Source organism: Nocardioides sp. NPDC054178 (genome assembly GCF_055585005.1).
The window spans coordinates 1-113,583 of the sequence record NZ_JBVJKY010000011.1; the positions used below are offsets into that span (position 1 = coordinate 1).

112 protein-coding genes and 1 riboswitch (1 of these 113 only partly in view) are annotated in these 113,583 nt (G+C 70.5%); of the genes, 78 read left to right on the plus strand and 34 right to left on the minus strand.

What is annotated here, in order from left to right; genetic code table 11:
• Window positions 1-186 precede the first annotated feature (186 nt).
• Window positions 187-771 carry a DUF3043 domain-containing protein gene (locus ACZ6WN_RS28280; RefSeq protein ID WP_465869527.1) on the minus strand — a complete coding sequence of 195 codons (585 nt, stop codon included), beginning with the start codon at window positions 769-771 and terminating at the stop codon, window positions 187-189.
• Window positions 772-958: 187 nt separating this feature from the next.
• Here ACZ6WN_RS28280 and ACZ6WN_RS28285 point away from each other — a divergent pair, with 187 nt between their 5' ends.
• From ACZ6WN_RS28285 to ACZ6WN_RS28340, 12 genes are all read left to right on the plus strand, one after another.
• The gene (locus tag ACZ6WN_RS28285; RefSeq protein WP_465869528.1) at window positions 959-1,741 is read left to right on the plus strand and encodes a PspA/IM30 family protein; all 783 of its coding nucleotides are present in this window, start codon (window positions 959-961) and stop codon (window positions 1,739-1,741) included.
• Window positions 1,738-2,016 carry a PspA-associated protein PspAA gene (gene pspAA / locus ACZ6WN_RS28290; RefSeq protein ID WP_357337766.1) on the plus strand — a complete coding sequence of 93 codons (279 nt, stop codon included), beginning with the start codon at window positions 1,738-1,740 and terminating at the stop codon, window positions 2,014-2,016. The genes ACZ6WN_RS28285 and pspAA overlap by 4 nt, the downstream gene beginning before the upstream one ends.
• A gap of 14 nt (window positions 2,017-2,030) precedes the next feature.
• A complete protein-coding gene (htpX, locus tag ACZ6WN_RS28295) occupies window positions 2,031-2,939 on the plus strand; it encodes a zinc metalloprotease HtpX (protein WP_465869530.1) in 909 nt (302 codons plus the stop codon).
• A gap of 10 nt (window positions 2,940-2,949) precedes the next feature.
• Window positions 2,950-3,537, plus strand: a complete 588-nt coding sequence (gene pspAB, locus ACZ6WN_RS28300) for a PspA-associated protein PspAB (protein ID WP_465869531.1) — start codon at window positions 2,950-2,952, stop codon at window positions 3,535-3,537.
• Between the two features lie 7 nt (window positions 3,538-3,544).
• Window positions 3,545-4,360, plus strand: a complete 816-nt coding sequence (locus ACZ6WN_RS28305) for a class I SAM-dependent methyltransferase (protein WP_465869532.1) — start codon at window positions 3,545-3,547, stop codon at window positions 4,358-4,360.
• A gap of 67 nt (window positions 4,361-4,427) precedes the next feature.
• Window positions 4,428-5,699 (plus strand): efflux RND transporter periplasmic adaptor subunit, encoded by a 1,272-nt coding sequence (locus ACZ6WN_RS28310; RefSeq protein WP_465869533.1) that lies wholly within the window; start codon window positions 4,428-4,430, stop codon window positions 5,697-5,699.
• Window positions 5,696-6,421, plus strand: a complete 726-nt coding sequence (locus ACZ6WN_RS28315; protein WP_465869535.1) for an ABC transporter ATP-binding protein — start codon at window positions 5,696-5,698, stop codon at window positions 6,419-6,421. Before ACZ6WN_RS28310 ends, ACZ6WN_RS28315 begins: the two co-directional genes overlap by 4 nt.
• Window positions 6,418-7,647 carry an ABC transporter permease gene (locus ACZ6WN_RS28320; RefSeq protein ID WP_465869536.1) on the plus strand — a complete coding sequence of 410 codons (1,230 nt, stop codon included), beginning with the start codon at window positions 6,418-6,420 and terminating at the stop codon, window positions 7,645-7,647. The genes ACZ6WN_RS28315 and ACZ6WN_RS28320 overlap by 4 nt, the downstream gene beginning before the upstream one ends.
• Window positions 7,648-7,678: 31 nt before the next feature.
• Window positions 7,679-8,545, plus strand: coding sequence for a hypothetical protein (locus ACZ6WN_RS28325; protein ID WP_465869538.1), 867 nt, complete (start codon window positions 7,679-7,681; stop codon window positions 8,543-8,545).
• Window positions 8,542-10,488: a permuted SH3 domain-containing protein gene (locus ACZ6WN_RS28330; RefSeq protein ID WP_465869539.1), complete on the plus strand. Its 1,947-nt coding sequence runs from the start codon at window positions 8,542-8,544 to the stop codon at window positions 10,486-10,488. The genes ACZ6WN_RS28325 and ACZ6WN_RS28330 overlap by 4 nt, the downstream gene beginning before the upstream one ends.
• Window positions 10,489-10,533: 45 nt before the next feature.
• A complete protein-coding gene (locus ACZ6WN_RS28335) occupies window positions 10,534-11,268 on the plus strand; it encodes a response regulator transcription factor (protein ID WP_465869540.1) in 735 nt (244 codons plus the stop codon).
• Entirely contained in the window at window positions 11,265-12,680 is a 1,416-nt protein-coding gene (locus ACZ6WN_RS28340) for a sensor histidine kinase (protein ID WP_465869541.1), read from the plus strand. The genes ACZ6WN_RS28335 and ACZ6WN_RS28340 overlap by 4 nt, the downstream gene beginning before the upstream one ends.
• 271 nt (window positions 12,681-12,951) lie before the next feature.
• On the opposite strand, the gene nadA is transcribed toward ACZ6WN_RS28340, so the two are convergent.
• Entirely contained in the window at window positions 12,952-14,136 is a 1,185-nt protein-coding gene (gene nadA / locus ACZ6WN_RS28345; protein WP_465869542.1) for a quinolinate synthase NadA, read from the minus strand.
• Between the two features lie 63 nt (window positions 14,137-14,199).
• The gene (locus ACZ6WN_RS28350) at window positions 14,200-15,249 is read right to left on the minus strand and encodes a DUF695 domain-containing protein (protein WP_465869543.1); all 1,050 of its coding nucleotides are present in this window, start codon (window positions 15,247-15,249) and stop codon (window positions 14,200-14,202) included.
• Between the two features lie 94 nt (window positions 15,250-15,343).
• Here ACZ6WN_RS28350 and ACZ6WN_RS28355 point away from each other — a divergent pair, with 94 nt between their 5' ends.
• On the plus strand, window positions 15,344-16,429 hold the full coding sequence (locus ACZ6WN_RS28355) for a glycerate kinase family protein (RefSeq protein WP_465869544.1): 1,086 nt from the start codon (window positions 15,344-15,346) through the stop codon (window positions 16,427-16,429).
• Window positions 16,430-16,492: 63 nt separating this feature from the next.
• A complete protein-coding gene (erpA, locus tag ACZ6WN_RS28360; RefSeq protein WP_008363173.1) occupies window positions 16,493-16,846 on the plus strand; it encodes an iron-sulfur cluster insertion protein ErpA in 354 nt (117 codons plus the stop codon).
• An 84-nt stretch (window positions 16,847-16,930) separates the two neighbouring features.
• On the opposite strand, the gene ACZ6WN_RS28365 is transcribed toward erpA, so the two are convergent.
• Window positions 16,931-17,146, minus strand: coding sequence for a hypothetical protein (locus ACZ6WN_RS28365; protein WP_465869546.1), 216 nt, complete (start codon window positions 17,144-17,146; stop codon window positions 16,931-16,933).
• A 118-nt stretch (window positions 17,147-17,264) separates the two neighbouring features.
• On the opposite strand from ACZ6WN_RS28365, the gene ACZ6WN_RS28370 reads away from it, so the two are divergent.
• The gene (locus ACZ6WN_RS28370; RefSeq protein WP_465869547.1) at window positions 17,265-18,248 is read left to right on the plus strand and encodes a carbohydrate kinase family protein; all 984 of its coding nucleotides are present in this window, start codon (window positions 17,265-17,267) and stop codon (window positions 18,246-18,248) included.
• A 6-nt stretch (window positions 18,249-18,254) separates the two neighbouring features.
• On the opposite strand, the gene ACZ6WN_RS28375 is transcribed toward ACZ6WN_RS28370, so the two are convergent.
• Both ACZ6WN_RS28375 and ACZ6WN_RS28380 read right to left on the minus strand, forming a co-directional pair.
• Complete coding sequence (locus ACZ6WN_RS28375; RefSeq protein ID WP_465869548.1) at window positions 18,255-18,491, minus strand: sulfurtransferase TusA family protein; 237 nt, start codon at window positions 18,489-18,491, stop codon at window positions 18,255-18,257.
• A complete protein-coding gene (locus ACZ6WN_RS28380) occupies window positions 18,488-19,597 on the minus strand; it encodes a cysteine desulfurase family protein (protein ID WP_465869549.1) in 1,110 nt (369 codons plus the stop codon). The genes ACZ6WN_RS28375 and ACZ6WN_RS28380 overlap by 4 nt, the downstream gene beginning before the upstream one ends.
• Window positions 19,598-19,772: 175 nt before the next feature.
• On the opposite strand from ACZ6WN_RS28380, the gene ctaC reads away from it, so the two are divergent.
• The 10 genes from ctaC (at window position 19,773) to ACZ6WN_RS28430 (ending at window position 29,358) form a co-directional block, all read left to right on the plus strand.
• Entirely contained in the window at window positions 19,773-20,666 is an 894-nt protein-coding gene (gene ctaC, locus ACZ6WN_RS28385; RefSeq protein WP_465869550.1) for an aa3-type cytochrome oxidase subunit II, read from the plus strand.
• Window positions 20,663-22,345, plus strand: a complete 1,683-nt coding sequence (ctaD, locus tag ACZ6WN_RS28390; protein WP_465869552.1) for an aa3-type cytochrome oxidase subunit I — start codon at window positions 20,663-20,665, stop codon at window positions 22,343-22,345. The genes ctaC and ctaD overlap by 4 nt, the downstream gene beginning before the upstream one ends.
• Before the next feature lie 5 nt (window positions 22,346-22,350).
• Window positions 22,351-22,767 (plus strand): cytochrome c oxidase subunit 4, encoded by a 417-nt coding sequence (locus ACZ6WN_RS28395; protein WP_465869553.1) that lies wholly within the window; start codon window positions 22,351-22,353, stop codon window positions 22,765-22,767.
• 147 nt (window positions 22,768-22,914) lie between these two features.
• Window positions 22,915-24,123 (plus strand): L,D-transpeptidase, encoded by a 1,209-nt coding sequence (locus ACZ6WN_RS28400; protein ID WP_465869555.1) that lies wholly within the window; start codon window positions 22,915-22,917, stop codon window positions 24,121-24,123.
• A gap of 147 nt (window positions 24,124-24,270) precedes the next feature.
• A complete protein-coding gene (locus ACZ6WN_RS28405; RefSeq protein WP_465869557.1) occupies window positions 24,271-25,008 on the plus strand; it encodes an HAD family hydrolase in 738 nt (245 codons plus the stop codon).
• The gene (phnD, locus tag ACZ6WN_RS28410; RefSeq protein WP_465869558.1) at window positions 25,002-25,976 is read left to right on the plus strand and encodes a phosphate/phosphite/phosphonate ABC transporter substrate-binding protein; all 975 of its coding nucleotides are present in this window, start codon (window positions 25,002-25,004) and stop codon (window positions 25,974-25,976) included. The genes ACZ6WN_RS28405 and phnD overlap by 7 nt, the downstream gene beginning before the upstream one ends.
• Complete coding sequence (gene phnC, locus ACZ6WN_RS28415) at window positions 25,973-26,749, plus strand: phosphonate ABC transporter ATP-binding protein (RefSeq protein WP_465869560.1); 777 nt, start codon at window positions 25,973-25,975, stop codon at window positions 26,747-26,749. The genes phnD and phnC overlap by 4 nt, the downstream gene beginning before the upstream one ends.
• An 85-nt stretch (window positions 26,750-26,834) precedes the next feature.
• Complete coding sequence (gene phnE / locus ACZ6WN_RS28420) at window positions 26,835-27,659, plus strand: phosphonate ABC transporter, permease protein PhnE (protein ID WP_465869561.1); 825 nt, start codon at window positions 26,835-26,837, stop codon at window positions 27,657-27,659.
• Window positions 27,656-28,510, plus strand: coding sequence for a phosphonate ABC transporter, permease protein PhnE (gene phnE, locus ACZ6WN_RS28425; RefSeq protein ID WP_465869562.1), 855 nt, complete (start codon window positions 27,656-27,658; stop codon window positions 28,508-28,510). Before phnE (ACZ6WN_RS28420) ends, phnE (ACZ6WN_RS28425) begins: the two co-directional genes overlap by 4 nt.
• Complete coding sequence (locus ACZ6WN_RS28430) at window positions 28,507-29,358, plus strand: MurR/RpiR family transcriptional regulator (protein ID WP_465869563.1); 852 nt, start codon at window positions 28,507-28,509, stop codon at window positions 29,356-29,358. The genes phnE (ACZ6WN_RS28425) and ACZ6WN_RS28430 overlap by 4 nt, the downstream gene beginning before the upstream one ends.
• Before the next feature lie 4 nt (window positions 29,359-29,362).
• Here the strand turns inward: ACZ6WN_RS28430 and ACZ6WN_RS28435 are convergent, their stop codons facing one another.
• From ACZ6WN_RS28435 to ctaE, 5 genes are all read right to left on the minus strand, one after another.
• Window positions 29,363-29,713: a GatB/YqeY domain-containing protein gene (locus ACZ6WN_RS28435; protein WP_465869564.1), complete on the minus strand. Its 351-nt coding sequence runs from the start codon at window positions 29,711-29,713 to the stop codon at window positions 29,363-29,365.
• 120 nt (window positions 29,714-29,833) lie between these two features.
• Window positions 29,834-31,561, minus strand: a complete 1,728-nt coding sequence (qcrB, locus tag ACZ6WN_RS28440; protein WP_465869565.1) for a cytochrome bc1 complex cytochrome b subunit — start codon at window positions 31,559-31,561, stop codon at window positions 29,834-29,836.
• Window positions 31,558-32,721, minus strand: a complete 1,164-nt coding sequence (gene qcrA / locus ACZ6WN_RS28445) for a cytochrome bc1 complex Rieske iron-sulfur subunit (RefSeq protein WP_465869566.1) — start codon at window positions 32,719-32,721, stop codon at window positions 31,558-31,560. The genes qcrB and qcrA overlap by 4 nt, the downstream gene beginning before the upstream one ends.
• Window positions 32,718-33,599, minus strand: coding sequence for a cytochrome bc1 complex diheme cytochrome c subunit (gene qcrC / locus ACZ6WN_RS28450; protein WP_465869567.1), 882 nt, complete (start codon window positions 33,597-33,599; stop codon window positions 32,718-32,720). The genes qcrA and qcrC overlap by 4 nt, the downstream gene beginning before the upstream one ends.
• A gap of 13 nt (window positions 33,600-33,612) precedes the next feature.
• Complete coding sequence (gene ctaE, locus ACZ6WN_RS28455) at window positions 33,613-34,278, minus strand: aa3-type cytochrome oxidase subunit III (RefSeq protein ID WP_465869569.1); 666 nt, start codon at window positions 34,276-34,278, stop codon at window positions 33,613-33,615.
• A gap of 138 nt (window positions 34,279-34,416) precedes the next feature.
• Here ctaE and ACZ6WN_RS28460 point away from each other — a divergent pair, with 138 nt between their 5' ends.
• Window positions 34,417-34,827: an Rv3143 family two-component system response regulator gene (locus ACZ6WN_RS28460; RefSeq protein ID WP_465869570.1), complete on the plus strand. Its 411-nt coding sequence runs from the start codon at window positions 34,417-34,419 to the stop codon at window positions 34,825-34,827.
• A 76-nt stretch (window positions 34,828-34,903) separates the two neighbouring features.
• Window positions 34,904-35,941, plus strand: a complete 1,038-nt coding sequence (trpD, locus tag ACZ6WN_RS28465; RefSeq protein WP_465869572.1) for an anthranilate phosphoribosyltransferase — start codon at window positions 34,904-34,906, stop codon at window positions 35,939-35,941.
• A 108-nt stretch (window positions 35,942-36,049) separates the two neighbouring features.
• Here the strand turns inward: trpD and ACZ6WN_RS28470 are convergent, their stop codons facing one another.
• Together ACZ6WN_RS28470 and ACZ6WN_RS28475 are read right to left on the minus strand one after the other, a co-directional pair.
• Window positions 36,050-36,328, minus strand: coding sequence for an Lrp/AsnC family transcriptional regulator (locus ACZ6WN_RS28470; protein ID WP_357337818.1), 279 nt, complete (start codon window positions 36,326-36,328; stop codon window positions 36,050-36,052).
• 23 nt (window positions 36,329-36,351) lie between these two features.
• Window positions 36,352-38,070: a DEDD exonuclease domain-containing protein gene (locus ACZ6WN_RS28475; protein WP_465869753.1), complete on the minus strand. Its 1,719-nt coding sequence runs from the start codon at window positions 38,068-38,070 to the stop codon at window positions 36,352-36,354.
• A gap of 85 nt (window positions 38,071-38,155) precedes the next feature.
• On the opposite strand from ACZ6WN_RS28475, the gene ACZ6WN_RS28480 reads away from it, so the two are divergent.
• Entirely contained in the window at window positions 38,156-40,057 is a 1,902-nt protein-coding gene (locus tag ACZ6WN_RS28480; RefSeq protein ID WP_465869574.1) for a hypothetical protein, read from the plus strand.
• On the opposite strand, the gene ACZ6WN_RS28485 is transcribed toward ACZ6WN_RS28480, so the two are convergent.
• Together ACZ6WN_RS28485 and ACZ6WN_RS28490 are read right to left on the minus strand one after the other, a co-directional pair.
• Window positions 40,038-41,957, minus strand: a complete 1,920-nt coding sequence (locus ACZ6WN_RS28485; RefSeq protein WP_465869575.1) for an APC family permease — start codon at window positions 41,955-41,957, stop codon at window positions 40,038-40,040. The genes ACZ6WN_RS28480 and ACZ6WN_RS28485 overlap by 20 nt on opposite strands.
• Window positions 41,958-42,037: 80 nt before the next feature.
• Window positions 42,038-43,303 (minus strand): NYN domain-containing protein, encoded by a 1,266-nt coding sequence (locus tag ACZ6WN_RS28490; protein ID WP_465869577.1) that lies wholly within the window; start codon window positions 43,301-43,303, stop codon window positions 42,038-42,040.
• Window positions 43,304-43,426: 123 nt separating this feature from the next.
• Between ACZ6WN_RS28490 and ACZ6WN_RS28495 the strand changes: the two genes are divergently transcribed.
• The 4 genes from ACZ6WN_RS28495 to ACZ6WN_RS28510 all read left to right on the plus strand — a co-directional run bounded on the left by ACZ6WN_RS28495 (window position 43,427) and on the right by ACZ6WN_RS28510 (window position 47,384).
• Window positions 43,427-43,609: a hypothetical protein gene (locus ACZ6WN_RS28495; protein ID WP_091049976.1), complete on the plus strand. Its 183-nt coding sequence runs from the start codon at window positions 43,427-43,429 to the stop codon at window positions 43,607-43,609.
• A gap of 96 nt (window positions 43,610-43,705) precedes the next feature.
• Window positions 43,706-43,884, plus strand: a riboswitch (cyclic di-AMP (ydaO/yuaA leader).
• Window positions 43,885-43,901: 17 nt separating this feature from the next.
• Window positions 43,902-44,888 (plus strand): C40 family peptidase, encoded by a 987-nt coding sequence (locus ACZ6WN_RS28500; protein ID WP_465869578.1) that lies wholly within the window; start codon window positions 43,902-43,904, stop codon window positions 44,886-44,888.
• A gap of 37 nt (window positions 44,889-44,925) precedes the next feature.
• Window positions 44,926-46,140, plus strand: coding sequence for a hypothetical protein (locus ACZ6WN_RS28505; RefSeq protein WP_465869580.1), 1,215 nt, complete (start codon window positions 44,926-44,928; stop codon window positions 46,138-46,140).
• A gap of 29 nt (window positions 46,141-46,169) precedes the next feature.
• Complete coding sequence (locus tag ACZ6WN_RS28510; protein ID WP_465869582.1) at window positions 46,170-47,384, plus strand: M48 family metallopeptidase; 1,215 nt, start codon at window positions 46,170-46,172, stop codon at window positions 47,382-47,384.
• A 115-nt stretch (window positions 47,385-47,499) separates the two neighbouring features.
• Here ACZ6WN_RS28510 and ACZ6WN_RS28515 read toward each other — a convergent pair whose 3' ends face one another.
• The gene (locus ACZ6WN_RS28515) at window positions 47,500-49,293 is read right to left on the minus strand and encodes an AMP-dependent synthetase/ligase (RefSeq protein WP_465869584.1); all 1,794 of its coding nucleotides are present in this window, start codon (window positions 49,291-49,293) and stop codon (window positions 47,500-47,502) included.
• Between the two features lie 132 nt (window positions 49,294-49,425).
• Between ACZ6WN_RS28515 and ACZ6WN_RS28520 the strand changes: the two genes are divergently transcribed.
• Genes ACZ6WN_RS28520 through ACZ6WN_RS28540 form a run of 5 tightly spaced genes read left to right on the plus strand, consistent with a single transcriptional unit; the run spans window position 49,426 to window position 53,444 of the window.
• The gene (locus ACZ6WN_RS28520; protein ID WP_465869586.1) at window positions 49,426-49,872 is read left to right on the plus strand and encodes an SRPBCC family protein; all 447 of its coding nucleotides are present in this window, start codon (window positions 49,426-49,428) and stop codon (window positions 49,870-49,872) included.
• Window positions 49,869-51,089, plus strand: a complete 1,221-nt coding sequence (locus ACZ6WN_RS28525) for an ArsA family ATPase (protein WP_465869588.1) — start codon at window positions 49,869-49,871, stop codon at window positions 51,087-51,089. The genes ACZ6WN_RS28520 and ACZ6WN_RS28525 overlap by 4 nt, the downstream gene beginning before the upstream one ends.
• Window positions 51,090-51,091: 2 nt before the next feature.
• A complete protein-coding gene (locus ACZ6WN_RS28530) occupies window positions 51,092-51,514 on the plus strand; it encodes a hypothetical protein (protein WP_465869590.1) in 423 nt (140 codons plus the stop codon).
• A gap of 3 nt (window positions 51,515-51,517) precedes the next feature.
• Window positions 51,518-52,471: an ROK family glucokinase gene (locus ACZ6WN_RS28535; protein ID WP_465869592.1), complete on the plus strand. Its 954-nt coding sequence runs from the start codon at window positions 51,518-51,520 to the stop codon at window positions 52,469-52,471.
• Between the two features lie 10 nt (window positions 52,472-52,481).
• Window positions 52,482-53,444: an ROK family protein gene (locus ACZ6WN_RS28540; protein ID WP_465869593.1), complete on the plus strand. Its 963-nt coding sequence runs from the start codon at window positions 52,482-52,484 to the stop codon at window positions 53,442-53,444.
• On the opposite strand, the gene ACZ6WN_RS28545 is transcribed toward ACZ6WN_RS28540, so the two are convergent.
• Window positions 53,441-53,929: a hypothetical protein gene (locus tag ACZ6WN_RS28545; protein WP_465869594.1), complete on the minus strand. Its 489-nt coding sequence runs from the start codon at window positions 53,927-53,929 to the stop codon at window positions 53,441-53,443. The two genes, ACZ6WN_RS28540 and ACZ6WN_RS28545, sit on opposite strands and share 4 nt — an antisense overlap.
• 180 nt (window positions 53,930-54,109) lie before the next feature.
• Between ACZ6WN_RS28545 and ACZ6WN_RS28550 the strand changes: the two genes are divergently transcribed.
• From ACZ6WN_RS28550 to ACZ6WN_RS28570, 5 genes are all read left to right on the plus strand, one after another.
• Window positions 54,110-54,847: a lysophospholipid acyltransferase family protein gene (locus tag ACZ6WN_RS28550; RefSeq protein WP_465869596.1), complete on the plus strand. Its 738-nt coding sequence runs from the start codon at window positions 54,110-54,112 to the stop codon at window positions 54,845-54,847.
• 62 nt (window positions 54,848-54,909) lie between these two features.
• Window positions 54,910-55,341, plus strand: a complete 432-nt coding sequence (locus tag ACZ6WN_RS28555) for a flavin reductase family protein (RefSeq protein WP_465869755.1) — start codon at window positions 54,910-54,912, stop codon at window positions 55,339-55,341.
• Window positions 55,338-56,180 (plus strand): arylamine N-acetyltransferase family protein, encoded by an 843-nt coding sequence (locus ACZ6WN_RS28560; RefSeq protein WP_465869598.1) that lies wholly within the window; start codon window positions 55,338-55,340, stop codon window positions 56,178-56,180. The genes ACZ6WN_RS28555 and ACZ6WN_RS28560 overlap by 4 nt, the downstream gene beginning before the upstream one ends.
• Before the next feature lie 25 nt (window positions 56,181-56,205).
• On the plus strand, window positions 56,206-57,099 hold the full coding sequence (locus ACZ6WN_RS28565) for a hypothetical protein (protein ID WP_465869600.1): 894 nt from the start codon (window positions 56,206-56,208) through the stop codon (window positions 57,097-57,099).
• A gap of 59 nt (window positions 57,100-57,158) precedes the next feature.
• Complete coding sequence (locus ACZ6WN_RS28570; RefSeq protein ID WP_465869602.1) at window positions 57,159-57,995, plus strand: NADPH-dependent oxidoreductase; 837 nt, start codon at window positions 57,159-57,161, stop codon at window positions 57,993-57,995.
• 1 nt (window position 57,996) lies between these two features.
• On the opposite strand, the gene ACZ6WN_RS28575 is transcribed toward ACZ6WN_RS28570, so the two are convergent.
• A complete protein-coding gene (locus ACZ6WN_RS28575) occupies window positions 57,997-58,524 on the minus strand; it encodes a GNAT family N-acetyltransferase (protein ID WP_465869604.1) in 528 nt (175 codons plus the stop codon).
• Here ACZ6WN_RS28575 and ACZ6WN_RS28580 point away from each other — a divergent pair.
• The 3 genes from ACZ6WN_RS28580 (at window position 58,510) to ACZ6WN_RS28590 (ending at window position 61,810) form a co-directional block, all read left to right on the plus strand.
• On the plus strand, window positions 58,510-59,574 hold the full coding sequence (locus ACZ6WN_RS28580; RefSeq protein WP_465869606.1) for a glycoside hydrolase family 10 protein: 1,065 nt from the start codon (window positions 58,510-58,512) through the stop codon (window positions 59,572-59,574). The genes ACZ6WN_RS28575 and ACZ6WN_RS28580 overlap by 15 nt on opposite strands.
• A 428-nt stretch (window positions 59,575-60,002) precedes the next feature.
• Window positions 60,003-61,349, plus strand: coding sequence for an HNH endonuclease (locus ACZ6WN_RS28585; protein ID WP_465869607.1), 1,347 nt, complete (start codon window positions 60,003-60,005; stop codon window positions 61,347-61,349).
• Window positions 61,350-61,474: 125 nt separating this feature from the next.
• Window positions 61,475-61,810, plus strand: a complete 336-nt coding sequence (locus ACZ6WN_RS28590) for a DUF1048 domain-containing protein (protein WP_465869609.1) — start codon at window positions 61,475-61,477, stop codon at window positions 61,808-61,810.
• 22 nt (window positions 61,811-61,832) lie between these two features.
• On the opposite strand, the gene ACZ6WN_RS28595 is transcribed toward ACZ6WN_RS28590, so the two are convergent.
• Genes ACZ6WN_RS28595 through ACZ6WN_RS28610 form a run of 4 tightly spaced genes read right to left on the minus strand, consistent with a single transcriptional unit; the run spans window position 61,833 to window position 65,480 of the window.
• Window positions 61,833-62,705, minus strand: a complete 873-nt coding sequence (locus ACZ6WN_RS28595) for a metallophosphoesterase (protein ID WP_465869611.1) — start codon at window positions 62,703-62,705, stop codon at window positions 61,833-61,835.
• Window positions 62,702-63,175: a hypothetical protein gene (locus tag ACZ6WN_RS28600; protein ID WP_465869613.1), complete on the minus strand. Its 474-nt coding sequence runs from the start codon at window positions 63,173-63,175 to the stop codon at window positions 62,702-62,704. The genes ACZ6WN_RS28595 and ACZ6WN_RS28600 overlap by 4 nt, the downstream gene beginning before the upstream one ends.
• The gene (locus tag ACZ6WN_RS28605; protein ID WP_465869615.1) at window positions 63,172-64,641 is read right to left on the minus strand and encodes an FGGY family carbohydrate kinase; all 1,470 of its coding nucleotides are present in this window, start codon (window positions 64,639-64,641) and stop codon (window positions 63,172-63,174) included. The genes ACZ6WN_RS28600 and ACZ6WN_RS28605 overlap by 4 nt, the downstream gene beginning before the upstream one ends.
• Window positions 64,638-65,480, minus strand: coding sequence for a DUF1028 domain-containing protein (locus tag ACZ6WN_RS28610; protein WP_465869616.1), 843 nt, complete (start codon window positions 65,478-65,480; stop codon window positions 64,638-64,640). The genes ACZ6WN_RS28605 and ACZ6WN_RS28610 overlap by 4 nt, the downstream gene beginning before the upstream one ends.
• A 143-nt stretch (window positions 65,481-65,623) precedes the next feature.
• Here ACZ6WN_RS28610 and ACZ6WN_RS28615 point away from each other — a divergent pair, with 143 nt between their 5' ends.
• Entirely contained in the window at window positions 65,624-67,072 is a 1,449-nt protein-coding gene (locus ACZ6WN_RS28615; protein ID WP_465869618.1) for an APC family permease, read from the plus strand.
• A 110-nt stretch (window positions 67,073-67,182) separates the two neighbouring features.
• Window positions 67,183-68,523 (plus strand): class II 3-deoxy-7-phosphoheptulonate synthase, encoded by a 1,341-nt coding sequence (locus tag ACZ6WN_RS28620; protein WP_357337291.1) that lies wholly within the window; start codon window positions 67,183-67,185, stop codon window positions 68,521-68,523.
• A 59-nt stretch (window positions 68,524-68,582) separates the two neighbouring features.
• Here the strand turns inward: ACZ6WN_RS28620 and ACZ6WN_RS28625 are convergent, their stop codons facing one another.
• The 5 genes from ACZ6WN_RS28625 to pknB form a co-directional block, all read right to left on the minus strand.
• Window positions 68,583-70,628, minus strand: a complete 2,046-nt coding sequence (locus tag ACZ6WN_RS28625) for a family 20 glycosylhydrolase (RefSeq protein WP_465869619.1) — start codon at window positions 70,626-70,628, stop codon at window positions 68,583-68,585.
• A 135-nt stretch (window positions 70,629-70,763) separates the two neighbouring features.
• Entirely contained in the window at window positions 70,764-71,231 is a 468-nt protein-coding gene (locus ACZ6WN_RS28630) for a GNAT family N-acetyltransferase (protein WP_465869621.1), read from the minus strand.
• A 15-nt stretch (window positions 71,232-71,246) separates the two neighbouring features.
• Window positions 71,247-72,257 carry a hypothetical protein gene (locus ACZ6WN_RS28635; RefSeq protein WP_465869622.1) on the minus strand — a complete coding sequence of 337 codons (1,011 nt, stop codon included), beginning with the start codon at window positions 72,255-72,257 and terminating at the stop codon, window positions 71,247-71,249.
• Window positions 72,258-72,441: 184 nt separating this feature from the next.
• The gene (locus tag ACZ6WN_RS28640) at window positions 72,442-73,332 is read right to left on the minus strand and encodes a deoxyribonuclease IV (RefSeq protein ID WP_465869624.1); all 891 of its coding nucleotides are present in this window, start codon (window positions 73,330-73,332) and stop codon (window positions 72,442-72,444) included.
• A gap of 11 nt (window positions 73,333-73,343) precedes the next feature.
• Window positions 73,344-75,557, minus strand: a complete 2,214-nt coding sequence (gene pknB / locus ACZ6WN_RS28645) for a Stk1 family PASTA domain-containing Ser/Thr kinase (protein ID WP_465869626.1) — start codon at window positions 75,555-75,557, stop codon at window positions 73,344-73,346.
• 41 nt (window positions 75,558-75,598) lie between these two features.
• Here pknB and ACZ6WN_RS28650 point away from each other — a divergent pair, with 41 nt between their 5' ends.
• From ACZ6WN_RS28650 to ACZ6WN_RS28660, 3 genes are read left to right on the plus strand one after another with little or no spacing between them, the layout of a single operon-like run.
• Window positions 75,599-75,970, plus strand: a complete 372-nt coding sequence (locus ACZ6WN_RS28650) for an Rv2175c family DNA-binding protein (RefSeq protein WP_378682612.1) — start codon at window positions 75,599-75,601, stop codon at window positions 75,968-75,970.
• Window positions 75,971-76,003: 33 nt separating this feature from the next.
• Complete coding sequence (locus ACZ6WN_RS28655; protein WP_465869628.1) at window positions 76,004-76,417, plus strand: guanyl-specific ribonuclease; 414 nt, start codon at window positions 76,004-76,006, stop codon at window positions 76,415-76,417.
• Window positions 76,418-76,424: 7 nt separating this feature from the next.
• Entirely contained in the window at window positions 76,425-76,847 is a 423-nt protein-coding gene (locus ACZ6WN_RS28660; protein ID WP_465869630.1) for a barstar family protein, read from the plus strand.
• Here ACZ6WN_RS28660 and ACZ6WN_RS28665 read toward each other — a convergent pair whose 3' ends face one another.
• Complete coding sequence (locus ACZ6WN_RS28665; RefSeq protein WP_465869632.1) at window positions 76,848-78,422, minus strand: molybdopterin-dependent oxidoreductase; 1,575 nt, start codon at window positions 78,420-78,422, stop codon at window positions 76,848-76,850.
• Window positions 78,423-78,522: 100 nt separating this feature from the next.
• On the opposite strand from ACZ6WN_RS28665, the gene sigK reads away from it, so the two are divergent.
• On the plus strand, window positions 78,523-79,125 hold the full coding sequence (gene sigK, locus ACZ6WN_RS28670; protein WP_465869633.1) for an ECF RNA polymerase sigma factor SigK: 603 nt from the start codon (window positions 78,523-78,525) through the stop codon (window positions 79,123-79,125).
• Window positions 79,118-79,792: an anti-sigma factor gene (locus ACZ6WN_RS28675; protein ID WP_465869635.1), complete on the plus strand. Its 675-nt coding sequence runs from the start codon at window positions 79,118-79,120 to the stop codon at window positions 79,790-79,792. Before sigK ends, ACZ6WN_RS28675 begins: the two co-directional genes overlap by 8 nt.
• A gap of 1 nt (window position 79,793) precedes the next feature.
• On the opposite strand, the gene ACZ6WN_RS28680 is transcribed toward ACZ6WN_RS28675, so the two are convergent.
• Window positions 79,794-80,879, minus strand: a complete 1,086-nt coding sequence (locus ACZ6WN_RS28680; protein WP_465869636.1) for a polyprenyl synthetase family protein — start codon at window positions 80,877-80,879, stop codon at window positions 79,794-79,796.
• A gap of 34 nt (window positions 80,880-80,913) precedes the next feature.
• Here ACZ6WN_RS28680 and metF point away from each other — a divergent pair, with 34 nt between their 5' ends.
• Complete coding sequence (metF, locus tag ACZ6WN_RS28685) at window positions 80,914-81,804, plus strand: methylenetetrahydrofolate reductase [NAD(P)H] (RefSeq protein WP_465869638.1); 891 nt, start codon at window positions 80,914-80,916, stop codon at window positions 81,802-81,804.
• Window positions 81,805-81,811: 7 nt separating this feature from the next.
• Here the strand turns inward: metF and ACZ6WN_RS28690 are convergent, their stop codons facing one another.
• Together ACZ6WN_RS28690 and ACZ6WN_RS28695 are read right to left on the minus strand one after the other, a co-directional pair.
• A complete protein-coding gene (locus ACZ6WN_RS28690; RefSeq protein WP_465869639.1) occupies window positions 81,812-83,137 on the minus strand; it encodes a phytoene desaturase family protein in 1,326 nt (441 codons plus the stop codon).
• Window positions 83,134-83,769, minus strand: a complete 636-nt coding sequence (locus ACZ6WN_RS28695; protein WP_465869641.1) for a DUF4126 domain-containing protein — start codon at window positions 83,767-83,769, stop codon at window positions 83,134-83,136. The genes ACZ6WN_RS28690 and ACZ6WN_RS28695 overlap by 4 nt, the downstream gene beginning before the upstream one ends.
• Window positions 83,770-83,912: 143 nt before the next feature.
• Between ACZ6WN_RS28695 and ACZ6WN_RS28700 the strand changes: the two genes are divergently transcribed.
• The 5 genes from ACZ6WN_RS28700 (at window position 83,913) to ACZ6WN_RS28720 (ending at window position 87,651) form a co-directional block, all read left to right on the plus strand.
• Window positions 83,913-84,506 carry a hypothetical protein gene (locus tag ACZ6WN_RS28700; protein ID WP_465869643.1) on the plus strand — a complete coding sequence of 198 codons (594 nt, stop codon included), beginning with the start codon at window positions 83,913-83,915 and terminating at the stop codon, window positions 84,504-84,506.
• Between the two features lie 168 nt (window positions 84,507-84,674).
• Window positions 84,675-85,136, plus strand: a complete 462-nt coding sequence (locus ACZ6WN_RS28705) for an SAV_6107 family HEPN domain-containing protein (protein WP_465869644.1) — start codon at window positions 84,675-84,677, stop codon at window positions 85,134-85,136.
• A gap of 37 nt (window positions 85,137-85,173) precedes the next feature.
• A complete protein-coding gene (locus ACZ6WN_RS28710) occupies window positions 85,174-85,899 on the plus strand; it encodes a methyltransferase domain-containing protein (protein WP_465869646.1) in 726 nt (241 codons plus the stop codon).
• 33 nt (window positions 85,900-85,932) lie between these two features.
• A complete protein-coding gene (gene dinB, locus ACZ6WN_RS28715) occupies window positions 85,933-87,138 on the plus strand; it encodes a DNA polymerase IV (protein WP_465869648.1) in 1,206 nt (401 codons plus the stop codon).
• Window positions 87,139-87,282: 144 nt separating this feature from the next.
• On the plus strand, window positions 87,283-87,651 hold the full coding sequence (locus ACZ6WN_RS28720; RefSeq protein WP_465869649.1) for a DUF3040 domain-containing protein: 369 nt from the start codon (window positions 87,283-87,285) through the stop codon (window positions 87,649-87,651).
• A 12-nt stretch (window positions 87,652-87,663) separates the two neighbouring features.
• Here ACZ6WN_RS28720 and ACZ6WN_RS28725 read toward each other — a convergent pair whose 3' ends face one another.
• From ACZ6WN_RS28725 to ACZ6WN_RS28735, 3 genes are read right to left on the minus strand one after another with little or no spacing between them, the layout of a single operon-like run.
• Window positions 87,664-89,955 (minus strand): transglutaminase TgpA family protein, encoded by a 2,292-nt coding sequence (locus ACZ6WN_RS28725; RefSeq protein WP_465869651.1) that lies wholly within the window; start codon window positions 89,953-89,955, stop codon window positions 87,664-87,666.
• On the minus strand, window positions 89,952-91,277 hold the full coding sequence (locus ACZ6WN_RS28730) for a DUF58 domain-containing protein (RefSeq protein ID WP_465869652.1): 1,326 nt from the start codon (window positions 91,275-91,277) through the stop codon (window positions 89,952-89,954). The genes ACZ6WN_RS28725 and ACZ6WN_RS28730 overlap by 4 nt, the downstream gene beginning before the upstream one ends.
• A 29-nt stretch (window positions 91,278-91,306) precedes the next feature.
• The gene (locus ACZ6WN_RS28735) at window positions 91,307-92,272 is read right to left on the minus strand and encodes an AAA family ATPase (RefSeq protein WP_465869756.1); all 966 of its coding nucleotides are present in this window, start codon (window positions 92,270-92,272) and stop codon (window positions 91,307-91,309) included.
• Window positions 92,273-92,547: 275 nt separating this feature from the next.
• On the opposite strand from ACZ6WN_RS28735, the gene mraZ reads away from it, so the two are divergent.
• The 20 genes from mraZ to lspA all read left to right on the plus strand — a co-directional run.
• Window positions 92,548-92,961, plus strand: a complete 414-nt coding sequence (gene mraZ / locus ACZ6WN_RS28740; protein WP_231380332.1) for a division/cell wall cluster transcriptional repressor MraZ — start codon at window positions 92,548-92,550, stop codon at window positions 92,959-92,961.
• A 250-nt stretch (window positions 92,962-93,211) separates the two neighbouring features.
• On the plus strand, window positions 93,212-94,207 hold the full coding sequence (gene rsmH, locus ACZ6WN_RS28745) for a 16S rRNA (cytosine(1402)-N(4))-methyltransferase RsmH (protein ID WP_465869653.1): 996 nt from the start codon (window positions 93,212-93,214) through the stop codon (window positions 94,205-94,207).
• The gene (ftsL, locus tag ACZ6WN_RS28750; RefSeq protein ID WP_465869654.1) at window positions 94,204-94,794 is read left to right on the plus strand and encodes a cell division protein FtsL; all 591 of its coding nucleotides are present in this window, start codon (window positions 94,204-94,206) and stop codon (window positions 94,792-94,794) included. The genes rsmH and ftsL overlap by 4 nt, the downstream gene beginning before the upstream one ends.
• Before the next feature lie 9 nt (window positions 94,795-94,803).
• On the plus strand, window positions 94,804-96,627 hold the full coding sequence (locus ACZ6WN_RS28755) for a peptidoglycan D,D-transpeptidase FtsI family protein (RefSeq protein WP_465869655.1): 1,824 nt from the start codon (window positions 94,804-94,806) through the stop codon (window positions 96,625-96,627).
• 125 nt (window positions 96,628-96,752) lie between these two features.
• Window positions 96,753-97,175: a MarR family winged helix-turn-helix transcriptional regulator gene (locus tag ACZ6WN_RS28760; RefSeq protein ID WP_465869656.1), complete on the plus strand. Its 423-nt coding sequence runs from the start codon at window positions 96,753-96,755 to the stop codon at window positions 97,173-97,175.
• A gap of 56 nt (window positions 97,176-97,231) precedes the next feature.
• Window positions 97,232-98,947, plus strand: coding sequence for an MFS transporter (locus tag ACZ6WN_RS28765; RefSeq protein WP_465869657.1), 1,716 nt, complete (start codon window positions 97,232-97,234; stop codon window positions 98,945-98,947).
• Window positions 98,948-98,995: 48 nt separating this feature from the next.
• Window positions 98,996-100,561, plus strand: coding sequence for a UDP-N-acetylmuramoyl-L-alanyl-D-glutamate--2,6-diaminopimelate ligase (locus ACZ6WN_RS28770; RefSeq protein ID WP_465869658.1), 1,566 nt, complete (start codon window positions 98,996-98,998; stop codon window positions 100,559-100,561).
• 138 nt (window positions 100,562-100,699) lie between these two features.
• On the plus strand, window positions 100,700-101,818 hold the full coding sequence (mraY, locus tag ACZ6WN_RS28775) for a phospho-N-acetylmuramoyl-pentapeptide-transferase (protein ID WP_465869660.1): 1,119 nt from the start codon (window positions 100,700-100,702) through the stop codon (window positions 101,816-101,818).
• On the plus strand, window positions 101,818-103,266 hold the full coding sequence (gene murD, locus ACZ6WN_RS28780) for a UDP-N-acetylmuramoyl-L-alanine--D-glutamate ligase (RefSeq protein ID WP_465869661.1): 1,449 nt from the start codon (window positions 101,818-101,820) through the stop codon (window positions 103,264-103,266). The genes mraY and murD overlap by 1 nt, the downstream gene beginning before the upstream one ends.
• Window positions 103,267-103,360: 94 nt before the next feature.
• Window positions 103,361-104,653 carry a putative lipid II flippase FtsW gene (gene ftsW / locus ACZ6WN_RS28785; protein ID WP_465869662.1) on the plus strand — a complete coding sequence of 431 codons (1,293 nt, stop codon included), beginning with the start codon at window positions 103,361-103,363 and terminating at the stop codon, window positions 104,651-104,653.
• 13 nt (window positions 104,654-104,666) lie between these two features.
• Complete coding sequence (murG, locus tag ACZ6WN_RS28790; RefSeq protein WP_465869663.1) at window positions 104,667-105,743, plus strand: undecaprenyldiphospho-muramoylpentapeptide beta-N-acetylglucosaminyltransferase; 1,077 nt, start codon at window positions 104,667-104,669, stop codon at window positions 105,741-105,743.
• Window positions 105,740-107,158: a UDP-N-acetylmuramate--L-alanine ligase gene (gene murC, locus ACZ6WN_RS28795; RefSeq protein WP_465869665.1), complete on the plus strand. Its 1,419-nt coding sequence runs from the start codon at window positions 105,740-105,742 to the stop codon at window positions 107,156-107,158. Before murG ends, murC begins: the two co-directional genes overlap by 4 nt.
• A 38-nt stretch (window positions 107,159-107,196) precedes the next feature.
• Window positions 107,197-108,078, plus strand: a complete 882-nt coding sequence (locus ACZ6WN_RS28800; protein ID WP_465869666.1) for a cell division protein FtsQ/DivIB — start codon at window positions 107,197-107,199, stop codon at window positions 108,076-108,078.
• A 197-nt stretch (window positions 108,079-108,275) separates the two neighbouring features.
• Window positions 108,276-109,508: a cell division protein FtsZ gene (gene ftsZ / locus ACZ6WN_RS28805; RefSeq protein ID WP_465869667.1), complete on the plus strand. Its 1,233-nt coding sequence runs from the start codon at window positions 108,276-108,278 to the stop codon at window positions 109,506-109,508.
• Window positions 109,509-109,547: 39 nt separating this feature from the next.
• The gene (gene pgeF, locus ACZ6WN_RS28810; protein ID WP_465869669.1) at window positions 109,548-110,258 is read left to right on the plus strand and encodes a peptidoglycan editing factor PgeF; all 711 of its coding nucleotides are present in this window, start codon (window positions 109,548-109,550) and stop codon (window positions 110,256-110,258) included.
• Window positions 110,258-110,959 (plus strand): YggS family pyridoxal phosphate-dependent enzyme, encoded by a 702-nt coding sequence (locus ACZ6WN_RS28815; protein WP_465869671.1) that lies wholly within the window; start codon window positions 110,258-110,260, stop codon window positions 110,957-110,959. The genes pgeF and ACZ6WN_RS28815 overlap by 1 nt, the downstream gene beginning before the upstream one ends.
• Window positions 110,960-110,995: 36 nt before the next feature.
• A complete protein-coding gene (locus ACZ6WN_RS28820) occupies window positions 110,996-111,481 on the plus strand; it encodes a cell division protein SepF (RefSeq protein ID WP_160024322.1) in 486 nt (161 codons plus the stop codon).
• Window positions 111,482-111,633: 152 nt separating this feature from the next.
• The gene (locus tag ACZ6WN_RS28825; RefSeq protein WP_229788310.1) at window positions 111,634-112,401 is read left to right on the plus strand and encodes a DivIVA domain-containing protein; all 768 of its coding nucleotides are present in this window, start codon (window positions 111,634-111,636) and stop codon (window positions 112,399-112,401) included.
• A gap of 459 nt (window positions 112,402-112,860) precedes the next feature.
• Window positions 112,861-113,289 (plus strand): TraR/DksA family transcriptional regulator, encoded by a 429-nt coding sequence (locus tag ACZ6WN_RS28830; RefSeq protein WP_091047579.1) that lies wholly within the window; start codon window positions 112,861-112,863, stop codon window positions 113,287-113,289.
• Window positions 113,262-113,583, plus strand: partial view of a signal peptidase II gene (gene lspA, locus ACZ6WN_RS28835; protein WP_465869673.1) — the 5' portion only. The gene runs 296 nt beyond the window's last position; 322 of the gene's 618 nt are visible here — the first part of the coding sequence; its start codon is at window positions 113,262-113,264; its stop codon lies beyond the right edge, outside the window. Before ACZ6WN_RS28830 ends, lspA begins: the two co-directional genes overlap by 28 nt.

Sequence of the window (113,583 nt, forward strand, 5' to 3'; positions counted from 1 at the left end):
CCCCCCCCCCCCCACCCCCCCCCCCCGGGGTGGGGGGTCTCCCAGCGGGCCCCCGGGCGCCCCCCCCCCCCCCCCCCCCCACCCCCCGCCCCCCGCGGGGGGGGGGGGGGGGGGGGGCGGGCGGCGGGGCGCCCCCCCGCCCCCCCCCCCCCCCCCCCCACAGCTGCCTTCTCGACGCGATCTGCCTCAGCGGTAGTCGTCGGGGAGCTGCGAGCCGATCTTGACCTGCGGCTTGGGCAGGCGCAGCGGGCGGATCTGGATGGCCCGCATGATCGCGTAGTAGGTGGTGCCCTTGAGGTCGTCGTCGGGGAAGCGGCGCCTGAGCTCTTTGCGGAGCAGGAAGCGCAGCGCGATCAGGTTGACGACCACGGTGGCCATCACCACGAGCGTGAAGAGCTGGGAGTACATCGCCAGCTCCACGCTGACGTAGGGCACCACGAGGGCGATGATCAGCACCGGCAGCACGATCTCGGCGAAGGTGAACCGCGCGTCGATCCAGTCGCGGATGAAGCGCTTGACCGGGCCCTTGTCACGCAGCGGCAGGTAGCGCTCGTCGCCGGTCTTCATCGCCTGACGCATCTTGTCGCCCTGCTCGGAGCGCTGGGCGCGGTTGGCGGCGTTGATCTCCTTGCGCGTACGCGGCTGCTTGAGGCGCGCCTTGCGAGCCGCCTCCGCCTCCTTGCGCGAAGGGGTCGGACGACCCTTGCCGATCTCCTTGACCGGGTTCTCGGGCTCGACGACCTGCTGGGCGGGGGACTTGCGACCGAACAACTTAAGTGACCTCTTACCTGTTGGCTGGGACACATACAGGATATCCCGAGCGGCCGTGACAGCGAGTTTTGTGGACCCGGCCTAAGGTGAGAGGCAACACTTGTCCTAGGACGACGAGAGTCCAGCGGCAAGCGACGACGCGGGGCGGCCGGCGGTCGGCCGCATATGAGAGGCGTAAAGGGAACCGATGAGTGTGATGAAGCGGCTGAGCCTGGTCTTCAAGGCGAAGGCAAACAAGGCGCTCGACAAGGCCGAGGACCCACGGGAGGTGCTCGACTACAGCTACCAGAAGCAGCTTCAGATGCTGCAGCAGGTTCGCCGCGGCGTCGCGGACGTCGCGACCAGCCGCAAGCGCGTCGAGCTGCAGATCAACGGGCTCAAGCAGCAGTCCGACAAGCTCACCGGCCAGGCCCAGAAGGCCATCGAGATGAACCGCGAGGATCTCGCTCGCGAGGCGCTGACCCGCAAGTCCGGCCTGACCAGCCAGATCAACGATCTCAACACGCAGCTCGCCACCCTCCAGGGTGAGGAGGAGAAGCTCACCCTCGCCCAGCAGCGGCTGCAGGCCAAGGTGGAGGCCTTCCGCACCAAGAAGGAGACCATCAAGGCGACCTACACCGCCGCCGAGGCGCAGACCCGGATCAACGAGGCCGTCTCCGGCATCGGTGAGGAGATGGGCGACATCGGCATGGCGATGCAGCGTGCCGAGGACAAGACCCTCGAGATGCAGGCTCGCGCCGGTGCGGTCGACGAGCTGCTCGCCTCGGGTGCCCTCGACGACCTGACCGCCGGTCCGTCCGACGACATCACCCGCCAGCTCGACGCGCTCAGCTCGACCAACGACGTCGAGGCCGAGCTCGCCGCCCTCAAGGGCCTCAACGCTCCGCAGCAGACCCAGGCGCTGCCCGGTGCCGACGCCAACGCGCCGGTCATCGACGTGGAGTCGACCGAGAAGAAGGCCGAGCAGTGATCGTACGCATCCTGGGCGAGGGGCAGTACGACCTCGACGATGCCGCCGTCGACAAGCTCAACGAGCTCGATGCCGCGGTCGAGACCGCCTGCAAGGGCACCGACGAGGCCGTCTTCGACGCCGCCCTCGCAGCGCTGCTCGATGGCGTGCGCTCGCTGGGCACCGCACACCCGGTCGACGCGATCGACTCCTCCGACCTGATCCTCCCCGGACCCGGCTCCACGCTCGCCGAGGTCTCCGAGATGCTCGGCGACGAGGGCCTCATCCCCGGTTAGAACACGGCAAGAACATGTCACGCTTCCAAGGTGATGCCGGGCTGACCGTCCGGATGACCACGGTGATGTTCCTGCTCGGCGCGCTGTTCGTCGGGCTCATCGTGGCGCTGATGTTCGTCATGCCCGCGCAGTGGGCGCCGATCATCGGGATCGTCGGGCTCGGCATCGCCTGGTGGCAGTGGTACTCCTCCGACACCCTCGCGATGCGCGCCATGGGCGCGCGCGAGGTCTCGGCCCAGGAGGCCCCCGAACTGCACGCGATGATCGACCGGCTGTGCACGCTGGCCGACATGCCGAAGCCGCGGGTCGGGATCGCGCACACCGACATGCCCAACGCCTTCGCCACCGGCCGCTCGCCGAAGCGCTCCGCGGTCGTGGTGACCACGGGCATCCTGCAGCGGCTCAGCGCCGAGGAGCTGGAGGGCGTGCTCGCCCACGAGCTCTCCCACGTCGCCCACCGCGACGTGCTGGTGATGACGGTCGCCTCCTCGGCCGGCATCGTGGCCGGGATGCTGAGCCGCGGCTCCCAGTACGGTGCGTACGCAGGTGGCGGCCGCCGCGACAACAACAACGGTCTCCCGGTGTGGCTGGTGGTGCTGCTGGTCTCGCTGGCGGTCTACGCCGTGTCGTGGCTGCTGCTGCGGATGCTGTCGCGCTACCGCGAGCTGGCCGCCGACCGGGCCGGCGCGCAGCTGACCATGAAGCCGGCGGCGCTGGCCAGCGCGCTGCAGAAGATCACCGGTGAGATCTCCGCGATCCCGAGCCGCGACCTGCGGTCCTCGCAGGCGCTGAACGCGTTCTTCATCGCGCCGGCGATCAGCGGCCAGTCGCTGCGTACGCTCACCTCGACGCACCCCTCGCTGGAGCAGCGCCTGGAGCAGCTCGCCAGGATCGAGGCCGAGCTCGGCCGCCCGGCGCAGTAGGGTCAGCCCCGTGGGTTTCTGGGATGTCATCACGGGTCGTTCGCGACCGAAGCAGGCCAACCTCGACGCGCTGTTCGCGGTGCCGACCGCCGCCCTCACCATGCAGACCTCGCTCGGGCTGGTCCCGACCGGCGACGGAGCGGTCTGCTACCGGGCCGCGGCCGGGGCAGGGTTCGCCGGCACCCAGAACGACATCGTCGCGCTGCTCGGTGCCTCCGAGAACGCGCCGAAGGTGACCACGAGCATCGACGAGTTCGGCTTCACCTGGCTCAGCGTGGACCATGAGTCGCTGGACCCGGCCAACCCCGACATCACCGGCCTGGTCACCGACCTCCACGCGGTCAACACCACCCTGGAGATGAACGGTTTCGGCCCGGGTCTGCTCTGCTCGCTGATCGCCTTCAGAGGGGCCGACGGACGTAGCGTCGGGCTGATCTACCTCTACAAGCAGGGCACGTTCTACCCCTTCGTCCCGACCGGCCCGCAACAGCGCGACAACCTGCTCGAGATCAACGTCCGCACCGCGATCGAGGGGGACCTTCCGGTCGAGAAGGACCTGTCCCGCTGGCTCGCGCTCTGGGGCGCCCCCGGGCTCTGAGATCGACATGGAACGCGGACTGAGCTTCGGGGCGGTCGCCGAGGACTACGAACGGTTCCGCCCCGGCTACCCCGCCGAGCTGGTCTCGCTGGTGAGCGAGGTCGCCGACGGCCCGGTTCGCCGGGCGATCGAGATCGGTGCCGGCACAGGGAAGGCGACCCGCACGTTCGCGGCCGCCGGGATCGAGGTGGTCGCGACCGACCCCGACGCCGACATGCTCGCCGTGCTCCGGCGCGAGTGCGCCGGCCTGCGGGTGAGGACCGTGCGTGCTGCTCTGGAGGAGCTCGATCCGTCCGCCTACGAGCCGTTCGACCTGCTCTACGCTGCCGCCGCCTGGCACTGGACGGTGCCGGCGACCCGGTGGGACCTGGCCACCGCCCTGGTCCGCGACGGGGGAGCGGTGGCCTTCTTCGGCGGCCCGTTCGTGCTGGCCGACGCCGCGGTCGCGGCCATTGAGGACGAGACGATCGCGGCGTACGCCCCGGAGGGCCGACACCTGCCGCCGCCCTCCGCGGTGGATGCCCCGATGCTGTTCCCCGGGGACGAGATGCTGGCCGATGACCGGCTCAGCGACGTGACTCAGCGGGAGGTGCCGCGCCGGTTCACCCTCGCTCGTGCGGACTACCTGCGCCACCTCGACACCATCTCGGCGGTCCGGATCCTGCCGGCCGCCGACCGGTCCGCACTCTTCGCCGACCTGGCCGCGGTCCTCCCCGAGCAGGTGGAGGTGCGTGCGGACCTGATGCTCCACACCGCCCGCCGCGCCGGCGCGAACGCGCCGGATTCACAGGCTCCGCACAGCCCGAGCCGACCTCTCGCATAGCCACGCTCACGACAGTCCTCTCGTCAGACCTCGGCGCCCCGCCGGGGTGGAGGAGAGAGGCAGTGTGGTGCGCAAGAGACTCACGGAGCGGTGGCGGAGGCTGGGGCGTACGGCCCGGGTCCTGCTCGCCGCCGGGGTGGCGGCAGTGGTGGTCGGTGGCGGGGCGGGCGCCTGGGCGCTGACCCGCGAGGACCCCGCGCAGGCCCAGACGATGACGGTGCAGGCCACCTCGGGGACCGTGAAGCAGACGGTCTCCGCCAGCGGCACCGTCGAGGCGGCCGAGACCGCCGACCTGACCTTCGAGGTCTCGGGCACCGTGACGAAGGTGCACGTCGCCGAGGGCGATGAGGTCACGAAGGGTCAGGCGCTCGCCGAGGTCGACGACGAGTCCTTGATCGCGTCCCGCACCGCGGCGAAGTCGGCGCTGGCCGCGGCCGAGGAACAGTACGAGGCCGACCAGGACTCAGGTGCCTCCGACGTACAGCTCGCCTCCGACGAGGCCGCCGTGGTCGCTGCCGAGGCCGACCTGGACAGCGCCCGCGAGGCGGTGGAGGACGCCGTGCTGCGCGCCACCATCTCCGGCACCGTGACGGCGTTCGACATCGAGGTAGGCGACACCGTCGGTTCCTCGTCCTCCAGCAGCTCGGGCTCGGGCGACAGCGCGGCGGGAGGCGGCGCGAGCATGCCCGGAGCCACCGGATCGGGATCGGACTCCTCGAGCGACGCCGGCTCCAGCGACTCCAGCGGCACCGTCACGGTCGTCTCCACCGACTCGTTCGTGGTCGAGGCGACCGTCAGCGCCGACGACGCGTCGACGGTCAAGAAGGGTCTCCAGGCCACCCTCACCCTCAACGGTGCCGAGGAGGACATCTACGGCACCGTATCGACGGTCGGGAAGGTGGCCGAGTCCAGCTCGACCGGTGCCGCGGTCTTCCCGGTGACCATCGCGGTCACCGGAAAGGTCGAGGACGTCTATCCCGGCACCAGCGTCACCGCCGCGATCACGGTCGAGCAGCGCGAGAACGTGCTCACCGTCAGCAGCGCCGCCATCCAGACCGACGGCGACAAGACGTACGTCGACAAGGTCGTCGAGGGGAAGGCGGTCAAGACCGAGGTGACGATCGGCGAGGTGTACGGCGCCACGACCGAGATCACCAAGGGCCTCGAGGACGGCGACAGCGTCGAGATGCAGGGGTTCACCAGGCCCACCGGCGGTGGTGGCGGTGACGAGGGCGGCCAGCGTGGACAGGGCGGATTCCCGGGTGGCGGAGAGCTCCCCGAGGGCTTCCAGGGCGGTTTCCCCGGTGGTGGCGGATTCTCGGGCGGCGGTGGCCAGTGAGCACGCTCGGTGTGACCTCCGAGACCACCGACGCGGTGGTGTCGCTGGAGGGCGTACGCAAGACCTACCACTCCGGTTCGATCGAGTTCGAGGCCCTGCGCGGGGTCGACATGCGGATCACGGCGGGGGAGTACGTCGCCGTGGTCGGACCATCAGGCTCGGGAAAGTCGACGCTGATGAACATCCTCGGCTGCCTCGACGTACCGACGCAGGGGAGCTACCACCTCGGCGGCGAGGACGTCTCGACGATGTCGGAGACCGAGCTCGCCCACGTCCGCAACCGCCGGATCGGCTTCGTGTTCCAGCAGTTCAACCTGCTGCCGAGCCTGGCGGCGTGGCGCAATGTCGAGCTGCCGCTGGTGTACGCCGGCATGAGCAGGGCCGAGCGGCACGAACGCGCCGTCGAGGCACTGACCAGGGTCGGCCTCGGCGACCGGGTCGAGAACCGTCCCGGTGAGCTCTCCGGCGGCCAGCAGCAGCGCGTCGCGGTCGCCCGGGCCCTGGTCACTGAGCCGGACATCATCCTGGCCGACGAACCCACCGGCAACCTCGACTCCGGCTCGACCACGGCCGTGCTCGGGCTTCTCGACGAGCTCCACGACAGCGGCCGCACGATCGTGCTGATCACCCACGAGCACGACGTCGCGGCCCGGGCGAGCCGGAACCTCACCATCCGCGACGGCCTGATCACCGCCGACGACCTGGTGGGGGCGGTGTCATGAGCTGGGGGGAGACCTTCCGCACCGCGTGGGACGCGGTCCGCTCACACCGGCTGCGGTCGATGCTGACGATGCTCGGCATCGTGATCGGCATCGCCTCGGTCATCCTCACGGTCGGGCTGGGTCAAGGCGCCCAGGACCAGGTGAAGTCGCAGATCAGCGCGCTCGGCAGCAATCTGCTGATCGTCTCGCCCGGCTCCTCGACCGACTCCTCCGGGGTACGCGGCGGATTCGGGTCCGCGTCCACGCTGACCCTCCAGGACGCCGACGCCATCGCGGACGACGAGGCGGCTCCGGACGTGAAGGGAGTCGCCCCGGTGACCTCCACCAACGCCCAGCTCGACACCAGCACGACCAACTGGACCACCTCGCTGGTCGGCGCCACGACCTCGTGGCCCGACGTACGCAAACGGGACCTCTCCTCGGGGCGCTTCTTCACCTCCCAGGAGGTCTCCCAGGGCGCGAAGGTGGTCGTGCTCGGGTCCGACACCGCCTCGGAGCTGTTCAGCGGACCGAGCAGCCCGGTCGGGCAGACCGTGAGCGTCGGCGGCACCCGGCTGACGGTGATCGGCGTGCTCGCCGCGAGCGGATCCTCCTCGTCGGGCTCGACCGAGGACGACACCGCGGTCACCCCGATCAGCACCGCGAAGGCCCTGACCGGCTCCTCCAGCTCGAGCGTCTCGACGATCTATGTGGAGGCCTCCTCGGAGGAGGGCCTCTCGGCTGCGTACCAGGAGATCAACGCGCTGCTGCTCAACCTGCACGAGGTGAGTGCGGCCGATGCCGACTTCACCATCTCGTCGCAGGACTCGCTGGTCGAGACCGCCAACGCCACCAACGAGACCCTCACGGTCCTGCTCGGCGGCATCGCGGCGATCTCGCTGCTCGTCGGCGGCATCGGCGTCATGAACATCATGCTCGTCTCCGTCACCGAGCGGATCCGTGAGATCGGGCTGCGCAAGGCGCTCGGCGCCACCCCGGCGGTGATCCGCAACCAGTTCCTGGTCGAGGCGTCCCTCCTCGGCCTGGCAGGTGGCGTGGTCGGCATCATCATCGCCTCCCTCGGCGCCTGGGGCCTGCCGGATCTGATCGGCCAGCCGGTCTCGCTCTCCCTGGTGGCGACCGCGGCCGCCTTGGCCACCTCCCTCGCGCTCGGCATCGGCTTCGGGGTCTATCCCGCGACCCGTGCCGCTCGCCTGACCCCGATCGACGCACTCCGCAGCGAGTGACGCACCCATCTCGATGTACGAAGGAACTCTTGTGAAGCGCATCTGTTTGGCAGCCATCGCCGTGGGCGGGCTGTTCATGTTCACGGCCTGCGGCTCCGACGACACGGCCCAGGACGCGTCCGGCGGCACCAGCCAGGAAGGTGGCCGGCAGGGTGGCGGCCAGGGCGGCGGGATGCCGGGCGCCTCCGGCACGATCGCCGCGGCCGACGGCTCCACCCTCCAGGTTCAGGGCAGCGACAGCCAGACCGCCGTGACCTACACCGACAAGACCGCGATCAGCCAGCAGGTCACCGGGAGCCTCTCCGACATCAAGGCCGGAGTGTGCGTGATGGTCACCCCGGCCGACGGCTCGGAGAGCTCCGACACCGCGGTGAGCGCGGGCTCGATCCGCGTCACGGAGAAGACCGACGGCTCCTGCCAGGGCGGCTTCGGCGGCGGCCGTCCCTCCGGGATGCCCGAGGGAGGGATGCCGTCCGGGATGCCCGAGGGGGAGATGCCCTCGGGTGCGCCCGAGGGCGGGATGCCTTCAGGTGGTCCGGGAGGCGGTGGCGGGTTCGGCACCTCGGGTGAGGTGACCGCCGTCTCCGGCGACACGGTGACGGTCGCCGCGACGAGCTTCGACCCGCAGGCCGAGGAGGGTGCCGAGCCGGAGACCACGACGGTGACCGTGACCACCACGGGCGCGACCACGGTGACGACGACCAAGACCGCCGACGCCGCTGCGCTGAGCATCGGTCGCTGCGTCACGGCCACCGGCACCGCGGACGACACCGGCGCGGTGAGCGCCGAGCGGATCGAGGTCTCCGACGCGGTCGACGGCGAGTGCTCCACCGGCTTCGGGCGCGGTGGGTTCCCGGGTGGCGGTGGCGGCGGTTCGCAGGACGGGGCGTCGTCGTGAGGCGGCCGGCCGCACGCTGGGTCAGAGCCACCTCGGGGGTGGCGACGCTGGCCGTCCTCGCCGGCTGCGGCTACGTGGCGTACGCCGCCTCGACCGATCCCGCCGACGGCTACCGGCTCGCGTCGGCCTCGACCGGCGACGTCGAGCAGACCCTCTCGCTCACCGGGACGGTCGCGCCGAACGGCCGCGCCGACCTCAGCTTCGGCACCAGCGGCACCGTGGCCGCGGTCGTCGAGGAGGGCGCCACCGTGAAGAAGGGCCAGGTCCTGGCCGAGCTCGACACGACCTCGCTGAAGAAGAGCCTCAAGACGGCCAAGGCCTCCCTCGCCTCGGCCAAGGCACAGCTGGCCTCCGACAAGGAGGCCCAGGCCTCCGGCTCCACCTCTTCTTCCTCGAGCACGGCCACCGAGTCGAGCGCCACGACGTCCGGCTCGTCCGACTCCTCGGGCGGTGTGATCGCGGCCGTCTTCACCGGCACCTCCGGCACCGTGACGACGGTCAGGGACAGCGACGTCGTCGCGCAGATCAAGGCGCTGCAGACCGAGGTCATCGATGCCCAGACCGCGGTCTCCACGGCCGGGCGCGAGCTCGAGGACGCGCAGGCCGACCTGGCCGCCGCGATCGACAAGCTCTCCGCGCTCGTCTCGAGCGGCGGCACGCTCGACGACGGTGGAGCCCTCGCCCAGGCACTGAACGACGCCAAGGCCAGCTGCACCTCGACCGACGAAGGCTCCTCGGAGACGTGCACCAGCAACCTGAACGACGCGCTCGCCGCCCAAGGCTCGGCCAAGGGCAGCGTGCAGGACGCGATCGGTCGGCTCGGCTCCGCGCAGGAAGCCGTCGGCCGCGCCAAGGAGGCGCTCTCGGGCGCGAAGGGAACGCTCGCCACCGCGATCGATGATCTCGACGCCCTGCTCGCCTCGGCGTCCGCCGGAGGATCCTCCGGTGGCGGGTCCTCGGGTGGCGGGTCCTCGGACGGAGGGACCGGAGGCGGTGACGGGGGTTCCTCCGGCGGCGCCAGCGGAGGAGCCCCGGAGGGTGGCCAAGGAGGCGCCGCGGGTGGATCCCCAGGAGGCGCCGGCGGCAGCGTCGAAGGTCAGAGCGGCGCGGGTACGCAGCCTGAGGGCATGACGGGCCAGGGCAGCTCGGAGAGCGGCTCCGGTAGTGCGATGGGTGGTGCGACGGGTGGCGCCGGCCAGTCGGTCACGGCGGCGACGATCGCCCAGGACCAGGCCGAGATCGACCGGGCGAAGGTCGACGTCATCGATGCCAAGGCAGCGCTGGCCGCCGCCGTGATCAAGGCGCCCGCGGACGGCACGGTCGCCGCTGTGGACGTCACCGACGGGTCCTCGGCGAGCGCCGGTGCGGCTGCGGTCACCGTGATCGCCGAAGGCCTGACGAGCGTCGAGCTCGACGTCACGAGCGCGCAGCTGGGCAAGCTGCAGGTGGGGCAGACTGCCACGGTCTCGCCGGCCGGTGTCGACAAGGATCTGCCCGGCAAGGTCACCCTGCTCGGCAAGGTGCCGGACACGTCCTCGGGCAGCAGCACCTTCTCGGTGACCGTGACGCTCGACGAGGAGGGCCTGGACCTGCTCGCCGGCAACACCGCGACGGTGGAGGTCGTCCTGGGATCCGCCGAGGACGTACTCACCGTTCCGGCATCGGCCGTCTCCAACGGCGCCGTGACCGTGCTCGACGCGGACGGGAACCCCCGAAGAGTACGCGTCACCACCGGCCTCACGGGCCGGACCACGGTCGAGGTGACCGACGGGATCGAAGCCGGCGACGAGATCGTGCTGGCCGACCTCTCGACCGCGCTGCCGACCACGGACGGCTCCTCAGAGGGCGGCGGTGGCGCGTTCAGCACCGGGGGCGGTTCAGGGGTATTCCCGGGTGGCGGCGGGGGAGGTGGATTCCCCGGTGGCGGTCCGCCGTCCAGATGACACGCACAGGAGCCACACAGGATTCACACAGCCTCTCGGTGCAGGATGAGTGACATGACCGCCGCCACCTCCGACATGACCCGCCTCGACGGGTCGCCCCTTCGAGTTCTCGTCGTGGACGACGAGGTCAACATCGCCGAGCTGATCATGATGGCGCTGCGCTACGAGGGCTGGGAGGTGGCGGCGGCACACACCGGCACCAAGGCCGTCAACGCCGCCCGCGACTTCACGCCCGACGCGATCGTGCTCGACTGGATGCTGCCCGACTTCGACGGGCTCGAGGTGCTGCGCCGGGTGCGGTCGACCAACCCGGCCGTACCCGTCCTCTTCCTCACCGCCAAGGACGCGGTCGAGGACCGGGTCGCCGGGCTGACCGCGGGCGGTGACGACTACGTGACCAAGCCGTTCTCGCTCGAGGAGCTCGTCGCCCGGCTGCGTGGGTTGATGCGGCGGGCCGGCGCGACCAGGGTCGAGGAGCACTCGGTGATCCGCGTCGGCGACCTGACGATGGACGAGGACTCGCGCGAGGTCCACCGTGACGGAGAGGAGATCACCCTCACCGCCACCGAGTTCGAGCTGCTCCGCTTCCTGATGCGCAACCCCCGCCGGGTGCTGTCCAAGGCCCAGATCCTCGACCGGGTCTGGTCCTACGACTTCGGCGGCCAGGCCAACGTCGTGGAGCTCTACATCTCCTACCTGCGCAAGAAGATCGACGCCGGGCGCGAGCCGATGATCCACACCATGCGCGGCGCCGGCTACGTGCTGAAGGCCGTTGAGTGAGCAGGCGGCTGAAGCGACTGGTCGCGCCGCTGAGCTCGCGCCTGGTCATCACCGCGGTCTCCCTGGTGCTGGTCGTCTCGCTCCTGATCGCCACGTTCGCGACCATCGCGCTGCGGGAGACGTTGACGGACCGGCTCGAGCGGGACGTGCAGGAGATGGCGCGGGCGGTCAAACGACCGGGACCCATGGGTATGGCCAACATTCCGCCGGACGCGATTCGTGCGATCATCCCGGCTTCCTCCGCTGCGGAGAGCCAGGTCGGAGGCTTCGACCCGGACTCGGAGGAGGAGCTGTCGGACGCCGACGTGGCGGTCCTGGAGAACGTACGCGTCGACGCCCGCCCACACCGTGTCGAGCTGCCGGGCCAGGGAAGCTACCTCGTGATCGCGGAGTCGGGATTCCTCGATACCGGTGAGCAGGCGGTGCAGGTCGTCGGGATGTCGACCGACGAGGTGGAGAACACCATCGAGAGCCTGATGTTCTGGGAGGCCTTGCTGACCCTGCTGGGCGTCCTGGCGGCCGCGGGCGCCGGCTACGTCGTCGTACGCCGCCAGCTCAGCCCGCTGCGCGAGGTCGCCGCCACCGCGCACACCGTCGCCGCGCTGCCGCTCTCCTCCGGCGAGGTCTCGGTGACCGAGCGGGTGCCCGAGCGACTCACCGACGAGGACACCGAGGTCGGCCAGGTCGGCGCCGCGCTCAACTCGCTGCTCGACCACGTCGAGACCTCGCTGGCCGAGCGTCACCGCAGCGAGCAGCAGGTACGCCAGTTCGTCGCCGACGCCTCCCATGAGCTGCGCACCCCGCTGACCACCATCCGCGGCTACACGGAGCTGGCCCAGCAGCGGCCCGAGGCCGTCCCCACCGCGCTCGGCAAGGTGGAGGAGGAGTCGCTGCGGATGACCGCACTGGTCGAGGACCTGCTCCTGCTCGCGCGCCTGGACCAGGGCCGCCCGCTCGCCCGTGACTCGGTCGACCTGACCCGGCTGCTCCTGGAGGCCGTCGACGACGCCCGCGTCATCGACCCCTCGCACACCTGGCGGCTCGAGCTGCCGGCCGACGCCGACGCCGAGGACGCCGAGGTGATCGTCACCGGCGACGCCCAGCGCCTCCACCAGGTGATCAGCAACCTGCTCACCAACGAGCGCCGGCACACGCCCGCCGGCACCACGGTCACCGTCCGCGTACGTCCTGACGGCTTCGACGTCCACGACGACGGCCCCGGCTTCCCGCCGGCCCTCGTCCCGCGCGCCTTCGAGCGATTCACCCGTGCCGACGAGGCCCGCCAGCGCGACGGCGGCGCCGGCCTCGGCCTCGCCCTCGTCCACGCCATCGTCACCGCCCACGGCGGCACCGTGCAGCTCGCCAGCGAGCCGGGCGACACCACCATCGCCGTACGTCTCCCCGCCAGCTGACCCCTCCCGAGACGTCGCCCGCGTCGGCCGAGAGGTCGCCCGCGTCGGCCGAGAGGTCGCCCGCGTTGGCCGAGAGGTCGCCCGCGTTGCCCGAGACGTCACACGCGTCGGCCGAGCTGGCAGTTCGATGCCGTCTCGGCCGACCGGAGTGACGTCTCGGCAGACATGGTGACGTCTCCGTCGACCTAGGTGACGCTTCGGCTGGCCGGGGTGACGCCTCGGCCGACCGGGGTGACGCTTCGGCCGACGGGGGTGACGCTTCGGCGGTCTGTCAGTCGTCCTGAGTCTTGCCCGGGAGGTCGAGCATGCGCTGCAGGGCGAGCTTGGCGTAGTGCTCGGTGTCGGGGTCGACCTCGATGCGGTTGATGACCTGACCCTCGACGAGGGACTCGAGGGCCCAGACGAGGTGGGGGAGGTCGATGCGGTTCATCGTCGAGCAGTAGCAGACGGTGCGGTCGAGGAAGACGATCCGCTTGTCCGGGTGGGCGTTGGCGAGGCGCTTGACCAGGTTGAGCTCGGTGCCGACCGCCCAGGCGGAGCCGGGAGGAGCGGCCTCGATGGTCGAGATGATGAACTCGGTCGAGCCCACGAGGTCGGCCTTGAGGACGACCTCGTGCTGGCACTCGGGGTGGACCAGGATCTGCACGCCCGGGATCTCGGCGCGCAGGTCGTCGATGGTGTCGGGGGAGAAGCGGCCGTGCACCGAGCAGTGGCCCTTCCACAGGATGATCTTGGCGGCCTTCAGTTCCTCGGCGGTCACGCCGCCGCCGGGCTTGAGCGGGTCCCAGACCACGCAGTCGTCCAGCGACATGCCGAGCTTGAGCACGGCGGTGTTGCGGCCAAGGTGCTGGTCGGGGAAGAAGAGGACCTTGGCGCCCCCATCGGATTCAGGCTTCTGCTCGAAGGCCCACTCCAGCACGGCCTGCGCGTTGGAGGAGGTGCACACGACGCCGTCGTGGCGTCCGCAGAACGCCTTGATGTCGGCGGAGGAGTTCATGTAGGTCACCGGTACGACCTGCTCGGCGACCCCGGCCTCCGAGAGCGCCTCCCAGGCCTTCTCGACCTGGCCCAGGCGCGCCATGTCGGCCATCGAGCACCCGGCAGCGAGGTCGGGGAGGATGACCGCCTGCGAGGGCGAGGTGAGGATGTCGGCCGACTCGGCCATGAAGTGCACGCCGCAGAAGACGATGTACTCCGCGTCCGGCCGGGCAGCGGCGTCGCGCGCGAGCTTGAAGGAGTCCCCGGTCACGTCGGCGAACTGGATGACCTCGTCGCGCTGGTAGTGGTGCCCCAGGACGAACACACGCTCGCCGAGCTTCTCCTTGGCGGCGAGCGCGCGCTTGACCAGGTCGGGGTCGGAGGCCGCCGGCAGGTCACCGGGGCACTCGACGCCACGCTCGGAGTTCAGGTCGGTGCCGCGCCCCAGGGGGAGCAGCGGGAGGTCGACAGTCGTCATGATGACGATAATACATGTCGAGGACTCGGCTCTCCGGTGGCGTGGGTCACATGGTGGTACCGATCAAGCACGCAGCGGGCGCACGGCGTCCCAGGCGGGGTCGGTGTCGACCCGGGTGACGACGTCGCCGTGGGCCCAGCCGCCGACCGTCTCCTCGAGCCGTTGCGGCGCGGAGGTGGTGGGGTCGACGTAGGCGTGGAGAAGGCGTACGCCGTTGGTGGTCTCGTGGGCCACGACCCGGCCGTCGGGGCCCAGGGTCGAGGTGAGCCGGTCCTCGAGCTGGCCGAGCTCACGCAGGGCGTCGGCCGAGGGCAGGCCCCGCTCGGCGAAGCCGACGTAGGGGACCATCACGCCGACGTGATGGGTCAGGTTGGGTGCGGTGACCGGGTGCAGCGGGACGACCGCGCTCGCGATCACCGGCCCCTGCGGGCTCTCCCCGTGCAGCAGCACCCAGGCCGGGTTGCCGTCGGGGTCGACGTACTCCTTGCGGAGATTGCGTACGGCGACGCGCAGCCCGTCGAGGCCGAAGCCGTCGCGGGGCCGGGCGGTGGTGGTCTCGACCTCGCCGATCCACAGCTCCGTGCTGGACTCGCCCAGCGCCGTGTCGAGGGCGTGGAAGGCGACCTGGAGCCGGGCGTCCTCGGCGAGGTCGGGGAAGGTCGGGTGGTAGAGGGCGAGGTCGAAGTGGGCGCCGCGCTGCCGCGCGCCGACCAGCACGTCGGCGAGCCGGATCGCGGCGCCGCCGGGAGTGGTGAGCACCGCCTCGACCGGGTCGTCGAGGGGCGGGCGCTGGTCGCTGAACTCCCAGGGCGAGACACCGTCGGGCTCGGGAGCGGCGAGCAGCCAGCGGCGAGCCAGCGCACGATGGTCCGGGTTGCCGCCGGCCGAGACGACCAGCAGCCGCCCGCCCAACGGCCCGGGGCCGACCTCCCAGCTCAGGCCCGCCTCCATCGCGTCGACCCGTCTGGCCAGCACCGCGACGAGAGCCTGCTGGTCGTCGGCGTCGAGCGCCGCACCGCAGGCCAGAGCGCCCTTCTGGGCCCACCAGCTCCAGAACGCGCTGATCCGCCTGCTCTCTGAGTCACCGGCCCGGCGACGCCCGAAGATCCGCACGAAACGACCTTAACGCGACGCATGCTGAATGGTTACGACACCGAAAACCTCGGCGGGAACACCCACAGCTTCCGTGCGCGGGTAGGTTTCGGCCATGCGAGTGCTGATCGCCCCCGACAAGTACGCAGGCACGCTCACCGCCTCCCAGGCGGCCGCCGCGATCGCGGAGGGCTGGCGGCGTACGGCACCCCGGGACGAGCTCTCGCTCGCGCCGATGGCGGACGGCGGCCCGGGATTCCTCGAGCTGCTGCACGAGGTCCTCGGTGGCGACCTGCGCGAGGTCGAGGTCAGGGGCCCGCACGGTGAGCCGGTGACCGCACAGGTGCTGGTCGACGGCGAGACCGCCTACCTCGAGTCGGCTCAGGTCGCCGGACTGCACCTGACCGGCGGGAAGGGGGCGGAGCGGGCCAGCTCGTACGGCGTGGGGCAGCTGCTCCTCGCCGCCCGTGACGCCGGAGCCGGCACGGTCGTCGTCGGCCTCGGCGGCTCCGGCACGAGCGATGGGGGAGCGGGCCTGCTCGCCGCGCTGGGCGCCACCGCGGACCGGCCGCTCGATGCCGGCGTCGCCGGGCTCGAGGGCGTCACCGAGGTCACGCTCCCCGAGCCGCTGGGCCTCGAGATCGTGATCGCCAGCGACGTGGACAACCCGCTGACCGGTCTCTTCGGCGCGGTCAAGGTCTACGGCGCGCAGAAGGGGCTGGCCGAGGAGGCCATGCCCCGCTGGGACGGCGCCCTCCAGGACCTGGCCGCCGCCACCTCACGGAAGACCGCGACAGAGAAGGGCGCCGGGGCGGCCGGTGGCATGGGGTTCGCGCTGCTCCTCCTCGGCGCCACCCGGCGCCCGGGCTTCGACGTCGTCGCCGAACTGCTGGGCCTGCCCGAGCTGGCCGCCGGGACCGACCTGGTGATCACCGGTGAGGGTTCCTTCGACCCGCAGAGCGCGGCCGGGAAGGTGCCGGCCGGGGTGGCCAGACTGGCCGAGCAGGCGCTGCGGCCCTGCATCGTGCTGGCCGGCAGGGTCAGCATGAGCGGGCGGGAGATGCGTACGCTCGGCATCGACGCCGCCTACTCGCTCATCGACAGCGTGGGCGAGGAGCAGGCGCTCGGGCAGGCGTACGACTCCCTGGCCCAGGTCGCCGCCAGGGTGGCCCGGACGTGGTCCGCCGACCATCGGGAATAACCGAGGATGTGCGACGATTGACCCTGAGACACACCCGCACCCACGCACAGGGAGCCCAGCTACATGACCGAGCAGACGACCGAACGCCGCGCCGACTCCATCAACCTGAGTGACGTTGCCGCCGCGAAGGTGAAGAGCCTCCTGGAGCAGGAAGGCCGCGACGACCTGAGCCTGCGCATCTCCGTGCAGCCCGGTGGCTGCTCCGGCCTGCGCTACCAGCTCTTCTTCGACGAGCGCACCCTCGACGGTGACGTCGTCACCGACTTCGACGGTGTCTCCGTCGTGGTCGACCGGATGAGCGTCCCCTACCTCAACGGCGCCATGATCGACTTCGTGGACAGCATCGAGAAGCAGGGGTTCACCATCGACAACCCCAACGCCACCGGCTCCTGCGCCTGCGGCGACTCGTTCCACTGAGTCCCACGACGTCAGCAGCCCCTGCCTGGTAGGCAGGGGCTGCTGGTATTTGGTGGCCTCCTCGTTGCGGGAGGCCCAGACCGATCAGGTCAGGGCGAGGCCGTCGGCGACGTGGCCGCAGCTCTCGAGCAGGGCGGCGTCGCGCGGCTCGCGGGCCTGCATCCGCACGACGGGGGCGGGGCGGGCGGCTTCGCGGGCCCGGGGCGCTGGCAGGCGCAGCGCGCTGTCGGCGGCGGCACAGTCGGCGCAGAGCTGCGCGGGGCTGTCGAGGTCGTCGTACGGAACGCGCATGTCTGTCATGCAAACGACGGTAAGCACTACCAATCAGTAGCAGAAGGCCGACTCGGCGGTAATATTCACCTCCTGTCCACGGCCGAGCCTTAACATCGCCCGCGCTCTCGCCGGTAGGGTTCCGCGCATGTCCGGTTCACTCCTGATCGCAGGCTCCATCGCCACTGACCACCTGATGAGCTTCGGTGGAAAGTTCGCCGATTCGCTGGTCGCCGACCAGCTCGACAAGCTCTCGGTGAGCTTCCTGGTCAACGACCTCGAGATCCGCCGTGGCGGTGTCGGCGCCAACATCTCCTTCGGCCTGGCCAACCTCGGCCTCGCGCCGGTGCTCGTGGGCGCGGTCGGCGAGGACTTCGCCGACTACCGCTCCTGGCTCGAGCGCCACGGCGTCAACTGCGACCACCTCCGCGTCTCCGAGACGCTGCACACCGCGCGGTTCGTGTGCACCACCGACACCGCGATGGCGCAGTTCGCCAGCTTCTACCCGGGAGCGATGGCCGAGGCGCGCGAGATCGAGCTCGGCCCGATCGCCGAGAAGGTCGGCGAGCCGGCGTTCGTGCTGATCGCGCCGGACGACCCCGACGCGATGAAGCGCCACACCCAGGAGGCGCGCCAGCGCGGCTACACCTTCATCTCCGACCCGAGCCAGCAGCTCGCGTTCGGCGACGGTGAGCTCATCCGCGAGCTGGTCGACGGCGCCGCCTACCTGTTCACCAACGAGTACGAGTCGCACGTGCTCCAGCAGAAGACCGAGTGGTCCGCCGACGAGGTCCTCGCACGCGTGGGCACCCAGGTCACCACGCTCGGCAAGGACGGCGTACGCATCCAGCGCAAGGGCGAGGACGCGATCGAGCTGCCCGCAGCGAAGAACGTCGACGCGGTCGAGCCCACCGGGGTCGGCGACGCCTTCCGGGCCGGGTTCCTGGCCGCGCTGGCGTGGGACTGCGAGCTGGAGCAGGCCGCCGAGGTCGGCTGCGTCCTCGCCGCCTACTGCGTCGAGACCGTCGGCCCGCAGGAGTACTCCTTCACCGCCGAGGAGTTCGTCGCCCGGGTCCGCGAGTCCTACGGCGACACCGCCGCCGACCAGATCGCCCCGCACATCAAGAACTGATCCGAGTCAGCTGAGGCGGCGTATCCGGTAGACGGGTACGCCGTCCTCTGCTTCCACCTCGCCGACGAACTCCTGCCCGCGCATGCGAGCCCAGGCGGGTACGTCGTGGTGGGCCGCGACGTCGTCGGCCGCGACGGCGATGACCTCGCCGACCTGGACGTCGCCGAGGTGGCGGCCGAGCTCGATGATCGGTCGCGGGCAGGCCTGGCCGCGGCAGTCGAGGATGACAGCCGGCGCGCTCACAGTCCGGCCTCCGCGCGCAGGTCCTTGACGATCCCGGGCAGTGCGTCGAGCACGCGCTCCACATCCTCTCGCGTCGTGTCGCGGGTCAGCGACAGCCGAACGTTACCGTGTGTCAGCGCTCCCATGGCAGCCAGTACGCGAGAGGGTTCGCGGGTGTCCGAGGTGCAGGCCGAGCCGCTGGCGACACCGGCGCCGATGCGGTCCAGCGCGGTCACCAGCGCCTCGCCGTCGACGTACAGCGCCGAGAACGTCACCAGGTGGGGGAGCCGGCCCTCGTCGGGCCCGGCGACGTCCACGTCCGGGATCTCGGTCCGGACCCGTTCCCTGACCAGCGCGACCAGCTCGTGCTGGCGGGCATTGACCTCCTCGCGCTCGGCGACCACCGCCTGGAGCGCCGCCGCGGCCGCCAGTGCCCCGGGGATGTTCGTGAACCCCTGATCCGTACGCGACCACTCATCGCCCGGGAACGGCCAGCGCCACCGGGCCGACCTGCGCACGACCAGCACGCCCACGCCGCCGGGGCCGCCCCACTTGCGGGCGGAGCCGGCGATCACCTCTCCGACCGCGGGCAGCGGGAGCCGCCCCATGGAGGCGCCGGCGTCGACGAAGAGCGACGCCGGGCCGAGGGTGGCGGCGACCTCGTCGAGGGGCTGGAGCGTGCCGACCTCGTGGTTGGCCTGCTGGACGGCGACCACGTCGACCTCTCCGGCCGAGACGGCCTCGCGCACGGCGGCCACCTCGACACGTGCCTCGCTGTCGACGGCCAGCTCCGTGACGGGGGAGCGCTGCGCCCATCGGGCGGCGTCGACGACCGCCTGGTGCTCGACGGCACTGTGACCGATGCCACGTGATCCGAGCCCGAGCACGCCGGCGTGCACGGCGGCGGTCCCCGAGGATGTGAAAAGCACCTCATCGCGACGCACTCCCAACGCCTCGGCGACGACCTCGCGGGCGTTCGCGAGCAGCAGCCCCGCGTTACGGGCCGGCCGGTGGAGGCGGCGGGGGTCGGCGTACCCCTGATCGGCCGCGGCCAGAAGCACTTCCCGCGCCGCGGGATGGAGCGGTTCGGCCGAGGCGGCGTCGAGGTAGGTGAAGCTGTCGGTCACAGAACCCAACGGTAGCCAAGGGCGACATGAGGAACCCCTGAAGATGATTCCCGAGCTGCTCGCGGTAGTCTGCCGACATCTGAGTGTTCGCATGAGAGAGAGGCTCGTAGTGGGTCTGCACTTGCCAGGGGCCGGATCGACTCCGTCCCACGCCCGCGCCCGACGTGGTGCGCTGGTGGCGACGCTGACGGCCGGCGCCCTCCTGCTGAGTGGCTGTTCGGACGAGGCGGCGCGATTCGGCTTCCCGGAGCCACGGTCCGAGCAGGGGGAACACAACCTTGCCCTGTGGCAGGGCGCGTGGATCGCCGCGCTGATCACCGGTGTCCTGACCTGGGGGCTCATCTTCTGGGCGATCTGGCGCTACCGGCGCCGCAGCGACGCCGACATCCCGGTCCAGACGCGTTACAACCTGCCGTTGGAGATCTTCTACACGATCGCCCCGGTCCTGATGGTGATCGTCTTCTTCGACCACACCGTCAAGGTTCAGAACGAGATGCTGGACGACGGCAACCCGACCAACGTGATCGAGGTGACCGGCCAGCAGTGGCAGTGGACCTTCAACCACGGCATCGGTGAGCCCGACCTGAGCGCGGACGACAACCTCGTCGACGACGAGTTCGCCTACGACAGCTACGGCTACGTCGTCGGCACCGGCTCGCACATCCCGACGCTGGTCCTCCCGGAGAAGACCACCACGCGGTTCAACCTGCGCTCGGCCGACGTCATCCACAACTTCGGTGTCCCGGAGTTCGGTATGAAGATGGACGTCGTCCCGGGTCGGGTGAACCACTACTCGATCACCACGAAGGAGGCCACGGCCACCTTCGACCCGGGTGCCGAGGACCTCATCGACGGCACCACCTTCCGGGGTGCCTGCTACGAGCTCTGCGGCGTCTACCACGCCCGGATGATCTTCAAGGTCGCGATCCTTTCCGAGAGCGACTACAAGTCCTACGTCGACACGCTGGCGCAGAACGGCTTCGAGGCCGAGCGTCCGCTGCTCGGTGGTGGCAAGTCCACCCGCCCCGCCGACGACGTCGCCGCTCACAACGAGGAGGAGGGCGAGTGACTGCCACCGCTGCACCCCCAGTCGCCGGCGGCCGCAAGCCGCTCGGCACGCTGATCTACCAGCTGCTGACCACCACCGATCACAAGCTGATCGGCAAGATGTACCTGGTCACGTCGTTCTTCTGGTTCCTGGTCGGCGGCCTGATGGCGCTGCTGATGCGTTCGGAGCTGGCGTTCCCGGGACAGCAGGTCGTCAACGACGAGCTGTTCAACCAGCTGTTCACGATGCACGGCACGATCATGCTGCTGCTCTTCGCGACGCCGCTGTTCTTCGGCTTCTCCAACGTCATCATGCCGCTGCAGATCGGCGCTCCTGACGTCGCCTTCCCGCGACTCAACATGTTCAGCTACTGGCTCTACCTCTTCGGTGGTCTGATCGCGGCCAGCGGCTTCTTCACCCCGACCGGCGCGGCCGACTTCGGCTGGTTCGCCTACACGCCGCTCTCCAGCGCGCAGTACTCGCCGGGTGTCGGTGGCGACCTGTGGATCATGGGCCTCTACATGAGTGGTCTGGGCACGATCCTCGGCTCGGTCAACTTCATCACCACGATCATCTGCATGCGGGCGCCGGGCATGACCATGTTCCGGATGCCGATCTTCACCTGGAACACCCTGATCACCGCGCTGCTCGCGCTGATCGCGTTCCCGATCCTGGCCGCCGCGCTGCTGATGCTCGAGTCCGACCGCCAGTTCGGCTCCCACGTCTTCGATGCCGCCCATGGTGGCCCGATTCTGTGGCAACACCTGTTCTGGTTCTTCGGTCACCCCGAGGTCTACATCATCGCGCTGCCGTTCTTCGGCATCATCTCCGAGATCCTCCCGGTCTTCAGCCGCAAGCCGATCTTCGGCTACGTCGGTCTGGTCGCCGCGACCCTCGGCATCGCGATCCTCTCGGTGGCGGTGTGGGCGCACCACATGTTCGTCACCGGCGCGGTCAACCTGCCGTTCTTCTCCGGCATGACGTTCCTGATCGCGGTGCCGACAGGCGTGAAGTTCTTCAACTGGATCGGCACGATGTGGGGCGGATCGGTCAGTTTCGACACCCCGATGCTCTGGTCGATCGGCTTCCTGACGACCTTCCTCTTCGGTGGTCTGACCGGCATCATCCTGGCGAGCCCGCCGCTCGACTTCCAGGTCTCCGACTCCTACTTCGTGGTCGCGCACTTCCACTACGTGGTCTTCGGAACCGTCGTGTTCGCGATGTTCGCCGGCTTCTACTTCTGGTGGCCGAAGATGACCGGCCGGATGCTCGACGAGCGCCTCGGCAAGGTCCACTTCTGGCTGCTGTTCGTCGGCTTCCACGCGACCTTCCTGGTCCAGCACTGGCTCGGTGTCGAGGGCATGCAGCGGCGTATCGCCGACTACCTGCCCAGCGACGGGTTCACCTTCCTGAACCAGTTCTCGACGGTGGGCGCGTTCCTGCTGAGCCTGTCGATGCTGCCCTTCTTCTACAACCTCTACGTCTCCCGCAACGCCCCCAAGGTCGAGGTGGATGACCCCTGGGGTTGGGGTCGCTCGCTGGAGTGGGCCACCGCCTGCCCGGCGCCGCGCCACAACTTCGTCTCCATCCCGAAGATCCGTTCGGAGTCCCCGGCCTTCGACCTCCACCACCCGGAGATCGCCGCGCTGGAGCACGACGAAGACGATCTCGTCTCCACCAGCCCCAACAAGGAAGGCTGAGCCCGATGAAGTCTGAAGCCTGGATCTTCGTGGTCTGCACCGCCTTCATGGTGCTGGTCACGCCGGCCTACTGGTTCGTCACCTCGGCCTCCGAGGAGGGCGGCGACTGGACCGGCACCTCGGCGCTGGTGATGTGCACGCTGCTGTTCGCGATGATCACCATCTACCTCGGCTTCCACGCCATGAAGATGGACCCGCGTCCCGAGGACCGCGAGGACGGCGACATCGCCGAGGGCGCCGGGGAGTACGGCTTCTTCCCGCCGTTCTCCTGGTGGCCGCTGTGGGCCGCGCTCACCTTCGGCCTGGTCGTTCTGGCCGTCGCGATGGCCGCCTGGTGGCTGGTCATCATCGCCGCCGTGCTCGGCATGCTGGCCACCGCCGGCTGGAACTTCGAGTACTACCGAGGCGAGTTCAAGCACTGAGCAGCTGAACGTACGAGGGGCCCGATCCGGCAGGATCGGGCCCCTTGTCACGTCTTGGCCACCTCTTGGGGATGCCCGGTAGGGTTAACGCGCCCGCGCCCGGTTTCGGGGGCCGGGATACAACATCAGGTCTGGAGCAGCCGCACCGTGTCAACGCAGTCACCGTTTCACCGCCCGTCCCTGCTCGCCCGTCGTCGGGTGCTGTTGACCACCGCGACCGCGGTTCTTGCCCCGGTGCTCGTCGCCTGCGGGGCCGACTCCGGTTCCAAGGAGCCCAAGAAGCCGGCCGAGCCGACGGTGCAGATCACGCCCAACATCGAGAACAACGCCACCGGCGTCGCGGTCGACAAGGTCGTCAAGGTCGATGTGGCCAAGGGGCGCCTCGACGAGGTCATGCTGACCGGTGCCAAGGGCACCAAGGTGCGGGGCACGATCACCGAGGACGGGCTCAGCTGGAGCGCGGGAGAGGTGCTCGAGCCGACCGCCTCCTACACCCTCTCGGTCACCGCCACCGGTGATGACGGGCTGGAGCAGACGAGCGAGGTCAAGTTCTCCACCGAGGATCTCGGCCTGGACCGCCAGACCTTCCCGTCGATCGCACCGCTCGACGGCGAGACGGTCGGCGTCGGGATGCCGATCATCGTGACGTACGACCTGCCGGTGAAGAACAAGGCCGCCTTCGAGAAGAAGATGATCGTCGAGTCGACCCCGAAGCAGGAGGGGTCGTGGTACTGGGTGAGCGACAAGGAAGTTCACTACCGCCCGCGCGACTACTGGCAGGCCAACTCCACGATCAACGTGAAGCTCAACATCAACTCGGTCCCCGCCGGTGGCGGGATCTTCGGCCAGAAGGACCGCGAGATCACGTTCAAGACCGGTGATGCCCACATCTACCGGGCCAACGCGCAGACCCACCAGATGGAGGTCTTCAAGAACGGGCAGAAGATCCGGACCATCCCGATCACGACCGGCAAGGAAGGGTTCATCACCCGTAGCGGCGTGAAGGTGATCATCGAGAAGTTCAAGCGCAAGACCATGAACTCCGAGACCATCGGGATCAACCAGGGCGACCGGGAGTACTACAACATGGAGGGCGTGAAGTGGGCCATGCGGCTGACGTTCTCCGGTGAGTTCATCCACGGCGCACCGTGGTCGGTCGCGCAGCAGGGCAACGCCAACGTCTCCCACGGCTGCACCGGGATGAGCGACGAGAACGCCAAGTTCCTCTACGACATGACCCGCCGCGGTGACGTCGTCGAGACGGTCGGCACCAACCGCCAGATGACCTTCGGCAACGGCTGGGGCGACTGGAACACCTCCTACGAGGAATACCGGGCGGGGTCTGCGCTCGCCTGAGTCGGCATTGTGCACTGCAGCAATTAGCGTGCGACATCATGCGGTTGATGCTTGCTTCCGTCCGTGGCTTTACTTACTTTCCACCTAATACGTAATCGCTTTGCGCAGGGCTGACCCCGACGGCCCGCGCTCTGGAAGGTGGACTCCTTGCCTCGGCCTGTGCTGGTGCTCGACCTGGACGGCACGGTGTGTCTCGGAGACACGCCCGCGCTCCTCTACGCCACCCGGGTGGCAGACCTCACCGACGCCCCTGAGGCGCTCCTGGAGACCACGGCAGCCTTCCTCGGGCAGAGACTGCCCGAGACCGCCCCGAAGACGCTCACAGGCGCTCAGGACGGCTATGAGGCGGTCAAGATCCTGGGCCTGGCGGCCGGTGTCTCCGAGGAGCAGCTCAGCGCTGCGTACGTCTCGAGCCGGGCGGCGATCAGCGAGGAGCCGGGCGACATCCGCACGCCCGAGGGGCTGGTCGACCTGCTCGGCGGGATCGACGCGCACCGGGTGATCCTGACCAACTCGCCCGGCGGGAGCGGGCTGGACGCGATCCTGGACCACCTCGGCGTACGCGACGTGGTCGACGAGGTGTGCACCGACGCGCTCAAGCCGACCCGGATGAAGGCGCACCTGGACTCCTTCCTCGACCGCGTCGGTGCCGCCGACACACCGGAGTGGTTGATGTCGGTCGGCGACATCTGGCGCAATGACCTTGCTCCCGCCGTCGAGCGTGGTTGTGTTGCTGCATACGTTGACGCCCTCGACCGCCGACAGGGACCGGCCCATGTTCGTGCAGGATCGTTCGTGGACCTGTACCCCGCAGTCTCGGACTGGTCGAGTGACCCGTCATCCTTCATAGCAGCTCACCCCCTCAAGGAGTCTGTCCAATGTTGAGAACCCCCAGGAACCGGTTGCTGGCGGTCGGTGCCGCCGCATCGCTCGCCCTCTCGCTCGCCGCCTGCGGCGGTGAGGACAGCACCGCGCCCGCGGAGGATCCCGAGGAGATCGTGCTGTCGCTGGTGCCCTCCGGCGACGTCGACTCGATCACCGAGAGCGCGAAGGGCCTGGAGTCGTTCCTCAGCGAGAAGATCGGGATCCCGGTACGCGCCGAGGTGACCGAGAGCTATGCCGCCGCGATCGTGGCGATGAAGGCCGACCAGGCCCAGGTCGCGATGCTCGGCCCAATCGGCATGGTCCAGGCCGAGGACCAGGCCGGTGCGGTGCCGGTCCTGCAGTCGGTGCGCTACGGCGCGGGGACCTATCACACCCAGTGGTTCACCAACGACCCCGAGACCTACTGCGCCGACGAGGTCACGGTGGTCGAGGGGTTCAAGTACTGCAACGGCACCGATGCCGCCAAGACCGGCCCCGTCGGCGAGGAGGCGATCGCCAAGATCAAGCCCGGCACCTCGATCGCCTTCGTCGACCAGGGCTCCGCCTCGGGCTACTACTACCCGGCCACCCAGTGGGGTCAGGTCACCGGTGGCGACGCGCTGGTCGACCTCGACGCCCAGTTCGCCGGCGACCATGACGCCGCGGTCCTGGCCGTGGCGCGCGGTGACTACCCGATCGGGGTGAGCTTCGACGATGCCCGCGAGGAGGTCGCGGCCGACGAGCCCAAGGTCGCCTCCGACGTGGTCGTGTTCGCCTACTCCACCGAGATCCCCAACGACGGCATCGTCGTCGCCGCCGGCCTGTCCAAGGAGCTGCGTACGAAGGTGACCGACGCGTTCACCGCGATGGCGAAGGACCCCAAGGGACTCAAGACGCTCGAGGCGGTCTACGAGATCGAGGGTCTCGAGAAGGTCGACACGGCGGCCCTGAAGAAGGCGAAGTCCGTGGAGGAGAACTTCGGCGAATGAGTGGCGGGCACAGCATCGTCTTCGACGACGTCTCGGTGGTCTACCCGAACGGCACCCGCGGCCTGGACAAGGTCTCCTTGACCATCCCGGCGGGGGAGTTCGTCGTGGTCGTCGGGCTCTCCGGAGCCGGTAAGTCGACGCTCGTCCGCACGATCAACGGCCTGGTGCCGGTCACCTCGGGATCGCTGTCGGTGGGCGGGACCGAGGTGGCCACGGCGCGCGGGCGCCGGCTGCGGCGGCTGCGTGCCGAGATCGGGATGATCTTCCAGGGGTTCAACCTGGTGACCCGTCGCTCGGTGATGGGCAACGTGCTCACCGGGAGGCTGCACGCGCAGTCGTGGGTGCACTCGGCTCTCGGGCTGCACACCAAGGCCGACAAGGAGATCGCCTTCGAGGCGCTGGAGCGCGTCGGGATCGTGGAGAAGGCGTGGGTACGCGCCTCCCAGCTCTCCGGCGGGCAGCAGCAGCGGGTCGCGATCGCCCGGGCCCTGGCGCAGCAGCCGTCGGTCGTGCTCGCCGACGAGCCGGTCGCCTCCCTGGACCCGCCGACGGCCAACCTGGTGATGCGTGACCTGCAACGGATCAACCGCGATCTGGGTATCACCACTGTGGTCAACCTGCACTTCCTCGATCTGGCGCGGCGCTACGCCGACCGGATCATCGGCATGCGCGCGGGTGAGGTGGTCTTCGACGGCCCGGCGACCGAGGCCGACGACGCCGTCTTCGAGAGGATCTACGGCCGCTCGCTGACGGCCGAGGACGTCCTGGCATGAGCGAGCGCAAGCGAGCGAAGCGAGCGACCGTGAGCCTCAGGCCGCCGCGTCCGTATTCTCCGCCCCTTCGTACGGGGACGGCGGCATGAGTCAGGCCACGCTCGACCGCCCCGGCGGCTCGCCGAAGCAGGTACGCCCTGCCCAGCCGCCGCCGAGCCCGCTGCTCGTCGGCGGCATCGTCGGCGCTGTCGCGGTGACCGTGGTCGCGGGTTGGGCGATCGACTTCTCGCTCACGCCGGTCATCGAGAAGTGGCCGATGCTGGTCATGATCCTCGAGGAGGTCGTGCACCCCGAGTGGGCGGAGATCACCGACCCGTCCTCGCGGCTGTGGACCGCGTTGAAGGAGACCGCGGCCATCGCGATCATCGCGACCTTCGTGGGCTCCCTGATCGCCCTCGGCGTGGCTCTGCTGGGCTCCAGGGTGAGCGCGCCTCCGGCGATCTACCGGGTCACCAAGTCGGTGATGTCGGTGATCCGGTCGCTGCCCGACATGGCCTACGCACTGGTCTTCGTCGCCGTCGTCACCGGCCCGCTCCCGGGCATCTTGGCGCTGACGATCTTCAACGTCGGCATCGTCGCCAAGCTGACCGCGGAGAGCATCGACGCCGTCGATCCCGGCCCGCTGGAGGCGCTCGATGCCGCCGGGGCCACCCGCTGGCAGCGCGCCCGCGTCGCGATCGTGCCCGCCGTGCTGCCCAACTACGCCTCGTACGTCCTCTATGTCTTCGAGCTCAACATCCGCGCCTCGGTGGTGCTGGGCGCGGTCGGCGCCGGTGGGGTCGGGCAGCTGATCATGCTCTACTTCAACCGGGCCGACTATCCCCGGCTCGCGGCGGTCGTGATCGTCATCTTCGTGGTGGTCATCGCGATCGACCTGTTCTCCCAGCTCCTGCGCCGGAGGCTGGTATGAGGCCGAAGCCACCGCCGAAGTGGCCCTACACCGTGGCCGGCCTGGCGCTGATCGGCCTCGTGCTGGTGGCCGGCTGGTCGCTGGACGACGCCAAGTGGGGGCGGCTGCCCCAGTTCCCCGGGGAGATCCTGCAGTACGCCGGCCAGATGCTCGACGGCGTGCTCACCTGGCCGGGAGCGCATCCCGAGGGCCAGGCCGACCCGGAGCTCACCTATGGGGACTGGTGGCTGCAGTCGCTGAAGCTGATGGGGGAGTCGGTGGCGCTCGCCTGGATCGGCACCTGCGTGGGGGCGCTGTTCTCGTTCCCGCTGGCCTTCCTGGCCGCCTCCACCACCGCGCCGCTGTTCCTGCGGGTGCCGGTGCGGCTCTTCTTCAACGCCATCCGCGCGGTCCCGGAGATCCTGCTCGCGGTGATCGTGATGCTGCCGCTGTTCGGGCTCAACCCGATGGCCGGGGCGATGGCGATCGGCATCCACTCGATCGGCTCCCTCGGCAAGCTGACGCTGGAGAACATCGAGGCGGTCGATCCGCGCCCCGTCGAGGCCGTGACCGCGGCCGGTGCGACGTGGTGGCAGCGGATCCGCACCGCGGTCATCCCGCAGATGATGCCGGAGACCGTCGCGTTCTGGCTCTACCGCTTCGAGGTGAACATCAGGGCAAGCGCAATCCTCGGCGTCGTGAGCGCCGGTGGAATTGGTGCGCTTTTAAACCGTGTCCTTCGGGGCAGAGAATGGGAGTGGGGTGGAATCATGCTAGCTGTGATCATCATCGTGACGATCCTGGTCGACCAGGCGTCAGCAGCACTGCGTCACCGGATCCTGCACGGCGCCGAAGCCGCGGTGGCGGCATGACGAGTGCGCCGGTTCTTCCAGCCATCCGAGCCGCGATGCCGCGGCTCAACCCTTCCGAGCGTGCGGTCGCCGAGGTCGTGCTGACCCGTTCGGAGTGGGCCATCGAGGCGACCACCGCCGAGATCGCCGCCGAGGCCTCGGTCTCGACCGCGACCGTGGTCAGAGCCGCGCAGAGACTCGGTTTCCGCGGCTTCCCGCACCTCAAGGTGCTGCTGGCGCGCGACCTGGGCACGGCCAAGACCGAGACCACCGAGGGCGGCAGCCCGCTGACGGTGGTGCGCTCGTTCTTCGCCGACATCGCCGACTCCGCCTCCGACATGGTCGGGCTCCTCTCGGAGGAGCAGGTGACCCGGGCCGTGGACCTGCTCGCGGAGGCGCGCTCGATCCTGGTCGCCGGCACGGGGGTCTCCTCGCCGGTCGCCCAGGACATCGCCATGAGACTGGCTTCCCAGGGCCTGAGCACCGTGGCGCCCGGCGATCATCTCGACCAGCTCATCCGGGCCCGTCTGCTCCAGCCTGGCGACGTCTGCGTGGTCGTCAGCGGCACCGGTGCCACTGCGCCCACCATCCAGGTCGCCCAGGCGGCCGTCGCCGGGGGAGCGGTTGTGGTCGCGCTGACCTCGTTCACCGGCACCCAGCTGACCAAGCTCGCCGAGGTCGAGCTGGTCACCCCGCAGGGCGGTCGCGCCGGTTTCCGTCAGGAGCTCGACTCGATCATCCGGATCCCGCAGCTCATCCTGGGCAACGCGCTCGTCGCCGCGGTGGCGGCCCGCGACCCGGAGGCCGCGGCCAACGTACGCGCCCGGGTGCTCGAGGTCGTCGGCGGCGAGCTCGACCCGCAGGGCTGAACCTCTAGAGGTACGCCGCGAGCAGCTCCGCCTCCGTGCGGAGCTGCTCGGCTTTTTCGCCCGCGCCGTGGGACTCCAGGTCCGTCGCGGCGCTCAGGCGCTCGGCCTGCTCGCCGGTGATGATGCCGCGGATGTCGTCGTCGCTCAGGTCGCGCCTGGCGGCCTCGGTCGCGCCCACGCCGATCGCGGCGCCGGCGATCGGGCCATCGCCCGAGAGGGCGGTCTCCACCACCGGCAGCGCCTCGGCGTTGGCGATGGCAGCCAGCGTCGAGCGGAGCACGGCTGTCGCGGCCGTGTCACGGGCCTTGCGGGCGGTGAGGAGGTCGGCTCGGAGGCGAGCCTGGAGGCCGGTCATGTGCCGGACTCTAGGGTCCGCGTCCCGACGCGGACAACCGGGTTTCGGCCCGGGGAACCCCAGAAACGCACGTGGCGCCGTCCCCGGAGGGAACGGCGCCACGTGGCGTACGAGCCATGATCAGTGGCTGAGAGGCTCCTCGATCGCCGAGTGGCGGTGATCGTCGAAGTCGTGACCGTCGACCTGGTGACCCTCGTGGGCGGCCAGGGCGTGGGCCTCGTGCTCGGCGTGGTGGTGCGCCTCGCTGAGCTCCTCGGGGGTCGGCTTGTCCACGTCGTGGTCGTAGTAGAAGGCCCGCAGCTTCGCGCGCAACGACAGCTTGCCGTTCTTCTTCAGCTCCGGCTCCTCGCCGGCCCGGCCGCGGTCGCGGACGGTCATGGCGTAGGCCTCGTCCTCGGGAAGCGGCAGGTGCTTCTCGTGGTAGGCGCCCTCCGGCGTACGGATGACCGTGCCGGTCTCGTAGCCGTGCAGCAGCCGCTCGTTGTCGTGACGCTGCAGCGAGATGCACCAACGACGCGTGATGATGAACGCCACGATCGGACCCAGGAACACGAACGCCCGCAGGAAGTAGGTGATCTGGTTGATCGAGAGGTCGAACTTGATCGCGATGATGTCGTTGCCGCCCGCGGCCCAGAAGCCCGCGTAGAACGTCATCAGCGCGACGAACGTGGCGGTGCGGGTGGGAGCGTTGCGCGGGCGCTGGAGCAGGTGGTGCTCGCGCTTGTCGCCGGTGATCCAGGACTCGATGAACGGGAGCATCAGCACGACCATCCAGGCCGCCATCGGCAGCACGATGACCGGGAAGAAGATGTTCCACGACCAGGTCGAGCCCCAGAAGTGCGACTCCCAGCCCGGCATGATGCGCAGCGCGCCGTCGGGCCAGCCCATGTACCAGTCAGGCTGCGAGCCCGCGGTGACCTTGGTCGGGTCGTAGGGGCCGAACTTCCACACCGGGTTGAGCGAGAAGAAGGCACCGAGCAGGGCGGTCACACCGAAGGTGATGAAGAAGAAGCCGGTCATCTTGGAGATGTAGTTCGGCACCATCGGGTAGCCGACGACGTTCTTCTCGGTGCGTCCGGGTCCAGGCCACTGGGTGTGCTTGTGGTAGATCAGCAGGATCAGGTGGGCACCGATCAGCGCCAGCAGCAGCGCCGGGATCAACAGCACGTGGATCGTGAACAGGCGTGGAATGATGTCGTCGCCTGGGAACTCGCCTCCGAACAGGAAGAACGAGATATAGGTCCCCACGATGGGGATCGCCATCATGAACCCGTCCGCGGCCCGGATGCCGGTGCCGGAGAGCAGGTCGTCGGGGAGCGAGTAGCCGGTGAAGCCCTCGAGCGTGCCGAGGAGCAGCAGCGTCGCGCCGATGACCCAGTTGATCTCACGCGGCTTGCGGTGCGCGCCGGTGAAGAAGACGCGCATCATGTGGATCATCATCGAGGCGATGAACAGCATCGCCGCCCAGTGGTGGACCTGGCGCAGCAGCAGGCCGCCGCGTACGTCGAAGGAGATGTCCAGCGTCGAGGCCATCGCCTCGGACATGTCGATGCCGCGCAGCGGCGCGTAGGAGCCCTGGTAGGTGATCTCGGCCATCGAGGGCTTGAACCACAGGGTCAGGAAGACACCGGTGAGGAGCAGGACCACGAAGCTCCACAGCGCGATCTCACCGAGCATGAAGGACCAGTGGTCGGGGAAGATCTTGCGGGAGAGGAACTTGCTCAGGCCACCGACGCCGAGGCGCTCGTCGGCCCAGTTGGCGGCCGCGCCGGCCTTGGTCGGCTTGCCTGCCGGGGCAGCGGCGTTGGTGCCGTTGCTGGCGGCAACCTTGGACGTGTCGGTGCTCACTGTCCGCCCTCCTTGTAGCCGTACTGCTCAGCATCGGCGGCGTGGTCCTTGGACCAGTCGTCGAAGATCTCGTCGATGTCGTAGGTGTTGCGCTCCCAGAAGCTGACGCCCACAGGCTCAGGGTAGTCCGAGAGAGCAACCAGGAACCCGTCCGCGTCGACGCCCAGGGGCAGCTGAGGCAGGTGCCGGCCGGCCGGACCGAAGATGACCTTGCCGTGGTCGGCGAGGTCGAAGGTCGACTGGTGGCACGGGCACAGCAGGTGGTGCGTGGTGCGCTCGTTCAGCGAGATCGGGCAACCGACGTGGGTGCAGATCTTGGAGTAGGCCACGATGCCGTTGACCGACCAGTTGCGGGTCACGTCGTTGTCGATGTCGTTGGGGTCCATCCGCAGCAGGATGGTGGCCGCCTTCGACTTGGCGATCTGCAGCGGCGCGCCGTGCAGGCTGCCGTCGAAGATCGTCGCCGGCTCGGCGTTGACCAGGTCACCGATCTCCAGGTCGCCGGGGCGGATCGGGGTGCCGACCACGTCGCGCACGACCCGCACGCCGGCATCCCAGACGGTGTGCTCGAGGCCGGCGCCGGGGTAGGGCTGCTCCTCGGTGATCTGGGCGTTGGTCTGACCCAGGTCGCGGAGCATCACGATCGCGGGCAGACCGAGCAGGGCGGCCGAGCCGATCATCGCGTTGCGGATGAAGGGGCGGCGGGCCATGCCGGACTCGTGGAGCGCGGCCTTGAGCTCGGCGACCGCGGCCTCGCGGGTCGCGGGGGAGGAGGCGGCCGGGTGGCGGTCCTCGGTGTGCTCGATGTCGACGACGAGCTTGCGGGCCCACTGGATGACGCCGATACCGAGGAAGAGGAGAGCGAAGCCGAGGCTCGCTCCCAGCGCCAGGTTGGAGGCGCCGTAGCCGGCCCAGACATCACCGTCGTAGCCGGGCTCGACGGTGAAGTAGGCCACCACGAACAGCACCGAGCAGATCGCGGACAGACCGAAGAAGAGGCTCACCTGGCGCTCAGCGCGCTTCTCCGCCTTGGGGTCGACGTCGGTGGGACGCCAGTGGTGCTCGTGCACGCCCGGGTCGGGCAGCAGCGCGTCGGTGTGCGCGTTGAGCTCGGGGTGCGAGTCGTCGTGCTTCTCGATCTCGCTGAGGTCGCTGCTCACTTGGCAGATCCCTTCTTGGTCTGGTTGGTGCGCGTGGTGTGCGCGGCGATCCAGATGGCGAAGGCCACCAGGACGCCGAGTCCGACGACCCACGCGACGATGCCCTCCGTCACCGGGCCGAGCGCGCCGTTGTTGAAGCCGCCGTAGTCGGGCTGCTCCTTCATCGACTCGATGTAGGCGATGACAGCCTTCTTCTCCTCCGGGCTGATGTTGCCGTCGGAGAAGGTGTCCATGGACTGCGGACCGGTCAGCATCGCCTGGTAGATGTGCTTCGGGTCGGTGTTGAGGATGCTCGGAGCCTCACCGCCGCGCGGCATCGCGCCGCCGGCACCGGTGAAGTTGTGGCAGGCGGTGCAGTTGGTCAGGAAGATCTGGCCACCGAGGGCGACCGCCGCCTCCCGCTCCTCCTCGGACTCGAAGGTGTCCGGGTCGTACTGCTCCGGCTCAGGGACGGCCGGGCCGGGGCCGAGGCTGGCGACGTACGCGGCCAAGGCGTCGATCTCGTCCTGGTTGAAGCTCGGGTCCTTGACCTCGACCTGGGCGCCGGGCTGGGCCATCGGCATCCGGCCGGTGCCGACCTGGAAGTCGACGGAGGCGGCACCGACACCGATCAGGGACGGGCCGTAGAGCTTCCCGTTCTGGGTGGTGATGCCTTCGCCGTTGGAGCCGTGGCAGGTGGAGCAGTTGATCATGAAGAGCTCTTTGCCCTCGGCGACGAGAGCAGCGTTGTCCTTCTCCTGCTCGGCCTGGGAGGCCGGGGCGAGCGCGGCGTACGCGCCGCCGGTGCTCAACAGGGCGACCAGGAGCACGGCGGCACCGGCCAACGGGCGGCGGCGATGCCGCGACAGTCGACCGACGGAGCGGTTCAGTAGACGCACATTCAGTCCTTGGTCACTTGAGGAGGTAGATGGTCGCGAACAGGCCGATCCACACCACGTCGACGAAGTGCCAGTAGTAGGACACGACGATCGCGGAGACGGCCTGCTCGTGGGTGAAGCGCTTGGCGACGTAGGTCCGGCCGAGCACGAACAGGAAGGCGATCAGACCGCCGGTGACGTGCAGACCGTGGAAGCCCGTCGTCAGGTAGAAGACCGAGCCGTAGGGGTCGTCGGGGCCGGTGATGCCGCTGTTGAGGGCGATGCCCTCCTGCACCAGCGCTGCGTACTCGGTCGCCTGGCCGGCGATGAAGACCGCGCCCATGAGGTAGGTGAGGATGAACCACTCACGCAGGCCCCACAGGCGGACCGCGAGCAGGGAGCCCTTGCGCCCGACCTGGCCGCGCTCGGCGGCGAAGACGCCGAACTGGCAGGTGAACGACGACAGCACGAGGATGGTCGTGTTGACCGCCGCGAACGGGATGTTGAGCCCGTCGGTGTTGGCCTGCCACTGCTCGGGGCTGACCGCGCGGATCGTGAAGTAGGCCGCGAACAGCGCCGCGAAGAACATCAGCTCGCTTGCGAGCCAGATGATCGTCCCCACGCTGACCATGCTCGGACGGTCGTGATGCCCGTGCAGGCGGGCTGTTGGAAGAGTCGATACTGTCGCCACGTCCGCCATTATGTCCTGCCCGTTTCCCAGAGTCTTCTTGGGACCCTGTGTGTCGTGTTTCAGGGCGCTGCTACACCTTGAGACACCGCGGGGGTTCCAGGTGTGACATGTGCCCGCAGGGCAGGGTGTTGGCGCTAGCATCTGGGTGTGACCGACACCACCCCGAATTCACTGAAGATCCTCGTCTACAGCGACGACATCGACGTACGCAAGCAGGTGATCCTCGCTCTGGGGCGCCGTCCGCACCCCTCCCTGCCGGAGGTGGAGTACGTCGAGGTGGCCACCGAGCCGGCCGTGCGTGCGCAGCTCGACGCCGGCGGTCTGGCGCTGGCCGTGCTCGACGGTGAGGCCGCCCCGGCCGGCGGGCTGGGGATCGCGAAGGCGGTCAAGGACGAGGTGCCGGACGCTCCGCCGATCGTGGTGCTCATCGGTCGTCCTCAGGACGCGTGGCTCGCCACCTGGTCGCGCGCGGAAGCCACCGTGTCGCACCCGCTCGACCCGTTCGAGCTGGCCCGGACGGTGGTGGGACTGCTGCGGCCCGTTAACGTTGGCGCATGAGCGAGCGCCAGCGAGCGACAATCGAGGCCAGGCCGTCGCGTCCGTATCCTTGCCACTCTGTGACGGAGGCGACGGCATGACGTCCGCGCCCAACTCCTGGCCCGAGGTCCTCACCACGCTGGTCGCCGGACGGTCCCTGTCCGCGCACCAGGCGGCGTGGGCGATGGGGGAGATCCTCTCGGGAGAAGCGACGCCCTCGCAGATCGCCGCCTTCGCGGTGGCGCTGCGCGCCAAGGGTGAGACCGTCGACGAGCTCGCCGGCGTCGCCGACGGGATGCTGGCCAAGGCCAACCCGATCTTCGTGCCCGGACGCGTGCTCGACATCGTCGGCACCGGTGGTGACCGGTCCTTCTCGGTCAACATCTCCACGATGTCGGCGATCGTCGCGGCCGGTGCCGGGGCCAAGATCGTCAAGCACGGCAACCGGTCCGCCTCCTCCAAGTCGGGGTCGGCCGACGTGCTCGAGGCGCTCGGCATCCGGCTCGACCTCGACCTCTCCCGGGTCGGCGAGGTGGCCGAGGAGGCAGGGATCACCTTCCTGTTCGCCGCGGCCTTCCACCCCGCGATGCGTCACGCCGCCGCCGCGCGGCGGGAGATCGGCATCGCCACCGTCTTCAACCTGCTCGGTCCGCTGACCAACCCGGCCCGCCCCGCGTCCTCCGCGATCGGCTGCGCCGACGCCTCCGCCGCGCCGGTCATGGCCGGCGTCTTCGCCCGCCGTGGTGTCGACGCCTGGGTCTTCCGCGGCGACGACGGTCTCGACGAGCTCACCACCACCACGACCTCGCACGTGTGGATGGTCTCGCAGGGTGTCGTGACCGAGGCCAGCGTCGAGCCCCTCGACCACGGCATCGGCCGGGCCACCGCCGAGGACCTGCGCGGCGCCGACGCCGCCTACAACGCCGCCGTCGTCCGCCGCCTGCTGGCAGGGGAGAAGGGCGCCGTACGCGACGCGGTGGTGCTCAACGCCGGTGCTGCCCTCGCCGTCCACGACGCCGGGTCGGGCAGCATCGACGAGCGGCTCTCCGGCGGCATCGCTCGGGCTGCTGACGCCATCGACTCCGGGGCTGCGCAGAGCGTGCTCGACCGGTGGGTCGCTGCTACGTCGCGCTGAGGTAGAGGATCACGCGCCGAGTCGGCGCAACTGCACGCTTCGCTCGCTTCGCTTCGCTCCAAGGCGTCAAGATGCGCCGACTCGGCTACACGGGACGGGCTTCGCCCGTTAGTCGAGGCCGATCGAGAAGGCGGCTTCCAGGTCGACCTGGGAGTAGGTGCGGAAGGCGATGTGGGTTTCGGTCTCGAGCACGCCGGGGACCTTGTTGACCTTGTCGGCGACGACGGTGGCCACCTCCTCGTGGGCACGGACGCGCACCAGGGCGATCAGGTCGATCTGGCCGGTGACGGAGTAGACCTCGCTGACGCCGTCGATGGCGGCGACAGCCTCGGCCACCTCGGGGATCTGGGAGACCTCGGCATTGATGAAGACGATCGCTGTGATCACGCAGGTCACGTTAGCCGATCTGCCTAGAGTGCCGCTGCCCGCCGGGCCGCACCGCCGACCGGACAGGTCCACTCGCCCTCGATGTGGGCCAGGCGGACGCCCGGGGACTCCAGCCAGCGCAGCACGAGCTCGGTCTCCTCGGCGCTCGCGGCGGGCACCGGACCCGGCGCGTCCAGGACCGTCTCGGCGCTGAGCTGGAGGTCGGCGACGTAGGCGTGCGCGTTGGCCTCACGCGGGATCACCCCGGCCCCGGCGAGGCGCCCGTGACGGACCACGTGGACCGCCCAGCGGCCGTCGTCCTCGCGGCGGATCGCGGTGAGGTCGGGCAGCCGGGTCAGGCCGGTGAGCCGTTGGGTGCGCGCGGCGGCGCGCAGGTAGGAGGTCAGCCGGTCGCGGTGGACGGCCGCCTCCTCGAACCGCTCCTCCTCGGCCAGGCCGGTGAGCCGCTCGGTGACCGTGTCGACCACCTCGTCGGGCCGGTGGAGCAGCGACTCGCGCACGCGCGAGACCAGCGCTGCGTACGTCTCGGCGGGGACGCTCTGGTCGCACGGGCTCAGGCAGCGGTGGAGCTCGGCGAGGACGCACGGGGTGCGCAGCGGCAGCACCGGGAGCCGGTCGGCGCACTGCCGGATCGGGAAGGTGTCGTGCAGCGCCTGGAGGGCCTTCTCGGCGACCTTCCGGGAGCCGAACGGGCCGAGATAGTCCGCGCCGTCGTCGAGCACCTGCTTGACCAGCGACAGCCGGGGCCACGGCTCCTGGGTGAGCTTGACGAAGTGCATCTTCTCCGGGCGTCGCGAGCGTCGGTTGTAGGGCGGCTTGTGCTCGGCGATGAGCCGCAGCTCGCGCACGCCCGCCTCCAGCGCCGTCGCGCACTCGATGCCTTGCACGGTCGCGGCCAGCCCGACCATCTCGCCCATCCGGGAGCGGGTCTCGGAGGCGGTGAAGTAGGTGCGCACGCGCGTGCGCAGATCCTTGGAGGTGCCGATGTAGAGGGCCCGGCCCTTGTCGTCCTTGAATAGGTAGACACCGGGAGCGTGCGGCAGGTCCTCGGCCAGATGGCGCTTCTTGCGCTGAGCGGTGGTGACCTTGGCCGAGAAGACGGCCAGGTCCTCGAGGGTCTGCACGCCGATGTTGCCGAGGCGCTCCATCAGGCCGTGGAGCACGTCGACCGTCGCCCGGGCGTCGGAGAGGGCCCGGTGGTTGGGGGTCGTGGGGGAGCCGAAAACCCGGGCCAGCGAGCCGAGCTTGTGGTTGGGCGCCTCGTCACGGGTGACCACCCGGCGGGCGATCTTCACCGTGTCGAGCACCTCGAAACGCGGCCAGGGCCGCTCCTGTTTGGCCGCGAAGTGCTTGAGGAAGCCCACGTCGAAGGGGGCGTTGTGGGCGACCAGCACACAGCCCTCGGCGAACTCGAGGAACGCCGGCAGCACCGACTCGATGGTGGGGGAGGAGGCGACCATGGAGTTGGTGATCCCGGTGAGCACGGCGATCGAGGGCGGGATGCCGGTGTGGGGGTTGACGAGGGTCTGGAACTCGCCCAGGACCTCGCCGCCGCGCACCTTCACCGCGCCGATCTCGGTGATCATGCCGCCGTTGTCGGGACTGTTGCCGGTCGTCTCCAGGTCGACCACGCAGAAGGTCAGGTCACGCAGCGGCCTGCCGAGCTCGTCGAAGCCCCGCTGGGCCTCCCAGCCACCGGTGGCCTGCTCGCGCTGGCGACGCGCCACGGCCCGCGCACGCATCTCCTTGCGCGCCTCACGCACCGCCGTACTACTACCCATGCGAACACATTAGCGAGTGCCACCGACAGTCCTTCGCCACTAGGGTGTGGCGCACCTGACATGGGAGGTGGGGGTCATCGCGGCGAGAAACGGCGGCAACGACGGGTCCTCGGGAGGCAACGAGGACCGTCCCTGGGCGCGCTGGTTCGCTCGCTCGGGCTCGTTGCAGGTCGAGCCGGCCGAGGCCGGTGAGCAGGCCAGGACGCTGCTGAGCGAGGACGGACAGACCGCGGCGCTGCGGTTCAACGAGCGTGTGCTCGACACGCTGACCGGCGATCTGGCCGGCCTGGTCGAGTACGTCACCGTGCTCGACGGCGCCAAGGCCGAGGAGGTCCTCAACACCCAGAAGCTGATCGACCACGCCTTCGCCCGGGTCTCCGGCCAAGGTGTCGACCGGTTCGTCGCCTGGCTCGCGGAGCTGCGTACCCAGGGCCATCCGGCGATCGCGGTCCAGGCGCTGCATGCCTACGGCAGGCTCGCGGACGGCGACCTGGCCGCCGTGGCGACCTCGCTGGAGTCCGCCGCGGACCGGGTGATCCTGATCGCCGCCGCCGCGCTGCACCGGCCGCCCGAGGACGCGGCCCGGCTCGCGATCGAGACCGAGCACGACGCCTCGATCGCCCACGCCGTCATCCACGACGTGCTCCGTCAGCGGACCGTCCCCGACATCGCCCGGTTCCTGCGGGCGCTGCAGCTGCTCGGCGCGCGGGACCTGGTCAACGACACCGTGAAGCAGTTCGCCGCTCCTGCCAGCGGTCGCTCCAACCTCGACAAGGCCCTGCTCTACGTCGCGCTGGCCGCCAGCCCGAGGCTGCGGGAGATCGCGCTGGACCTGCTCTGGCGCACCCTCGGCGCGATCGGCGACCTCGGCCGGGCGCCGGGTCCGGCCCAGCAGCAGGATCTCGTCGCGGCGTTCTGGGAGCTTTGCCCGGGCGGCCGTGTGCTCGAGGACTGGTTCAAGGTGCGCCTCGACGGCACCGAGAACGCCGAGGAGGCGCGCGAGCACGTGGTGGTGCTGCTGCTGCGGGGCAGCCGGGGGCCCGGCCGGGACAGCCTCCTGGCCGCGATGGCCGCCGACGCGACGCCGATGAACCTCAAGCGCATCTGCGAGACCCTCATGGAGGAGGGCGACGAGGCCCAGGCGGCGATGCTCGTGCGCGCGCTCGCCCACAGCGGCCACATCGAGCGGCTCGGCGACTTCCTCGACCGGTGGTCGTGGGCCCAGCCGTCCGCCGAGACCACCCGGAAGCTGCTCGGTTGGGTGCTCACCCCGACGGGCGCCGACCGCGAGCCGATGGGCTCCGCCGTCGTGGAGGGCATCGCCGGCTACCTCGCCGACGGCCACGGCCGGACGCTGGGCGAGGAGCTCCGGCGGCAGGCCGCGACCCTGGTCAGGCTCCGCCCGGCCGAGGAGATCGTGGGTCTGCTCGGGCACGTACCCTCCCGGGTCGGGAGGCGGGGCCGCTCGGCCGTCGCCGCCGACGTCGGCTGGAGGCTCGCCGAGGACCTGCTCGTCTACCCGGCGCCGACCGAGGAGACGTACGTCGCGTGGTACGCCGAGTGTCTCGCCGCCCTCGAGGCGGCCGGCTTCGCCGATGCGGTGCGCAGCTCCTGGCACCACCTCGCCGACGAGGCGATCAACCGTCGTGGCGCCGGGCCGACGATCGCCGAGACCGCCCACCAGCTCCTGCGCAAGGAGCTCGCCGACACCGCCGACAGGCTGCTGATCCGCTATCTCGACCAGGCGCAGAGCGTCACGCCCACCGACATCGTCGGCATCACCACCCGGCTGCGACTCCACCGCTACCCGGAGGCGAGTCGCGCCGGCGTCCTGCGCCGCTCGGTGGGGCGGTGGCAGGACCGGGCCCGCGTCGATGCCGTCGTGGACGCCCTGATGGCCGCCGGCCAGGAGGAGGAGGCCGAGTGGGTCAGGGCCGGGTCGACGTGAGCCGGGTCTGCCTGAGGTAGCGGCGCCCGGCCCCGACGAGAAGCATGAAGGCGCCCGAGGCCACGATCATCACCAGGGCACGCAGGCTCCACACGCTCCAGACGGAGTCGTCGTCGATCCGGTGGCGCACGGCGCTCAGCAGCGTCAGCGCGACCAGATACAGCGCGAGCACGGCGAACGGGCGGTTCGCCGGGTCGCGGGAGAACAGCCTCGCGCCATGGTTCTTCGCGTCGTACCAGCCCAGGCCTGGGACACGGAGATGGTGGAGCCAGGGGAGCACGAGAAGGACGAGCGACCCCCAGCCGATGACCGCCACGCCCTTCCACACCCGGTCCCACGCGGACTCGTTGACGACCAGCGCGATGACCACGAAGGCTGCGTACGCCGCGACCGGGAGGAGCCGCTGGGCCCCCGTCCCGAGCAGGTCGGCGCGCACGGCCAGGACGACGCAGGTGACGGCGTACAGGATCAGGATCGGGATCGTGTTGAGCACCGCCAGGGTCTGCCAGTCGCCGCCCACGGCCACCAGGACCACCAGCGCCAGCACCAGGTTCACCAGCAGGATCAGCCAGAAGGAGTCGCCGGTGCGGCCGGGCAGCCGGGAGGCCCGCGGCTCGTGCAGGCCGCTGGGGACGTACCTCTCCGCGCTGAGCGCGTAGACCTCGCGGCTGAGGGCGTAGGTGAACACGATGCCCGACCCGATCGGGGCCAGGATCGCGGCGAGGCGGACCAGCACGACCAGCCAGTCCAGGGGCGCCCCGGCCAGGGTGGCGGCGTCGGTCAGGCGTGCGTACGAGGTGCCGTGCTCGGCGCCGGAGGCGGCCATGTGCTCGGCGTAGACCAGCTGGAGGGCGGAGTAGAGCAGGAACGAGCCGACGACCGTGCCGTAGACCGCCCAGCGCACCCGCCTGGCCACCTCGCGACGGCCGCCCCGGACCTCGCCGGTGACGTCCAGGGGCGCCTGGAAGCCGATGTAGGCGTAGATCACGCCGCTGGTGATCAGCGCGCTCAGCACGCCGGTCGAGGTGGGCCCGGCGGCCGGTCCGGGGCCGCTGAGCGGCGCGGGGACCGCGAGCGCCAGGCACACCACGAAGATCACCGGAATGGCGATCTTGAGCAGCGTCAGGGCGGCGTTGGTGCGCAGGACGAGCCGTCGGGGCAGCAGGACGAAGGCGATGATCGCGGCGGTCACCGCGACCGCGAGCGCGGAGCCGGTCCGGGTGAGCCCGTCCTCGCCGGCCAGGGCGGGGACGACCTCGGCCAGCCCGTTGACCGCGGCTGCCGCCTGGGCGGCCGGGTTGATGGCGTAGGAGATCCACAGGGAGGCCGCGAGGATGACCACCACCAGCGGGCCGAAGGCGTCGTGCGGGTGGAACAGCAGCCCGCCGGTGCGCTGGGAGATGAGGCCGAACTCGACCATCACGACCGCGATGGTGAGCATGAGGACGCCGCCGGCGGCCCAGCCGAGGAGCGCGGCCTCGCCCAGGCTCTCGTGGAGGCCGGGTACGGCCAGGAGCCAGCCGGACCCGATCACGCCGCCCGCGGCGAGACCGACGACCTCGACGAGGCTCAGCTTGTCGCCCTGCTCGGCGGGTCGCTCGTCGCGCTGGTCCGGTCTGGGCTCGTCGGGCGCCACCACCTCGACCGGCGTGACGGGTGTGACGGGCGTGACGGGCTCGGGGCCCTGGGGAGCGGCGGGAACCTGCGCCCGCCGCATCGCCTCGAACGCGATCGCGGTCATCATGCCGCCGACGGCGGCGATCCAGAAGCTCGACTCGTGCATCAGGTCACGAAATCCCGGCGACTTGAGCGCGTTGAGCTGGACGCTGCCGTAGATGGACATCACGAATCCCGCGGCGCACAGGATCATCCTGGCGATCGCGCTGAGGGTGTGCCGCACGCGCTGGTCTCCCACTCCCGATGATTCGACGTCGAGAGAACCTATCGAATCAGGCGGTGCGGCGCAGGAAGCCGGCTGGATCAGCCGAGCAGGGGCGAGAGCGAGGAGAGCGGGACGGTGCGCGCGCCGGCGCGGCGTACGTCCTTGACGACCTCGGCGTCGTCGGTGGCGACCAGGATGACGCGGCCGGAGGGCTCGGCGTCGACGAGGTCGCGGATGACGTCGTCGGCGATGACGCCCTCGGGGGAGAAGAGCACCTTGACGCCGCGAGGAGGCACGGCCGTGGGACGTACGGATGCGGAGTGGGCGTCGAAGACGACGGTCGTCTCGGCGCCGGTGCGGGCAGCGATCGGGGCGATCGCCCGCAGCAGCCGCAGCCGCTGGGCATCGAGCGCGGAGTCGGGCCACAGCGCCTTGGAGACGTTGTAGCCGTCGATGATCAGCCGGACCCGCGGCATCGCCAGGAACTGCTCGAGGTGGGCGCTGCTGGTCACCCCGGCACCGGCGGCGGCGTCCGCGGAGGTCAGCTCGGCCTCCACCCGCTCACCCGGAGTGCCGGTGACCGGCGGCAGCGCCAGCTCGCGACGCAGCCCCCCGGCCGCGTCGAGCAGCGTGTCGAGCAGGAACCGGGCGCGCAGCGAGGCGTCCTCCCGGTCGGTCTTGGACGTACGCCGCTCGGCGGCGGCCTCGCGCTCGAGCTTGTCGATCTGGCTGCGGAGCTGCCGCAGTTGGCGGTCGCGCGCGGCGAGCTCGTCCTCGGCGCGGGCGAGCGCAGCGCGGGTCTCGGTCAGGGCCTCGTCCAGCCCCGTGCCGGCCTCGCGTGCGGCGGCCCGGGCCTCACCGAGCTTGCGTCGCAGGAGGGTGTTGTCGGCCTTGAGGTCGTCGAGGCGGGCCTTGCGGTCGGCCCGCACCTCACGGATCTCGTCCTCGGCCGCGGCCAGCTTGCTGCGCAGGCGGGCCACCTCGGCGTCGACCGCCGGCACCGCGGCGGCCTCCAGCCGGTCGAGGGCCTCCTTGAGCGAGACCTCCCAGGCGTCGGGGCGGAGGAGCCAGACGACCGCGGCCGCCTCGGTCGGGTCCTCGGGTAGCACGACGTCGTCGGGGGAGCCCTCGGTGACGTACGCCGGGCGCAGCTGACTGCCGACCTTCTCCCGGACCTCCTCGTCGCTCTCGAGCACCGAGGCGATCATCGCGCCGCCGGCCTTGGCGCGCCGGGCGGGCGCGAAGTCGGCGATTCGCTTGAGCGCGGGCGGCAGGCGCACCACGTCGGGAAGCACCCCGGCCGTGAGCGCGACGATGCGCCCCCGGACCGTGTCGGGGAGCGTCGCGTACGCGAAGACCTCCATGTGCCAAGTGTAGGGACCCGGTCCGCGATCGCCGCCTCGAATACCGTGCTGCGATGGTGGTGACACGCCGGACGCAACCGGACGAAAGCAAAAATGTCGGTGCTCGGTGAGACCGTCACTCACATGACGACGAGAATCGACTGTGACACCTGCCTCGTGCGGGGACTGGCGTGCCACGACTGCGTGGTCACCGTGCTTCTGGGGCCGCCCCCGGAGCTGACCATCGAGGACGACGAGCGCCGGGCGCTCGACGTGCTGGCCGAGGGTGGCCTGGTCCCGCCGCTGCGCATGGTGGAAGGTATGTAGCCGAACTTTTGGGCGTGGGTGGTTGGCAGGTGGGGGATGCCGTCGGCTAGTGTGCGCAGGAACTTGGCGCTCGTGGGAGTGGGTCAACCGGCCCACGCGGGTGTCGCGCTTAGTCCAGGCCCGCTTCGGGGCGGGCCAGGAGCCGGGGAACCACACCGATCATCTGGGGTGTATCCGCCGCAAGAGCGATCTGGGAGACCAGATCGAGGAGCGGTGGTAAGGCAGGTCGTGCCTGAACCCGTCAGCTCACCCGGTAGGCGTCTACGACTACACACAAGGAGACCGTCCGCTCGTGACACGCGACCGGAAGCGACTCATTGCCGGAGCAGCCGGCATCGCCGCCATCGGAGTCGCCGGGATCATTCCCGCAGCGACCCCCGCCCAGGCAGAGCCCGACATCGACGACGTTCGCAAGAAGGTCGACAAGCTCTACACCCAGGCCGAGGCAGCCAACGAGGACTACAGCAACGCCAAGCTTCGGCTCCAGGACCTCAAGGACCAGCTCGAGGACCTCAACGCCGACGAGAAGCGTCAGAGCAAGGAGCTCGACAAGATCCGCGCCGAGCTCCGTGACTCCGTGCTGCGGCAGTTCGAGGGCTCCGACGTCTCTGCCGTCGGCCAGGTGATCACCTCCGAGGACCCGCAGGAGTTCCTCGCCGGTCTCTCCACCGTCTCGTCCTACAACGCCCTGCAGGCCGACCTGCTGGCTCGGTACAACACCGAGGCGGAGGCTCTCCAGGTGCGCCGCGAGGCCACCGAGGACGCCAAGTCCCAGGTGGCCAAGGTCAAGACGACCATGCAGCAGAAGAAGAGCGAGATCGACAAGAAGTACGAGGCGGCCCAGGCCGAGCTCGACGAGCTGGAGGCCGATGAGCTGGAGGAGTTCCAGTCCACCGACACCAGCATCCCCTCCAACCTGCCGCCGCCCTCGGGCCGCGCCAAGGTGGCCGTCGACTACGCCCTCGCCCAGGTCGGCGACTCCTACGTCTACGGCGCCACCGGCACCGAGTCGTGGGACTGCTCCGGCCTCACCATGGGCGCCTGGGGCCAGGCCGGCGTCTCGCTCCCGCACTCCTCCTCGGCGCAGTACAGCAGCGGACCCCAGGTCTCGCGTGACCAGCTCGCCCCCGGCGACCTGGTCTTCTACTACAGCCCGATCAGCCACGTCGGCATCTACATCGGCAACGGCATGATCGTGCACGCCTCCAACCCGAGCACCGGTGTGAAGGTCTCCCCGATGGACGAGATGCCCTACACGGGCGCCGTCCGCCCGGGCTGAGTTGACCGAACACCCCGAAGAGGCCGATCGTTCGCAGGTGCGAACGGTCGGCTCTCTTCTTTCCCGCCTCCGGGCTCACCCCGCCATCATCGGGGCCGGGCTGGTGCTGGTGATGCTGCTCGCCGGGTTCGTCGGCTGGCGGCTGACCGGCGGTGGCGAGTACGTCGCGCCGACCCCGACCACCGCGCCGGTCGTGCGCGCCGACACGGAAGGCGCACGGGCCTCGCTGCAGGCGCTGGTCGAGGACGTACGTGACGGGGCGGAGCCCGACGGCGAGGACGCCGCCGCAGTGGCGGTGAGCAACGCGCACGCCATCGGCATCGAGGACGTCACCGCGAGGTACGTCGCGGAGTCGGGCAACGTGGAGCCGGACGGCGCCTGGACGGCCGACGTCGAGATGTCGTGGCGTACTCCTGGCGACCCGGTGCTGACCGAGGAGCTGAAGGTCGGCTTCGATGCCGAGGGTGCGATCACCGGGTTCTCGGCGGCCCAGGGGACCCGGATGCCGCTGTGGCTCAGCGGACCGGTCGAGGTGCGTCGCACCGGCTCGACCCTCGTGGTCGTCCAGGCCTCCGCCGAGGTCGCCGACCGCTACGCGGAGCTGGCCACCACCGCGGTCGCCGGGGTCCGCAAGGTGATCCCCTGGAAGGACCCGCGACTGGTCCTCGAGGTGCCTGCGGCCGGGCTCGACGCCGCGCTCGGCACGCAGCGGGGGACCTACGCCGCCGTCGCCGCGGTGACCGCGACCGTGGACGGGTCCACGAAGGTGGGCACCCCGCTGCACGTCTGGGTCAACCAGGGCGTCATCGGCGGCCTCGACGCCCCTGGCGCCCAGGTCGTCATCACCCATGAGGCCACCCACGCGGCCACCGATGCCGCGACCAACACCCGACGGCCGATGTGGCTGGTCGAGGGCTTCGCCGACTACGTCGCGCTCCGCGACACCGAGCTGCCGCTGTCCAAGACCGCCGGCCAGATCCTCGCCCAGGTCCGCGAGAACGGCGCCCCCGACCACCTGCCGGGCAAGGCCGAGTTCAACACCCGCTCGGAGCACTTCGGCGCCGAGTACGAAGCCGCCTGGCTCGCCTGCGAGGTGCTCGCCGAGGCCGGCGGCGAGCAGGCGCTGGTCGACCTCTACGAGGAGACCGGGCGCGGCATCGGTCTGGAGAAGGCGCTGCAGGCCGGCTTCGGCTTCGGGGAGGACGAGCTGACCGACCGCTGGCGGACCCGTCTGTCAGAATCGGCTCGATGACGGGGGCAGAAGTGGTCACAACACGACGCGTGTCCTGGGTGGTTCTCCTTCTCGGGGCGGTCGCGTTCGTGGTGCTCGCCTGGGCGCTGATCCCGTGGCACCCCTACCCGGGCGGCGCGCTGGACCTGCCCGACGAGCGCGAGGTGTTCACCCCCGAGGAGCTCGAGCGGATGCTGGCCTACTCCGGCACCGCTCGCTGGATCAGCCGCGCCTCGCTCGTCGTCTCGCTGGTGGTCGCCTGTGTGCTCGGGTTCACCCCGCTGGGTCGGCGCCTGGTCGCGCGGCTGCGCGGGCCGTGGCTGCTCCGGGTGGTGCTCGCGGTCGCCGTGGTCACGCTCGTCGGCTGGGTCGCGACGCTGCCGTTCGGGGTGGCGATCCACCGCCTGCAGATGCGCTACGGGCTCTCCCGGCAGGCATGGGGCCCCTGGCTGGGCGACTCGCTGCTGAACCAGGCCGTCGGCATCGTGACCACCTCGGCGGCGCTGCTCGCCCTCTTCGCCTGCATCCGTCTCGGCCGGCGCTGGTGGCCGGCCGTCGCCGCCGCCCTGGTCGCGGCCCTGGTGGTCGTCGGCTCGTTCGTCTACCCGGTGGTCATCGAGCCGCTGTTCAACGACTTCGAGCCGCTGCCGCGCGGCCAGTTCCGCACCGAGGTGATGGCGATCGCCGAGCGTGAGGGGGTCGAGCTCGACGACGTCCTGGTGGTCGACGCCTCCCGGCGTACGACCTCGCTCAACGCCTACGTCACCGGCTTCGGCTCCACCCGCCGGGTCGTCCTCTACGACAACCTGGTCGACTCCCAGCGGGGCGCGGCCGCGCGCGGTGCGGTGCTCTCCGTCGTGGCCCACGAGCTCGCCCACGCCAAGCACGACGACGTCCTGGTCGGCACCGTGATCGGCGCCGCCGGCGCGGTCGCCGGGGTCGGTCTGCTGGGCCTGCTGCTGTCCTACCGCCGCGAGGACGAGTACGCCACCCCCGAGGCCGTCCCGATGCTGATGGCGGTCTTCGCGCTGGCGAGCGTGCTGGCGATGCCGATCCAGAACGGCCTCAGCCGGCACGTCGAGGCTCGTGCGGATGTCGACGCGCTCCATGCCACCGGCGACCTGGAGTCGTTCATCCGGCTGCAGCACGACCTCGGCGTACGGGGTCTGTCTGACCCGTCGCCGCAGGCTTGGTCGCAGTGGTGGTTCGGCTCCCACCCGACGACGTTGCAGCGGATCGCGATCGCTCACCGCGTTCTCGACTGAGAAAAGAAGGCCGAGTCGGCTTGTCCTGACGAGAATCCTCGCCGAGTCGGCTCGTCATAACGAGCCGACTCGGCAGAGATTTCGGTCAGGACGAGCCGACTCGGCGTCCTGAGTTCTACTTGCTGTACAGCGCGTCGACCTCGTGCGAGAACTCACGCATGACCACGTTGCGCTTGAGCTTGAGGCTGGGGGTGAGCTGGCCACCCTCCTCGGTCCAGGAGTCGGGGATGATCACGAACTTGCGGATCGACTCGGCCTTCGAGACCGCCTTGTTGGCGTCGTCGACGGCGCTCTGGACCACGGCGCGCAGGTCCTCGTCGTCGACGAGGTCCTCGATGTTGCCGGACTTGCCGTTGGCCTCGGCCCAGGTGGGCAGCGCCTCGGGGTCGATGGTGACGATCGCGCCGATGAACGGCTGACCGTCGCCGACGACGATGCACTGGTCGACGAGCACGTGGGCGCGCAGGCGGTCCTCGAGGACGGCCGGGGCGACGTTCTTGCCGCCGGCGGTGACCAGGATCTCCTTCTTGCGGCCGGTGATCTTGACGAAGCCCTCGTCGTCGACCTCGCCGAGGTCGCCGGAGTGGAACCAGCCGTCCTCCGTCTTGGCCTCGGCGGTGGCGGTGGGGTTCTGCCAGTACTCCTTCAGCACCTGGCCGCCCTTGAAGAGCAGCTCGCCGTCGTCGGCGACCCGCACCGAGGTGCCGGGGATCGGCCGGCCGACGGTGCCGATCTTGAACGCCTCGGGCAGGTTGACGGTGAGCGCGCCGGTCGTCTCGGTGAGGCCGTAGCCCTCCAGGACGGTGACGCCGATGCCCCGGTAGAAGTGGCCCAGGCGGTCGCCGAGCGGCGCCCCGCCGGAGATCGCGTAGGAGCAGTTGCCGCCGAGCGCGGCGAGCAGCTTGCCGTAGACGAGCTTGGAGAACAGCTTGTGCTTGGCGGCGAGCAGGAACGGCGCCTTGCCCGTCTCGGTGGCCCGGGAGTATTCGATGGCGACCTCGGTGGCCAGGTCGAAGATGCGGCCCTTGCCGTCGGCCACGGCCTTCTGCGAGGCGGTGTTGTAGACCTTCTCGAAGACTCGCGGCACGGCCAGCACGAAGGTCGGCCGGAAGGTGCCGAGGTCGGCGACGAGGTTCTTGATGTCGGGGGTGTGGCCCAGGCGGGTGCGGGACGTGATGCAGCCGATCTGGATGATCCGCGCGAAGACGTGCGCGAGCGGCAGGAACAGCAGCGTGCTGCGGCCCTCGATGTTGAACAGGCCGTCGAGCGAGTCGACGACGACACCGAGCTCGAACATGAAGTTGCCGTGGGTCAGCACGCAGCCCTTCGGGCGGCCGGTGGTGCCGGAGGTGTAGATCAGCGTCGCGGCGTCGTCGGGGGTGACCGCGCTGCGGCGGGCCTCGAGCTGCTCGTCGGTGATGTCGGCGCCGAGCTTGACCAGCAGGTCGACGGCGTTGTCGTTGAGCGACCACACGCTGTTGAGCGCGGCGCAGGACGCGCGGACCTCGCTGATCCGGCTCATGTGGCCGGCGTCCTCGGCGATGATCGCCACGGCGGCGGAGTCCTGGAGGATCCACTCGATCTGCTCGGCCGAGGAGGTCTCGTAGATCGGCACCGTCGTCGCGCCCGCGAACCAGATCGCGTAGTCGATCAGCGTCCACTCATAGCGCGTCTTCGAGAGCAGCGCGACCCGGTCTCCAGCGCCGACACCCGCCGCGATCAGTCCCTTGGCGACCGCCGAGACCTCAGCGAGGAACTCGGACGACGTCACGTCGACCCAGGAGCCGTCCGCGCCGGGCCGGCTGAGGACGGCGGCATCGGGCGCCTCGGCGGCGTTGCGGACGACATCGTCGCTCAGACTGCCGGTGGGGGGAACAACGTACGTCGCGGGCGTGGAGAACTCGCGCACAAGGGCCTCCGCATACTGATGGTAGGTGGGTACGAACCGGAGGTTACCCCCGTCACAGCCCGACCATTTCACCGGGATGCTATCCGGTACGCTCCATGGCACCTAGCAAGTCAGGGAGTGAGGACACCACCGATGGCCGATCAGACCACCTCGACGATCGTGATCGAGGCCGCGCCCTCGGCAGTGATGGCGGTGATCGCGGACTTCAAGTCCTATCCGGCCTGGGCCAAGGGCATGCAGGAGGTCAGCGTCGTCGAGACCGGCGTCGACGGGCGTGCCGAACAGGTCCGGTTCGTGCTGGACGTCGCGCCGATCAAGGACGAGTACACCCTGGCCTACGACTGGGACGACGACCGCCAGGTGACCTGGTCCCTGGTCAAGGGCAACCTGCTGCGCTCGATGGACGGCGCCTACGTGCTGCGCGACCTCGGCGGGCGCACCGAGGTCACCTACCGGCTCGCGCTCGACCTGAGCATCCCGCTGATCGGCATGCTCAAGCGCAAGGGCGAGAAGGTCCTGATCGACACCGCCCTGCGAGGCCTCAAGCAGAGAGTCGAGAAGCAGGGCACGCCTTCGTGAGAATTCTTCTCTTCACCGGCAAGGGCGGCGTCGGCAAGTCGACCGTCTCGGCCGGCACCGCGGCGCTGTCCGCGGCCCGCGGCCTGCGCACCCTGGTCCTCTCCACCGACGCCGCCCACTCGCTGGGAGACGCGTTCGGCGTCTCCGGTGAGCACGGCGCGCTCGGCTCCGAGCCCGTCCAGGTCGCCGAAAACCTCTATGTCCAGCACGTCGACGCCCAGCGCCGCTTCGAGGAGTCGTGGGCGGAGGTGCAGGGCTATCTGCTGAGCGTCCTGGACACCATCGGGGTGGACCGGATCGCGGCCGAGGAGCTGACCATCATCCCCGGTGCCGAGGAGGTCTTCGCCCTCCTGGAGCTTCGCCGGACGGCGGTCTCAGGCGAGTGGGACACGATCGTGGTCGACTGCGCCCCGACCGCCGAGACGCTGCGGCTGCTCGCCCTGCCCGAGGCCCTCGGCTGGTATCTGGAGCGCATCCTCCCGATGCAGCGCTCGATGGTGAGGGCGCTCAAGCCGGTGCTGACCAAGGCCGCCGGGGTGCCGATGCCCGGCGACTCCGTCTTCGACGCCCTGGTCCGGCTCCACGACGAGCTCGCGGAGGTCCGTGCCCTGCTGTCGGGCCCCGAGGCCTCCGTACGCATCGTGCTGACCCCCGAGCGGGTCGTGCTGGCCGAGGCACGACGGTCCTGGACGACCCTGTCCCTCTACGGCTACCGCGTCGACGGTGTCGTCGCCAACCGGATCTTCCCGGCCGGCGGCTCCGACGACTGGCGCGCCGGCTGGGTCAAGGCCCAGGACGACGTGCTCGGCGACGTCGGGGCCTCGTTCGAGGGGCTGCCGGTCTGGCGCTCGTTCTACCGGCCGACCGAGCCGGTGGGGGTCGAGGACCTGCGCGAGGTCGCCGAGGCCGCGTACGCCTGGTCCGGCAGCGTCGACCCGCTCGCCGCCCCCGAGACCGCGGCTCCGTTTCGCATCGAGACCACCGGCGAGGCCACGATCGTCCATCTGGCGCTGCCCGGGCTGGCGCAGTGGGTCGAGCGTGACCAGGTGCAGCTGGGCCGCAACGGCGACGAGCTGGCCATCACCGTGGGGGCCTACCGGCGCCTGCTGACCCTTCCCGCCGCGCTCGCCCGGATGAGCGTCAGCGGGGCGCGCGTCGAGGGTGGCGAGCTGCGAGTAACGTTTTCTCGCCAGACGACGAACACCGAGAGCGAGTAATCGTGAGCCAGCAGCGCCACGAGTGGGCCGACGAGCCGTTGGGATCGACCGCCGAGGAGCTCGGCCGGTTGATGGAGGCCATCGGGGAGTGGGCCAAGGACTCCCGGATCGGCCACTTCGCCGAGGGGCTCGGGGAGCATCTCGATACCGGGGCTCCCGAGTGTGCCTACTGCCCGCTGTGCCGTACCGTACATGTCCTCCGGGAGTCGAGTCCGGAGGTCAAGGTGCACCTGGCCAGCGCTGCCGCATCGTTGATGCAGGCCGCGGTCACGGTGCTCAACGCGGCGGCCACGAGTCCGGGTGCTGGCCCTAGTGAAGACGAGGATGCACACGGTGATGGCGTGCGGGCTGAGGAAGATGCGACCCGGGACCGGGCGCGACGCTCGGAGAAGGTCGACCGGATCGATCTCGACGGCTGGAGCTGAGGCATGACGACGACGAAGAAGCTGGCCTGCGGTGTCGACGTCGGGGGCACCAAGATCCTCGGCGGTGTCGTCGACCACGACGGCACCATCATCGAGGACCACCGCGTCGAGTCACCGGCGAAGAGCCCGGAGGCGATCGAGGCCGCCATCATCGAGGTGGTCCAGGAGCTCAAGACCCGCCACCCGATCGAGTGCGTCGGCATCGGCGCCGCGGGCTACATCGATAAGGGCCGCTCGACGGTCATGTTCGCGCCCAACATCGCCTGGCGTGACGTACCGCTCAAGGAGCGCCTGGAGAAGGTCCTCGAGCTCCCGGTCGTGATCGAGAACGACGCCAACGCGGCCGCGTGGGGCGAGTTCGAGTACGGCGCGGGTGCCGAGGTCGACAACATGATGCTGGTGACCGTCGGCACCGGTGTCGGCGGCGGCCTGGTGCTCGAGGGCGAGCTCTACCGCGGCGCCTTCGGCGTCGGCGCGGAGATCGGTCACATGCGGGTCGTGCCCAACGGCCACCTGTGCGGCTGCGGCAACCGCGGCTGCTGGGAGCAGTACGCCTCGGGGTCCGCCTTGGTGCGCAACGTCCGCTCCGCCGCGCGCGGAGGGTCCCTGCTGGCCCGCGACGTCCTGGACCGTGCCGAGGGCGACCTCGAGAAGATCAAGGGCCCGCTGATCACCGAGGCAGCCCGCGACGGGGACGCCTTCGCGATCGAGGCGCTGACCGACCTCGGCATCTGGCTCGGTGAGGGGATCGCCTCGATCGCCGCCGTGCTGGACCCGGCCGTGGTGGCCATCGGCGGGGGAGTGGCCGAGGCCGACGACCTGCTGCTCGGCCCCGCTCGGCGTGCCTTCCAGGCTCAGCTGACCGGCCGTGGACACCGGCCGATGCTCGACGTCCGCAAGGCGACGCTCGGCAACCAGGCCGGTCTGATCGGCGCGGCGGACCTGGCTCGGAAGTGAGTCACCACACGTGAGTCTGCACATCGGTGTCGACATCGGCGGCACCAAGGTGCTCGCGGCGGAGGTCGCACCGGACGGTGAGGTGCTCCGCACCGCCCAGCGCAGCACGCCCGGACGCCGGGTCGAGCTCGAGCTGGTGGAGGACGCGCTGACCGAGGCGGTCACCGAGGTGGCCGACGGCCGCCCCGTCGCCGGCGTCGGCCTGGCCGCCGCCGGCTTCGTCGACGCGGCCGGGGAGCGCGTCATGTTCGCCCCCCACCTGCCCTGGCGCGGCGAGCCGACCCTGACCAGGCTCTCCTCGCGATGGGGCACCCGGGTGGCGCTCGACAACGACGCCAACTGCGCCGCGCTGGCGGAGCTGGAGCTCGGCGCGGCCCGAGGAGTCGGCTCGGCCCTGCTCATCACGCTCGGCACCGGCATCGGCGGCGCCGTGGTCCTCGACGGCCGGGTCGTCCGGGGCCGCAACGGCATGGCAGGGGAGTTCGGCCACATGCAGGTCGTGCCCGGCGGGCTCCCGTGCGAGTGCGGCCTCACCGGCTGCTGGGAGCAGTACTCCTCCGGCAACGCGCTGGTCGCCTTCGTGCGCGCCCGTGTGGAGACCGAGGAGTACGCCGGCTGCGCGCTCGACGAGCTGGCCGCGGGTGACCCGCTCAAGATCACCGGCCCGGCGGTCACCGCCGCCGCGGCCCGCGGCGATGCGCTCGCGCTGGCTGCGTACGAGTCGGTGGGGTCGTGGCTGGGGGTCGGGATGGCCGGCCTGGTGGCCGCCTTCGACCCCGGGCTGTTGGTCGTCGGCGGGGGAGTCTCCACGGCGGGCGACCTGCTGCTGGCGCCGGCGCGCACGGCGTTGGAGGGCTCGCTCGTGGGCCGCCTCCATCGCGAGGTGCCGCCGATCGTGGCGACCGCCTTCGGTGCCGAGGCGGGGGTCGTGGGAGCGAGCATCCTGGCCCGCCGCCTGACCGGCGAGAGCTAGACGCGGGCGCCGTCGTCCCACGGGTCGCGCGGCTCGGACGGCATCGTCATCAGCAGGTAGACGAAGCCGGCCAGGAAGGCGGCGACCAGGCCACCGATGACCCAGCTGCTGAACTGCCGGTCGGTGATCTGGGTGATCACGATCAGGAGCAGCACGGCGACCGGTGCGCCGAGCACGCCGATCCAGGCGAGCAGGCGGGCCGGGGTCGGCTTGGGCAGCGGCGGCGGAGGCGGCGGGACGTAGCCCTCCTCGTCGTCGCGCCACATGTCGTCATAGGGATCCGGCTCGTCGACCGTCTCGACGATGTCGATCCTCTTCTCGAAGAGATCGCGGGCGACGGGCTCCTCCTCGAGGGCGGGCCGCTCGCCGTAGTTCTCGACGATCTCGCGCCATGCCTCGTCGTCCGACGGCTGGCTCTCCGAGGGCACGGAGGCGTCGTCGGAGGCCCCGGTCGCGTCCTCGGGCCGGTCGTCTCGATCGCTCACGTCGCCACCTCCGTAGCGCAAGCGCCAGAATACGGACGCGGCGCCGTGTTTTTTCCTCGGTTCCCTCGCTGACGCTCGCTCACTCCTCCAGCCTAGCCGGATCTCATGACAGGGCGCGGGAGTAGAAGTACCTGTCTCGTTATAGGCTCACCGGTCGAAGGCAATCAGGGAGGCGATGGGGTGTCGACGAAGCTCTTCTACTCGTTCTTGAAGTGGGTCGCGATCGGCCCGCTGCTGCGAACCGTTTTCCGCCCGACCTGGGAGGGTGTCGAGAACCTCCCGCGCAAGGGACCGGCCATCCTGGCCAGCAACCACCTCTCCTACGCCGACTGGCTCTTCATGCCGCTCGGCTCGCCGCGGATGGTGCGCTTCGTCGCGAAGGCGGAGTACTTCACCGGCACGGGCCTCAAGGGCTTCCTGCAGCGCGCGTTCTTCAGCGGCACCGGGAACGTCCCGATCGACCGCTCCGGCGCGACCGCCGCCGAGGGCGCCCTGATCGCCGCCAAGCGGGTCCTGGGCGAGGGCGAGCTCTTCGGGATCTACCCCGAGGGCACCCGCTCCCACGACGGCAAGCTCTACCGGGGACGTACGGGCGTGGCCCGGCTCGCCCTGGACACGGGTGCGCCGGTGATCCCGGTCGCCGTGATCGGCACCGATGTGGTCGCGCCTCCGGGCAAGAAGTTCGGCAAGATCGTGCACCCGCGGGTGATCTACGGCAAGCCGCTGGACTTCTCGCGTTACGAGGGCATGGCCAACGACCGCTACATCCTGCGCGCGATCACCGACGAGATCGTCTACGAGATCCTGAAGCTGTCCGGCCAGGAGTACGTCGACATGTACGCGACCGAGGCCAAGAAGCTGGCCGACGGCGAGAAGCCGGCGAAGAAGCGTTCGCGGCCTACCAAGGACGTAGCCTGACGATCCACTCGTCCCACCCGTTCCCGACGCCGGAGGATCCGGTACGCCGGTGGCGCGGTCGTCTGGGTGGGCGGGTCTCGCTGTGGACCTCCGGCTCCGCCGGTTCCCGGGCCGGGCTCACGGTCTCCTCGCTGATGGTGGCCAACGGGGCACCCGGGGCCGTCCTCGGCCTGCTCGATCCCGACTCGGACCTCCGCGACGAGCTCGAGGAGACCGGTGTGGGGGTCGTGGCGCTGCTCCACTGGCGCCATCGAGACCTCGCCGAGGCGTTCGGGGGCACCGCTCCCGCTCCGGGCGGCGCGTTCCGGTCCGGGTCGTGGGAGACGACCGAGTTCGGCCCTCGGCTCGCCGACGCGCCGACCTGGGCGGGCGTACGCCTGGTCTCGCTGCAGGAAATCGGCTGGTCTGCGCTGGCGACGTGCGAGATCGTGTCGCTCGAGGTCGGTGACGACGCCGACCCGCTGGTCCACAGGCACGGGAGGTATGAACGATGATCGAGGGCTACCTGCGGCGGCTCGGCTTCGAGGGGCGGCCGGAGGCGACGTACGAGACGCTGGTCGATCTTCATCATCGCCATCTCGACACGCTTCCCTACGACAACCTCTCGATCATGCTCGCGGCCATCGGCGCGACCGGTGCACCGCACTCCGTCGACCCGGGGGAGACCCTGGAACGGGTCGCCGCCGGCGGCAACGCCGGCTACTGCTTCCACCACAACGGCCTGGTCGCGCTCGTCCTGGAGGAGCTCGGGTTCGAGGTCGTACGCCGCCCCGGCCAGCTGATCGAGACCACCGGCCCGAGCGGGGAGCTGGACCACCTCGCCTTCGAGGTCCGCGGGCTGCCGACGGCCGACAACCCGGACGGGCGCTGGTGGCCCGATCTGGGCTTCGGCGACGCCTTCCGCGATCCGCTGCCGCTGGTCGAGGGCCACTTCCGGCAGAACGGCTTCGTCTACCGGCTGGTGCGGGTGGGCGAGGACGGGTGGACCTTCCACCACGATCCGGCAGGGTCCTTCCACGGCAACCTCATCCGTGGTGAGGTCGGCCCGGACGAGGTCGCGGGTCGTCACCCGGAGCTCTCGACCCCGCCGGGGCCCTACACGAGCAAGCTGGTCGTGCAGCGACGCGACGCGACCGGTGCCGACACGGTCCGCTCGATCCGGCACACCCGGATCGGCGAGGGTGCGCTCACCCGCGAGCTGCGCGACTTCGCGGAGTGGTCGGCTGCGCTGGAGGGTCTCGGGCTCTCGTTGACCGGGGTCGAGGAGGACGCGCTGCGTGAGCTCCACAAGCGACAGGCCGCGGACTACGACGAGTGGCTGCTGACGCGATAGCCGCGGACGTGCTGAGATGGCGGACATGAGCGACGACGCACCCGACCCCGAGCTGCTCGACATCGCGGCCGAGCTCTACGGGCTGCCGCTCGCCGACTTCACCCCCGCGCGCGACGCCCGGGCCAAGGAGCTGAAGGGCACCCCTCTGGCAGGCCCGGTCAAGGCGCTGAAGAAGCCCGCGACCGCGGCCTGGGTGGTCAACCTGCTGGTGCGCTACGAGACCGAGCAGGTCGAGCAGGTGATCTCGGTCGGGGCGCTGCTCCGCGAGGCGCAGACGGGCATGGACGCCGCCCAGCTGCGGGAGCTCACCAAGCAGCGGCGCCAGCTGACCGCGGCGGTGACCACCCGTGCGCGAGGGCTGGCGCGCGAGCACGGTCTCCGGGTGACCGAGGCGGTGGCGACCCAGGTCGAGGCGACACTGACCGCGGCCATGGTCGACGAGTCCGCCGCCCAGGCCGTACGCAGCGGCCTGCTGGTCTCCCCGCTGTCCGCCACCGGCGTCGACGCCGTGGACGCGGCTGGGTCGGTCGCCCTGGCCCAGGCCCTGGGCTTCGAGGTCCCCGAGGTCGTCCCGCCGCCCCCGGAGCCGCTGCGCGCGGTCCCGGACCTGCCCGACACGGCGGCGCTCGACGAGGCCCGCGAGGCGCTGGAAGAGGCGGAGTCGGCGCTGTCCGGTGCCGAGGCTCAGCGGGACAAGGCGATGTCGGCCTTCAAGGACGTCGAGGCGAGGTCGCTCCAGGTGAAGTCGGAGATCGAGGACCTCCGCCGCCGGCTGGCGGACCTGGAGGCGGCCGCCGTCGACGTCGACGACGAGCTCACCGAGGCGGAGGAGGAACGCGATGCCGCCGAGTCGGCGGTCGCGGAGGCGGTCGCCGCGCGGGACTCCGCGGCCGCGGAGGTGGAGCGCCTCGACGGCTAGGCCGGCAGCGCCCATGGACGCCGTCATTGTCTAGTCGTTCGGTCGACTATTCTGGCCGGGTGACCGAGACTGCCACCGACTCCGCCCTCTCCGCGATCTCTGCCATCTCTGCCCGCTACCGCGACCCTGCGCTCGCCGCCCTGGCGACGACCAGCTCGGTGATCGAGCACCAGCTCGGGCACCGGTCGGTGCGCTCGTTCCTCGGCGACCCGGTCACCGATGACCAGCTCACCGCGATCGTCGCCGCGGCCTCCTCGGCGCCGACCTCGTCCAACCTGCAGACCTGGAGCGTCGTGGCGGTCCGGGAGCCGGCCCGCAAGGCTCGGCTGGCCGAGCTCGCCGGTGACCAGGCGTTCATCGAGGCCGCGCCGCTCTTCCTGCTCTGGGTCGCCGACCTGAGTCGCGCCCGCGGCCTGGCGACCGCGGCCGGGACCCGGGTCGAGGCGACCGACTACTTCGAGTCCACGCTCCTCGCGGTCATCGACGCCACCCTCGCCGCCCAGAACGCCATCGTCGCCGCCTCCTCGCTCGGCCTCGGCACCGTCTGCGTCGGCGCTGCCCGCAACCACCCCGAGGAGATCGCGGCCGAGATCGGCCTGCCTCCCGGCGCGTTCGTCGTGCTCGGCCTCGCCGTCGGCGTACCGGACCCGGCCGAGCCGGCCGGGGTCAAGCCCCGGCTTCCCCAGTCCGTCGTCCTCCACCACGAGACCTACTCGCCCCCGGCAGCCGATGATCTCGCGGCGTACGACGAGCGGCTCGGTGGCTACAACGCCACCTACGGTCTCGGCGGCGACTGGTCCGAGCGCGTCCTCGCCCGCCTCGTCGGTCCCGCGAGCATGGCCGGCCGTCATCGCCTCCGCGCACAGCTCGAGCGTCTCGGCTTCCCCGGTCGCTGACTCAGATCTGCTTCCGCATCCGGACCAGCGGGACCGGTGCGCCCCCGCGGTCGTCCGTGATCCGCTCGACCGGCTCGAAGCCGTACGCCCGGTAGAGCGGTTCGCCGGAGAGTGTCCCCATCAGCTCGACGGAGGTGAACCCCTCGGCCGCGGCTGCGCGTTCGCACAGCTCCAGGATGAGCCTGCCCACGCCGCGCCGGGCGAAGGCCGGGTCGGTGTACATCGCCCGCACCCTGGCCGGGTCGGTGGCCGGGTCCAGGAGCGTCGGCTCGCGGCCGGGGGTGTGGTCGCCGCCGTAGAGCGTCGCTCGCCTGCTCCAGCCGCCGCAGCCGGCGATCTCGCCGTCCTCCTCGACCACGAAGTAGGTGCCGTCCTCGATCAGCTGGGTGTCGATGCCCATCACCGTCCTGCTCGAGACGATCTGCTCCGGCGTCAGGAACCCCTTCTGGAGCTCCGCGATCGAGGTGTCCATGATCGCCGTCAGCGCGGGGATGTCGTCGGGTGTCGCCAAGCGGTGGGTGAAGGGCACGGCGCGAGCCTGCCATATCCGCCCCTGAGGGTCGCCGAGGCGGGCGAGGCAGGATGGGCCATCCAGAACGGCAAGCGAGTCCGCGGGCACGCGCTGGCCTGGCACTCCCAGCAGCCGGGCTGGATGCAGAACATGGAGGGCAGCTCGCTCCGCAACGCGATGCTCAACCACATCGCCGGCGTCGCGGGCCACTACCGGGGCAAGATCTACGCCTGGGACGTCGTGAACGAGGCCTTCGAGGACGGCTCCTCGGGCGCCCGTCGCAACTCCAACCTGCAGCGCACCGGCAACGGCTGGATCGAGGCAGCCTTCCGTGCCGCCCGCTCCGCCGACCCCAACGCCAAGCTCTGCTACAACGACTACAACACCGACAACTGGAGCCACGCCAAGACGCAGGCCGTCTACGCCATGGTCCGCGACTTCAAGTCGCGCGGCGTACCCATCGACTGCGTCGGCTTCCAGGCCCACTTCAACTCCGGCAACCCGGTGCCGAGCAACTACCACGTCACCCTGCAGAACTTCGCCGACCTGGGTGTCGACGTACAGATCACCGAGCTCGACATCGCCGGCTCCGGCACCTCCCAGGCCGAGCAGTTCCGTGGCGTCACCCAGGCCTGCATGGCTGTCACCCGCTGCACCGGCATCACCGTCTGGGGCGTACGAGACACCGACTCCTGGCGCGCCTCGGACACCCCGCTGCTCTTCGACGGCTCCGGCAACAAGAAGCTCGCCTACGGGTACGTCCTCGACCAGCTCAACACCGCAGATGGCTCCACGCCGCCGGCTGGGAGCTGTTCGGTGACCGTCACCCGCACCGAGTCCTGGGCTGACCGGTTCAACACGGTCTTCACCGTCAGCGGTGCCGACAGCTGGGTCGTCCGGATCAGCACCGGTTCGGGCCAGAGCCTGCAGAACTCGTGGAACGCCAGTGTTTCCGGGACCTCGGGGACGCTTACTGCCACGCCCAACGGCAGCGGGAACCAGTTCGGGATCACGCTCTACTCGGGTGGGAACACCTCTACGCCTACTGCTAGCTGTACTGCTGTCTGATCTGGGTTGAACGGGGCTTGGGCCATGGATCCGTGGCCCAAGCTCCGCTTGCTCCCGGTGGTCGGGCCGCTTCCCCCCGCTGGTCGAGCCGCCGGAGCCGCTAGGCGGAGGCGTGTCGAGACCAACACGGTCGCTTCTGGGATACCTCGCTTAGTGACTGTGTTTTCGTTTCGGGGTTCGCCGCCGACCCGTTCTTTGAGTGTTTCTCGATCGGGCGCCGCGTCAAGGACGGGCTTCGCCCGCCGGCTTCGCCGGTGGCCTGCGGCCATCCTTGACTCGGCACCCGATCGAGAAAGATTTCGCCTGTAGCGGGGCGGCGGCGAGGGGTGTGGTGCGGACTCACGTGTCTTGTTCGCTGACTGCGTAACTTGGGTTTGACCAGCCTAAATAGGTCGCTTGCTGGTGCTTCCTCGCATATAATAAGGCGCATGAACGAGACCGTCGACCGCCTCCTCGCTGGGCCACCCTTGGGTGCGTCCGAAGGGGAGCTGGTCGACTGGATCAGCCGTCTCGAAGAGGTCAAGTGCGCCGCCGAGGCCGTCCAGGCAAAAGCTTCGGTACGGCTCGACGAAGCCGTGCGGGCACGCCAGTCCGAGGCTGGGGTTCCTGCCCGGAAGCTGGGCGAGGGGGTCGCCTCCCAGGTCGCGCTGGCGCGCCGGGTCTCGCCCGAGAAGGGCGCCAAGCTGCTCGGGCTGGCGAAGATCCTGATCGCCGAGATGCCACACACCTTCACGCTGATGAAGGCCGGGCTGTTCTCCCAGTGGCAGGCCACCATCCTCGCCCGCGAAACCGCCTGCCTATCGGTGGAGGACCGGAGGGTCATCGACCACGACCTCTGCGCCACCGGCCCGGACGGAGAACCGGCCCGGGCGGTCTCGATGGGGCTGCGGCAGCTCGAGAACGCCGCCAAGAAACTCGCCATCACCCTCGACCAGGAATCCGTCGTCGCCCGCGCCGCGAACGCAGAGAAGGACCGCCGGGTCAGCATGCGCCCGGCACCCGACACGATGACCTGGCTCGGCGCGCTACTCCCCGTCAAGGACGGGGTCGCGGTCTTCGCGGCACTGGACCAGGCCGCGAAAAGCGCGGCGGCGGCTGGTGATCAGCGGACCCGGGGTCAGGTCATGGCCGACACCCTCGTCGACCGGGTCACCGGCCGCGAGAACGGTGCGAAGCCTCGGATCGAGGTCAAGATCGTGATGAGCGCCGAGGCACTCACGCATGACGGCGATCAGCCGGCACTCGTGGAGGGCTACGGCCCCGTCCCCGCAGCCTGGGCCCGCGAATCCCTTGCTGACGCCGAGGTGTTCCTCCGGCGCCTGTTCACCGACCCCGCCGGCCAGCTCGTGGCAATGGAGTCCCGCGCCCGCAAAGCCCCCGACGGGCTCGCGGAATTCATCACCACCCGCGACGGCGGGACCTGCCGCACCAACGGCTGCGATGCCCCGATCCGCAACATCGACCACATCCAACGCCACACCGACGGCGGCAAGACCAACGCCACGAACCTGCAAGGTCTCTGCGTGCGATGCAACCAGGCCAAGGAGGCGCTCGGGTGGCGGGCCAGACCGAGACCGGACGGCAGCATCATCACGATCACACCCACCGGTCACACCTACCTCAGCCCACCACCCGACACCTGGCGACAGGATCCACCGCCCGTGACTCGGGCACCAGGCTCACCGCCCGAGACCCGCATGCCGGACCCACCATCCCTGTCACCAGCCGAGCTCCGGCTGCGCCACGTACTGCTCGACCACACCCTCGCAGCCTGAAGACCACGCCCGGCGGAAACTTTCTTCGGATCGATGCTTGACCTTGACGCTACGTCAGGCCTGCACGCTTCTTCCACAGCCCCAAACCGAGGGCCCAAGAAACCACCGGAAGAAGGAGCACCACCATGAACAACATCCTCAGCCGCCTCATCGGCGACAAGAAGGACTGGAAGCGGATGGAAGCCCGCGCCGCCGAGCTGCCGGCCGACTACCGCACCGTGTATGGCGAGATGAAGAACTACCTGTGGCGCTTCACCGCTGGTGATGGCATGGACATCGTCGAGGTCCTGCGTGAGGTCCTCGACCTGTTCGAGACCGAGGCCGCCGCCGGCCGTGGCGTCTTGGAGGTCACCGGGACCGACCTGGCGGCGTTCTGCGACGCCCGGCTGCCCGAGCAGCACGATGCCTACCGGAACAAGCTCCGCGCCGACCTCAACCAGGTCGCCCAGAAGCTGGCGTGAGGCCTGACGGCAGACCTCGGCCTCAGTCCTCGGCGGGGACGTCCTCGCCGGAGGTGGGGTCGTAGAGGTAGACCTGCTCGCCGGCGCGGGGGTCGCGGGCGGTGATCACGTGGAAGGTGGGGGAGGCCGGGTCGGCCAGGTCGATGACGGTGGCGCCGGCACCGAGCACGCCGCGTACGAGATGTGGGGGTGCGGTGGTGTCGATGCGGGTGACGACGCCGGGGGTGACCCAGACCGGTATGCCGGCGAGGAAGCCGCTGACCTGGAAGTGGAGGTGTCCGGTGAGGATGGCGCGTACGTCACTGCTGCGCACCACCCGGCCGAGGGCGGAGATGTTTCGGAGGACGACGTCGGCGACGTAGGGCACCGAGGCGAGGTGGAGGGGCGGATGGTGGAGGACGAGGACCGTTCCGTCGCGTGTCGGCGTGGCCAGCTCGTTCGCGAGGCAGGCCAGCTGATGCTCGTCCAGGAAGCCGTGGGTCTCGCCCGGGACCAGACTGTCGACGGTGATGACCCTGAGCTCGCCGAGGTAGCTGACCGCCGCGCACAGGTCGGACTCCGGATCCAGGAGCCGCCCGCGGTCGCTGCCGTCGGCGTCGAGATGTCCGCTGCCGAGCACCTCACGGAACGGCCCGCGGGCGTCGTGGTTGCCGGTCGAGTAGAGGTGCGGGATGCCACGCTCGGCAGCGAACGCCCCGACCCTCTCCAGGACCGACCGGCAGCCCGCGGCCGAGCCGTCGTCGGCGATGTCGCCGCTGACCACGACCGCGTCCAGGCCGGGCAGATGGCGGGCGTCGTGCAGGATCGCCTCGAGCGCGGCCACGGCGTCGACACCGTCCATGTCGGCGCTGCTCGCGGAGACATGGGTGTCGGAGAGATGCAGGATCCGGGTCATGTCGTGAAGGCTGACATGAGGACCTCGGCGACGCCGTCGTTCTCGCTGAGGACGGCGACGTCGAGGTAGTGGGCGTCGACCTCGTCGCCCACCTGGGTGAGGTCGACCTGGACGCAGGCGACGGCGTCGGCGGTGCAGCCGGTCTCGCCGAGCACCGGGGAGCCGGGGAGGCGGGCGAGCCAGGTGTCGAGCTCGGTCCGGGGGATCGTCATCGCGCCCTCGAACTGCCAGTCCTGGAAGCCGATGTAGGTGCAGCTCGCGGCCGAGGTCCCCTCGGGCAGGTCCGGCGCTCCGACCGCCTGCGCGAGGTCGAGGCAGTCGGCCGGCACGTCGTCGGCGGCCTTGCGAAGGTCGGCGCCCACCCAGACAGTCAGCACGCCGGCGCCGACCAAGGTCAGAACCACGAGCACCGCACCTGCCACGAGCGCCCAGGCCCACCACGGAACCCCGCGCCGCGGGGCGGTGCTCATGCCCACTGTCGGGAACGCTCGACGGCCCGGCTCCAGGAGGCGTACGCCTCGTCGGCCGCATCGCGACGCGACGCATCGGGGGAGAAGGTGCGGTCCAGGGCCCAGGTCTCGCGGATCTCGTCGAAGGAGGACCACACCCCGACCCCGAGGCCGGCGAGGAAGGCCGCACCGAGACCCGTGGTCTCGACGTAGCGGGGCCGGGAGACGTCGACCCCGAGCTGGTCGGCCTGGAGCTGGCACAGCAGGTTGTTGGCGGCCGCGCCGCCGTCGACGTTGAGCGAGGCGACGGGCGTGGGCATGGTGGCCATCACGTCGCGTACCTCGAAGGTGATCGCCTCCAGGGTCGCCCGCACGATGTGGGCACGGGTGGTGCCGCGGGTGATGCCGATGATGGTGCCGCGGGCGTCGGGGTCCCAGTGGGGCGCACCGAGGCCGGTCAGGGCCGGCACGAAGACGACCCCCTCGGACGAGCTGACGGTGCGGGCCAGGGCCTCGGTCTCCGCGGCCGAGCCGATGATCTGCAGGCCGTCGCGCAGCCACTGCACCGCGGCGCCGGTCACGAAGATGGAGCCCTCGAGGACGTAGGTGACCTCTCCCGAGGGTGACATCCAGCCCGGCGAGGTGAGCAGCCCGGACTCCGACCGCTGCGGTGTGGTGCCGGTGTTGGTCAGCACGAACGAGCCGGTGCCGTAGGTGCACTTGGAGTCGCCCACCTCGAACGCGGCCTGCCCGAAGAGCGCCGCCTGCTGGTCACCGGCCACCCCGGCGATCGGCAGCGAGAGGTCGAGGAACGAGCGCGGGTCGGTGACCACGCCCTCGCCCCAGTTGGGGCCGATCTCGGGCAGCGCGTCGCGCGGCACCCCGAACAGGTCGCACAGCTCCTCGGACCAGTCGTTGGCGGTGATGTCGAACAGCAGCGTCCGGGACGCGTTCGAGACGTCGGAGACGTGGTGGAGGCCGCGGGTCATCCGCGCGATCAGGTAGGAGTCGACGGTGCCGATCGCATAGCGCCCCGACTCCACGTGCGTCCAGGTGTGCGGCTCGTTCTCGCGGATCCAGGCGAGCTTCGTCGCGCTGAAGTAGGGGTCCAGGCGGAGCCCGGTCAGCTCCCGCACACGGGCGTCGTGCTCGGCCATCGAGGAGCACATGGCGGTCGTCCGCCGGTCCTGCCACACGATCGCTCGCCGCGGCGATCCCAGCGTCTCCCGGTCCCACAGCACGACCGTCTCGCGCTGGTTGGTGATCCCGATGCCGACGAGGTCGTCGCGGCCGTGGGCCGCGAGGACCGTACGGCACGCCTCCAGGGTGGCCTGCCAGATCCCCTCGGGCACGTGCTCGACCCAGCCCGGTCTGGGGAACTGCTGGTCGAACTCCTCATACCCCCGAGCCGCGACCTCGCCCTTGTCGGTGACGATCAGCGCGGTGACTCCGGTGGTGCCGGCGTCGATGGCGAGGATTGAGCTCACTTCGGGGTCCTGACGATGTCGAGGATGCGCCGGTCGATCCAGGACAGGTCCTCGGCCACCCGCATCTCGTAGTTCTCGGTGGCCACCCAGGCGAGGAAGCCGGTGGCGCCCTGCGCCGCGGCGTACGTCTCCACCTCGGCCTCGATCTCGGGGGTGACCTGCACCTTCTCGGCCTCGGTGGACGCGGTCAGGTAGAAGTCGCTGAGGTCCAGGAGCCGCTTCAGCTCGGTGATCGGCGCCGCGTGGTCATCGACCCGGAGGTCGGCCGCGATGTCGTCGTTGCCGCCGTAGCCGGCCTCCTCGCGCACGACCAGGAGGGCCGCGCTCTGCCGGCCGCGGCTGTCGCCGCCGGCCTCGTCGCCCGCGGCGAGGGCCGCCAGCAGGCGGTGCTGCAGCGGCTCCTCGGGGGAGGAGGCGAGCCAGGCGGCCTCCATCGCCTGGACCACCTCGGGGCCGGTGAGGATGTTGCCCTGGATCGCGTACGCCCCGTCCGCGGTGGAGCCGGTCCGGCCACCCGCCCAGGCGAAGCAGGACGACCCGGTGTGGGAGGCCGCGTTGCCGTCCACGTCGACGATGCCGACCTGGCGGTGGTCCCGGCGCTCGTCCTCCTCCAGGAGCCTCTCGAGCGCGACGGAGGCCGTCGCACCCTCGTCGAGGTGAGCGAGCGCGAGACCCTTGTAGGCGACGTTGGCCTCGGCCTGGGTGGCGATGGCTCCGACCCCGGCGACGGCAGCCGGCACGGCCGACCCGACGGCGAGGAACTTCGAAGCGACGGCCACACCCCAGGTGGGCTCCCCGGTGCCTGGATCAACTGCTCTGGCGACGATGGAGAAGGTCATGCCGCGACCCTATCCGCGAAATTTCGTCCGGTTACGGCGTGTTTACGAATTGTCGTACACCTGACGGCGAGCTTGGGCTTTGATGGTCGGATCAGTTCATCCCTTTTCGAGCACCTGTCTCGAAATCCTTACCAGGAGGAACCATGAGCAACCTGGCGCAAGAGGAGACACCGGAACTCAAGAGAGTCATCGGCCCCAAGCTCCTCCTTCTGTTCATCGTCGGCGACATCCTCGGCACCGGCGTCTACGCTCTGACCGGCTCGGTGGCAGGCGAGGTCGGGGGCGCGGCCTGGGCCCCGTTCCTGGTCGCCTTCGCCGTGGCCACGATCACCGCCTTCTCCTACCTGGAGCTGGTGACACGGTTCCCGCAGGCGGCCGGCGCTGCGCTCTATGCGCACAAGGCGTTCGGCATCCACTTCATCACCTTCCTGGTCGCCTTCACGGTGATGTGCTCAGGCATCACCTCGGCGTCGACCGCCTCCAACGCGTTCGCGGGCTTCCTCAACGACGGGCTCGGGCTCGACGCGGCACCGGGGAGCCTGACCCTGGTCCTGATCGCGCTCGGCTTCATGACCCTGGTCGCGCTGATCAACCTGCGCGGCGTCGGTGAGAGCGTCAAGGCCAACGTCGTGCTCACCCTGGTCGAGCTCTCCGGTCTGCTGCTGGTCATCTTCGTCGGTCTGGCCGGGATGTTCGCGGGCAAGGCCGACTTCTCCCGGGTGATGATCTTCGAGAGCGCCGAGGGCAAGAACGCCTTCATGGCGGTCACCGCCGCCACCACCCTGGCCTTCTTCGCGATGGTCGGCTTCGAGGACTCGGTCAACATGGCCGAGGAGACCGAGAACCCGCGCCGTGACTTCCCCAAGATGATGCTCACCGGTCTGGGCATCACCGGGCTCATCTACGTCCTGGTCTCGATCTCCGCGGTCGCGCTGGTCCCGGTAGGTGATCTGACCGACCCGGAGAAGGGCTCGGCCCTGACCCAGGTGGTGGCCGCCGGTGCCCCCAACCTGCCCTTCGACACGATCTTCCCGTTCATCGGGATGTTCGCGGTGGCCAACTCCGCACTCATCAACATGCTGATGGCCTCGCGCCTCGTCTACGGCATGGCCAAGCAGCTCGTCCTGCCGCCGGTGCTCGGCAAGGTGCTCCAGGGGCGGCGTACGCCGTGGATCGCGATCCTGTTCACCACCGCGATCGCCTTCGGCCTGATCATCTGGGTGGTCAACGCCAGCGGGTCCGAGAAGGGCGCCGAGACGGTCTCGCTGCTGGGTGGAACGACGTCGCTGCTGCTGCTGTGCGTCTTCACCGTGGTGAACATCGCGCTGCTGATCATCCGTCGCCGTCCGGCGGCGAACCCGGACTACTTCAAGGCGCCGGTCTGGATCCCGGTGGTCGGCGCGGTCACCTGTGCCTACCTGGCGGGTCCGTGGGCACGGAGCGCCGAGCAGCAGGACCAGTACAAGGTCGCCGGCGTGCTGCTCGTCATCGGCATCATCCTGTGGGCCCTGACCCGGATCTTCTACAAGCCCGAGGGCGGACACTTCCAGGACATCGAGCACATGGACCTCAACCCCGAGGACGACAAGTAGCCAACCGATGTCGGCCAGGGCCGGCGTACGTTCTCCTCAGGACGTACGCCGGCCTCGCCGTGTCTGAGATGACTTCGTAACAACCGGGTGAGCCGCGTACCCTGAGGCTCGTGAACGACGCCTTCCCCTCCCTCGAGCAGCTGCACGCCATCGGAGCCCTTCAGCAGCCGACCTATTCCGACCCGGTCGCCCTGGCCGCGGCGGTCGAGAAGCTGAGGAACCAGCCGCCGCTCGTCTTTGCGGGGGAGTGCGACCAGCTCAAGAGCTCGATCGCCGCCGCCGGCCGCGGCGAGGCGTTCATCCTCCAGGGTGGCGACTGCGCCGAGGTCTTCGCCGAGGCGACCGCCGACAACACCCGCAACAAGCTGCGCGTGCTGCTGCAGATGGCCGTGGTCCTGACGTACGCCGCCTCCGTCCCGGTCGTGAAGATCGGCCGGCTCGCGGGGCAGTACGCCAAGCCGCGCTCCTCCGACATGGAGACCCGCGACGGTGTGACCCTGCCGGCCTACCGCGGCGACGCCGTCAACGGCTTCGAGTTCACCGCCGAGTCCCGCATCCCCGACCCGCAGCGGCTGCTGGACGTCTACCACGCCTCCTCCTCGACGCTGAACCTCGTGCGCGCGTTCACCACCGGTGGCTACGCCGACCTGCGTCAGGTGCACACCTGGAACTCCGAGTTCGTCCGCAACTCGCCCGTCGGCGCGAAGTACGAGGCGATGGGCTCCGAGATCGAGCGCGCCATCGCGTTCATGGAGGCCATCGGCGCCGACCCGGAGGAGTTCCACCGGGTCGACTTCTACTCCTCCCACGAGGCGCTGCTGCTCGAGTACGAGCACGCGATGACCCGCATCGACTCGCGCACCGAGACGCCCTACAACGTCTCGGGCCACTTCGTCTGGATCGGTGAGCGCACCCGTCAGCTCGACGGCGCCCACGTGGAGTACTTCCGCCACCTCAACAACCCGATCGGCTGCAAGCTCGGCCCCACCGCGACCCCCGACGACGCGCTCGCGCTGGCCGCCAAGCTCAACCCGAAGAACGAGGAGGGCCGGCTCACCTTCATCACCCGCTTCGGCGCGGGGAAGGTGCGCGACGGGCTGCCCGGCCTGGTCGAGAAGATCACCGCCGAGGGCGTCAACGTCACCTGGATCTCCGACCCGATGCACGGCAACACCTTCTCCACCTCCAACGGCTACAAGACCCGCCGCTTCGAGGACGTCCTCGACGAGGTCCAGGGCTTCTTCGACGTGCACCACGCCCTCGGCACCGTCCCCGGCGGCATCCTGGTCGAGAACACCGGCGACGACGTCACCGAGATCATCGGCGGCGGCGAGGAGCTCGACGAGGCCGGCCTCGTGCACCGCTACGAGAGCGTCGTCGACCCGCGCCTGAACCGTGTCCAGTCGCTCGAGATGGCGTTCCAGGTCGCCGAGATGCTCCGCAACAAGTAGCCCGCCGGACGCAGAGCGGCGCGCCCTGCGGAACAGGACGCGCCGACTGCGGCGATCGGTCAGCGAACCCTGACCGTGAACGTGGCCGTGCGACCGTCCGAGGTCGTCACCGTGCCGTGATAGGTGCCCGGGCGCGCGTAGCGGTGCGACGCGCTGATCCGGTAGACACCCGCCGCGTGGAGCCCGTCGCGTGGGGTGGTCGTGGTGAAGGTCGCGGGTACGTCTGCGGTGCCGTCACCGAAGCGGACCGTCGCGCCGAGCGCGCCCGTGAGCGCGGAGCCGCCCAAGCCGTCGGCGTCGTCGACCGCGTCGACGGCGACCGTGGATCCGTCCGTCTTCGTGCCCGGTGCGGCGAGCAGACCGACCGCGACGGTGGCCGAGGAGCCGCGGCGTACGACTGCATCGGTGCCGGTCACGGCGGTGGACCAGGCGGCGTGGGGGCCGTCGTAGAAGTTGGTGCCGGCGGTGTTGAGCCGGGTGCCGACGTCGGCGACCCGGCGGGCGAAGTCGGCGCCGTCGCGCTGCGACTCCTGGGTCCAGCCGACCTCGCCGTGCGCGAGGGCGCGCGGGAACATCATGAACTCCGCGTTGCTCACGCCACGGACGGTCTCCGACCACAGCGGCGCCTCGGTGCCCAGGATGTCGGCGTCACCGACCCCGGGGACGACGTTCTCGGGGCTCCAGGCGTAGTAGTCCGGGAAGTCGCACGAGCCCGAGCACGCCCAGGACAGCCCGATCGGCGTCTTGGGGTTGTACTTCATGTCGAGATACGACTTGTTGCCCGGTGAGACCAGCAGCTTGGCGCCGTCCTCGGTGATGGCGCGCTTGGCGAAGTCGGTCGAGCCGGCCCAGTACTGCACCCCGTCGCCGGGAGTGAGGGTCGTCTCCGAGTATTCGTTCCAGCCCAGCGTCTTCTTCCCGAGGTCGTGCACGATGTCCACGGCCCGCTTCTCGAAGTCGACGTAGCCCTGGTGCCCGTAGCGGGCGGTCATGGCGTGCGACTCGTCGCCACCGATGTGCAGGTAGTCGCCGGGGGTCATCTCGGCCAGCTGCGCGAAGACGTGCTGGACGAAGGTGTAGCTGACCTCGGCGTACGGGTCGAGATAGGAGTAGCCGACGTCGATCGTGCTGTTGACCGGCGCCACCGGCTCCGCGGCGGTGCCGGTGTGGCTCGATCCCGCGGTGTTGAGCTGCGGGATCGCGTGCAGCGCCGCGTTGGTGTGGCCCGGGATGTCGACCTCGGGGACGACCTCGATCTCGCGCTCGGCGGCGTAGGCGACCAGGTCGCGGAACTGGTCCTGGGTGTAGTAGCCGGTGTGGCCGTCCAGGGGCTGATAGGAGTTGGAGGTGACCGCCGTGCCGCCCGACTCCCGGGTCAGCGCCGTGTAGTCGATGTCGTCGCCGGCCGCGCGCCCCTCGTTGGTGATCTGGATGCGCCAGCCCTGGTCATCGGCCAGGTGGATGTGCAGCACCGACAGCTTGGCGGAGGCGGCGGCGTCGATGATCTGCTTGACCTCCTCGACGGTCTGGAACGACCGGGCGACGTCGAGCATGATCCCGCGATAGCCGAACCGCGGCGCGTCGAGGACCTTCACGGCCGGCACGCTCCAGGTCTGGTGCACGCGTACGGGCGAACCGGCGAAGGCCGGGAGCAGCTGGCGCAGCGTCTGGGTGCCGTTGAAGAGCCCGTGCCGACTCGCCCCGCTGATCCGCAGGCCCGAGCGGCCGGAGGAGAGGGCGTACGCCTCGGGGTTGCCCGCCACCTGGCCGTAGTCGGCACCGGGGTCGATGACCAGCTGCAGATCGGTGGGCTTCGGGTGTGCGGAGACGACGGGGAGGGCATAGCCGGTCGATGTACGGAGCGTGGTGGCGAGCAGGCGCCCGACCGATGCGGCCTCACCGCGGGCGACGATGCGCGCGCCGGGGGTGAGGACGAAGTCGGGGCCGGACTGCTCGGCGACCTGCACCGGGAGGGGGACCAGACCCGGGACGGGGGTGTCGGGAGCGGAGGTGGGGGTGGAGGCGGTGGCCGACGGGGCCGCCATGGTGACCAGGCAGCCGGCGAGGGTCAGAGCGGCGGCTGCGGCGAGTATCGAGCGAGACATTCAACATTCCTCTCTGCCGCGAAGACGCGGCGAGTATCAAGAAGTTGTGCTGCTCCCGGCGAGCGTAGTGACGCGCTCGCGCACCCGACAGGGTTTTCGTAAATTCGCTCAACAAATTAATTCTGGCCCGAGGCTTCAGCTCCTCGCCCAGGCGAGCTGCATGATCTCGTCGCCGTCGTGGAGGGTGCTGCGGTTGTCGGTGTCGGTGAACCCGGTGCGCTCGTAGAGACGCTGGGCGCGGCGGTTGTCGGTGCGGGTCCAGACGCTGAGGCCCTCCCAGCCGCGTGACTGGAGGTCGCGGATCATCTCGGTCGCGACGTGGGATCCCCAGACCGCAGGGTCGACGAAGACCATCGAGATGTGGCCGTAGCCGGGCAGCGGTACGCCGTCGACGAGGTAGGTCTCGGCGACCAGCATCCCTGCCGGACGGGTGCCGTAGTGGGCGAGCAGCGCGAGCTCGGCCGCGGCGAGCTTCTCCCGGACCCGACGGACCCGGGCCTCGGTGGCGGTGCGGCGGCGGGCGACGTTGGCCGCCCGCCAGACGTCGAGCGCAAGGGCGCGCTGCTCGTCGCTGTCGATCTCGGCGACGACGATTCTCGGCATCTGGGCGGCCCGACGCTACAGCGTCATCAGCCAGATGCCGAGCACGAGCATCACGATCATGAAGATCGCGCCCACCCACAGCAGCACGATCCAGGTGGACGGGTTGTCCTCGGCCTCGGCGGACATCAGCGAGGAGACGTACTCCTGCTGGGCGCCGTAGTCGCCGAAGTCCTGCTCGAGCGGCTCCGGGTCGCCGGCGTAGCCGTAGCCGGCCTGCCAGTCGCCGGCCCCCTCGGTGGCATAGGCCTCCTCGGGGTAGCCGGTCGCGTAGGCGGGCTCGGGGTCGTAGACCTGGCCGGCCGGGGCGTCCTGCTCCTCAGGCGGGGCCCAGTGGCGGGCCTGCCCGTTGCGCGAGGCATCGACGAGCGCCCCCGAGGGCTGGACGAAGGGCTGGTACGCCGCCTCGACCGTGACCTCGGAGACCGGCTCCGGCTCGGGGACAGGCTCGGGCCCGGGAAGGGGCCCCGGCTCCGGGGTCGGCTCGGGGACCGGATCCGGGCCGGGAACGGGCTCGGGCTCCGGGACCGGCGTCGGCTCCGGGAAGGGCGAGGGGTCCGGGACCGGCGACGGCTCGGGGTCGGGGATCACGGCCTGCTCCGCGGCGGCCGGCTGGTGCGCCGGCGGGGGAGAGGCCGGCGGGGGACTGGCCGGCGGAGGAGTGGCCGGCGGCGGGGCGCTCGGCGGTGCGTACGCCGGACGGACCGCGGTGGTCCCTTCGGGCTCGTCGTCGGTGTCGAGCTTCTCCTCGACCGAGGGCGCCTGGCGCCTCGAGGTGCGCTCGGTGGGCTCGTCGTTGCCGGTCGTGGTGTGCGCCGAGGACGCCGGACCCGGCACGGTGTCATCGCCGTAGGCGCTGATCCGCGGCAGGCTCAGCGAGGTCTGCTCCGCCTCGGGCACGTCCTCGACGGCCTCCGGGGCGAGCGCCTCGACGGGCTTCCGGATCACGGTGGACTCGTTGGGCTCGTCGAGATCGTCGACGTCCGCAGCAGAGTGCACGCCTTCGGGCTTCGCGTCAGAACTGGACACGGGTGGCGTCCTTTCCTCTACATCGGTGGAGTCAGCCTCGGCTGCTTGGTCGGGCTCCGTGGCGACCTCGAGGCCACACATCGGACAGGCCGGCTCATCGGACAGCCGGTGTCCGCACTGTGCGCAGCTGGTCATGCCACCCCCATGGCGTCGAAGATCACTCCCGTGCGTCCCCAAGCCTAGGTCACACGCCTTGACGCCGGGCCGATGCCCGCAGATCGCGGAGGAGCCGGATATCGGGGTTGTCCGCGTCGCGAGAGCCGGGGGTCTCCAGGATGAAGGGGACCCCTTCGGTCGCCGGGTGCGCGAAGAGCTCCTCGAAAGCGGTGGTGCCGATGTGGCCACGACCGATCTGCTCATGACGGTCCAGGTGCTTGCCGCGTACGTCCTTGGAGTCGTTGGCGTGGATCAGCCGGAGCCGCTCGGGCCCGCCGATCTCGACGATCCGGTCGACACAGGCGGTGGCACCGCCCGGCTCGTCCAGCGGGGCTCCGGCGGCGAAGACATGGCAGGTGTCCAGGCAGATCCCGGCCTTGGGGTGGAAGTCGACGGCCTCCAGGTAGGCCGGCAGGTCCTCCACGCCGGCGCACAGCGAGCGTCCCTGGCCGGCGGTCGGCTCCAGGAGCAGCCAGGGAGCGTCCTCGGCCGAGATCTCCTCGAGCACCGGCAGCAGGGCTTCGCGCACCTGCTTCATCGCGGCGGCGTACCTCTCGCTCGCGTCCCCGTCGGGGGAGACGAAGGAGCCGGTGTGGACGACGACCCCTTCGGCGCCGATGTCGGCGGCGCGGCGGAGGTTGTGGGCGACCACGGCCGCGGACTTCTCGTACGTGGCCTGAGTGGGCGAGCCCAGATTGACCAGGTAGGGGGCGTGGACGAAGGCGCGCATCCCGCGTCGTTCGAGCTCGGCGCGGAAGGCCTTGTCCTCGGCGGGCTTTCCTGCCGAGAGCGCCCAGCCGCGCGGGTTGCCGACGAAGATCTGCAGCGTCTCGCCGCCGACCGCGTCGGTGTTGGCGAGGGCGCCGGCGACGAGGCCCTTGCCGACCTGGACGTGGGTGCCGATCGGGTTGCGGTCCATAGGAGTCAAGGTCAGTTCAGCCAGATCGTGATCTCGGAGCCGTACGGCGCCTCGCCCTCGGCGGGCTCCTGGCGGGTGACGTAGCCCAAGCCGAGGTTGATGCCACCCTCCTTCTCCTCCTTGACCTCGAACCCGGCGGCCTCGAGGGTCTGCTTCGCGGTGTCCTTGTCGTTGCCGACGACGTTGGGGACCGCGACGGAGTCGGGGCCCTTGGAGACGACGAGGGTCACGGTCTCCCCGCGAGGGACGGTGCCGGAGCTGGGGTTCTGGCTGAGCACGGTGCCCGGCTGGATCTCCTGGCTCTCCTCCTCCTCGATCTCGACCTCGAGACCGTCGGCTTCGAGAGACTTCTTGGCGCGCTCGGCGCTGCGCCCGGTCCAGTCGACGATGGCGACCGGTGCCGGGCCCTTGCTGATCACGAGCACGATGGCCTTGCCGGGCCGCACCAGGGTGCCGGCGCGGGGCTGGGAGTTGATGACGTGGCCCTCGGGGACGTCGTCGTTGAACTTCTCGATCGGATCGCCGACGCTGAGGCCGAGGTCCTGGATCTCGTCCTGGGCGTCGTCGGCGAGCATGCCCTTGACCTTGGGCACGGAGTATTCCTCGATGCCCCGGCTCACGCTGATCTCGACCGTCGATCCGGGCAGCGCCTTGTGGTCGCGGCCGGGGTCGGAGTCGATCACCACGCCCTTCTCGACGGTGTCGGAGAACTCGGTGTTGGCCGAGACCTCGAAGCCGGCCTCCTGCAGCTGGGTGGTCGCCTCGGCCTTGCTCAGGCCGGCCACCGAGGGCACCCGCTCGTAGCGGCCGTCGATGAACCACCACATCCCGGTCGCCACCAGCGCGACGGCCACCACGGCGGCACTGATCGCGATCGGGCCCTTCCAGGACCCCGGCATGCTCCAGCGCTGCTTCGGCTGCGTGGGCGTCGGGGCGATGCGTACGTTCTCCTCGGGCTCGCTCAGCGAGAGCCGCGCGCCCGCGGGGAGGCCGACGACGCCCGGAGGCGGTCCCGGCGGGCCCGGGGGACGGCCCGGCGGCGGACCGGACGGGCCACCCGGACCGCCCGGACCGCCCGGGCTCAGGCCGATGGCCGGCAGGACCGCGGTCGACTCGGCGCTGGACTCGTCGTGGGCCCGTGCCGGGCTGTCGGCAGCCGCCTGGGCGCCCCTGTCGGGTGCGCCCGCCGTGGGGAGCGCCAGGTCGGCGGTGAGGTCGGGATCGTCGAAGATCCCTGCGGAGAGGGTGGCCATGACCCGGTTGACCATGCGCAGCAGCACGCCGGCGTCGGCCGGGCGCAGCTCGGGATCGCGGGCGGTCGCGCGGGCGACCAGGGCATCGACGTATCGGGGGATGCCGGGCGCGGCCTTCGAGGGCGGCGGTACGTCCTCGTGGACGTGCTTGTAGGCGACCTCGACCGGGGAGGGGCCGCTGTGCGGCTTGCGGCCGGTGAGCAGCTCGTAGAGGACGACGCCGGCGGCGTAGACATCGGTGCGCGGCCCGGACCGGGACTCGGTGACCAGCTCGGGCGCGAGGTAGGAGACGGTGCCGACCAGGTTGCCGGTGGTGGCGTCGTTGGAGTTGTTGTTCATCACCCGGGCCAGGCCGAAGTCGGCGACCTTGACCCGCTGCGAGATCGAGGCGGCACCGGTGGTGATGAGCACGTTCTCGGGCTTGATGTCGCGGTGCACGATCCCGATCGCGTGGGCCGCGGTCATCGCGCTCAGGATCGGCTCGATGTAGGCCAGCGCCTTCGCCGCGCCCAGCGGAGCCTGCGAGGCGATGGTGTCGCGCAGGGTGTGACCCTCGATGTACTCCATCGCGAGGAAGGCGACGCCGTCGTCCTCGTCCTGGTCGTAGACGGCGACCACGTTGGGGTGGGAGAGCTTCGCGGCAGACCTGCCCTCGCGTACGAACCGCTCGGCGAAGTTGCCCTCCTCGTCGAGGTCCTGGTGCATGACCTTGACGGCGACGATGCGGTCCAGCCGCATGTCGTGGGCGACGTAGACCGTCGCCATGCCGCCCTTCGCGACCTTCTCGACGATCCGGTAACGCATCCCCAAGACCTTGCCCAGAAGGGGGTCGGATGCGGTAGCCGAGCCTCCGCCGTGGCGTCCGATGACGCCGTCACGGGGGTCCGCCTCACTAGCCACGCGATACTCCTGTCTCCGGTTGGAGAAGTATTCCGGACCGGGCAATGGTACGGACCAGCGGGGCCCCCTCACGACTTTCCGGACCGGCTACCCGGGCCGGTAATGTGATCGTTATGAGCGAGATGCGGCTGGCGGAGCAGGATCTGGGTGTCCTGGTTGAAGAGTGGATCGACTGGGCCACGGCCGCGTCGCTGCTCGGAGTGACCGTGGGGAAGGTCCGCACGATGATCCGCGAGCACGAGCTCGCGGCGGCCGTGCCCCCGGGGGTGAAGGGCCAGCACATCCCGGCCCTGTTCATCCAGGACGGCCTCCCGGTCAAGGGTCTGAGCGGCCTGCTGCACGTGCTCCACGACGGCCGCTACGACGACCGCGAGATCATCGCCTGGCTCTTCCTCGACGACGATCTTCCCGGCCGCCCGATCGACGCGCTTCGGGAGAACCGCGGGTCGGAGGTCAAGCGCCGGGCCCAGGCCATGGCACTGTAGGACCACCCGGTCCGTACGTCTCGGAGGAGTCTCGTGAGGTCGAAGTCTGCCCTGGTCGGCCTGCTGCTCGCCGTCCTGATGGCGCTGGTCGCCGGGTGCTCAGGCAGCTCGGCCGGCGACCCGGGATCGGGTGGCGGCAAGAGCGGCACCGACCCCGAGAGCGGGCTGGCCTGGATCGCGGAGTCCGACCTGCCTCCCGAGGGGGTGGAGACGCTGGAGCTGATCGACGCCGGCGGTCCGTTCCCCTACCCGGGCAAGGACGGCAGCACCTTCGGCAACCGCGAGGGGATCCTTCCCGACGAGGCTTCGGGCTACTACGCCGAGTACACCGTGCCGACGCCCGGCTCCGAGGACCGGGGCGCGCGGCGTATCGTCACAGGCGAGGGTGGGGAGTTCTACTTCACCGAGGACCACTACGAGTCGTTCTCACGGATCGACCGGGGGTGATGGGTAGATGAGCGGACTCGCAGGACTTCTGGCCGGAAAGGTCGACCCGGGTGTCTACCGGTGGCACACCGAGCTGGCCGCGGCCGACCTCGCCGAGTCGGTGACCGGCGCCGGCTGGTCGCTCGCGCAGGTCGCCGACGTGGCCGAGACCAAGGACGAGGTGCTCGGCGCCCTCGGCGCCGCGCTGGGGTTCCCGGCCCACTTCGGCCGCAACCTGGACGCGCTGTGGGACTCGCTGCGTGACCTCTCCGCGCCGACGGTGCTGCTGTGGGAGACGTGGGGGATCGCTGCGTACGCCGATCGTGCGGGCTTCGACAAGATCATCCGGGTGCTCCAGGAGCGGTCCGCGGAGATCTCCGAGGACCGGCCGGCGTTCGCCGTGCTGCTGCGCGGGGACGGTCCCGACACGGACCTCGACGACCTGGACTGATCACCCGACGTTGACGGTGCGGGTGGGGTAGCCGGTGGCTCCGTCGGGAGCGGGTGGCACCTCGTTGCCGGTCTGCGGAGTGCCGGTGCGGTCGTAGGCCCTCGCCTGGATCCGGTGCTCGCCCTCGGTCGCGTCCCAGCGGTAGGTCCACTGCCGCCAGGTGTCGATGCTGTCCTCGGCGGCGAGCTTCGCGGGCTGCCAGGGGCCGTCGTCGATGCGTACCTCGACCTTGCTCACGCCGCGGTGCTGGGCCCAGGCGACACCGGCGACGGTCACCTCGCCGGGCATCGTGTCCTCGCCCGGGAGGTCGATGCGGGACTCGGTCTTGATCGGTCCCTCGGCGGACCAGCCGCGGTCGGTCCAGTAGGCGCGGAAGTCGGCGAAGCGGGTGACCTCCAGCTCGGTGAGCCACTTGGTCGCCGAGACATAGCCGTAGAGGCCGGGGACGACCATGCGGACCGGGAAGCCGTGGTCCTGGGTCAGCGGCTCGCCGTCCTGGGCGATCGCGAGCAACGCGTCGCGGCCGTCGGTGAGGGCCTCGAGCGGGGTGCCGATGGTGATGCCGTCGGCGCCGGTCGACTTCACCGCGTCGGCGTCGGGGGAGAGGCCGGCACGCTTGAGGACGTCGCGGATGCGTACGCCGGTCCAGGTCGCGTTGCCGATCAGGTCGCCGCCCACCTCGTTGGAGACGCAGCAGATCGTGACGCGGCGCTCGTAGAGCGGCATCGCGAGTAGGTCCGCATAGGTCAGCTCGATCGGGTCGTCGACCAGGCCGTGGATCTTGAGCCGGTAGTCGGCGACGTCGACGCGTGGGGTGAGCAGGGCGATGTCGATGCGGTAGAAGTCCTCGACCGGGGTCAGGTGGGGCGTCAGCCCGTCGATCCGGAGCTCCGCGCCCGCCGGAAGGGACGCGGCGGGGGAGACCGCTGCGGGGATGGGCACCCGCGTCGCCGGGTGCCGGCGCCCGGTGACCACCTTGGCGCCGACACCGCCGGCCGCACCCACCGCGGTCACGGCCGCCGCGGCGACCAGGAACCGGCGACGGTCGAAGCCGTCGGGCGCCTCCGCCTCGCCGTGGGTGTCGTCGGGCTCGCGCAGCGGTCGGGTCAGCAGGAGCAGCGCCACGATGCCGACCACCAGGCCGACCACCAGCGCGATGATGCCGACTTCCGGGCTCGTGGTCCCGCCGTCTGCCCGGTCGGCCCGCAGAGCGGCGATGTCGACGGCCCCGAGGATCACCAGCATCCCCGCGCCGAGGGCGGGGCGGCGTACGGCCAGGGCCCCGGCGACCCCGAGCAGGACCAGCGTGACCAGCCCGACGCAGGTGAGCAGGATCGGCTTGTCGGCGGTGCCGAAGGTGGCGACCGCCGCCTCCTTGAGCCAGCGCGGGGTGAGGTCGATGACCCGATCGCCGAGGGCGAGCAGGGGCGAGGCTCCGCCGGCGAGGGCGGCCACGAGCTCGGCGACGCCGAGGCCGAGCACGCCGGCGGCGATGCCCGCGACGGGGCCGTACGGAACGCGTGGTGCCGAAGCGGTGCCCGAAGCCTTCTGCTCGGCGAGGGTGCGGGATGTCATGCTGTGGGTTCGTGGCCGATCGTTGGTCGGATGGGACCAATCCTCCCACTCTTCGGCTGCGAACCCGAGATGAGATCACTCAGGTGTCGGAAGGGGTGTCGTGCGGCGAGCGTTGCGGGTCGTGGGCGAGGAGTCGTCACCGGACCCCGAGGAGGACCTGGACCCGGCGGCGGTGCTCGCCGCGGTCGCCGGTGGCGACCTCGACGCCTTCGGTCGGCTCTACGACGACCTGGCTCCGCTCGTCTTCGGCGTCGCCCGGCGGGTCGTGCGCGACCCCTCGCGCGCGGAGGAGGTGACCCAGGAGGTGTTCACCGAGCTGTGGCGCCAGGCGGCCCGGTTCGACGCCTCGCGCGGCTCGCTGCGGACCTGGGTGCTGACGATCGCGCACCGCCGCGCGGTCGACACCGTGCGCTCCTCGCAGGCCTCGCGGGCACGGGAGGAGCACGTCGCCCGGCGCGAGCCGGTCGACGTCGCCGGTCCGGAGGAGGCTGTCGTCACGGCGGCGGAGCACGAGGGCGTACGCCGCTGCCTGGACTCCCTCACGCCGCTGCAGTCCCAGGCCGTGCGGCTGGCCTACTACCAGGGCTTCACCTATCCCGAGGTCGCCGAGCTGCTCGGGCGGCCGCTGCCGACGGTGAAGTCGCGGATGCGGGACGGGCTGATCCGTCTGAGGGACTGTCTGGAGGATCGCGATGATGCCTGACGCCCACGGTCTCGTCGGGGCCTACCTCCTGCACGCGCTGGAGCCCGGTGAGCGAGCAGAGGTCGAGGCGCACCTGGCCGTGTGTGCCGACTGCCGCGAGGAGGTCCACTCGTTGCGCTCGGCGACCGCGTCGCTCGCCGGTCAGGTCGCCGAGGCCCCTCCGGCGTCGCTGCGCGCGCGGGTGATGCGTACGGCCTCGCAGACTCCGCAGCTCCCGCCCGTGGTGGTGGCGGCCCGGCGCCGTCGTCGTCGGCTCGCCGGGCTGGTGGCCGCGGCCGCCGCCCTGGTCATCGGTGCCGGCGTGACGATCGGGGTGGTCGTAGGAGACGACGACCCGCCCGCGACGACCGCCGCCGAGGTGATGTCGGCCCCGGACGCGCGGATGCACAAGGAGGAGACCTCCGGCGGCGAGCTGATGGTCGCGATGTCGCAGGAGATGGACATGGTCGCCGTCGACACCACCCGCCTCTCGCGTCCTGAGGGGATGACCTACCAGGTCTGGTGGCACACCGATGCCGGCATGGAGTCCGCCGGTGTCCTCGACGAGGAGATGGCCGTCGCGGTGCCCGTCGAGGACGGCGACCTCATGGTCACCATGGAGCCCATGGGCGGCTCCGACGAACCCTCCGAGAAGGTCCTCTTCCACATGCCCGCCGAGCGCCTCTGACTCAGACGGTGCGTTGGGTGGCGGCGGTGGCGAGGGCGCGAAGGATCTCGGCGGCGTGGGCGTCGAGCACGCCCGAGGACTTGGCCTCGTCGAGGGCGGTGAGGCCCTGGTCGGCGAGCTCGGTGATGGTCTTCTCGACCTGCTGCTCGGCGCCGGAGGAGGCGATGATCGTACGCAGCTCGGCGACCTGGTCCGCGGTGAGCGGCCGGCCGAGGGAGCGGTCCAGGAGGTCGGCGTCGGCCGAGGGCGAGGCCGTGAGCGCGAGGGCGACGAGGACGGTGCGCTTGCCCTCCACGAGGTCGTCGCCGGCGGGCTTGCCGGTGACCGAGGGGTCGCCGAAGACACCGAGGAGGTCGTCGCGGAGCTGGAAGGCCTCGCCGACCGGGAGGCCGTAGGCCGACAGCGCCTCGATCTGCTCCCGGGAGGCCCCGGCCAGGGCGGCACCGACGTGGAGGGGGCGCTCGACGGAGTACTTGGCCGCCTTGTAGCGCACCACCTTCATCGCCGCCTCGACGTCCGCGGCGCCGCGCGCCTGGACGGTGATGTCGAGGAACTGCCCGGCGATCACCTCGCTGCGGGTGTGGTCGAAGACCGACAGGGCGGCGGACGTCTCGGCACCCCCGAACCCCGAGGTACGCAGCAGCTCGTCCGACCAGGTCAGCAGCAGGTCTCCGAGGAGCACGGCAGCGGCATCGCCATAGGCACGGGACCGGCCCGGCCAGCCGGCGGCGGCGTGGTCGGCCTCGAACGCGCGGTGTGCGGCCGGTGCGCCGCGCCGGGTGTCGGAGTCGTCGATGACGTCGTCGTGGACGAGGGCCGAGGCCTGGAGCAGCTCGAGCGCCGCGGCCGCCCGGACGAGCGACTCCTCCTCGGCCGGCGAGGGGGAGGGGCGGACCGCGTGGAAGCCCCAGAGGCAGAACGCGGCCCGCAGCCGCTTGCCTCCGGACATCGACTCGCGGGCCCGGCGCAGCAGCGGTTCGACCTCGTCACCGAGCGGAGCCAGTCGCTGGGACTGCGTCTCGAGAAAGGTGTCCAGGGCCCTCTGGACGCGACTGCGGAATTCATCGGCGTCCCACGTTTCATTCACTCTCCGAGCCTAGGGCACTCACTACGATGGCCCGATGGTGACTGGACGTGGACGCTCCCTCGCGGAGCTGATCAACCAGGGCGAGCGCTCGTTCTCCTTCGAGTTCTTCCCGCCCAAGGACGAGGCCGGCGAGGAGCAGCTGTGGAACGCCGTGCGCGCCCTGGAGCCCTACCGTCCGACCTTCGTGAGCGTCACCTACGGTGCCGGCGGCTCCACCCGTGACAAGACCGTCGCCATCACCGGCCGGATCGCCGCGGAGACCGAGCTGCTGCCGGTCGCCCACCTGACCTGCGTCGGCCACACCCGCGAGGAGGTCGCCGAGATCCTGGACTCCTACGCGGCGAAGGGAGTCGCCCATGTGATGGCGCTGCGTGGCGACCCCGCCGAGGGGCCGCGCGCCGAGTGGACCCCGACCCCCGGTGGTCTCGACTACGCGATCGACGTGGTGAAGCTCGCCCGTGAGCGCGGCGACTTCCGCATCGGTGTCGCGGCCTTCCCGGAGGGCCACCCGAGTGCGGAGTCGCTCGAGGCCGACGCCGACGTGCTGGTCGCCAAGGCGAGGGCCGGTGCGGAGTTCGCGGTCACCCAGATGTTCTTCCGGGCGGCCGACTACTTCGGCCTCGTCGACCGGGTCCGTGCCCGCGGCGTCGACATCCCGATCCTGCCGGGGATCATGCCGATCCTGAACCTCGCCGCCATCCGCCGGCAGAGCGAGCTGATCGGCGCCGAGGTCCCCGAGGAGATCGTGGAGCGCCTCAGCGCCGCCGGTCCCGAGCCCGCCGCCATCCGTGCCGAGGGCATCGCGGTGGCCGCCGAGCTGTGCCAGGAGCTCCTCGACGGCGGCGCCCCCGGGCTGCACTTCTACACGCTCAACCGCTCCCGGGCGACGCTGGAGATCTTCGCCGAGCTCAACGTCACCGTCTAGGTCGCGCTCACTTCTCGGCAGGTCCGATCGACTGCGCGACCAGCGCGGAGGACAGCCCGGCGAATGGCAGCCCGGAGCCCGGCGTGGCGTGCGCGCCGGCGGCGTAGACGTTCGGGAGCGGGGTGCGCGGCCCGAGGCGCTGGAACACCGTGCCGCGCCCGGCCCACTTCACGCCCAGCGGGGACCCGCGCCAGCGGCGTACGAGCTCGGCGGCGCCCAGGTCGACACGGTGCACCACGTGCTCGCGCAGATCGACCTTGTGGCGCGCGAGCGCCAGCAGGACGTCCTCCATCAGCTTGCCGTAGGAGTGGATCGTCCAGGCGTGCTGCCCCTCGGGGGCGAGCCCGCGGGTGCGTACGACCAGGGTCGGCTCACCGTGGAGCACCAGCTCGTCGGGGAGGCCGAGGAGATGCTCGGGCAGCGAGGAGAGCCCGAGGTGGAACGTCATCGGCGGGATCGCCGGCAACGTGCGGTCCACCAGCGGCCGCAGGGCCGGCAGCGAGCGCGGGTCGAAGGCGACCACGACCGCGCCGTCGGCACCGAGGTCGATCTCCCCGGCCGTGGTCGCCACCGCGACCGCCCGCCCGTCGCGGACGACGATGTCCTCCACGCGGGTCGCGGTCTGCACCGAGACCCGGCGGGTGGCCATCCGGGCGGCGAGCACCTCGGCCACCACCCCCATCCCGCCCTCGACCCGCCAGGCGCCGAACCGCTGCTCGAGATAGGCGGTGAGCCCCGCCCAGGCAGGTACGTCACGCAGCTCCTGCCCCGCCGCGACGAACGGGTGCGCCGCGACCAGCCGGAGCCGCTCGTCCTTGAACGTCTTGCGCAGCCGCTTGTGGAGGGTCTCGCGCGACCGGAACCGCTCCGCGACCGCCGAGGGCAGCGCCGAGGGCTCCCACGGCACCTCGAAGTAGTGCTGGCGCAGCACCTCCCAGTCCTCGCTGAACCGGGCGACGTAGTCGGTCCACAGCCGGCCCATGCCCGGGCCGAGCTCGTCGAAGGCGGCCAGCTGGGCGCCCCGGGTGCCGCCGGGCACCGAGACCGCTGTCTTGTCGGCGAACCGGTGCTCGCGGACGACGTCCATCGGCACCAGCTCGAGCTCACGCTCCGCGGGCCGCCCGGACTTGCGGAACAGGTCCCGCATCACCGCGGGCAGCAGCGTCGAGGTCGCCGAGGCGTCCCAGGTGAACCCCTCCTCACGCACCGGCACCAGCGCGCCGCCGAGCTCGCCGGAGGCCTCGAGAAGGGTGACCGAGTGACCGAGCTTGGCCAGCCGCGCGGCGCTGGCCATCCCGGCGTACCCGCCCCCGAGGACGACGACGCGGGTCACGGGACCGGGTAGGGCAGGGTGTCGCCGCCGGAGGGCCCGTCCGGCGGCGGGGCGCCCCGTCTTCCTCGCCGGGTCAGCCTGCGCCAGCCTCCGCGAACGGTGCGGACGATGAGATACACCAGCACCAGCCCGGCCACCAGCAGGACCGCGGCGACACCGGCGGCGGCCAGCGGGTGCTGGGTCGCGAACCAGACCACACCGAGGACGAGCCCGTCCTCGGCCAGGCTGACCACCGAGTTGGAGACCGGCTCGGGGGAGGTGTTGACCGCCAGCCGCTCGCTGGCCTTGACCAGGTGGGACATCAGCGCCGAGGTGCCGCCCACGACGCCGGCGACGGCCGCGTTGAGCGAGTCGGCCTCACCGGCGAGCAGGACGCCGATCACGGCGCCGATCGTGGGCCGGATGACCGTCGAGATCGAGTCCCAGGTGGAGTCGATGTAGGGCACCTTGTCGGCGACGAACTCGATCGCGAACATCAACCCTGCGGCCGCCAGCACCGGCCAGGTGCCGAGCACGTCGGGGATCTCCTCGGCCCCCGTCGTACGCTGCACGACGCCGAGCACCAGCACGACCAGGTAGGCGTTGATGCCACTGGCCCACCCGCTGGAGAAGGTCAGCGCTAGAGATTCCATGGGGACATCTTGGCGTACGCCACCGACGACGCGGACCCGGCCCGAGACCGAGCGCACGCGATCCCGTATTTACCTCCGTTGTGTCCCGTACGGCAGAATGGGCTGATCAACGCAGAGTTCCCCCCACGTCGCAAGGAGACCGGATGACCATGACGACACCCGACGAGAACGAAGGTGTGGTCGTGAGCGAGGACCCGGAGGTCACCGTCGAGGTGGCAGCCCTGGCTGCCGAGCCCGTGCCGCGGGAGATGACCTGGGCGGTTCGGCTGATCGTCGGTCTGATCGCGTTCAGCGCCGTCGTGGTCGTGGTGATGGTGCTGCGTTCCGACGACCTGGTGCGCGCGTGGGCGGAGGGCAACGCCTCGGCCAAGCGCATCCTGGAGACCGAGGGGCTCGAGGCACTCATCAACCCGCCCAACGACAACCGGGTCAGCGCGCCGGCGTTCATCGCCCCGGCCATCACCCTGTTCGGCGTGATGGCCTGCATGCTGGGCGTGCTCACGGTCTTCCTCCGCAACGGCTTCGAGTGGGCCCGCATCGTGATCTCCTTCCTGGTGTTCATCTCCGCGGTGGCCAGCGTCGGCGGCATCCTGACCGGCCCGCCGGTGCTCATCAGCGTGCTCACCGCGATCGCGATCGTCATCGCGGCGGTGCTGCTGGTGGTCATGTGGCTGCCGGCCAACACCCGCTACATCCACCCGCCGCACCGCATCCGCGGCGCCGTCGCCGACGACTGAGCGACCGCAGCACCGATCGACACGCCCCGCCACCGAAACGTCTTGTGACTGTCGGTGGCGGGGTGTAGTTTGATCTTCGTGTTCGAACAAACGTTCGAACACCAGGCTCTGGCGGGCGTCGTCCTCGACCCCCGACGCCCGTCGGAGCCGTCCACTGCGGGGTCGACCTTGAGCGAGAAGGACGACCCGATGCATCTGCTGCCGGCGACGACGCACAGCTACCTCTTCCGCGCCACCGAGACCCTCGCGGAGGCCATCGTGGCCGACGACGTGCCGAGCAGGTACGCCATCGCCCACGTCGCCGCGCTCCAGGCCGCCGCCGCGCTGATCGCTGCCCGCACCGACCCCGTCGAGGCCGCCAGCCGCGCCGGACGCCGTCGCCCGTGGAACGCCTGGGTCCGCCTCAAGAAGGTCGCGCCCGAGCTCTCCGAGTGGGCCGACTACTTCGCCGCCGGCGCCGCCAAGCGCGCCGCCGCGGAGGCCGGCTCGATCCGGGCGGTCACCGCGGAGGAGGCCGACGAGCAGGTGCGTGACGCCGACCGGTTCCTCGCCGTCGTCGAGGAGTCGCTCGGGCTGATGGCCCACACCTCGCAGGCCACCCGACTCCGCCACGACCGCCTCGTGGGCTGATTCAGATGCCGTGGACACAGGGCCTACGCTTGGCCCCATGTCAGCTGGCTCCGCTTCCACCAGTCGTCGGGCAGGCGCCCGGACCGTCGCCGTCTGGGACGCGCTCGACCCGGTCCTGGCCGGAGGCCCGCTCGACGTCCTCGACATCGGCGGCGGCACCGGCACCTCAGCCGTACGCGTCGCCGGGCTCGGCCACCGGGTCACCGTCGTCGACCCCAGCCCCGACGCGCTGGCCGCGCTCGACCGTCGCGCCCGCGAGGCCGGCGTCTCCGTCGACGCCCGCCAGGGCGACCTGGCCGCCCTCTCCGAGGTGGCCGACCCCGGCGGCGCCGACGTGGCGCTGTGCCACGGCGTCCTCGAGGTCGTGCCCGACCCCGCGGCGGCGCTGGCAGGGATCCGCGAGGTGCTCCGTCCCGGCGGCACCCTCAGCCTGCTGGTCGCCCAGCGCACCGCTGCCGTCCTCTCCCGCGCTCTGGCCGGCCACTTCGCGCAGGCCGCCGAGCTCCTCGACGACACCGCTCCGCAGGGGCGCTCCGGTCGCCGCTTCGCCCTCGACGAGGTCACCGGCCTGCTCGAGTCGGCCGGCTTCGAGGTCGGGGACGTCCGTGGCGTACGCGTCTTCGTGGATCACGTTCCGGGGTCGCTGCTCGATGTCGACCCTGCGGCGACGTCGGCTCTGGTCGATCTCGAGCAGCGGGCTTCTACGCGGGCTGATTACTTGCCGTTCGCGACTCAGCTGCACTTGCTCGCTTCGCTTCGCTGAGGGCTCGCTTGTCCGCGTCCTGGGAGGGTCGGGGTGACCTCCTCCGCTGGCGCTCCGGAGGTCACCCCGATCCTCCATGTCGACATGGACGCCTTCTTCGTCTCGGTGGCGATCAGGCACCAGCCCGAGCTCTGGGACCAGCCGGTCGTCGTCGGGGGACATGCCAGGGGAGTGGTGACCTGCGCCAACTACCCGGCGCGCGCCTACGGGATCCGTGCCGCGATGCCCGGCTCGATGGCGAGACGGCTGTGTCCTCAGCTCGTCTCGGTCCGTCTCGACTTCGGTGAGGTCGCCGAGGTCTCCCACCAGGTCCGCGAGATCTTCCGCCGCGCCACCCCGCTGGTGGAGGTGGTCAGCGTCGACGAGGCGTTCCTCGACGTACGCGGGGCGACCAGGCTCTTCGGCAGCCCCGAGCGGATCGCCCACCGGATCCGGGGCCAGATCGCCGAGGAGCTGAGCATCACCTGCTCGGTCGGTGTCGCGCCGACCCCGAGCGTGGCCAAGGTCGGCAGCCGCAAGGCGAAGCCCGACGGCGTCGTGGTCGTCCGGCCCGAGGAGATCCCGGGCTTCCTCCATCCGCTCGACGTCGGTGAGCTCTACGGGGTCGGGCCGAGCACCCGGACCCGGCTGCGGCGGCTCGGCTTCGAGACGGTGGGTGACATCGCCCGCACGCCGGTGCCGACGCTCCACCAGATCCTCGGCCCACGCCTCGGCGGCCACCTGCACCGGCTCGCCACCGGCACCGACCGGCGCGAGCTGACGGGGCGGCTGGGCCCCGACCTCCCGGACCGGTCCACGGGCGCCCAGGAGACCTTCGGCCACGACCTGAGCGACCGCGAGGACATCGTCCGTGAGCTGCTGCGCCTCTCGGCCCGCGTCACCCGGCGGATGCGGCGGGCCGGCACGGTCGGGCGCACGATCGCGCTGACGGTCCGGTTCACCGACTTCAAGACCATCTCGCGCTCCCGCACGCTGCCCGACCCCACCGACGTCACCCAGGAGGTGCACGACACCGCGGTCCGTCTCTACGACGAGCTGGACCTGCGGGGCCGGGCTCTGCGCCTGGTCGGGGTCCGCGTCGAGCACCTGGTCGCCCGCGAGGGCACCGAGAGACAGCTGGTGCTCGGGGAGCGGGAGCGGGGCTGGTCCGAGGCCGACCGCGCCATCGACCTGGTCGCCGAACGCTTCGGATCCAGCCTCGTCCGCCGCGCCAGCCTGCTCGATCAGGGCCGGGGTTGACGCAACTGCCGGTTCCCTTGACACAATCGGACCAGGTTGTGCCATGTGGCAGAACGTCAAGGGGCAAGAATTTTCTGGGCTTACTACCGCCTTCAGGGTGGCCAGCCTAGACTTGGAGTACCCCAACAGGACATGGGAGGTACGGTGCCACTCTCGGAAGAGGAGCTTCGCCTGCTCGAGCAGATGGAGCGCGCGCTCTCGGCGGAGGACCCGAAGTTCGCCTCCGCCCTCCGAGGCACGGCCCTGCGCCGTGCCCAACGTCGACACGCGGTCATCGCGGGCATCGTGCTCGCCGGTGGAGTCGCGTTGCTGATGACCGGTGTGATCTCACGGATGTGGATCGTCGGGGTGGTCGGCTTCCTGGTGATGCTGGCTTCGACCTCCGTGCTGCTCACCGCTCTTCGTGGTGCTGCCGCGGTCGAGGAAGAGGACGGGGACCGCACTCCCCGCAGCTCGTTCTTCGACCGGGCCAGCGAGCGCTGGAAGCAGCGCCGCCGCGACAACGACCTCTGAGAGGTCCCGTCCCTAGGACGAGATCAGCTCCCGTTCGGACCGGGCAACCGGTCCGTCGGTGGCTGGTGCCGAGGGGCGGCGGAAGACCGATGCCGGCCACAGGCGTGCCCGGCGCCGGGCCCGCCTTTCGGCATGCTCCCTGAGCGCGGCCGAGACCAGGCGTACGTCCTCCGCGACCGCCGTGTCCTCGCGATGCTCCGCATAGCGGTTGCGCTCGACGGCGGTGACGATCCGCTGCAGCGCGAGCATCGGCTCGCGCCCCTGCAGATGCGGGGCCAGGCTGGTGGCCTCCTCCCGCGGTGAGCGGGTGCCGGACCAGGGCAGACCGAGGTCGATCGCGGTGTCACCCAGCTCGCGCCAGCCGGCCTCCGCGCCACCCCCGAGCCGCGTCGTACGCCGCCGGCGCCGGATCACGGCCGGCGCCGCCAGCGCGATCAGGCCGACGACGGTGATGATCCCCAGACCGGTCCAGATGGCGCCGGCGTCGGACTCCTCGGCGCCGGTGTCGGCGACCTCGGGCGTGTCGGGCTCCTCGCGCTGCGGGCGGTTGGGCACGGGCGCGATGCTCGTGCCGGCGCTCGGCACCGGAGCCTGCGGCTCGTTGCTGGCGTTGCTCAGCGCACCGGTGGTGTAGCCCGGCTCGCTGGTGTCGGCGGCCGCCGGGGTCGGCTCGAAGCGGATCCAGCCGATGTCCTCGAACCACAGCTCCGGCCAGGCGTGCAGGTCGCGGCCGCGGAACTGCCACACCCCGTCCTCGTCCTGGTCACCACCCAGGAAGCCGAAGGCGACCCGGGCCGGGATGCCGACCTCGCGGGCGAGCACGGCCATGGCCGTGGCGTACTGCTGGCAGTAGCCGACCTTGTTGTCGGTCAGGAAGTCCAGCAGGGCCGCGCTGTCGGTGCCGACGTCGCGCTCCAGGCTGTAGGTGAACTCGCCGCTGTGGCGGAACCAGTTCTGCAGAGCGACCGCCTTGGCGAACGGCCGGTCCTGGCCGGCGGTGCGCTCGAGGGCGATCTCCTCGATCCGGTCGGGGAGCAGCGGCAGGTCGGTCATGCCCGGCGGGGCGCCGACCCCGGGCTCGCCGGCGGCGAGGAGGCGCTCCTGGGACGGCTCGACGGGAGCGGCGGTCATCCGCCAGCTCTGTCCGGCGACGGTCTGGTCCCTGCCCTCGGTGGACATGAAGTCGAGGGTGTCCTCGTCATAGCGCCACGGCCCCCGGGCCGTGACCTCGAGGGGGTAGGTGAAGATCGGGAGCCAGGTCGACTGGAACTTCGCGCTCGCCCTGAGCTGGTAGGTCGTGGGTTCGCCCAGCAGGCTCGGGTCGGACATCGGCGGCTCGAAGGTGGCCACGCCGCTGTGGTCGGACGGCACGTCGCGGTTGCCGGAGGTCCACTCGGTGCCGGTGAACTTGGTCAGGACTCCGACCCGCAGATAGGACGGCGGCGTCTCGGTCTCGCCGTAGACGGGCGTCACCGACACCATCACCTGGTCGCTCTGGCGGCGAAGGTCGTCGTAGAGCCCGACGGTCGGGTTGATGACCCGCAAGGGGCCGTCGCCGTCGCCCGGGCCCAGGCCGGGAAGGGACACGTTCGGGCTGGGCAGCCATGCCGGGGTGAGCAGCGCGATCATGACCGCGGAGACGCCGATCACCGCCGGCCCGGCGGCGGGCACCACCGGGAGGTCCTCGTCGAGGCGCCGGCCCCAGCGGCCGAGCTGCTGGGCGCGGTCGAGGCGCAGCATCACCAGGAACGAGGTCGCGGTGAGGGCGAAGACGACCCAGGAGACTCCGCCGCCGCCACCGGCGCCGATGATGCTGAACGGCACCGTGAAGACGCCCAGCACCACGAGCCCCATCATCGGCGGCCGCCGCAGCGAGACGGCCAGGACGTCGGCCAGCAGCACCGCCGCGACACCGCCGGGGATGAGATAGGGCGCCACATCCTGCCCGGACATCGGCAGGTCGAACGGGTTGAACGCGACGTACGCCTCGGTCATCTCGGCCGCGACCCGGGCCCGGCCGCCGCCGGTGATCGGGAAGGGGTGCTGCACGACCAGGAGGCTGGTCGCGATCGTGCCGAGAAGCGTCTGCAGCAGGACCACGACCGAGCCGTGCACGCGCAGCAGCCGCGCGGAGACACCGGTGCCGACCACGAGCAGGCCGGCGACCAGGATCGGGCCGAGGTAGGGGAACCGGGCGTCCGTGAACGAGCCCCACGAGGAGAGTGCGAACAGGACGGTCGCGAAGCTGGCCAGGGGTACGGCCATCGCGGGCACGACGCCGCGGGCGTCTCGGGAGACCATCATCGCGCTGCCCCCGCTCCCGCCGCCGCGCCCCGGGTGCCGAGCTCACGCCAGCGGGTGGCCACCGAGTCGCCGACCCTGAGCTCGACCGCCTTCCAGCCGTGCTGGACGAGCAGCGGTACGCCGCTGGGCCGCTGTTGCTCGGGCGCCAGCTGCACCGCGCTCCAGCCGTCGACGGCGAGCGAGAAGGCGAGTGCGGCCCCGGTGTGGTGGCGCACCCGGCGCAGCACGCCGGCGTCCTCCTCGTCGAGGGAGCCGAGCACCGCCACGGTCACCCCGCCCTGTCCGGCCTCGCCGATCCAGGAGGCGTCGATGCGGTGGTGCGAGACGGTCTCGACCACGGCGAGCGCCTCCAGCAGGGCGGCCGCGTCGGCCTGGCCCTCGCGGTCGTGCCAGCCGGCGTCGAGCGCACCGCCGGCTGCCGATGCCGAGCCCGCGGCGATCCCGCTCCTGGCGGCGCCGGGGGTGGCGCCGCCCGAGGTCACCAGCCGCACCGAGTAGCCGGCCTCGACCAGGTGCACCGCGACCGAGGCGGCGACCACGACGGCATGCTCGAAGGAGGAGCCGGCACCCTGGCCGCGGTGGACCGAGCGGCGGTTGTCGAGGAAGACCGTGGCCCGGGCCTGCCAGGGCTGCTCCTCGCGGCGCACCATCAGTTCGCCGAGGCGGGCCGAGCTGCGCCAGTGCACCCGTCGCAGCTCGTCGCCGCGGCGGTATTCACGCACCGTGACGTCCTCCGCGCTGCCACCGAGGAACGCCCTCGGCCGGGAGTCGCCCGAGGCGGTGGCGTTGCCGGTCAGGTGCGTCGCGGGCAACGGGAGCACCCTGGGCGTGACCGTGAACGGGACCGTGGACTGGAAGGCGCGGTTGAGCTCGACCAGGCCGAACGGGTCGGCCACCGTCACGCGCATCGGGCCGATGTCGAAGCGGCCCCGGATCTCGGAGCGGATCTGGTAGCCGAGCTTGTGACGCCACCCGAACCCGATCCGGTCGACCACGAAGCGCGGACGCCCACCCAGGGCGTAGGGAACCGTCTCCTCCAGCAGCAGGGTCCCGGTGGGGATCCTGCCCTCGTTGGCGATGGTGAGCTCGACCTTGGCGGGCTGGCCGGCCTCGGTCAGGTGCGGCTCGATGTGGCGGACCAGCGCGAGCCGGTAGCGGCCCCAGGCGGCGACCACCGCAGTCACCAGCGGCAGCGCGACCAGCAGCATCCCGATCCGGGACAGCGTCGACTGGTCCAGCAGGATCCCGCAGATGATCGCGGTGATCCCGGCGGCCAGGAAAGCCCGGCCCCGGACGGTCAGTCCGGACAGTGCCTCGCGCATCGCGCCCCTCCTAGCAGTCGGCCCGAGGATCAGGTCTGTGGCACCGGCACGGTGGAGACGACGGCCTCGAGGATGTCGGAGACCGACCGGCCGTGCATCGCCGCGGAGGCGCTGGAGAGGAGACGGTGGGCAAGGACCGGACCGGTCAGCCTGCGTACGTCATCGGGGAGGACGAACTCGCGTCCGTGCAGTGCGGCATGAGCCTTGGCGGCCCGCAGCAGGTGGAGGCTCGCCCGCGGCGACGCGCCCAGGGCGAGCTCGTTGTTGGTGCGGGTCGCCGCGGTCAGGGCGACGGTGTAGCGGCGGACCGCCTCCGAGACGTAGACCTGGTTGACGACGCCGACGAGCTTGCGGATCTCCACGGCGTCGGTGACCGGGTCCAGGTCGTCGAGCGGGTTGCCCGCGCTGTGGTTGGCCAGCATCGCGACCTCGGAGCCGACCGGCGGATAGCCGACCGAGACCCGCGCCATGAACCGGTCGCGCTGCGCCTCGGGGAGGGCGTACGTCCCCTCCATCTCGATCGGGTTCTGGGTCGCGATCACCATGAACGGCGACTCCAGCTGGTAGGTCACGTTGTCGACGGTGACCTGGTGCTCCTCCATGCACTCCAGCAGCGCCGACTGGGTCTTGGGGGAGGCGCGGTTGATCTCGTCGCCGACCACGATGTTGGCGAAGATGCCACCCGGGCGGAACTCGAACTCCCGGGTGTTCTGGTTGAAGATCGACACCCCGGTGACATCGCTCGGGAGCAGGTCGGGCGTGAACTGGATGCGGCGCACCGAGCAGTCGATCGAGCGCGCCAGCGCCTTGGCGAGCTGGGTCTTGCCGACCCCGGGCACATCCTCGATCAGGAGGTGTCCCTCGGCGAGCAGCACGGTGAGCGTGGAGTCGACGACGTCGGTCTTTCCCTCGATCACCTTCTCGATGCTGTCGCGAATGCGGCCCGCGACCCGCACCAGTGTCTCGATCTCTGCCCCATTCGATGAGGCCTCCAACGGCGTCGTCACGTCGCGTCCTTCCGACTCACCCTGCTTATGGGAACACCGTACGGGGTAGCGCCTACGGGCGTCTGCGGCATTGACCCGACTGTGACCCGCAAGGGGTACGTCAGCGGCCTCCGCCGCATGCGACGCGGGGGAGCGGGCCGTGGTGGGAAATCACCTCGTGGGGGAGCAAGGTGGTTTGAATGTGGGGGATTGTGGGGTACGGTGGGGCAAAGTGGAGGAACGATCCACGTTGAGCAGACCGCGGGGGCGAGCACATGTTCTTCATGGGCACGTACACGCCGAAGCTCGACGAGAAGGGCCGGATCTTCCTCCCCGCAAAGTTCCGAGATCGACTGGCGGAGGGGGTTGTCGTGACGCAAGGTCAGGAGAACTGCCTCGTGGTGTGGCCCGAGGACGTCTTCATGCAGGAGGCTCAGCGGGCCCAGCAGACGCCGCTCACCTCTCGGGACGCACGTGACTACGCCCGTGTCCTCTTTGCGGGGGCCGAGCAGACGACACCCGACAAGCAGGGCCGGATCGGCATCCCGCCGCTCCTGCGCGACTACGCCGGGATCGTCAAGGACGTGGTCGTGATCGGTGTGATGGACCGGATCGAGATCTGGGACCCGGCCAAGTGGGCGGAGTACTCCGCGGGTGCACAGGCCAAGTTCGCAGACCTCGACGAGTCGACGGACTGATAAAGGGACAGATCGATAAAGCGACAAGCAGCGTGAGCTGATCAGAAGCAACACAAGTCAACAGCGGATCCGCAGGACGAGGTCTCAGTCCCGCTCCAATCCTCCAGCCATCCGGGGCACCTTCCCCGGCTCCGGACGGCACGTGGCGGTGACGGAGCGGGCATGAGACCTGGCTCTGCGGATCCGTGGCGTTGTCAGCCCGTGGCTCTGCCAGAGGCGGGGGAGAACACACACCAGACGAAGCCGTGCGATGGGGGTCGAGGCGGTGACGAACCAGAAGCACGTGCCGGTGATGCTCGACCGCATCGTCGACCTGCTCGCGCCCGCGCTCGCCGATGGTGGCGTGCTCGTCGACTGCACGACCGGTCACGGCGGTCACACCGAGGCCGTCCTCGAGCGGATCCCCGGATCGCGCGTGATCGGCATCGACCGTGACACCTATGCCCTCGGCATCGCCGGGGAGCGGCTGGCCCGCTTCGGCGACCGGTGGACAGGCGTCCACGCGGTCTACGACGAGATCCTCGACGTCGTCGCCGGGCAGGGCCTGGACGAGGTCCAGGCGGTGCTCTTCGACCTCGGCGTCTCCTCGATGCAGCTCGACCAGCGCGAGCGCGGCTTCGCCTACGCGGAGGACGCACCGCTCGACATGCGGATGGACGCCACCCAGGGTCAGACCGCGGCGGACGTCCTCAACACCTACTCCGCGGCGGACCTGACCCGGATCCTGCGGGACTACGGCGAGGAGAAGTTCGCCAAGAAGATCGCCTACGCCATCGTCAACCGACGCGAGAAGGTGCCGTTCACGACGAGCGGGCCGCTGGTGGAGCTCCTCTACGCCGAGATCCCCGCACCTGCCCGTCGCACCGGCGGACATCCGGCCAAGCGCACCTTCCAGGCGCTGCGGATGGAGGTCAACGACGAGCTCGGGGCGCTACGTCAGGCACTGCCGGACTCGCTGGAGGCCGTCGGTCTCGGTGGCCGGGTGGTGGTCGAGTCCTACCACTCGCTCGAGGACCGGCTCACCAAGCGGGCCTTCGCCGAGGCGACCAAGCTGGACGTACCTCCCGACATGCCGGTGGTGCCGCCGGAGGCCGAGCCGTCCTTCCGCCTGCTCACCCGTGGTGCCGAGCAGGCCAACGCCGAGGAGATCGAGGAGAACCCGCGCGCCGCCTCGGTGCGACTGCGCGCGGTGGAGCGCACCAAGCCCCGAACCAACCGTCCCAAGACCACTGGAGCAACCAGATGAGCATCGCCGCCGCGCCACAGGCGCCCGGGCGCAGCCCGGACCGGGCCACCGAGACCCAGACCCGGCTCACCGCCGTCCCGGCGCCGCTGCCTGCCCCGATGGCCCCGCGGCTGCCGTTCGTCGTGCTCGTCTCCATGCTGCTCGTCGGTGGCGTCGTGGGTCTGCTCGTCTTCAACACCTCCATGCAGCAGTCGGCCTTCCAGGAGCAGCGGCTCCAGGAGCAGGCGACCACGCTGGCCGCCCGCGAGCAGGCGCTCGACGGGGAGCTGAAGAAGATGGAGGACCCGCACAAGATCGCCGCCAAGGCGAAGGATCTCGGCATGGTCATCCCGCAGAACGCGGCCATGCTGCGGGTCCCCGAGGCGAAGGTCGAGGGCGAGGCGGCTCCGGCCGACCGTTCCGCGACGCCGCCGCTGCACCCGAAGGTCGCCAAGCCCTACAGCGTGCTGGTCGCCGAGCAGAAGGCGGCCGAGGCCGCCGCCGCGAAGAAGAAGGCCGAGCTCGCCGAGAAGAAGCGTGCTCAGGAAGAGGCGGAGAAGCAGGCGGCCGAGGAGCAGCAGCGTACGTCCTCGGGCGAGGCTCGGTAGGGGAGCGCGATGGCCCAGCGACAGGTCAAGCGGCAGGTCCCCCGGCCGGCGCGACGCCCTGTTGCGCGGTCCACGCCGAAGGCGACGCAGCGACGCGGGCCGGTGCACATCCGGCTCCGCGTCGGCTTCATCCTGGTGGCGATGGTGCTCTCGGTCTTCGGGGGCCGGCTGGTGCAGCTGCAGGGCATCGACCCGCACTCGTACGCCGCGATGGCGGCCGCCGAGAACGTCGTCGATGTCGTGCTGCCCGCCGAGCGCGGCGAGATCCTCGACCGTGACGGCGAGGCGTTGGCCGACTCCTCCGACGGGCTGATGGTGCTGGCCGACCCGAAGCAGACCAAGAAGGACGCCCCGGCGATCGCCGCATTCCTGGCCAAGGAGCTCGGGGTCGACTACGCCTCGGCGCTGGCCAAGCTCCGCAAGGACGGCAGCCGGTTCCAGTACATCAAGCGTCAGGTGCCCGCGACCCAGGCGACCGCCGCGGTGGAGAAGGCGAAGAAGGAGGGCTACCAGGGGCTGTGGACCAGCCGCGACCCGCTGCGCAACTACCCCAACGGCGACGTGGCGGCCAACCTGGTCGGCTTCCTCGGCAACGACGGCCCGCTGGCGGGTCTCGAGGCCGCCTTCGACAAGCACCTGGCCGGCAAGGATGGTCATGCCGAGTACGACGCGACCAGCCCGGTCAGTGGCACCCGGATGCCGCTGGGCACCAACAACCGCGTCGACCCCGTCGACGGCAACGACCTGACCCTCACCATCGACCGCGACCTGCAGTACTACGTGCAGCAGACCCTGATGGACGCCGTGCAGAAGTCGCGTGCGGAGTCGGGGATGGCGGTGGTCATGGACACCCAGACCGGTGAGATCCTGAGCCTGGCTGACTACCCGACCTTCGATGCCCGGGACCCGGCGGCCTCGCCGAAGTCGCTGCGCGGGAGCAACGCGCTCTCCAACGTCTACGAGCCCGGCTCGGTGCAGAAGGTGCTCACCGTCGCCGGCCTCCTCGACCAGGGGCTCGTCTCGCCCTCGACCCGGCTCAAGGTGCCTGGTTCCTACCGCTCAGGCGACGCCGACATCCACGACTGGTACGAGCACGGCATGGAGAAGCTCACCCTGGCCGGGGTGATCTCGAAGTCCTCCAACATCGGCACCGTCATGGCCGCGGACAAGTACGCCGACGGCCAGCTGCGCGACTACCTGGCCGCCTTCGGCCAGGGCCGGCGCACCGGCCTCGGTCTCGACACCGAGTCGGCCGGTCTGCTCGCCTCGCCGGAGACCTGGAACCCGGCCGACGAGGACCGCATCGACTTCGGCCAGTCGATCTCGGTCAACGCCGTGCAGATGACCGCGGCGCTCAACACGATCGCCAACGGCGGCGTACGCATCGACCCCAGCCTGATCGCCGGGAGCGCCACCAACAACTCCGGCGCCGAGGTCGGCACCGACACGGCGCAGCGCACCCGCGTGGTCTCCGAGGAGGCCGCCGCCCAGACGGGGGAGATGATGGAGCGGGTCATCAACGACCCGGTCAACGGCACCGCACCGCAGGCTGCCGTCGAGGGCTACCGCGTCTCCGGCAAGACCGGCACCGCGCAGCGGGTCAACTCCGAGTGCAAGTGCTACGACGGCACCACCACCGTCTCCTTCGGCGGTTTCGCCCCCACCGACGACCCGCGGTTCACGGTCTACGTGGCCATCCACAACCCGGGCAACGGCGGCGGCGGTGGCACCGTCACCGGCCCCGTCTTCTCCCAGATCATGTCCTTCGCCCTGCGCCGCTACGGCGTCCCGCCGACCGGCACCGAGCCGTCGAAGATGCCCACTGGTTGGTGAGCCCGCGGGGTAACACGGTGTTCGCACGGGTAGCAGCGGGCTACAGCACGCTGCTACCCGTGCTGACGCCGTGTTACCGCGGCTGGCGATGCATAACATAGGTATGTTATGTTTTACCTGTGAGTATGGCTTCCGGACGTGATCTCTCGCTCGCCCTCGAGAAGGTGGTGCGACTGGTGCGCGAGGTGTCGACCGCGGGCGACATCTCGCCGACCGCGGCGACGGTGCTCGGTGTGCTGGCCCGGACCGGGACGCAGCGGGTCACCGACCTGGCCAGGATCGCCGGAGTGTCCCAGCCCGCGATGACGCAGCTGGTCAACCGGCTCACCCAGCAGGAGATGCTCGCTCGGGTCGCCGATGACGCCGACCGGCGGGCGGTCCTGGTCGAGATCACCGACGCCGGGCGAGAGGTCCTCGAGACCAGGCGCGGGCAGCGAGCCGGTGTGCTCGACGCCGCCCTGGCCCGGGTCTCCGCGGAGGACCGTGCCGCCATCGCGGCGGCGCTGCCGGCCCTGGACCGGCTCGTCGACGCCGTGCTCGATTCCTGACGCGCCGGCCTGCCGGCGACGCGTACCACATCCATGTCTGAGAAGAGGCAAGAAGTATGAGCTCCCACCCAGGGGCAGCTGCCGCAAGTCCGTTCAAGCAACCACGCGCCGTGTGGGCGGTCGCGTTCGCCTGCGTGGTGTCGTTCATGGGCATCGGGCTCGTCGACCCGATCCTGCCGGTGCTCGCCGAGGAGCTGGCGGCGACGCCCGCGCAGGTGTCCCTGCTGTTCACCAGCTATCTCGTGGTCACCGCCGTGGCGATGATCGGCGTCGGCTGGGTCTCCAGCCGGATCGGCGCGAAGTGGACGCTGATCCTCGGCCTGGTGCTGATCGTCGTGTTCGCCGGACTGGCCGGGACCGTCGACGGGGTCGACGGCATCGTCGGCTTCCGGGCCGGCTGGGGCCTGGGCAACGCGCTGTTCATCTCCACCAGCCTCGCCGTCATCGTCGGCTCGGCGACCGGTGGGTTCGCGGGAGCGATCATCCTCTACGAGACCGCGCTCGGCCTCGGCATCGCGGTCGGCCCGCTCCTGGGCGGCGTCCTCGGTGGCATCTCGTGGCGGGGCCCGTTCTTCGGTGTCTCCGCGCTGATGGCGATCGCGCTGGTCGCCACCCTGGTCTTCCTGCCGCCGACGCCCAAGCCGGAGAAGAAGGTCACCCTGCTCGCCCCGCTCGCCGCGCTGCGCCACCGCGGGCTGCTGACCATGGGCATCATGGCGCTGCTCTACAACTGGGGCTTCTTCACCCTGCTCGGCTACGCGCCCTACCCGATGGGGCTGCACGACCCGCTGCAGCTCGGCTGGGTCTTCTTCGCCTGGGGCATCCTGGTCGCCGTCTTCGCGGTGTGGGGCGCGCCGTGGGCGCAGCGCCGCTTCGGCACCGCGCCGACCCTCTACGTCAACCTGCTCGGTCTCGGCATCCTGCTCGCCGTCATCGGCCTGGGCGTCTCCTCGCCGACCGTGGTCATCGTGGCGGTGATCCTCTCCGGCATCTTCGTCGGCCTCAACAACACGCTGACCACCCAGGCGGTCATGCTGGTCTCGCCGGTGGAGCGGCCGATCGCTTCGTCGGCCTACGGGTTCGTACGCTTCATCGGCGGTGGCCTCGCGCCGTTCGCGGCGGGCAAGATCGCCGAGGCGACCGACCAGTCGGTGGCCTTCTACGTCGGCGCCGCCGCGTTCCTGATCGCGATCCCCGTCCTGGCCAGCGGCCACAAGCTGATCACCGCCGCCGAGTCCGGTGAGACCGCCGAGCCGGTCGCGCCGACGCTCGAGCCCGTCGGGCCGGTCCGCGGTGAGGGCCGGCCGGTGCTGGTCGCCGTCGGCGCCACCCTCGACGCGGACGCGGTCGTCGACCGGGCCGCCGAGATCGCCGCCGCCGAGGGCGCGCCGCTGGAGGTGGTCCACGTCCGCGAGACCGAGGTCGTCGAGGAGCTGGCGATCGACGCGGAGGAGCCGGAGACGGCCGCCGCGACCGTCCGCGCCCACCTGGACCGTCTCGCCGCCCGCGGGGTGACCGCGACCGGCCTGGTGCTGCACAGCGTCGGCGACCACGCCAGCGCCGGGGTGGAGCTGGCCAGGTACGCCACCGAGGCCCGGGTCCGCACGATCGCGCTCGGCTCCTCGCCCCGCGGCCGTGCCGCGCAGCTCGCCGACGGTTCGATCACCTCCGCGGTCGTGCGGAACGCCGGCGTACCCGTCGTGCTCGTCGTTCCCGGCCAGGAGCCGCACGAGCTCAGTGCCGCGGCGCTCACCCAGCTGCGCCACGCCTGAGGTCGGCCCGGCGGGACCTGGTCCCGCCGGGCGGATAACCTTCGGCAGGTGAGCAGTGCGTACGAGACGGCGGATCCCCAGAGCCCGACCCGCCCGCGAGTGACCGAGCCGGTGAGGCTGGCCGACCTGGCCGGCGAGTTCGGCCTGGAGGTGCGCGGCGAGGCCCGGGTCACCGGGGTCACGCTGAGCTCCCAACGGGTGCTGCCCGGTGACCTCTACGCCGCGCTCCCCGGCAGCCGGGCGCACGGCGCCGGCTACGCCGCGGGGGCCGTCGAGGCTGGAGCGGTCGCCGTGCTCACCGACGCGGCCGGTGCCGCCCAGCTGGAGGCCCAGGGTCTCGCCGAGGTGCCGGTGCTGCTCGTCGAGCAGCCGCGCAAGGTGCTCGGCGCGCTCTCGGCACGCGTCTACGGCAACCCGTCGGGCAGGCTGCGGCTGATCGGGGTGACCGGCACCCAGGGCAAGACGACGACCACCCGGCTGGCCGAGAGCGCGCTGCTCGACGCCGGCCACCGGGCCGGCGTCATCGGCACCGTCGGCACCCGGATCGGTGGGCGCGACGTCAAGACGCCGCTGACCACGCCCGAGGCTCCCGACCTGCACGGTCTCTTCGCCCGGATGGTCGAGGAGGGGACCGAGGCGTGCGCCATGGAGGTCTCCTCCCACGCCCTGGTGATGGGCCGCGTCGACGGCGTCGTCTTCGACGTCGCCGTCTTCCTCAACCTGGGCCGCGACCACCTCGACTTCCACGAGACGGTGGAGGACTACTACGCCGCGAAGGCCGACCTGTTCACTCCGGAGCGGGCGATGTCGGGCATCGTCAACATCGACGACGAGCACGGCCGCCGACTCGCCGCCGAGGCGACCATCCCGATCCTCACCTACGCCCTGCACGACGACGCCGCCGACTGGCGCGCCACCGACGTGGAGCTGCGCCCCGACGGCTCCAGCTTCACCGTCCACGGCCCCGACGGGCTCTCGTTCCCGGCCGCCAGCCCCTTGGCCGGCGACTACAACGTCAGCAACACCCTGGCGGCCCTGGCGAGCATCCACCACGCCTACCAGACTGCGCACGATGCCTCGGGCTCCGCTTCGGCAGACGTCGTACGCAGTGTCGCCACCGCCCTCGCGAAGGGCTCGGGCGTCCCGGGACGCCTCGAGCGGATCGACGAGGGCCAGCCGTTCACCGTCGTGGTCGACTACGCCCACAAGCCGGACGCGGTCGAGGCCGCGCTCGGCACGCTCCGTCCGCTGACCGAGTCCCGGCTGATCGTGGTGATCGGTGCCGGGGGGGACCGCGACACCGGCAAGCGGCCGATCATGGGGGAGATCAGCGCGCGTCTGGCCGACCACGTGATCGTCACCGACGACAACCCTCGCACCGAGGACCCGGCGAGCATCCGGCGACAGGTGCTGGAGGGCACGACCGGCGGGAGCGCGGACGTCGAGGAGATCGGTGACAGGCGGGCCGCGATCGTCCGCGCGATCAGCCTCGCCGAGCCCGGCGATATCGTCGTCGTCGCAGGTAAGGGGCATGAGACGGGCCAGGAGATCAACGGCGTCACGCACCCGTTCGACGACCGCGAGGTCGTGCGCGCGGCGTTGGCGGAACAGTGATCGATGCGCTGATACGGCGGGGTGCCGCAGAGCCGGCGAAGCCGTAGGGAAGAATGCCCGGGGCCGGTGTCTTCGCTATGCACACCGGCCCGGGGGCAAGGACCAGGAACGGCATGGCAAGGAAGGCACCCGGCTGACATGAGAGCGATCTTGCTGAGCGGAGCGATTGCGCTTCTGTTCTCGCTGCTCGGCACCCGATTTGCGATCGTACAGTTCACGAAGTTGGGCTATGGCCAGGAGATCCGCGAGGACGGGCCGACGACCCACCGCACCAAGCGCGGCACCCCGACCATGGGTGGCGTCGCGATCGTGATCTCGGTTGTCGTGGGCTACTTCGCGGCCAAGCTGCTGACCGGCGACGCCCCGAGCGCGACGGCCTACCTGCTGCTCTTCCTCCTGGTGGGTATGGCGGCGGTCGGCTTCGTCGACGACTTCATCAAGGTCTTCATGCAGCGCAACCTCGGTCTGCGCGCGTGGTCCAAGATGGTCGGGCAGACGCTGGTGGCGGTGGGCTTCGGCGCGGTGGCGATCCACCCCGGCCTGGCCAACGCCGACGGCATCACACCCGCGGCCGACCAGCTCTCCTTCATCCGCGACTTCGGACCCCACTTCCTCGGCGGCGACGGCATCCTGTTCTGGCTCGGTGGCGCGCTGCTGCTGGCCATCTTCTGGATCATGGTCACCGGCACGTCCAACGCCACCAACCTCACCGACGGCCTCGACGGTCTGCTGGCGGCCTCCTCGGCGATCGTCTTCGCCGCCTACACGATCATCTCGATCTGGCAGAACAACCAGCGCTGCGGCCGCCCGAGCGTGGAGATCGGCACCTGCTACGAGGTGCGCGACCCGCTCGACATGGCGATCCTCGGCGCCGCGATCAGCGGCGCGTGCATCGGCTTCCTGTGGTGGAACGCGAGCCCCGCGAAGATCTTCATGGGCGACACCGGCTCGCTCGCGCTCGGCTCCGTGCTGGCCGGCTTCGCGATCCTGTCGCACACCGAGTTCCTGCTGATCATCCTCGGCGGCCTCTTCGTCATGGAGACCTCGGCGGTGATGCTGCAGGTGGGCTGGTTCAAGCTCTCCCGGCGCCTGACCGGAACTCCGAAGCGGATCTTCCGGATGACACCGATCCATCACCACTTCGAGCTGCTCGGCTGGGAGCAGGTCACCGTGGTCATCCGGTTCTGGATCATCACGGGCCTGTTCGTGGCCGCCGGCCTGGGAATCTTCTACGCCGAATGGGTGGCGACGATCTGATGGACCTTGACAACCTCGACAAGCTCGGTCGCAACGACTCCTGGGAGGGCGTGAAGGCGGTCGTGGCCGGCTTCGGCGTCTCCGGTTTCGCCGCCGCCGACAACCTCACCCACCTGGGTGCCTCGGTGATCGCTCTGGACGAGTCGCCGGGCGACGAGGAGCGTCAGGAGAAGGCCAAGCTCCTCGGCATCCTGGGTGCCGACGTACGCCTCGGCGAGGGTGCCACCCACGTGCTGCCCGACGACGTCGACGTCGTGGTCACCTCTCCCGGCTGGCGGCCGACGGCTCCGCTGCTGGCTCAGGCGCGCGAGCGCGGGATCCCGATCTGGGGAGAGGTCGAGCTGGCCTGGCGGCTGCGCGACCCCGACAACGCCGCCCCCTGGCTGGCGGTCACCGGCACCAACGGCAAGACCACGACCGTGCAGATGCTCGACAACATCCTGCGTACGGCTGGGCTCCGCTCCGTCGCCGTCGGCAACGTCGGTCTGCCGATCGTCGAGGCCGTGATGGACCCCGAGCCCTATGACGTCTTCGCCGTGGAGCTCTCCTCCTTCCAGCTCCACTACACCTCCTCGATGGGCGCCGAGGCCGCCGTCGTGCTCAACATCGCCGAGGACCACCTCGACTGGTACCCCTCGATGAAGGAGTACGCCGCCGACAAGGGCCGCGTCTACGAGGGCGTCGAGCGGGCCTGCGTCTACAACGTCGCCGACGAGGCCACGATGCACCTGGTCGAGGAGGCCGACGTCGTCGAGGGCGCCCGCGCGATCGGCTTCACCCTCGGCACCCCGGCGGTGGGGCAGCTCGGGATCGTCGAGGACATCCTGGTCGACCGGGCCTTCATCGAGGAGCGGCAGACCTCCGCCGCGGAGCTGTGCCAGATCTCCGACCTCGCCTCCTCCGCACCCCACTACGTGCAGAACGCGCTGGCCGCGGCCGCGCTCGCCCGGGCGCACGGGGTCTCCCAGGCCGCCGTACGCGACGGGCTGAAGTCGTTCCGCCCCGACGGTCACCGCATCGAGGTCGTGGCCGAGTCCGGCGGCGTCACCTGGGTCGACGACTCCAAGGCGACCAACCCGCACGCCGCCCAGGCCTCGCTCCAGGCCTACGACCCGGTGATCTGGATCGCCGGCGGGCTGGCCAAGGGTGCCCGCTTCGAGGACCTGGTCGCCTCCATCCACGACCGGCTGCGGGCCGTCATCCTGATCGGCCAGGACCGCGACGTCATCGCCTCCGCCCTCGCCGCCCACGCCGGTGACCTCGAGATCGTCGAGCTCGACGACCCCGACGGCCAGGCCGCCCTGACCGAGGCCGTCGAGATCGCCGCCGCCCTGGCCAAGCCCGGCGACACCGTGCTCCTGGCCCCCGGCTGCGCCAGCCAGGACCAGTTCCGCGACTACAAGGCCCGCGGCGAGGCCTTCGCCGAGGCCGTACGCCGCCAGCTCTAGCGTGGGGCGACACGCGGGGCAGATGCACCGCGATCGCGGAGACGGCGGCGAGAATGTAATGGACGTACGTCGCACCGCAACTGGGAGGTAGGCCGTGACGACCACCAGCCCCGACCAGACCGGTCCCGGCCCGGCGGAGCCGGCCAAGGCGTACCCGAAGTCGGTCCTGGGCTATCTCAAGGCCTGGTTCCACGCGCTGCGGGTGGCGCTGAACCGGCCGCTGGCCGCCTACTACCTGCTGCTCACCAGCACCGCGCTGCTGCTCACCATCGGGCTGATCATGGTGCTGAGCGCCTCGAGCGTGTGGGCCTACCAGTACATGGGCAACTCCTACGCGATCGTCGGGCGGCAGGTGCTCTGGGTGATCATCGGCATCCCGTGCGCGTTCATCGCCTCCAGGATCAGGCCGAAGCACCTGCGCCGGCTGGCGTGGCCCGGATACGTCGTCGCCTGCGTGCTGCTCTTCCTGACCATCTTCCTGGGCCACGACGTCAACGGCCAGCAGAACTGGATCGGCGCCGGCCCGATCAAGATCCAGCCGTCCGAGATCGCCAAGCTCGCGATCGTGCTGTGGTCCGCCCACGTCTACGCGCTCAAGGACCGCCGGCTCGACAGCCTCCACGAGGTGCTGATGCCGGTCCTGCCCGGCATCGCGGTGGCCACCGGGCTCGTCCTCGCCGGCAAGGACCTCGGCACCGCCCTGGTCTTCTTCGCGATCGTGCTCGGGATGCTGTGGGTGGTCGGCGCGCCCGGGCGGCTGTTCGGGATCGCGATCTCGATCATCGGTGTCTCGGTGCTGTTCCTGATCAGCACCGACACCGAGCGGCTTGCCCGGCTGACCAGCTTCGTCGACCCGTTCAAGGACTACCACGGGCAGGGCTGGCAGCCCTCCCACGGTCTCTACGCGCTCAGCTCGGGCGGCGTCCTGGGGCAGGGGATCGGGGCCTCGCAGCAGAAGTGGGGCGACCTGCCCGAGGCCCACACCGACTACATCTTCGCGGTGCTCGGCGAAGAGCTCGGCCTGGTCGGCACCCTGCTCGTCGTCGGCCTGTTCCTGACCCTCGCCTTCGCGCTGGTCAAGGTCGCGCGCCAGACCGACCGGCCGTTCGTACGCTACTTCAGCTTCGGCGTGCTGGTCTGGCTGCTGGGCCAGATGATCATCAACGTGGGCATGGTGCTCGCGCTGCTGCCGGTCATCGGCATCCCGCTGCCGCTGGTCTCCTACGGCGGCTCGGCGCTGATCCCGTCGATGGTGGCGCTGGGCGTCGTGATCGGCTTCGCCCGTCGTGAACCCGCAGCGGCGGCGGCGCTGAAGCAGCGTAAAGCCTTGGCAAAGGATCGCGCGCGCCAGGCAGCCGCCTACCGATCCGCTCAACGCACCAGATAAGTTCTGACGCATCATGAAGGCCCTCCTCGCCGGCGGTGGCACCGCTGGACACACATCCCCTCTGCTCGCCACGGCTGACGCCCTGCGCCGTCTCGACCCCAGCGTGGAGGTGACCTGCCTCGGTACGCCTCGCGGCCTGGAGAACCAGGTGGTCCCCGCCGCGGGCTACCCGCTCGAGCTGATCCCGCCGGTCCCGATGCCGCGCCAGCTCAGCAGCGACCTGCTGAAGGTGCCGGCCAACCTCAAGGGCGCGGTCGACGCGACCTACGAGGTGCTCGACCGGGTCCGGCCCGACGTGGTCGTCGGCTACGGAGGGTACGTCTCGATGCCGGCCTACCTCGCCGCGAAGCGGCGCCACATCCCGATCGTCGTGCACGAGGGCAACGCGATGCCGGGTCTGGCCAACAAGGCGGGTGCGCGGGTCGCCGACCGGGTCGCGGTGAGCTTCCCGGACACCAAGCTGCCCAAGGCCGAATACATCGGGCTGCCGATCCGCCGGATGATCTCGACGATGGACCGCTGGGCGCTGCGCGCCGAGGCGCGCAGCTTCTTCGGCCTCGACCAGCACCGCCCCACGATCGTGGTCACCGGCGGCTCGCAGGGCGCCCGGACGATCAACGAGTCGGTCTCCGGCGCCTACCGGGCGCTGGCCAGCAACGGCATCCAGGTGCTCCACGTGATCGGCCCGAAGAACGAGCTCGCCTCGCCCGGGCCCGGCTACCACGTCCTCAACTACGTCGACCGGATGGACCTCGCGCTGGCCGCGGCCGACCTGATGATCTGCCGCTCCGGCGCCAACTCGGTGATCGAGGCGAGCGCCGTGGGGGTCCCGGCCGTCTACGTACCTCTCCCGATCGGCAACGGCGAGCAGTCGCTCAACGCACGTGCCGTCGTCGACGCCGGGGGCGCCGTGCTCGTCTCCGACGCCGACATGAGCGCCGCGTGGGTCACCAGCCACGTACCCCCGATCGTCACCGACCGCGCCCGGCTCGAGGCGATGTCGAAGGCCGCCAGCGACCTGGTCCCACGCGACGCCGACGAGCGGTTGGCACGGATGATCTTCGAGGTCGTCGCAGGAGGTAAGTCATGAGGGTTCCCGTTCCTGAGCACATCCTTCCGGCCGAGCAGCTGGGCAGGGTCCACTTCATCGGCATCGGTGGGGCGGGCCTGTCCGCGATCGCCCGGGTCATGCTGGCCCGCGGGATCGAGGTCTCCGGCAGCGACGGCGCCGACTCCTCGATGGTCGCGGCGCTGCGTGAGGAGGGCGCGACCGTCTACGTCGGTCACGACGCCTCCCAGGTCGACGGCGTCGACACGCTGATCGTGTCCACCGCCATCCGCGAGGACAACCCGGAGTACGTCGCCGCGGTCGAGAAGGGTCTGCGGATCTACCCGCGCTCGGCCGGCCTGGCCTCGGTGATGGAGGGCCGCCGCGTCCTCGCCGTCGCCGGCACCCACGGCAAGACCACCACCACCTCGCTGCTGACCGTCTCCCTGCAGGCCGCGGGCGCCGCACCGACCTACACCGTCGGTGGCGAGCTGGCCGCCTCGGGCACCAACGCCGCCGAGGGGGCGGGCGACCTGTTCGTCGCCGAGGCCGACGAGTCCGACGGCGCGTTCCTGGTCTACAAGCCCTACGCCGCGGTCGTCACCAACGTCGAGGCCGACCACCTCGACCAGTGGGGGACCGAGGAGGCCTACCGCGAAGGTTTCGCCCAGTTCGTGGGGCGGCTGGCTCCCGACGGGTTCCTGGTCGCGGTCATCGACGACCCCGGCGCCGCCGACCTGCGCCACGTCGCCCACTCGCTCGGCCGCCGCTTCATCGGCGTCGGTGAGTCGGAGCTGGCCGACGTACGCGCCGTCGACGTCGTCCTGGAGGGCACCACCTCCTCCTTCACCGTCGTCGACGGGCTCGACGAGCTGGGCCGGATCACCCTGCAGATCCCGGGTCGCCACTACGTCGCCGACGCGTTGGCCGCGCTGACCGTGGGGCTGCGCCTGGGTCACTCCTTCGACCTGCTCAAGGCGGGGCTGGAGTCCTTCACCGGCACCCGGCGGCGGATGGAGCGCAAGGGCGAGGCCGCAGGCGTACGCGTCTACGACTCCTACGCCCACCACCCCTCCGAGATCGCCGGCGACCTCGTCTCCGGCCGGTCCGTGGCCGGGCAGGGGCGGCTCATCGTCGCCTTCCAGCCCCACATGGTCTCGCGCACCCGGATCTTCGGTGAGGAGATGGGCCGCGTGCTCGGCGCCGCCGACGAGGTGGTCGTCCTCGACGTCTATCTCGCCCGCGAGGACTACGACCCCGAGGTCACCGGCAAGCTCGTCGCCGACGCGGTGCCGCTGCCGCCCGACCGGGTCGTCGCCGTCGCCGGGCTCGAGGAGGCCGCCGCCGAGCTGGCCCGCCGCGCCCGTCCGGGTGACCTGGTTCTGACCCTCGGGGCAGGTACCGTGACCGAGGTGGGCCCGATGGTGCTCGCCAGGCTACGTACGGCTGAGCAGTAACGCTGGGGGAGGCGGGTATGCCGGAGAAGGGGTCGGGCGTGGAGACCGAGATCGCCGAGGCCCTGGAGATCGCCCGGTCGGCGTCGGGGGAGCACGAGCTCGACCTCGACGCGGAGGAGGGCGCGGCCGAGGCCGAGGCCGACTCGAGCGCCGAGTCGAGCAGCGACCCGGGGGTCGATCCGACGACCCTGAAGAGCCGCAAGGCGTTCGCCCGGCGCCAGTGGCGCCGGCGCTGGCTGGCCTGGCGCTACCTCATCGTCGGCACCCTGGTCATCGCCCTCCTGCTCGGCGGGATCTGGGCGGTCTACTTCTCCACCTGGCTCCAGGTCAAGGGCACCTCGGTGCACGGCTCGATGAAGATGACCAGCGCCAAGCAGGTCGTCGAGTTCGCGGCGGTCCCCGTCGGGGAGCCGCTGGCCACCGCCGACCTCGAGGCGGTGCAGGTGCGCGTGCTCAACGGCCTCTCGATGGTGCGCTCGGTCAACGTCTCGCGCGAGTGGCCCGACAAGATCCGGGTCGACGTCACCGAACGTACGCCGGTGGCCGTTGTCTCCATCGGCGGCCGGCTCCGCGCGCTCGACGAGACCGGCACCGTCTTCTGGGACTACAAGAAGGCGCCCTCCGGCCTGCCGATGGTGAACACCGTGACCGGCACCAACTCCGACGCGCTGCGCGAGGCCGCCGCGGTGGCCTCGGCGCTGCCCGCGGACCTGGCCAAGAGGGTCGACCACGTCGAGGTCACCACCGTCGACTCGATCTCGCTGGAGCTGCGCAACGACAAGCGGGTGGTGTGGGGGAGCAGCGCCCAGTCCGACACCAAGGCCGACGTGCTGGTCGCGCTGATGAAGGCGGAGCCCGACGTGGCCCACTACGACGTCTCGGTGCCCGGCCAGCCGGTGACCAGCAAGAGCATCGGCTGATCCGCCACGGCGCTTCCCTACCGGACGGCAACGGATCGGCACAACTGATCTGCGTCCGCGTGTCGCGCCAGTTTGAGGACGTACGTCTGCCTACTGTTCTGAGAACGGCGAGGTTGACATAACTATAACCCTCAGGTTGAGGGTCAGGGTTGAGAACCCGCCGTCAGGACCAACCAGCGATCGAAGGGGCGACCACCGTGGGAGCTGCACAGAACTATCTGGCGATCATCAAGGTCGTCGGCATCGGTGGCGGCGGCGTCAACGCTGTCAACCGGATGATCGAGGTCGGCCTCAAGGGGGTCGAGTTCATCGCCATCAACACCGACGCCCAGGCCCTGCTGATGAGCGACGCCGACGTCAAGCTCGACATCGGTCGCGAGCTGACCCGCGGTCTCGGTGCCGGCGCCAACCCGAGCGTGGGGGAGAGCGCCGCCGAGGACCACGCCGACGAGATCGAAGAGGTCATCAAGGGCGCGGACATGGTCTTCGTGACCGCTGGTGAGGGTGGCGGTACCGGCACCGGCGGCGCCCCCGTCGTGGCCCGGATCGCCCGCTCCCTCGGTGCTCTGACCATCGGTGTGGTGACCCGCCCGTTCGCCTTCGAGGGCCGCCGTCGCGCCAACTCCGCCGAGGAGGGGATCAGCAAGCTCCGCGAGGAGGTCGACACCCTCATCGTCATCCCCAACGACCGGCTGCTGTCGATCTCGGACCGCAACGTGTCGGTGATGGACGCCTTCCGTCAGGCCGACCAGGTGCTGCTCCAGGGTGTCTCCGGCATCACCGACCTGATCACCACGCCGGGCCTGATCAACCTCGACTTCGCCGACGTGAAGTCGGTCATGTCCAACGCCGGGTCGGCGCTGATGGGCATCGGCTCGGCCCGCGGTGACAACCGCAGCGTCGAGGCCGCCGAGATGGCCGTCTCCTCGCCGCTGCTGGAGGCCTCGATCGACGGCGCCCACGGGGTCCTGCTCTCGATCGCGGGCGGCTCCGACCTCGGTCTCTTCGAGATCAACGAGGCCGCCGCGCTGGTCGCCGACGCGGTCCACCAGGAGGCCAACATCATCTTCGGCGCGACCATCGACGACGCGCTCGGCGACGAGGTCCGGGTCACGGTGATCGCGGCCGGCTTCGACGGCGGCATGCCCAAGCGCCGCGAGGGTGCCTCCGCGCTCGGCAGCGTCCAGGGCCGCTCCACCGGCTCCCAGTCCGCCGACAACGGCGAGACCGCCGCGGTGGCCACCGCCGTCGCGACCCGCCGTGCCGAGGAGCCGGAGGAGACCCCGGCCGCGCCGGCCAAGCCGGCCCCTGCCCCCGCCACCCCTCCGCCCGCGGCGCCGCCGGCCGAGCCCGCCCCGGTCGCCAAGAAGCCCGCTCCGAGCGTCCAGTTCAGCGATGATGAGCTCGACGTTCCCGATTTCCTCAAGTAAGCACAGCCTCAAGTAAGCACAGCTCGAAGTAGGTCCTTCTTGTATTCGTTCCGAGCCTCAGCAGGCCTCGTCGACCTGGCGTTCACCGACAGGTACGGCGGGGTCAGTCTCGCTCCGTACGCCGAGCTCAACCTGGCGGTCAACGGCTCGGACTCGGCGGAGGCCAAGGCCGAGAACCATCGGCTGCTGCTGGCCGACTTCGCCGACGGTGCGCCCTACGCCGACCTCTACCAGGTCCACGGCAACGCGGTCGTCGACGCGGAGTGCGGCACCCGCCCCGAGGCGGACGGCATCGTCACCACCGAGCGTGACCTGGTGCTGCTGGTCCGCACCGCCGACTGCGTACCCGTGCTGTTCGCGGACGAGGCGGCCGGGGTCATCGGTGCCGCGCACGCCGGACGCAAGGGGATGGCGGTCGGGGTCGTGCCCGAGACCCTCGCCCGCATGCGCGCGCTCGGCGCGACCCGGATCACCGCCTGGGTCGGACCGCACGTGTGCGGCAAGTGCTACGAGGTGCCTGCCGAGATGCAGGAGGAGATCGCCGCGGTCGAGCCGGCCACGCGCGCCACCACGAGCTGGGGCACCCCGAGCCTCGACGTCGGCGCCGGAGTGCTGGCCCAGCTGGCCCGCGAGGGTGTCGAGACGGTCGACGCCAGCCGCTGCACCCGCGAGTCCGAGGACCTCTACTCCTACCGCCGTGACGGCGCCGGCATGTCGCTGGGCGCCCTGATCCGGCTGCGTGGTGCCTGATGGCCGCTCGCGCCGATGAGATCGCCGCGGGGCTCGCCGAGACCCGCGAGCGGATCGCCGCGGCGGCCAAGGCCGCCGGACGCCCCGCCGAGGACGTCCATCTGGTGGTGGTCACCAAGTTCTTCCCGGCCTCCGACGTACGCATCCTGGCCGGCCTCGGCGTCACCGACGTCGGTGAGAACCGGCACCAGGAGGCGGCGGCCAAGGCGGCCGAGTGCGCCGACCTCGGGCTCCGCTGGCACTACATCGGCGGTCTCCAGTCCAACAAGGCGGCCGCCGTGGCCGGCTACGCCGACGTGGTCGAGTCCGTCGACCGCTCCTCGCTGCTGCCCCGGCTCAGCCGCGGCGCCGGAGAGCGCGGCCAGATCCTCGACGTGCTCCTGCAGGTCTCTCTCGACCCGCCCGGACGCGAGGGCCGTGCCGGGACGGATCCCGGTGACGTACGCGACCTGGCTGCTGAGGTCGTGGCGACCGACGGGCTCCGGCTGCGAGGCCTGATGGCGGTCGCGCCCCTCGGCGAGGACCCGGAGCAGGCTTTCGCCCGGCTGGCGCGGATCCGAGAGGACTTCCTGGTCGAGTATCCCGAGGCGACGGTGCTGTCGGCGGGGATGAGCGGCGACCTGGAGCAGGCGATTGCCCATGGCGCGACACACGTACGTGTCGGGTCTGCGGTCCTCGGAGAGAGGCCAACTGTCAAGTAATGTCTCGGACAGCAATACTTTGGGGAAGGTGGGAACATGAGCGGCGCGATGCGCAGGTTCGGTGAATACCTCGGCCTGCTCGAGGACACCGGTTACGACGACGATGTCTACGAGGGCGACGACGACGAGACCCGCTCCCACGAGGCCGTCAAGGCGCCGGTGCGGTCCAAGCAGTCCCGTCCGGCTCCGGTGGCCGACCTTTCCGAGCGGCGACGAGCAACGGTGGTGCCCGCGGTGACCGAGCTTTCCAAGATCATCACGCTGACCCCGACGTCCTACAACGAAGCGCGTCAGATCGGCGAGAACTACCGCGACGGCACGCCGGTGATCATGAACCTCACCGAGATGAGCGATCCGGACGCAAAACGGCTCGTCGACTTTGCGGCCGGCCTGATCTTTGCTACCTATGGGAACATCGAGAGGGTCACCAACAAGGTGTTTCTTATCTCACCTGCGAACGTTTCGGTCACGGCTGAGGCCAAGCAGAGGATCGTTGAGGGCGGCTTCTTCAACCAGAGCTGAGGCCTTCGACACCTGCTCGTAGGTGCCTGGATGCGGTCCGCGTCTGGCATGTCTACGGACAGGCGCTAGAGTTTCGACAGCATTACCTGATGCCGCCCCCCGGCGGTGCAGTCCGTACGTCTGAGTCAACCGAGTAATGAATGGGTGAGGTCATGCCGCTGACGCCAGAGGACGTGAGCAACAAGCGCTTTACTCCCGTCCGGCTCCGCGAGGGCTACGACATGGGCGAGGTGGACCAGTTCCTCGACGAGGTCGAGGCCGAACTGGCACGTCTCACCCGGGAGAACGACGACCTTCGCGGGAAGTTGGCATCTGCGCAGTCGGGTGGGGGTCCGTCCTTCCCGATGGCTCCCGAGCCGCCTGCTCCTGAGCCGATGCCGGCGCCTGAGCCGGTCTCGCACCAGATGCCGATGTATCAGGAGGCACCGCAGACCGGCGGCATCGAGACGATCCGGGTCGAGACCGTGCCGGAGGCGTCCAACGCCGCCGCGCGCCTGCTCGAGCTGGCCACGCGCAACCACGACGCGCTCATCGACACGGCCAAGAACGACGCCGACAAGATCGTCGGCGAGGCCCGCACCAAGGCCGAGCGCCTCGAGGCCGAGTCGAAGTCGAAGGCCGACCGCATGGAGGCCGACGCGCGCACCCGTGCGCAGATGCTCGACAGCGAGACCGCCGAGCGTCGCCAGCAGCTCTTCGGCGAGCTCGAGCGTGAGAAGGACAACCTGACCACCGAGGTCGACACCCTGCGCAACTTCGAGCGTGAATACCGTTCCCGCCTGAAGAGCTACTTCACGCAGCAGCTCGACGCGCTCAACAACTCGGCTGAGTCACAGGCGCCCGTGATGGCGGCCGCCGTCAACGAGTCGGGCCCGGCGCCCAAGCGTCTGCGCTCCATCCTGGGGGAGGACGAGGGCTAAGCGCCCTCGTAGTCAGGCTTCCATCGGCCGGTCCCGCGACGCGGGGCCGGCCGATGCGCATGTCCATGCCCCATAACGGGTACGGCACAGAAACGCGTTGTAGCAGGTGAGACGGGTCCTGTACGTGGATTGTGCGGTTTTTCCGCGCTGCGGACCAATATCCGTGGAGTTTCGGTGTGTTAGTTGAGTGGAGCCGAATCCCGGGCTACATTCCGGGCACGCACTCCGCACCGACTCGGCGGCGCGAAGTGACGGCAGGAGAAAGGGGACTCCATGTCTGTACCGAAGAGGTGTCGCGCCAGCGCGGCAGTTGGGCGCGTCCAGGTGACGACGCCCGAGCTTTCTGGGAATACCAGCTCCTACGTCACGGCTTCCACGTCGGTGGCCGCGGCGAGCGCCTAGCCAAACCTGACCACCGTGCGGCCCGGAGGCCGTGTCTCACACCAGAAAGCGAGTGCCGTGCCTAAGAAAGCAACCAAGACCGTCGTCTCTCCTGACCAGCTGAAGGTCAAGGACGGCGAGGACCCGTGGACCAAGGATGAGCTCAACGAGGTCATCGACGAGCTTCACGAGATGAGGGCTCACAGCCTCGAGGTGCTCACCGCGCTCGAGACCGAGCTCTCCGGCCTGATGAAGGACTCCGGTGACGGCGCCGGGCAGGACCAGGCCGACATGGGGGCGACCAGCTTCGAGCGCGACCACGAGCTGACCGTGGTCAACAGCGAGAAGGACAAGCTGGCCCAGATCGAGCGCGTCCTGGGATACCTCGAGGACGGCTCGTACGGCATCTGTGAGTCGTGCGGGGAGCCGATCGGCAAGATGCGGCTCATGGCGTTCCCGCGTGCCACACTGTGCATGACATGCAAGCAGCGCGAGGAGCGTCGCTGAGCGACGCACATACCGGTCCTGAGTCCGACGTGCGCCCTGTTCGATGGGCTGAGTTCGCGACCGTCGCAGTGTTTCTCCTGGTCATCGACCAGATCACGAAGCTCTGGGCGGTCGCGACGCTCGTTCCCGGGCGGCCGCAGGAGCTGATCGGATCGGTGCTCCAGCTCAACATCATCCGCAACCCGGGCGCGGCCTTCTCGACGGGGACCGGCCACACCTGGGTCTTCACGACGCTCTCGATCGTGGCCACGATCGGCGTGCTCTGGTTCGCGCGCCGGGTGCGCCACCGGGGCT

Coding starts and splice junctions, on each gene's coding strand:
- ACZ6WN_RS28285 (WP_465869528.1), top strand. CDS start 959: ATGAGTGTGATGAAGCGGCTGAGCCTGGTCTTCAAGGCGAAGGCAAAC.
- htpX (WP_465869530.1), top strand. CDS start 2,031: ATGTCACGCTTCCAAGGTGATGCCGGGCTGACCGTCCGGATGACCACG.
- ACZ6WN_RS28305 (WP_465869532.1), top strand. CDS start 3,545: ATGGAACGCGGACTGAGCTTCGGGGCGGTCGCCGAGGACTACGAACGG.
- ACZ6WN_RS28320 (WP_465869536.1), top strand. CDS start 6,418: ATGAGCTGGGGGGAGACCTTCCGCACCGCGTGGGACGCGGTCCGCTCA.
- ACZ6WN_RS28335 (WP_465869540.1), top strand. CDS start 10,534: ATGAGTGACATGACCGCCGCCACCTCCGACATGACCCGCCTCGACGGG.
- nadA (WP_465869542.1), bottom strand. CDS start 14,136: ATGACGACTGTCGACCTCCCGCTGCTCCCCCTGGGGCGCGGCACCGAC.
- ACZ6WN_RS28355 (WP_465869544.1), top strand. CDS start 15,344: ATGCGAGTGCTGATCGCCCCCGACAAGTACGCAGGCACGCTCACCGCC.
- erpA (WP_008363173.1), top strand. CDS start 16,493: ATGACCGAGCAGACGACCGAACGCCGCGCCGACTCCATCAACCTGAGT.
- ACZ6WN_RS28365 (WP_465869546.1), bottom strand. CDS start 17,146: ATGACAGACATGCGCGTTCCGTACGACGACCTCGACAGCCCCGCGCAG.
- ACZ6WN_RS28370 (WP_465869547.1), top strand. CDS start 17,265: ATGTCCGGTTCACTCCTGATCGCAGGCTCCATCGCCACTGACCACCTG.
- ACZ6WN_RS28395 (WP_465869553.1), top strand. CDS start 22,351: ATGAAGTCTGAAGCCTGGATCTTCGTGGTCTGCACCGCCTTCATGGTG.
- phnD (WP_465869558.1), top strand. CDS start 25,002: ATGTTGAGAACCCCCAGGAACCGGTTGCTGGCGGTCGGTGCCGCCGCA.
- phnC (WP_465869560.1), top strand. CDS start 25,973: ATGAGTGGCGGGCACAGCATCGTCTTCGACGACGTCTCGGTGGTCTAC.
- phnE (WP_465869561.1), top strand. CDS start 26,835: ATGAGTCAGGCCACGCTCGACCGCCCCGGCGGCTCGCCGAAGCAGGTA.
- phnE (WP_465869562.1), top strand. CDS start 27,656: ATGAGGCCGAAGCCACCGCCGAAGTGGCCCTACACCGTGGCCGGCCTG.
- ACZ6WN_RS28430 (WP_465869563.1), top strand. CDS start 28,507: ATGACGAGTGCGCCGGTTCTTCCAGCCATCCGAGCCGCGATGCCGCGG.
- ACZ6WN_RS28435 (WP_465869564.1), bottom strand. CDS start 29,713: ATGACCGGCCTCCAGGCTCGCCTCCGAGCCGACCTCCTCACCGCCCGC.
- ctaE (WP_465869569.1), bottom strand. CDS start 34,278: ATGGCGGACGTGGCGACAGTATCGACTCTTCCAACAGCCCGCCTGCAC.
- trpD (WP_465869572.1), top strand. CDS start 34,904: ATGACGTCCGCGCCCAACTCCTGGCCCGAGGTCCTCACCACGCTGGTC.
- ACZ6WN_RS28475 (WP_465869753.1), bottom strand. CDS start 38,070: ATGCGTGCGCGGGCCGTGGCGCGTCGCCAGCGCGAGCAGGCCACCGGT.
- ACZ6WN_RS28490 (WP_465869577.1), bottom strand. CDS start 43,303: ATGGAGGTCTTCGCGTACGCGACGCTCCCCGACACGGTCCGGGGGCGC.
- ACZ6WN_RS28495 (WP_091049976.1), top strand. CDS start 43,427: ATGACGACGAGAATCGACTGTGACACCTGCCTCGTGCGGGGACTGGCG.
- ACZ6WN_RS28520 (WP_465869586.1), top strand. CDS start 49,426: ATGGCCGATCAGACCACCTCGACGATCGTGATCGAGGCCGCGCCCTCG.
- ACZ6WN_RS28535 (WP_465869592.1), top strand. CDS start 51,518: ATGACGACGACGAAGAAGCTGGCCTGCGGTGTCGACGTCGGGGGCACC.
- ACZ6WN_RS28560 (WP_465869598.1), top strand. CDS start 55,338: ATGATCGAGGGCTACCTGCGGCGGCTCGGCTTCGAGGGGCGGCCGGAG.
- ACZ6WN_RS28565 (WP_465869600.1), top strand. CDS start 56,206: ATGAGCGACGACGCACCCGACCCCGAGCTGCTCGACATCGCGGCCGAG.
- ACZ6WN_RS28585 (WP_465869607.1), top strand. CDS start 60,003: ATGAACGAGACCGTCGACCGCCTCCTCGCTGGGCCACCCTTGGGTGCG.
- ACZ6WN_RS28590 (WP_465869609.1), top strand. CDS start 61,475: ATGAACAACATCCTCAGCCGCCTCATCGGCGACAAGAAGGACTGGAAG.
- ACZ6WN_RS28595 (WP_465869611.1), bottom strand. CDS start 62,705: ATGACCCGGATCCTGCATCTCTCCGACACCCATGTCTCCGCGAGCAGC.
- ACZ6WN_RS28600 (WP_465869613.1), bottom strand. CDS start 63,175: ATGAGCACCGCCCCGCGGCGCGGGGTTCCGTGGTGGGCCTGGGCGCTC.
- ACZ6WN_RS28610 (WP_465869616.1), bottom strand. CDS start 65,480: ATGACCTTCTCCATCGTCGCCAGAGCAGTTGATCCAGGCACCGGGGAG.
- ACZ6WN_RS28615 (WP_465869618.1), top strand. CDS start 65,624: ATGAGCAACCTGGCGCAAGAGGAGACACCGGAACTCAAGAGAGTCATC.
- ACZ6WN_RS28625 (WP_465869619.1), bottom strand. CDS start 70,628: ATGTCTCGCTCGATACTCGCCGCAGCCGCCGCTCTGACCCTCGCCGGC.
- ACZ6WN_RS28630 (WP_465869621.1), bottom strand. CDS start 71,231: ATGCCGAGAATCGTCGTCGCCGAGATCGACAGCGACGAGCAGCGCGCC.
- ACZ6WN_RS28640 (WP_465869624.1), bottom strand. CDS start 73,332: ATGGACCGCAACCCGATCGGCACCCACGTCCAGGTCGGCAAGGGCCTC.
- ACZ6WN_RS28650 (WP_378682612.1), top strand. CDS start 75,599: ATGAGCGAGATGCGGCTGGCGGAGCAGGATCTGGGTGTCCTGGTTGAA.
- ACZ6WN_RS28660 (WP_465869630.1), top strand. CDS start 76,425: ATGAGCGGACTCGCAGGACTTCTGGCCGGAAAGGTCGACCCGGGTGTC.
- ACZ6WN_RS28665 (WP_465869632.1), bottom strand. CDS start 78,422: ATGACATCCCGCACCCTCGCCGAGCAGAAGGCTTCGGGCACCGCTTCG.
- ACZ6WN_RS28675 (WP_465869635.1), top strand. CDS start 79,118: ATGCCTGACGCCCACGGTCTCGTCGGGGCCTACCTCCTGCACGCGCTG.
- metF (WP_465869638.1), top strand. CDS start 80,914: ATGGTGACTGGACGTGGACGCTCCCTCGCGGAGCTGATCAACCAGGGC.
- ACZ6WN_RS28695 (WP_465869641.1), bottom strand. CDS start 83,769: ATGGAATCTCTAGCGCTGACCTTCTCCAGCGGGTGGGCCAGTGGCATC.
- ACZ6WN_RS28700 (WP_465869643.1), top strand. CDS start 83,913: ATGACCATGACGACACCCGACGAGAACGAAGGTGTGGTCGTGAGCGAG.
- ACZ6WN_RS28710 (WP_465869646.1), top strand. CDS start 85,174: ATGTCAGCTGGCTCCGCTTCCACCAGTCGTCGGGCAGGCGCCCGGACC.
- ACZ6WN_RS28725 (WP_465869651.1), bottom strand. CDS start 89,955: ATGATGGTCTCCCGAGACGCCCGCGGCGTCGTGCCCGCGATGGCCGTA.
- ACZ6WN_RS28730 (WP_465869652.1), bottom strand. CDS start 91,277: ATGCGCGAGGCACTGTCCGGACTGACCGTCCGGGGCCGGGCTTTCCTG.
- mraZ (WP_231380332.1), top strand. CDS start 92,548: ATGGGCACGTACACGCCGAAGCTCGACGAGAAGGGCCGGATCTTCCTC.
- rsmH (WP_465869653.1), top strand. CDS start 93,212: ATGGGGGTCGAGGCGGTGACGAACCAGAAGCACGTGCCGGTGATGCTC.
- ftsL (WP_465869654.1), top strand. CDS start 94,204: ATGAGCATCGCCGCCGCGCCACAGGCGCCCGGGCGCAGCCCGGACCGG.
- ACZ6WN_RS28755 (WP_465869655.1), top strand. CDS start 94,804: ATGGCCCAGCGACAGGTCAAGCGGCAGGTCCCCCGGCCGGCGCGACGC.
- ACZ6WN_RS28760 (WP_465869656.1), top strand. CDS start 96,753: ATGGCTTCCGGACGTGATCTCTCGCTCGCCCTCGAGAAGGTGGTGCGA.
- ACZ6WN_RS28765 (WP_465869657.1), top strand. CDS start 97,232: ATGAGCTCCCACCCAGGGGCAGCTGCCGCAAGTCCGTTCAAGCAACCA.
- mraY (WP_465869660.1), top strand. CDS start 100,700: ATGAGAGCGATCTTGCTGAGCGGAGCGATTGCGCTTCTGTTCTCGCTG.
- murD (WP_465869661.1), top strand. CDS start 101,818: ATGGACCTTGACAACCTCGACAAGCTCGGTCGCAACGACTCCTGGGAG.
- murG (WP_465869663.1), top strand. CDS start 104,667: ATGAAGGCCCTCCTCGCCGGCGGTGGCACCGCTGGACACACATCCCCT.
- murC (WP_465869665.1), top strand. CDS start 105,740: ATGAGGGTTCCCGTTCCTGAGCACATCCTTCCGGCCGAGCAGCTGGGC.
- ACZ6WN_RS28815 (WP_465869671.1), top strand. CDS start 110,258: ATGGCCGCTCGCGCCGATGAGATCGCCGCGGGGCTCGCCGAGACCCGC.
- ACZ6WN_RS28820 (WP_160024322.1), top strand. CDS start 110,996: ATGAGCGGCGCGATGCGCAGGTTCGGTGAATACCTCGGCCTGCTCGAG.
- ACZ6WN_RS28825 (WP_229788310.1), top strand. CDS start 111,634: ATGCCGCTGACGCCAGAGGACGTGAGCAACAAGCGCTTTACTCCCGTC.